100 protein-coding genes, 1 tRNA gene, 1 pseudogene and 1 riboswitch (1 of these 103 only partly in view) are annotated in these 114,384 nt (G+C 71.4%); of the genes and pseudogenes, 70 read left to right on the forward strand and 32 right to left on the reverse strand.

Features of this window, described 5'->3' with window-relative positions; translation table 11 throughout:
* Positions 1–1,144 precede the first annotated feature (1,144 nt).
* The 7 genes from M3T53_RS08265 (at position 1,145) to rsmI (ending at position 8,340) form a co-directional block, all read left to right on the forward strand.
* Positions 1,145–1,348, forward strand: coding sequence for an antitoxin (locus tag M3T53_RS08265; protein ID WP_272434044.1), 204 nt, complete (start codon positions 1,145–1,147; stop codon positions 1,346–1,348).
* A 1,045-nt stretch (positions 1,349–2,393) separates the two neighbouring features.
* Complete coding sequence (locus M3T53_RS08270) at positions 2,394–2,951, forward strand: NADPH-dependent FMN reductase (protein ID WP_272434046.1); 558 nt, start codon at positions 2,394–2,396, stop codon at positions 2,949–2,951.
* Between the two features lie 802 nt (positions 2,952–3,753).
* Complete coding sequence (locus tag M3T53_RS08275) at positions 3,754–4,965, forward strand: metal ABC transporter substrate-binding protein (protein ID WP_272434047.1); 1,212 nt, start codon at positions 3,754–3,756, stop codon at positions 4,963–4,965.
* Between the two features lie 14 nt (positions 4,966–4,979).
* Positions 4,980–5,726: a metal ABC transporter ATP-binding protein gene (locus M3T53_RS08280; protein WP_272434048.1), complete on the forward strand. Its 747-nt coding sequence runs from the start codon at positions 4,980–4,982 to the stop codon at positions 5,724–5,726.
* Positions 5,727–5,728: 2 nt separating this feature from the next.
* Entirely contained in the window at positions 5,729–6,622 is an 894-nt protein-coding gene (locus M3T53_RS08285) for a metal ABC transporter permease (protein ID WP_272434049.1), read from the forward strand.
* Positions 6,619–7,470 carry a metal ABC transporter permease gene (locus M3T53_RS08290; protein WP_272434050.1) on the forward strand — a complete coding sequence of 284 codons (852 nt, stop codon included), beginning with the start codon at positions 6,619–6,621 and terminating at the stop codon, positions 7,468–7,470. The genes M3T53_RS08285 and M3T53_RS08290 overlap by 4 nt, the downstream gene beginning before the upstream one ends.
* 12 nt (positions 7,471–7,482) lie before the next feature.
* Positions 7,483–8,340, forward strand: a complete 858-nt coding sequence (gene rsmI / locus M3T53_RS08295; protein ID WP_272434051.1) for a 16S rRNA (cytidine(1402)-2'-O)-methyltransferase — start codon at positions 7,483–7,485, stop codon at positions 8,338–8,340.
* A 215-nt stretch (positions 8,341–8,555) separates the two neighbouring features.
* Here the strand turns inward: rsmI and M3T53_RS08300 are convergent, their stop codons facing one another.
* A complete protein-coding gene (locus tag M3T53_RS08300) occupies positions 8,556–9,131 on the reverse strand; it encodes an isochorismatase family protein (RefSeq protein WP_272434052.1) in 576 nt (191 codons plus the stop codon).
* 193 nt (positions 9,132–9,324) lie between these two features.
* On the opposite strand from M3T53_RS08300, the gene metG reads away from it, so the two are divergent.
* Positions 9,325–11,166 carry a methionine--tRNA ligase gene (gene metG, locus M3T53_RS08305; RefSeq protein WP_272434053.1) on the forward strand — a complete coding sequence of 614 codons (1,842 nt, stop codon included), beginning with the start codon at positions 9,325–9,327 and terminating at the stop codon, positions 11,164–11,166.
* 142 nt (positions 11,167–11,308) lie between these two features.
* Here the strand turns inward: metG and M3T53_RS08310 are convergent, their stop codons facing one another.
* Together M3T53_RS08310 and M3T53_RS08315 are read right to left on the reverse strand one after the other, a co-directional pair.
* Positions 11,309–11,893: a hypothetical protein gene (locus M3T53_RS08310; RefSeq protein ID WP_272434054.1), complete on the reverse strand. Its 585-nt coding sequence runs from the start codon at positions 11,891–11,893 to the stop codon at positions 11,309–11,311.
* 6 nt (positions 11,894–11,899) lie between these two features.
* On the reverse strand, positions 11,900–13,534 hold the full coding sequence (locus M3T53_RS08315) for a PspC domain-containing protein (RefSeq protein WP_272434055.1): 1,635 nt from the start codon (positions 13,532–13,534) through the stop codon (positions 11,900–11,902).
* Between the two features lie 270 nt (positions 13,535–13,804).
* On the opposite strand from M3T53_RS08315, the gene M3T53_RS08320 reads away from it, so the two are divergent.
* The 12 genes from M3T53_RS08320 (at position 13,805) to M3T53_RS08375 (ending at position 31,771) form a co-directional block, all read left to right on the forward strand.
* A complete protein-coding gene (locus M3T53_RS08320; protein ID WP_272434236.1) occupies positions 13,805–14,995 on the forward strand; it encodes an ATP-binding protein in 1,191 nt (396 codons plus the stop codon).
* Between the two features lie 14 nt (positions 14,996–15,009).
* A complete protein-coding gene (locus M3T53_RS08325) occupies positions 15,010–15,660 on the forward strand; it encodes a LuxR C-terminal-related transcriptional regulator (protein WP_272434056.1) in 651 nt (216 codons plus the stop codon).
* A 142-nt stretch (positions 15,661–15,802) separates the two neighbouring features.
* The gene (locus M3T53_RS08330) at positions 15,803–17,293 is read left to right on the forward strand and encodes a DUF1846 domain-containing protein (protein ID WP_272434057.1); all 1,491 of its coding nucleotides are present in this window, start codon (positions 15,803–15,805) and stop codon (positions 17,291–17,293) included.
* A gap of 87 nt (positions 17,294–17,380) precedes the next feature.
* Positions 17,381–20,212: a UvrD-helicase domain-containing protein gene (locus tag M3T53_RS08335; RefSeq protein WP_272434058.1), complete on the forward strand. Its 2,832-nt coding sequence runs from the start codon at positions 17,381–17,383 to the stop codon at positions 20,210–20,212.
* Positions 20,213–20,296: 84 nt separating this feature from the next.
* Positions 20,297–21,469 carry an ADP-forming succinate--CoA ligase subunit beta gene (sucC, locus tag M3T53_RS08340; RefSeq protein ID WP_272434059.1) on the forward strand — a complete coding sequence of 391 codons (1,173 nt, stop codon included), beginning with the start codon at positions 20,297–20,299 and terminating at the stop codon, positions 21,467–21,469.
* Positions 21,470–21,483: 14 nt separating this feature from the next.
* Positions 21,484–22,404 (forward strand): succinate--CoA ligase subunit alpha, encoded by a 921-nt coding sequence (gene sucD, locus M3T53_RS08345; protein WP_272434060.1) that lies wholly within the window; start codon positions 21,484–21,486, stop codon positions 22,402–22,404.
* A 239-nt stretch (positions 22,405–22,643) separates the two neighbouring features.
* Positions 22,644–24,305, forward strand: a complete 1,662-nt coding sequence (locus M3T53_RS08350) for a cell division protein PerM (protein WP_272434061.1) — start codon at positions 22,644–22,646, stop codon at positions 24,303–24,305.
* Between the two features lie 112 nt (positions 24,306–24,417).
* Positions 24,418–24,502, forward strand: a riboswitch (ZMP/ZTP riboswitch).
* Between the two features lie 27 nt (positions 24,503–24,529).
* Complete coding sequence (gene purH, locus M3T53_RS08355; protein ID WP_272434062.1) at positions 24,530–26,347, forward strand: bifunctional phosphoribosylaminoimidazolecarboxamide formyltransferase/IMP cyclohydrolase; 1,818 nt, start codon at positions 24,530–24,532, stop codon at positions 26,345–26,347.
* Between the two features lie 188 nt (positions 26,348–26,535).
* Complete coding sequence (locus tag M3T53_RS08360; protein WP_272434063.1) at positions 26,536–26,994, forward strand: helix-turn-helix domain-containing protein; 459 nt, start codon at positions 26,536–26,538, stop codon at positions 26,992–26,994.
* A 6-nt stretch (positions 26,995–27,000) separates the two neighbouring features.
* Positions 27,001–27,591, forward strand: coding sequence for a PIN domain-containing protein (locus M3T53_RS08365; RefSeq protein WP_272434064.1), 591 nt, complete (start codon positions 27,001–27,003; stop codon positions 27,589–27,591).
* 446 nt (positions 27,592–28,037) lie between these two features.
* On the forward strand, positions 28,038–30,032 hold the full coding sequence (locus M3T53_RS08370) for an ABC transporter transmembrane domain-containing protein (protein ID WP_272434065.1): 1,995 nt from the start codon (positions 28,038–28,040) through the stop codon (positions 30,030–30,032).
* Positions 30,029–31,771: an ABC transporter ATP-binding protein gene (locus M3T53_RS08375; RefSeq protein ID WP_272434066.1), complete on the forward strand. Its 1,743-nt coding sequence runs from the start codon at positions 30,029–30,031 to the stop codon at positions 31,769–31,771. Before M3T53_RS08370 ends, M3T53_RS08375 begins: the two co-directional genes overlap by 4 nt.
* Before the next feature lie 121 nt (positions 31,772–31,892).
* Here M3T53_RS08375 and M3T53_RS08380 read toward each other — a convergent pair whose 3' ends face one another.
* On the reverse strand, positions 31,893–32,630 hold the full coding sequence (locus M3T53_RS08380; RefSeq protein WP_272434068.1) for a hypothetical protein: 738 nt from the start codon (positions 32,628–32,630) through the stop codon (positions 31,893–31,895).
* A 430-nt stretch (positions 32,631–33,060) separates the two neighbouring features.
* On the opposite strand from M3T53_RS08380, the gene guaA reads away from it, so the two are divergent.
* On the forward strand, positions 33,061–34,641 hold the full coding sequence (gene guaA / locus M3T53_RS08385; protein WP_272434069.1) for a glutamine-hydrolyzing GMP synthase: 1,581 nt from the start codon (positions 33,061–33,063) through the stop codon (positions 34,639–34,641).
* 105 nt (positions 34,642–34,746) lie between these two features.
* Here guaA and M3T53_RS08390 read toward each other — a convergent pair whose 3' ends face one another.
* The 7 genes from M3T53_RS08390 to M3T53_RS08415 form a co-directional block, all read right to left on the reverse strand.
* The gene (locus M3T53_RS08390) at positions 34,747–35,346 is read right to left on the reverse strand and encodes a sugar O-acetyltransferase (protein ID WP_272434070.1); all 600 of its coding nucleotides are present in this window, start codon (positions 35,344–35,346) and stop codon (positions 34,747–34,749) included.
* A gap of 111 nt (positions 35,347–35,457) precedes the next feature.
* Entirely contained in the window at positions 35,458–35,814 is a 357-nt protein-coding gene (locus M3T53_RS08395) for a cyclophilin-like fold protein (RefSeq protein ID WP_272434071.1), read from the reverse strand.
* A 236-nt stretch (positions 35,815–36,050) separates the two neighbouring features.
* Positions 36,051–36,551 (reverse strand): flavodoxin family protein, encoded by a 501-nt coding sequence (locus tag M3T53_RS09885; protein WP_442866943.1) that lies wholly within the window; start codon positions 36,549–36,551, stop codon positions 36,051–36,053.
* Positions 36,552–36,583: 32 nt separating this feature from the next.
* Entirely contained in the window at positions 36,584–37,276 is a 693-nt protein-coding gene (locus tag M3T53_RS08400; RefSeq protein WP_272434072.1) for an HAD family hydrolase, read from the reverse strand.
* A gap of 282 nt (positions 37,277–37,558) precedes the next feature.
* A complete protein-coding gene (locus M3T53_RS08405; protein WP_272434073.1) occupies positions 37,559–37,822 on the reverse strand; it encodes a metal-sensitive transcriptional regulator in 264 nt (87 codons plus the stop codon).
* 13 nt (positions 37,823–37,835) lie between these two features.
* On the reverse strand, positions 37,836–38,012 hold the full coding sequence (locus M3T53_RS08410) for a hypothetical protein (protein ID WP_442866944.1): 177 nt from the start codon (positions 38,010–38,012) through the stop codon (positions 37,836–37,838).
* Complete coding sequence (locus tag M3T53_RS08415) at positions 38,009–38,242, reverse strand: hypothetical protein (RefSeq protein WP_272434075.1); 234 nt, start codon at positions 38,240–38,242, stop codon at positions 38,009–38,011. The genes M3T53_RS08410 and M3T53_RS08415 overlap by 4 nt, the downstream gene beginning before the upstream one ends.
* Between M3T53_RS08415 and M3T53_RS08420 the strand changes: the two are divergent.
* From M3T53_RS08420 to M3T53_RS08440, 5 genes and pseudogenes are all read left to right on the forward strand, one after another.
* Positions 38,235–38,657 (forward strand): annotated as a pseudogene (locus M3T53_RS08420) (NAD(P)/FAD-dependent oxidoreductase); the annotation flags it as partial. The gene M3T53_RS08415 and the pseudogene M3T53_RS08420 overlap by 8 nt on opposite strands.
* Before the next feature lie 49 nt (positions 38,658–38,706).
* Positions 38,707–39,780, forward strand: coding sequence for an FAD-dependent oxidoreductase (locus M3T53_RS08425; protein WP_272434076.1), 1,074 nt, complete (start codon positions 38,707–38,709; stop codon positions 39,778–39,780).
* 226 nt (positions 39,781–40,006) lie between these two features.
* Entirely contained in the window at positions 40,007–40,384 is a 378-nt protein-coding gene (locus M3T53_RS08430; RefSeq protein ID WP_272434077.1) for a GntR family transcriptional regulator, read from the forward strand.
* A 27-nt stretch (positions 40,385–40,411) separates the two neighbouring features.
* A complete protein-coding gene (locus M3T53_RS08435) occupies positions 40,412–41,296 on the forward strand; it encodes an ABC transporter ATP-binding protein (RefSeq protein ID WP_272434078.1) in 885 nt (294 codons plus the stop codon).
* Entirely contained in the window at positions 41,293–41,973 is a 681-nt protein-coding gene (locus M3T53_RS08440) for an ABC-2 transporter permease (protein WP_272434079.1), read from the forward strand. Before M3T53_RS08435 ends, M3T53_RS08440 begins: the two co-directional genes overlap by 4 nt.
* A gap of 457 nt (positions 41,974–42,430) precedes the next feature.
* Here the strand turns inward: M3T53_RS08440 and M3T53_RS08445 are convergent, their stop codons facing one another.
* Entirely contained in the window at positions 42,431–43,480 is a 1,050-nt protein-coding gene (locus M3T53_RS08445; RefSeq protein WP_272434080.1) for a zinc-binding alcohol dehydrogenase family protein, read from the reverse strand.
* Positions 43,481–43,633: 153 nt separating this feature from the next.
* Positions 43,634–44,053: a winged helix-turn-helix transcriptional regulator gene (locus M3T53_RS08450; protein ID WP_272434081.1), complete on the reverse strand. Its 420-nt coding sequence runs from the start codon at positions 44,051–44,053 to the stop codon at positions 43,634–43,636.
* Between the two features lie 129 nt (positions 44,054–44,182).
* On the opposite strand from M3T53_RS08450, the gene M3T53_RS08455 reads away from it, so the two are divergent.
* Together M3T53_RS08455 and M3T53_RS08460 are read left to right on the forward strand one after the other, a co-directional pair.
* Entirely contained in the window at positions 44,183–44,581 is a 399-nt protein-coding gene (locus M3T53_RS08455; protein WP_272434082.1) for a heme-binding protein, read from the forward strand.
* Positions 44,582–44,680: 99 nt separating this feature from the next.
* Positions 44,681–46,576 carry a hypothetical protein gene (locus tag M3T53_RS08460; protein WP_272434083.1) on the forward strand — a complete coding sequence of 632 codons (1,896 nt, stop codon included), beginning with the start codon at positions 44,681–44,683 and terminating at the stop codon, positions 46,574–46,576.
* A gap of 309 nt (positions 46,577–46,885) precedes the next feature.
* Here the strand turns inward: M3T53_RS08460 and M3T53_RS08465 are convergent, their stop codons facing one another.
* The 4 genes from M3T53_RS08465 to M3T53_RS08480 all read right to left on the reverse strand — a co-directional run bounded on the left by M3T53_RS08465 (position 46,886) and on the right by M3T53_RS08480 (position 50,850).
* The gene (locus tag M3T53_RS08465; protein ID WP_272434085.1) at positions 46,886–47,968 is read right to left on the reverse strand and encodes a ribokinase; all 1,083 of its coding nucleotides are present in this window, start codon (positions 47,966–47,968) and stop codon (positions 46,886–46,888) included.
* The gene (gene uriH, locus M3T53_RS08470) at positions 47,965–48,915 is read right to left on the reverse strand and encodes a uridine-preferring nucleoside hydrolase UriH (RefSeq protein WP_272434086.1); all 951 of its coding nucleotides are present in this window, start codon (positions 48,913–48,915) and stop codon (positions 47,965–47,967) included. The genes M3T53_RS08465 and uriH overlap by 4 nt, the downstream gene beginning before the upstream one ends.
* Positions 48,916–49,067: 152 nt before the next feature.
* Positions 49,068–50,111 carry a threonine aldolase family protein gene (locus M3T53_RS08475; RefSeq protein WP_272434088.1) on the reverse strand — a complete coding sequence of 348 codons (1,044 nt, stop codon included), beginning with the start codon at positions 50,109–50,111 and terminating at the stop codon, positions 49,068–49,070.
* Positions 50,112–50,292: 181 nt separating this feature from the next.
* Positions 50,293–50,850, reverse strand: coding sequence for a methylated-DNA--[protein]-cysteine S-methyltransferase (locus tag M3T53_RS08480; RefSeq protein WP_272434089.1), 558 nt, complete (start codon positions 50,848–50,850; stop codon positions 50,293–50,295).
* A gap of 135 nt (positions 50,851–50,985) precedes the next feature.
* Here M3T53_RS08480 and M3T53_RS08485 point away from each other — a divergent pair, with 135 nt between their 5' ends.
* From M3T53_RS08485 to M3T53_RS08540, 12 genes are all read left to right on the forward strand, one after another.
* A complete protein-coding gene (locus M3T53_RS08485; RefSeq protein WP_272434090.1) occupies positions 50,986–54,651 on the forward strand; it encodes an MMPL family transporter in 3,666 nt (1,221 codons plus the stop codon).
* Positions 54,652–54,807: 156 nt separating this feature from the next.
* The gene (locus M3T53_RS08490) at positions 54,808–55,914 is read left to right on the forward strand and encodes a putative ABC transporter permease (RefSeq protein ID WP_272434091.1); all 1,107 of its coding nucleotides are present in this window, start codon (positions 54,808–54,810) and stop codon (positions 55,912–55,914) included.
* 260 nt (positions 55,915–56,174) lie between these two features.
* Positions 56,175–59,636 (forward strand): ABC transporter ATP-binding protein/permease, encoded by a 3,462-nt coding sequence (locus M3T53_RS08495; protein WP_272434237.1) that lies wholly within the window; start codon positions 56,175–56,177, stop codon positions 59,634–59,636.
* A 48-nt stretch (positions 59,637–59,684) separates the two neighbouring features.
* The gene (locus tag M3T53_RS08500; protein ID WP_272434092.1) at positions 59,685–60,281 is read left to right on the forward strand and encodes a DJ-1 family glyoxalase III; all 597 of its coding nucleotides are present in this window, start codon (positions 59,685–59,687) and stop codon (positions 60,279–60,281) included.
* A 151-nt stretch (positions 60,282–60,432) separates the two neighbouring features.
* Positions 60,433–61,170 carry a nitroreductase gene (locus M3T53_RS08505; RefSeq protein WP_272434093.1) on the forward strand — a complete coding sequence of 246 codons (738 nt, stop codon included), beginning with the start codon at positions 60,433–60,435 and terminating at the stop codon, positions 61,168–61,170.
* Positions 61,171–61,174: 4 nt separating this feature from the next.
* Positions 61,175–62,086 (forward strand): TatD family hydrolase, encoded by a 912-nt coding sequence (locus M3T53_RS08510; RefSeq protein ID WP_272434094.1) that lies wholly within the window; start codon positions 61,175–61,177, stop codon positions 62,084–62,086.
* Positions 62,087–62,239: 153 nt separating this feature from the next.
* On the forward strand, positions 62,240–63,343 hold the full coding sequence (locus tag M3T53_RS08515; protein ID WP_272434095.1) for a resuscitation-promoting factor: 1,104 nt from the start codon (positions 62,240–62,242) through the stop codon (positions 63,341–63,343).
* Positions 63,344–63,510: 167 nt separating this feature from the next.
* Positions 63,511–64,860: a ubiquitin-like domain-containing protein gene (locus M3T53_RS08520; RefSeq protein WP_272434096.1), complete on the forward strand. Its 1,350-nt coding sequence runs from the start codon at positions 63,511–63,513 to the stop codon at positions 64,858–64,860.
* Between the two features lie 42 nt (positions 64,861–64,902).
* A complete protein-coding gene (gene rsmA / locus M3T53_RS08525; protein ID WP_272434097.1) occupies positions 64,903–65,964 on the forward strand; it encodes a 16S rRNA (adenine(1518)-N(6)/adenine(1519)-N(6))-dimethyltransferase RsmA in 1,062 nt (353 codons plus the stop codon).
* The gene (locus M3T53_RS08530; RefSeq protein WP_272434098.1) at positions 65,957–66,934 is read left to right on the forward strand and encodes a 4-(cytidine 5'-diphospho)-2-C-methyl-D-erythritol kinase; all 978 of its coding nucleotides are present in this window, start codon (positions 65,957–65,959) and stop codon (positions 66,932–66,934) included. Before rsmA ends, M3T53_RS08530 begins: the two co-directional genes overlap by 8 nt.
* Positions 66,934–68,832 (forward strand): ABC-F family ATP-binding cassette domain-containing protein, encoded by a 1,899-nt coding sequence (locus M3T53_RS08535; RefSeq protein WP_272434099.1) that lies wholly within the window; start codon positions 66,934–66,936, stop codon positions 68,830–68,832. Before M3T53_RS08530 ends, M3T53_RS08535 begins: the two co-directional genes overlap by 1 nt.
* A gap of 293 nt (positions 68,833–69,125) precedes the next feature.
* Complete coding sequence (locus M3T53_RS08540) at positions 69,126–69,407, forward strand: DUF1540 domain-containing protein (RefSeq protein WP_272434100.1); 282 nt, start codon at positions 69,126–69,128, stop codon at positions 69,405–69,407.
* Between the two features lie 47 nt (positions 69,408–69,454).
* Here the strand turns inward: M3T53_RS08540 and M3T53_RS08545 are convergent, their stop codons facing one another.
* A complete protein-coding gene (locus M3T53_RS08545) occupies positions 69,455–69,985 on the reverse strand; it encodes a MarR family winged helix-turn-helix transcriptional regulator (protein ID WP_272434101.1) in 531 nt (176 codons plus the stop codon).
* Positions 69,986–70,056: 71 nt separating this feature from the next.
* Positions 70,057–70,680 (reverse strand): TetR/AcrR family transcriptional regulator, encoded by a 624-nt coding sequence (locus M3T53_RS08550; protein ID WP_272434102.1) that lies wholly within the window; start codon positions 70,678–70,680, stop codon positions 70,057–70,059.
* Between the two features lie 114 nt (positions 70,681–70,794).
* Between M3T53_RS08550 and M3T53_RS08555 the strand changes: the two genes are divergently transcribed.
* The 8 genes from M3T53_RS08555 (at position 70,795) to M3T53_RS08590 (ending at position 76,780) form a co-directional block, all read left to right on the forward strand.
* Positions 70,795–70,865: transfer RNA gene (locus M3T53_RS08555), tRNA-Gln, on the forward strand.
* A 33-nt stretch (positions 70,866–70,898) separates the two neighbouring features.
* Positions 70,899–71,939, forward strand: coding sequence for a bifunctional UDP-N-acetylglucosamine diphosphorylase/glucosamine-1-phosphate N-acetyltransferase GlmU (locus M3T53_RS08560; RefSeq protein WP_272434103.1), 1,041 nt, complete (start codon positions 70,899–70,901; stop codon positions 71,937–71,939).
* A 38-nt stretch (positions 71,940–71,977) separates the two neighbouring features.
* The gene (locus M3T53_RS08565) at positions 71,978–72,949 is read left to right on the forward strand and encodes a ribose-phosphate diphosphokinase (protein WP_272434104.1); all 972 of its coding nucleotides are present in this window, start codon (positions 71,978–71,980) and stop codon (positions 72,947–72,949) included.
* Positions 72,950–73,095: 146 nt separating this feature from the next.
* Positions 73,096–73,392 carry a 50S ribosomal protein L25 gene (locus M3T53_RS08570; RefSeq protein WP_442866945.1) on the forward strand — a complete coding sequence of 99 codons (297 nt, stop codon included), beginning with the start codon at positions 73,096–73,098 and terminating at the stop codon, positions 73,390–73,392.
* 176 nt (positions 73,393–73,568) lie between these two features.
* The gene (locus M3T53_RS08575; RefSeq protein ID WP_272434106.1) at positions 73,569–74,843 is read left to right on the forward strand and encodes a BMP family lipoprotein; all 1,275 of its coding nucleotides are present in this window, start codon (positions 73,569–73,571) and stop codon (positions 74,841–74,843) included.
* 5 nt (positions 74,844–74,848) lie between these two features.
* Positions 74,849–75,427 (forward strand): hypothetical protein, encoded by a 579-nt coding sequence (locus M3T53_RS08580; protein WP_272434107.1) that lies wholly within the window; start codon positions 74,849–74,851, stop codon positions 75,425–75,427.
* Positions 75,428–75,763: 336 nt separating this feature from the next.
* Positions 75,764–76,507, forward strand: a complete 744-nt coding sequence (locus M3T53_RS08585; RefSeq protein WP_272434108.1) for a TIGR00730 family Rossman fold protein — start codon at positions 75,764–75,766, stop codon at positions 76,505–76,507.
* 108 nt (positions 76,508–76,615) lie between these two features.
* Positions 76,616–76,780: a DUF3117 domain-containing protein gene (locus M3T53_RS08590; RefSeq protein ID WP_272434109.1), complete on the forward strand. Its 165-nt coding sequence runs from the start codon at positions 76,616–76,618 to the stop codon at positions 76,778–76,780.
* Between the two features lie 75 nt (positions 76,781–76,855).
* Here the strand turns inward: M3T53_RS08590 and M3T53_RS08595 are convergent, their stop codons facing one another.
* The 4 genes from M3T53_RS08595 to M3T53_RS08610 form a co-directional block, all read right to left on the reverse strand.
* Complete coding sequence (locus M3T53_RS08595; RefSeq protein WP_272434110.1) at positions 76,856–77,485, reverse strand: O-methyltransferase; 630 nt, start codon at positions 77,483–77,485, stop codon at positions 76,856–76,858.
* 82 nt (positions 77,486–77,567) lie between these two features.
* A complete protein-coding gene (locus tag M3T53_RS08600) occupies positions 77,568–78,698 on the reverse strand; it encodes an Mrp/NBP35 family ATP-binding protein (protein WP_272434111.1) in 1,131 nt (376 codons plus the stop codon).
* Between the two features lie 114 nt (positions 78,699–78,812).
* A complete protein-coding gene (locus tag M3T53_RS08605; RefSeq protein WP_272434112.1) occupies positions 78,813–79,394 on the reverse strand; it encodes a DUF1003 domain-containing protein in 582 nt (193 codons plus the stop codon).
* Positions 79,387–80,676: a magnesium transporter MgtE N-terminal domain-containing protein gene (locus tag M3T53_RS08610; protein WP_442866948.1), complete on the reverse strand. Its 1,290-nt coding sequence runs from the start codon at positions 80,674–80,676 to the stop codon at positions 79,387–79,389. The genes M3T53_RS08605 and M3T53_RS08610 overlap by 8 nt, the downstream gene beginning before the upstream one ends.
* Positions 80,677–80,771: 95 nt before the next feature.
* Here M3T53_RS08610 and M3T53_RS08615 point away from each other — a divergent pair, with 95 nt between their 5' ends.
* The 6 genes from M3T53_RS08615 (at position 80,772) to M3T53_RS08640 (ending at position 85,069) form a co-directional block, all read left to right on the forward strand.
* Positions 80,772–81,416 (forward strand): general stress protein, encoded by a 645-nt coding sequence (locus M3T53_RS08615; protein WP_272434114.1) that lies wholly within the window; start codon positions 80,772–80,774, stop codon positions 81,414–81,416.
* Positions 81,417–81,890: 474 nt separating this feature from the next.
* A complete protein-coding gene (locus M3T53_RS08620; protein ID WP_272434115.1) occupies positions 81,891–82,304 on the forward strand; it encodes a hypothetical protein in 414 nt (137 codons plus the stop codon).
* Between the two features lie 43 nt (positions 82,305–82,347).
* Positions 82,348–83,388 carry a putative peptidoglycan-binding domain-containing protein gene (locus M3T53_RS08625; protein WP_272434116.1) on the forward strand — a complete coding sequence of 347 codons (1,041 nt, stop codon included), beginning with the start codon at positions 82,348–82,350 and terminating at the stop codon, positions 83,386–83,388.
* A complete protein-coding gene (locus tag M3T53_RS08630; RefSeq protein ID WP_272434117.1) occupies positions 83,379–83,726 on the forward strand; it encodes an ATP-binding cassette domain-containing protein in 348 nt (115 codons plus the stop codon). Before M3T53_RS08625 ends, M3T53_RS08630 begins: the two co-directional genes overlap by 10 nt.
* Entirely contained in the window at positions 83,723–84,796 is a 1,074-nt protein-coding gene (locus tag M3T53_RS08635; protein WP_272434118.1) for a hypothetical protein, read from the forward strand. Before M3T53_RS08630 ends, M3T53_RS08635 begins: the two co-directional genes overlap by 4 nt.
* Before the next feature lie 18 nt (positions 84,797–84,814).
* Positions 84,815–85,069: a hypothetical protein gene (locus M3T53_RS08640; protein WP_272434119.1), complete on the forward strand. Its 255-nt coding sequence runs from the start codon at positions 84,815–84,817 to the stop codon at positions 85,067–85,069.
* Between the two features lie 38 nt (positions 85,070–85,107).
* On the opposite strand, the gene M3T53_RS08645 is transcribed toward M3T53_RS08640, so the two are convergent.
* Entirely contained in the window at positions 85,108–86,652 is a 1,545-nt protein-coding gene (locus M3T53_RS08645; protein ID WP_272434120.1) for an aminopeptidase P family protein, read from the reverse strand.
* Positions 86,653–86,734: 82 nt separating this feature from the next.
* Between M3T53_RS08645 and M3T53_RS08650 the strand changes: the two genes are divergently transcribed.
* The 6 genes from M3T53_RS08650 to M3T53_RS08675 all read left to right on the forward strand — a co-directional run bounded on the left by M3T53_RS08650 (position 86,735) and on the right by M3T53_RS08675 (position 92,892).
* Entirely contained in the window at positions 86,735–87,580 is an 846-nt protein-coding gene (locus M3T53_RS08650) for a PHP domain-containing protein (RefSeq protein ID WP_272434121.1), read from the forward strand.
* Complete coding sequence (locus M3T53_RS08655; RefSeq protein ID WP_272434122.1) at positions 87,577–88,218, forward strand: MarC family protein; 642 nt, start codon at positions 87,577–87,579, stop codon at positions 88,216–88,218. Before M3T53_RS08650 ends, M3T53_RS08655 begins: the two co-directional genes overlap by 4 nt.
* 267 nt (positions 88,219–88,485) lie before the next feature.
* Positions 88,486–90,846 (forward strand): glycogen/starch/alpha-glucan phosphorylase, encoded by a 2,361-nt coding sequence (locus M3T53_RS08660; protein WP_272434123.1) that lies wholly within the window; start codon positions 88,486–88,488, stop codon positions 90,844–90,846.
* Between the two features lie 131 nt (positions 90,847–90,977).
* Positions 90,978–91,352, forward strand: coding sequence for a GntR family transcriptional regulator (locus M3T53_RS08665; protein ID WP_272434125.1), 375 nt, complete (start codon positions 90,978–90,980; stop codon positions 91,350–91,352).
* On the forward strand, positions 91,349–92,068 hold the full coding sequence (locus M3T53_RS08670) for an ABC transporter ATP-binding protein (protein WP_272434126.1): 720 nt from the start codon (positions 91,349–91,351) through the stop codon (positions 92,066–92,068). The genes M3T53_RS08665 and M3T53_RS08670 overlap by 4 nt, the downstream gene beginning before the upstream one ends.
* On the forward strand, positions 92,068–92,892 hold the full coding sequence (locus M3T53_RS08675; protein WP_272434127.1) for a hypothetical protein: 825 nt from the start codon (positions 92,068–92,070) through the stop codon (positions 92,890–92,892). Before M3T53_RS08670 ends, M3T53_RS08675 begins: the two co-directional genes overlap by 1 nt.
* Before the next feature lie 197 nt (positions 92,893–93,089).
* Here the strand turns inward: M3T53_RS08675 and M3T53_RS08680 are convergent, their stop codons facing one another.
* The 6 genes from M3T53_RS08680 to M3T53_RS08705 form a co-directional block, all read right to left on the reverse strand.
* Positions 93,090–94,784: a DEAD/DEAH box helicase gene (locus M3T53_RS08680; RefSeq protein WP_272434238.1), complete on the reverse strand. Its 1,695-nt coding sequence runs from the start codon at positions 94,782–94,784 to the stop codon at positions 93,090–93,092.
* Positions 94,785–95,033: 249 nt separating this feature from the next.
* Positions 95,034–96,884, reverse strand: coding sequence for an alpha/beta hydrolase (locus M3T53_RS08685; protein ID WP_272434128.1), 1,851 nt, complete (start codon positions 96,882–96,884; stop codon positions 95,034–95,036).
* A 15-nt stretch (positions 96,885–96,899) separates the two neighbouring features.
* The gene (locus M3T53_RS08690; protein WP_272434129.1) at positions 96,900–97,793 is read right to left on the reverse strand and encodes an SMP-30/gluconolactonase/LRE family protein; all 894 of its coding nucleotides are present in this window, start codon (positions 97,791–97,793) and stop codon (positions 96,900–96,902) included.
* A 109-nt stretch (positions 97,794–97,902) separates the two neighbouring features.
* Complete coding sequence (locus tag M3T53_RS08695; RefSeq protein WP_272434130.1) at positions 97,903–98,790, reverse strand: NAD(P)-dependent oxidoreductase; 888 nt, start codon at positions 98,788–98,790, stop codon at positions 97,903–97,905.
* Between the two features lie 94 nt (positions 98,791–98,884).
* Positions 98,885–100,327: a four-carbon acid sugar kinase family protein gene (locus M3T53_RS08700; RefSeq protein ID WP_272434131.1), complete on the reverse strand. Its 1,443-nt coding sequence runs from the start codon at positions 100,325–100,327 to the stop codon at positions 98,885–98,887.
* 415 nt (positions 100,328–100,742) lie between these two features.
* A complete protein-coding gene (locus M3T53_RS08705) occupies positions 100,743–101,438 on the reverse strand; it encodes a FadR/GntR family transcriptional regulator (protein ID WP_272434132.1) in 696 nt (231 codons plus the stop codon).
* A gap of 100 nt (positions 101,439–101,538) precedes the next feature.
* On the opposite strand from M3T53_RS08705, the gene M3T53_RS08710 reads away from it, so the two are divergent.
* Positions 101,539–102,168, forward strand: a complete 630-nt coding sequence (locus M3T53_RS08710) for a ferritin-like fold-containing protein (RefSeq protein WP_272434133.1) — start codon at positions 101,539–101,541, stop codon at positions 102,166–102,168.
* 49 nt (positions 102,169–102,217) lie between these two features.
* On the opposite strand, the gene M3T53_RS08715 is transcribed toward M3T53_RS08710, so the two are convergent.
* On the reverse strand, positions 102,218–102,442 hold the full coding sequence (locus M3T53_RS08715; RefSeq protein WP_272434134.1) for a DUF3107 domain-containing protein: 225 nt from the start codon (positions 102,440–102,442) through the stop codon (positions 102,218–102,220).
* Between the two features lie 77 nt (positions 102,443–102,519).
* On the opposite strand from M3T53_RS08715, the gene M3T53_RS08720 reads away from it, so the two are divergent.
* Both M3T53_RS08720 and M3T53_RS08725 read left to right on the forward strand, forming a co-directional pair.
* The gene (locus M3T53_RS08720) at positions 102,520–105,654 is read left to right on the forward strand and encodes a UrvD/REP family ATP-dependent DNA helicase (RefSeq protein ID WP_272434135.1); all 3,135 of its coding nucleotides are present in this window, start codon (positions 102,520–102,522) and stop codon (positions 105,652–105,654) included.
* A 9-nt stretch (positions 105,655–105,663) separates the two neighbouring features.
* Entirely contained in the window at positions 105,664–108,936 is a 3,273-nt protein-coding gene (locus M3T53_RS08725) for an ATP-dependent DNA helicase (protein WP_272434136.1), read from the forward strand.
* A 142-nt stretch (positions 108,937–109,078) separates the two neighbouring features.
* On the opposite strand, the gene M3T53_RS08730 is transcribed toward M3T53_RS08725, so the two are convergent.
* Entirely contained in the window at positions 109,079–110,194 is a 1,116-nt protein-coding gene (locus M3T53_RS08730) for a phosphotransferase (protein ID WP_272434137.1), read from the reverse strand.
* Between the two features lie 152 nt (positions 110,195–110,346).
* On the opposite strand from M3T53_RS08730, the gene M3T53_RS08735 reads away from it, so the two are divergent.
* The 7 genes in view from M3T53_RS08735 to M3T53_RS08765 are tightly spaced (at most 48 nt apart) and all read left to right on the forward strand, a layout consistent with a single transcriptional unit that may run on beyond the window.
* The gene (locus M3T53_RS08735; RefSeq protein WP_272434138.1) at positions 110,347–111,564 is read left to right on the forward strand and encodes a CpaF family protein; all 1,218 of its coding nucleotides are present in this window, start codon (positions 110,347–110,349) and stop codon (positions 111,562–111,564) included.
* Complete coding sequence (locus M3T53_RS08740; protein ID WP_272434139.1) at positions 111,561–112,421, forward strand: type II secretion system F family protein; 861 nt, start codon at positions 111,561–111,563, stop codon at positions 112,419–112,421. Before M3T53_RS08735 ends, M3T53_RS08740 begins: the two co-directional genes overlap by 4 nt.
* The gene (locus M3T53_RS08745; RefSeq protein WP_272434140.1) at positions 112,418–113,314 is read left to right on the forward strand and encodes a type II secretion system F family protein; all 897 of its coding nucleotides are present in this window, start codon (positions 112,418–112,420) and stop codon (positions 113,312–113,314) included. Before M3T53_RS08740 ends, M3T53_RS08745 begins: the two co-directional genes overlap by 4 nt.
* Positions 113,315–113,362: 48 nt before the next feature.
* Positions 113,363–113,560, forward strand: coding sequence for a hypothetical protein (locus tag M3T53_RS08750; protein WP_272434246.1), 198 nt, complete (start codon positions 113,363–113,365; stop codon positions 113,558–113,560).
* Between the two features lies 1 nt (position 113,561).
* Positions 113,562–113,951, forward strand: coding sequence for a TadE/TadG family type IV pilus assembly protein (locus M3T53_RS08755; RefSeq protein ID WP_272434141.1), 390 nt, complete (start codon positions 113,562–113,564; stop codon positions 113,949–113,951).
* Positions 113,948–114,382, forward strand: a complete 435-nt coding sequence (locus M3T53_RS08760) for a hypothetical protein (RefSeq protein WP_272434143.1) — start codon at positions 113,948–113,950, stop codon at positions 114,380–114,382. Before M3T53_RS08755 ends, M3T53_RS08760 begins: the two co-directional genes overlap by 4 nt.
* Positions 114,372–114,384, forward strand: the 5' end (the start) of a protein-coding gene (locus M3T53_RS08765; RefSeq protein ID WP_272434144.1) for a hypothetical protein. The gene runs 467 nt beyond the window's last position; only the first 13 of its 480 coding nucleotides appear in the window; the start codon lies at positions 114,372–114,374; its stop codon lies off the right edge, out of view. The genes M3T53_RS08760 and M3T53_RS08765 overlap by 11 nt, the downstream gene beginning before the upstream one ends.

Genomic DNA, 114,384 nt, shown 5'->3' on the forward strand with positions numbered 1-114,384 from the left:
TGGCGAATTGCGGCCCTGCGAGTTCCCGGTCGGTTATGCGACCGGTCTGGACCGCACGATGACGGACGGGCCTCCCAATCATCGACGGTGTCCGCCCGCGCGCAAGCACCGCCCGATCTGGATCGTACGATGGTGGACTGGACGCTGGCGTGGCGTCCCCGCCCGCGCGCGAACAACGTGGTCTAGACAACACAGTCCAGAAAGCCACAACGGCAAAGCCATCCGACAGCGCCTACCCGCGCGTACGGGGTCTGGACCAATCGGCGACCACGCCCACGAGCGGGCCCCGTGTGTTCGTGCGTGTGGGGTTTGGCTGAGGCCTCCGCCGACCCCGCCCACGAGCGGACCCACCTGCCCGCGCGTACGGGGATTGGACCAATCGGCGACCACGCCCACGAGCGGGCCCCGTGTGTTCGTGCGTGTGGGGTTTGGCTGACCCCTGTGCTTCCCCACGTCCGCCAAGCCCCACAGGGCAAGCACATACGCACATGATCGGTTAGCCGCTTCGCAATTTCCCCCGAAAACGAAAAAACCAGCGCGCATACCCGAGGAAACGTTCGTTTTCGAAGGAAAACGTAGGGACGGAGCGTGATGCGGACGAGAGGGAGGGCGTGATAGGGACCAAGAGGCAAGGCCCCACCTACAACGGGAACGAACACCCCGACCACCAACCCAACACACCAGGGACAGCCAATCACCCCAAGACGCCAACACCAGCATCAACACCAGCATCAACACCCGGCAATACAAACACCCCTACCCACAAGAACACCGCACGGGCATGCGATGACACACGAACGTGTTCAAGGCCGGAAACGTCTTGAACAGGCTGATCAGTTTTTCGGCCCGCTAAATTCACCTCCTTCCCACCTGGACACACTCCATCTGCGAGTTCCCGGTCGCGCGAGCGTCGCCCGGTCTGGGTTGCACGATGATGGGCGGGTCTCCCAATCATCGGCGGTGTCGGGTTGTTGGGGATGCGTGATCGCAGTGCCGTTCCGTTCTGCTGTTCCAACACTTCCTCAAAACAGGCACGGATGCGGGCCCCATGGCCGCTTCGCGGCGATCGAATGCAGCGCGCGTTGTCTTCTCAGCTCGACGGTTACCATGAAGAGGACCACAACACCGTTGGAAAGGGCGGCTCATGGGAATCGATGACATCAAGAACCAGACTGAAGGAATCCGGGCGAAGGCCGAGGATCTCGTGCGAACGACGCTCGCCGATGAGGCGAAATCCGATGAGCTGCTCGACCAAGCGTCCAAAGCCGTGAAGAAAGCAACGGGAGGGCGTTTCGACTCCACGGTCGATACCGCCCGTGACGCCGTCGATGAACGCGTCGGCGAATAAGACGACGACATGCGCAACGACTGAATACCAATCGGATACGCAGGTGTGGGCCACCCAAACGGGCGGCCCACACCCCCTTGCTGGAAAACGCCTTGAGCGGGCTTGCGACAGGAAGCGCCGCAAGAAAGTTCTCTTCTAATACTGGGGTTCGGCGCCCACCCATTGAAGCCACTTCTTTCGCCTGCACCCGCGGTTCGATTCATCACGCACGCGCGGTTCGACCCGGACTCGCTCGCCTCAATTCGAGACTCCTGGCGACTGCATGCCCTGCTATGTCCCGCCGATGCTTCCTGCGACCTGCGTCCGCGCTGTTCCACTCCCCGCCCGTGCGTACGTGGTCGGGTGACGCTTCGCTTCCCCGGAAAACGAAAAAACCAGCGCGCATACCCGGGGAAATGTTCGTTTTCGAAGGAAAACATAGAGAAGGAGCGCGATGCGGACGAGAGTGAGGCGCGCGCGTGTTGGGTTTGGCTGAGGCCTCCGCCGACCCCCACCCACGAGCGCGCCCGCCTGCCCGCGCGTACGGGGTCTGGACCAATCGGCGGCCACGCCTCGGCCGGGCCAATGACTCCTGCCCATGCGCGTCGGGTTTGGCTGACCCCTGTGCTTCCCCACGTCCGCCAAGCCCCACAGGGCAAGCACATACACACATGATCGGTTAACCGCTTCGCAATTTCCCCCGAAAACGAAAAAACCAGCGCGCATACCCGGGGAAACGTTCGTTTTCGAAGGAAAACACAGAGAAGAAACGCGACACGGACGAAAGCGGGCGCGCGGAAAGGAATGCCAAGCCTGGTCGGCGGCGATTCAGGCCATTGGCGAGGCGCGCGCGGAAAGGGGCGCCGACCGCCGCCGGGGCGAACCGATGGGGCGCGAGAGCACGTGCGCGGGCAAGGGAGGTCGACGTCTTGTCGGTATCGAAACTGACAGGCGAGAGCACGTGCGGAGAGGGCTGTGATGGGGCGTACAGCGGTCCCTCTTGCGCGTGGGACTTCCGCCCCATAAAGTATTTGATGTTTCAATAATTTTGTTTTGAGGAGTTCACGTGATCCGTCTTGGAGTTGTTCTCGGTTCCATCCGCCCCACCCGCATCGGCGCGGATGTCGCCCAGTGGGTCGTCGACCGCGCCAATGCCGTCGAAGGGGTCGGGGCTGAGCTCGTCGATCTCGCGGCCTTCGACCTGCCGGTCTTCGCCGAGCCAGTGCCGACCGCCATGGCCGCCCCGACCGATCCCGCCGGAGCCGCGTTCAACGAGGCTGTCAAGGGCTTCGACGCCATCGTCTTCGTCACCCCGGAGTACAACCACTCGATCCCCGGTGCCTTGAAGAACGCCATCGACTTCCTCGAGCCCTCCGCCCTCGCCCACAAGGGCGTCGGCCTCGTCGGATACTCCTTCACCGGCGGAATCCGCCCCGTCGAGCACCTGCGTCAGATCCTGTCGAACTTCGAGGCCGCGGTCGTCAATGCCCAGGTCTCCCTCTCGCTCGTCACCGATTTCGAGAACATGTCCGAGTTCTCCCCGGCCGAGCATCATGCGGACGAGGTGCCGGCCATGGTCGAGGCCGTCGTTGCCCGGACGAAGGCCCTCTCCTCCCTTCGCTGATACGCCGTCCTCTTATGGCCCGCAGGGGTGCTCGGTGGTGAGTGCCCCTGCGGGTTCGGCGTATCCAGGGGCTGAACTAGGGGGTGGGTGTCGCCCGATGGGTATCCTTTCCTCCCTTCGCTGACACGCCGTCCTCTTCCGGCCCGCGGGGGCACTCGCCATTCGAGTCCTCCCGCGGGTGCGGCGTATTCAGGGGGTGAGCTTCGATGTATGGGGGGTGGGTGGGATGTTGTCCGACGGATCCCCTCTCTGCCTTTCTGACGCGCAGTTCTCTGTTTTCTTCCGATCCGCGGGGATGCTTGGGCGAGCGACTGGGGAGGTGTCGGCGAAGGTTTGTTCTCTTAAAATCCGCGGGGATGGTCGACTGCTGCGCGTGTCTTAACCGCCGCCATGATGATTCTCTTCCCGTCCGCGAGGCGCTCGAGTGTCAGTGCCTGGGGGTTCGGCGGATCCGAGGGGCTTCGGTGTCGGGAGGACGGGGCGGTCGTCGGGTCGCGTGAGGCTCTGCGAAGACTGTGCGATGGGGCGTTGTCGTCTTCTGGCCTGCGGGATGCCCGGTACCTGGATCGCGGGCCAGTCCTGAGCAGGGCGTCGTCTGCTGACCCCCGGAGGTCCTCGACCGTTGCGCGCGCCTGCGGGAGAGCCCGGATGCTGGTGAGTTCTTCGCGCAGGGCAGTGCGACCGTTGCGCGTGCCCGCGGGAGAGTCGCTTCCGGACGGCGGGTCGGACGACGACTGGTTGAAAACGATTTTCAGCAGGACTAATATTTCGGGCGTCCGAAAATCTTGAGAGAAAGATCCTTATGCGCGTCGTCAGACCATCCGCCCGCCCCAGCCGATTCCTCGTCTCCGCCACCGCAGCCCTCGCAGGGGCGGCGGTTCTCAGCGCCTGCGGCCCCGCCGGCACGGACACCGCCGCATCCAGTCAGCCGAACGAGGCGGCCGCCCCCGCCGGCGACTCCGTCAAGGTCGTCGCCACCACCACCCAGATCTGCGACTACGTCACCCAGATCGCCACCGACTCCTCCGCCGAGGCGACTCTCGCCCTCGTCAAGACCGCGGCTGATGGGACCTCCTCCACCGCGGGCGCGCCCGCCGACTCCGCGCAGTCCACCATCGAGCTCACCTGCCTCCTGGCGCCCAACGCCTCGGCCCACGAGCACGAGATGACCCCCCAGCAGACCAAGGCCCTCTCCCAGGCCGACATCATGCTCGTCAACGGCGTCGACCTCGAGCACTTCCTCGACGACGCCATCGAATCCTCCGGCTTCCACGGGATCATGGGCGTGACGACCGGCGTCCTGTCGAGCGCCGACATCGACGATCTCGACAAGGTCCTCGCCTCCGAGAAGAACCTCTCCTACACCGTCGACCGCGGAGCCGCCAAGGTCGAGGTCGCCGAATGGCCCTTCCCGCCCGAGGACGGCGAGGAGGCGGAATTCCGCTTCGACCCGCACGTATGGACCAGCCCCAAGAACGCCGCCATCCAGGTCGCCAATATCGGAGACGTCCTCGCCAAGGCCTCCCCCGACAACGCCCAGCTCTTCAACTCCCACGTGGAGAAGTACCAGCAGCAGCTCGCCGACCTCGACCAGTGGGCGCAGGAATCCCTCTCCTCGATTCCCGATGAGCACCGCGTCCTGTTCACCTCGCACGACGCCTTCGGCTACTTCTCGAAGAGCTACGGCATCGAATTCATCGGCGCCGCCCTCTCGGACTTCTCCGAGCAGCAGGACGCCACCGCCGCCCACATCGCCGAAGCCGCCGAGCAGGTCAAGGCCTCGGGCGCGACCGCCCTCTTCGCGGAGAACTCCAACAACTCCAAGTCCATCGAGGCCATTGCCAAGGCCGCCGGCGTCACCGCCGTCATCGGCGACGACGCCCTCTACGGCGACTCGCTCGGCCCGGACGGAACCGAGGGCGAGACCTACGTCGGCTCTATCATTCACAATGTGACGACCCTCGTCACCGCCTGGCAGGGGCAGCTCGCGCCGCTCCCCTCCTCGCTCAACTGAAAGACGACCCATCGATGACCCCCATCCTCCGCTTCGATCGCGCCGATCTTGGCTACGGGCGAACGCCCGTTCTCACCGGCGTCACCGCATCGCTCGAAGCCGGCCAGGCCCTCGCCCTCATCGGACCCAACGGATCCGGGAAGACGACGCTCCTGCGCTCGATCCTCGGCGACGCCGCCGTTCTCGGCGGCTCAGTCGAAGCGGAGGCGGGGGTCATCGGATACGTCCCCCAATCCGCCGACCTCGACCTCGAATTCCCCGTCACCGCCCGCGAAGTCGTCACCATGGGCGTCTACGGGGAACTCGGGTGGTTCCGGCGCCCCCATCGCGGGCATCGCCGCGCGGTCGCCGACGCCCTCGAACGCGTCGGCATGGAGGACCGCGCCGGCCAACGATTCGGACGCCTGTCGGGCGGCCAGCGCCAACGCATTCTCCTGGCTCGGGCGCTGGTCGCCCGCCCTCGTCTCGTCCTCCTCGACGAGCCCTTCAACGGCCTCGACCAGCCCAACCGCGACGCCCTCCTCGACATCATCACCCAGATGAAGGCCGACGGCGTCGGCGTCATCGCCTCCACCCACGACCTGTCCCTGGCCCGGCGCACCTGCGACCTCGCCCTCCTCCTCGCCGGGCGCCAGATCGCCTTCGGCCCCCTCGACCGCGTGCTCGACCCGGATCTACTCGCCGCCGCCTACGGGGGAGAACCCGATGCCGTCATCGAGGCGACCGCCGGCCAGCGCCGCCTGCGCGTCGTCGGCCAATGACCATGACCAGCGCGATCTCATGGGCGATCTCGGCCCTCGCCGACGCCATCGCCCCCCTGCCGGTCATCGGGGACGCCCTCGGCGCGCCCTACATGATCCGGCCCCTCCTCCTCCTGACCGTCCTCGGCTTCGTCGCCGGCCCCGTCTCCACCGTCGTCAACCTCCGCCGCCTCGAGTTCAACGCCGAGGCCATGGTCCACTCCGTGTTCCCCGGCATCGTCGTCGGCGCCATCGTCGGCGGGACCGACATGATCGTCCCGGGCGCCGCGCTCGCGGCCGTCCTCGTCACCATCGCCCTGACCGCCGCCAGCCGCCGCGCCGCCGTCTCCGAGGGAGCCGCGGCCGTCATCCTGACGACCTTCTTCTCCGCCGGCATCATCATCTCCCTGAAGAAGGGCGACATGTCCGGCCAGCTCGAGGCCCTGATGTTCGGCCGACTCCTCGAGATCACCGACCACCGGCTCGCCCAGTCCCTCCTCGTGTGCCTCGTCGCCCTCGTCCTCATCGCGGTGACCTGGAAGGAGCAGGTCTTCGTCGCCCACGACCGCGCCGGCGCCGGCGCCGCCGGGATCAGCCTCCTCACCGTCGACATCATCATCAACATCTGCATCGGGGCGATCGTCGTCGCCGCCTCCAGCGCCGTCGGCGTCCTCCTCGTCGTCGGATTCCTCATCGTCCCCGGGGCCGCCGCCCGCCTCCTGGCATCGACCAGCCGCGTCATGGCGATCGGGGCAGCAGTCGCCGGCATCACCGGAGGATGGGCGGGGATCGCCCTCATGCTCGCCCCCACCCCCCGCCCCGTCTCCCCCCAGGCTGCCGTCGCCCTGTGCGTCCTCGCCGTCTTCGGGGCCTGCCTCATCGCCTCGCGGATCCGGACACCGGGAGGGGCCCGATGACCGGCCTGTGGCAGATCCTCGCGCTCCCCGGACTCGAAGTCGTCCTCGTCGGCGCCCTCGCCGGCCTCGTCGGAGTTCTCGCCGTCCTCGACCAGCGCGTCTTCTTCGCCGAATCCGTCACCCACGGAGCCTTCCCCGGAGCCGTCCTCGGCGTCGTCATCGGCGCTGCCGTCGGGCTCGACCACCGCCAGCTCTCCCTCGTGCTCTTCGTCGGGGCCTTCCTCATGTGCCTGCCGCTGGCCTGGCTCATGCGCGCCCTCGCCGCCCGCCCGGGCATCTCCTCCCAGGCCGCCGCCGGCGTCGTCCTCACCCTCGGATTCGCCCTCGGGTACTTCCTCGCCACGTGGTTCGCGCCCCTGCCGATCCAGGTCTCCGGATTCCTCACCGGCTCCGTCCTGACCGTCAACGCCGTCGACGCGGGCGCCGCCGGACTGTGCCTCGTGGGAGCCCTGGTCCTCGCCGCCGCCCGCGGGCGCCGCCTTCTCCTCCACTGCTTCGACCCCAGCGCCCAGGGCCCCCGCGCCCGGCGCCGCCACGAGGCGACGATCCTCCTCGTCATCCTCATCACCGTCGTCGTCCTCATCCCCGCCGTCGGCACCGTCCTGTCGATCGCCCTCATCGCCGCGCCCGCCGTCGGCCTCAAAGGACTCGTTCCCTCGCTGCGGGCCTACGTCATCGCCGCGCCCGCCTGCGGCGCCCTGATCTCCACCACGGGACTCGGCATCGCCGTCGCCGCCGACCTGTCCGCCGGAGGATCCATCGCCGTCGCCGCCGGAGTCTTCTGCCTCGCCTGCCTCGGCATCGCCCGCATGCGCGCCGCCGACATGACGAGCGGACCGCGCCGATGAGACGATGAGACGGTGGCCCACGACATCCGCGCCCTCGATCCAGGAGCCGTCACCCTGGCGGCGACCCCCATCGGCGACTCCGCCGACGCCTCCGCCCGCTTCATCGCCGCGCTCGCGCAGGCCGATGTCATCGCCGCGGAGGACACCCGCCGCCTCCTCGCCCTCGCCTCGCGCCTCGACGTGACCCCCTCCGGGCGCCTCCTCGCCCTCCACGACCATAACGAGGCCGACCGCGCCTCCCGCCTCGTCGACGAGGCCGAACGCGGGGGCCGGGTCCTCCTCGTCTCCGACGCCGGGATGCCGACCGTCTCCGACCCCGGGTACCGGGTCGTCCGCGAGGCCGTCGTCCGAGGCGTCCCCGTCACCTCCATTCCCGGCCCCTCGGCGGCCCTGGCCGCCCTGGCCGTCTCCGGGCTGCCCTCCGACCGCTTCAGCTTCGAAGGATTCCTCCCGCGCAAGGACGGCGAGGCCCGGCGGGCCCTCGATGCCCTGGCCCGCGACCCGCGCACGATGATCTTCTTCGAGTCGCCCAAGCGCCTCCACGAGACCCTCGAGCGCATGGCCGGAGCGTTCGGGCCCGACCGGCGGGCCGTCGTGTGCCGGGAGCTGACGAAGACCCACGAGGAGGTCCTGCGCGGGACCCTCGCTGACCTCGTCGCGGCCACGGCCGACGGCGTCCTCGGGGAGATCACCGTCGTCGTCGCCGGATGGCGGGGGACGCGGGACCCCGCCGATCACGTCGACGCGGTCCTCGCCCTGGCGGACGAGGGGATGCGGCTCAAGGACGCGGCCGCCGACGTCGCCCGAGCCACGGGGCTGCGCACCAACGACCTGTACGCGGCCGTCCTCGCCCGCCGGGCGGGCGGCTGACCCGGCCCGCCTCGACACGAGGGCCGCCGGCCGAGGGACCGGCCATACGTGGTGGGAGACTCGCGGACACTCGTACTTCCGACTCCCGTCCGACGTGGATGGGCTCGCGGGCGCGATCTACGAGCAGGGCACGGTCCCCGAGGCGGCGAGCGAGGAGCAGGAGGATCGTGGGCGAGGACGCCGAGACGGCGGCGCCCCAGGCGCAGGACGGGCCGTCAGAAGACGAGGAGCGAATCGATCTGCTCGACGCCCGCGGCATCGAGGCGCTCGGTCGCCCTCACCGCGGTCTCGGCCGAGACCGGCTCGGTCAGATCCGACAGGATCCTCGCGGAAAAGCCCAGGCGCTGGGCGTCCAACGCCGTCTCGCACACGCAGTGCGACTGGGCGAGGCCGCAGATGTCGACGGAGTCCACCCCCGCCTCGGACAACACGTCCGCCAACGGGCGCCCCTCCTCGTCGACCCCCTCGAAGCCCGAGTAGGCCGCCGAGTAGAGTCCCTTCTTCGTCGAGACGTCGGCGTTCACGCCCGCCAGAGCCGGATGGAGCTCGGCCTGCGCCGTCCCCGCGACCCCATGGGGAGGCCACGTGTCGACGAAATCCGGGGTCTGGGAGAAATGAGAGCCCGGGTCGATGTGCCAATCCTGAGTCGTCGCGATGAGGGCGTAGTCGTCGCGGTGCTCCTCGACGAACTCCGCGATCCTCTCGGCGCAGGCGTCGCCCCCTTCGATCGGCAGCGCTCCGCCCTCGCAGAATGTCGGCTGCACGTCGACGATGATGAGCGCGCGGGACATACGGACTCCTTCCCTCGGCGATGCGACGCCTCCACCGTATCCGAGGCGGCTGGGCGCCGACGGACGAACGGCGGGCACGGGGCTGGGGGCGACGAGCGGAGTGCCGGTGGGCGCCGGGCCGGCGGGGGCGAACGAGGGGGGAAGGGGCCGATCGCTTCGACTCGGGCAGGGCGAATGACTAGGCTGGGCCACCATGAGTCGCATTCTGTCTGCCGTCGCCTGGCCCTACGCCAACGGCCCCCGCCATATCGGTCACGTCGCCGGCTTCGGCGTCCCCTCGGACGTCTTCTCCCGGTACATGCGCATGGCCGGCCACGACGTCCTCATGGTCTCGGGCACCGACGAGCACGGCACCCCGATCCTCGTCGCCGCCGACGCCGAGGGCATCAGCGCCCGCGAGCTCGCCGACCGCAACAACCGGCTCATCGTCGAGGACCTCGTCGCCCTGGGCCTGTCCTACGACCTGTTCACCCGGACGACCGCGGGCAACCACTACCGCGTCGTCCAGGACATGTTCCGCATCGTGCGGGACAACGGCTACATGCTCGAACAGGTGACGCGCTCGGCGATCTCGCCGTCGACGGGGCGCACCCTGCCCGACCGCTACATCGAGGGCGAGTGCCCGATCTGCCACACCCCCGGGGCCCGCGGCGACCAGTGCGACGCCTGCGGCAACCAGCTCGATCCCACCGACCTCATCGACCCCAGGTCGCGCATCAACGGGGAGACCCCCGAGTTCGTCGAGTCCACCCACTACTTCCTCGACCTGCCGGCCCTGGCCGCGGCCCTGTCGGAATGGCTCGACGACCGCGAGGCCTCGGGCTCGTGGCGGCCCAACGTCATCAAGTTCTCCAAGAACTTCCTCCAGGACATCCGTCCGCGCGCGATGACCCGCGACATCGACTGGGGGATCCCCGTGCCCGGCTGGGAGGACCAGCCCGGCAAGCGCCTGTACGTCTGGTTCGACGCCGTCATCGGCTACCTGTCGGCCTCGATCGAATGGGCGCGCCGCACCGGCGACCCCGAGGCGTGGCGACGGTGGTGGAACGACCCGCAGGCCCTGTCCTACTACTTCATGGGCAAGGACAACATCGTCTTCCACTCGCAGATCTGGCCCGCCGAGATGCTCGGCTACAACGGGCAGGGGGACAGGGGAGGCGCCCACGGCGACCTCGGGGTCCTCGGACTGCCGACCGAGGTCGTCTCCAGCGAGTTCTTGACGATGGAGGGCAAGAAGTTCTCCTCGTCCCACGGCATCGTCATCTACGTGCGCGACTTCCTCGCCCGCTACCAGGCCGACGCCCTGCGCTACTTCATCTGCGCCGCCGGCCCGGAGACGTCCGACGCAGACTTCACGTGGGCCGAGTTCGTGCGCCGCACGAATGGCGAGCTCGTCGCCGGCTGGGGCAACCTCGTCAACCGGACCGCCTCGATGATCGCGAAGAACTTCGGTCAGATCCCGGCTCCCGAAGCCCTGGAGGACGTGGACCGCGCCCTTCTCGACGAGATCGGCGCCGGATTCGACACGGTCGGCGGCCTGATCCGCCGGCATCGGCAGAAGGCGGCCCTCGCCGAGGCGATGCGCCTGGTCGCGGAGGCCAACAAGTACGTGGCCGACACCGAGCCCTTCAAGCTCAAGGCTCCCGAGCAGCGCGGGAGGCTGGGGACCGTCCTGCACACGCTCGCCCAGGCCGTCGCCGACCTCAATCTCATGCTCTCGCCGTTCCTGCCGCACGCCGCCAACGACGTCGACCGGGTCATGGGCGGCGAGGGCGCGGTCGCCCCGATGCCGCGCATCGAGGAGGTCGTCGAACTCGACCCGCAGATCCTCCCCGACGACTTCGCCGGACGCGCCGGCTATCCGGTCATCACCGGCGACTACACGCGGACCCCCCGGTGGCGCCGGCACGAGATCGCGGTGGGAACGCCGATCTCCAAGCCCACCCCGGTCTTCGTCAAGCTCGACGAGTCGATCGTCGACGAGGAGTTGGCGCGCTACGCCCAGTGCGCGCCGGACGACGTCACGGGCGCCTGACTCGTCGTGCGGGCGGCGCACTGACAGAGCGGTCCGTCGTCCACGAAAGAGGGGGGCGGCCTCCGGAACCGGAGACCGCCCCCCTCCGCTGCGTCCAGCCGTTCGTTTCGGGGGCTGATCGGGCTGGACGGGTCCGGGGGCCTCAGCCCGCGCGGGGCGCTGACCCGGCCGTGTCGCGAGTGGAGGGCCCGCGTCCGACGAAGAGCGCCGAGACGACCAGTCCGAGGCCGAGGAGCCCGATCAGGCCGATGAGGAGCATCGGGATGTTGATATTGCGGATGATGGCGAGGGCGATGAGGAATACCCCGGTCAGGCAGACGACGCCCGCCCAGATCAGTTGGCCGACGCGAACCCCGCGAGCGGGAGCCTCGTCGAGGACTGCGACGGAGTCCGCTGCGGTCCAGACCTTCGAGTCGCCGGGCTCATCGGCTGGATCTGCCGCCACATGCGCGGACGGTTGAGCCGGGTCCTGCGCAGAACGAAACGTGGCTCCCTCAACGGGGGGCGCAGCGGGTCTCTCGTCGGTGGCGGGCTGCTCCTCCTGCGCCGCGCGATCATCCGAGGATCCGGTGTCGACGTCGGGGCCGGTGATCGGATCGGCCGGGAGCATCGTCGTCTCAGCGGTCGCCTCGGGGACATCGGAGTCGAGGGGGAGGGAGGTCGTCGGCGCCTCCGGGACGACGGGCATCGGGGTCGTCGGGGTGTCGTGGTTTTCAGTGCTCATCATGGTGCCTTACTGCTGGCCCGCCGGTGACGGGGCGATGGCTGAGGATTGCGCGTCCGACTGCGGTGCGGTGGCCGGGGGAGTGGCGGAGGGGGAGGCGTCCGATTGGCCCTGCGGGTCGGACGGCGTCTCGAACCTGTCCAGAGGCGAGGTCTCGGTGAAGGCGAGCTCGTCGATGAGGGCGTCGGAGTCGATGACGATGGTGAAGCCGCGCCCGGCCTGCCATCCGCGAGTCTGCGCGGTGATCGTCCCGCGGTCGTCGTCCGCGCTCAGAGCGCAGTCCTTGAGGCCGGAGAGCCAGTCCGGGGTCCGGGCCGGGTCGAGGTAGGAGCCCTTCGCGGACATCAGCTCGCCCTCGCACAGGATCCGCACCTGCTGGTCGGAGCGGGCTGTGATGTCGAGGAGGCTCCACACCTCCGAGGTGACGCGGATCGTCGAGGAGGTGCCGACGGGGGCCTGCGACAGGTCGAGGACCGCCGACCCGGAAGCGTTGATGCCGTCGATCACCGAGTCCTCCCAGGTGAAGACCCTGGGAGTGGGGAGCAGGAGCGCGGACGGCGTCTCGTACTCCTCCTCCTGCCAGGCCGCCCCGATGAGGGCGACGGGCGCGGCGAGGAGCATCCCGATGATCGTCATCGAGACGATCCAGGCGGCGGCTCGGTCGCGCAGTGAGGCGACGGCAAGGGCGATGCCGACGATCAGCAGGCACGCGCCCGCCCCGATCAATCCGATCCTGGTCGCGTAGCCGTCGTTCTGGGCGAGAACCCAGTCGTACATCGCGTAGAAGGTCGCCGCCATCGTCAAGAACACGAGGCCGCTGACGATGAGGTTCGCACGCAGGCCGACCGTCCGCGGACGGGGCACGGGGGGAGGGGTCCACACGGGGGCCACGGTCGGCGCCGGGTTCGGGGGCCAGGGAGGCGTCGACCGTGGTGCGGCGTAGGGTGCGGGTCCGCCGTGGGCGCCTGCTTGCCACGTCGGGGACGGCGCGCCCTGAGGCGCGGAGAAAGGCGCGCGCGGCGCCTGCCACGGGGAGTTCTGCGGCGGCGGGAACGAGGAGGGCGCGGAGGCCGGGTCGTGAGCCCCGGGACCACCCGGAGTAGGCCCTCCCGGATGCGCGGGGGGATGAGGCGTGCCTGCCGGGGGCCGGCCTCCCGGTGTCGGCTTCGCCGATCCGATGAGGACGATGAACACAACGATTCCGATGAGGGCGCACAGCAGTCCCCAGATCACCCCCCTGCGAGAGCCGAGGACGAACGACACGGGGAATTCGCCTCCCATCCCGAGGAGGATCGCGGCGAATCCGCCGAGGACGGCGATGTCGAAGCGTCCGGAGACGAGTTCGTCGAGGTGGATCCTCCCGTCTCGCTGCTCGGGCAGGAGCAGCCACGCGGCGCCGTAGACGGCGAGGAGGAACGGGGCGAAGAACATGGCGATCGCGGTGATCCCGCGGACGAGCAGAGGATCCCATCCCCAGCGGGCGGCGATGCCCGAGCAGACGCCGCCGATGATCCTCGGTTCGGCCCGGAACCATCCGGACCAGCGGATCGACTCGAAGAACCGTCGATCGCCGCCCGAACGCGGGGGCTGTTGGGGGCCGGGGCCGGGCGGGCGGGGGCCTCCGGGCGGTGGGGTCGGCATCATGAGATCGCCTCCTGGTGTTGTAGGATCATGGGATAACTGTCTCCCACGAGTGCGGGTCGGCGTCATTGGGTGAAGCCCTGAACGGTCCCTGATTCCCCGTGTCCGGACGGATCCCGGTCCCTCGTTGATGCGAGAATACGGCGTGTGACGACGATTCCAGGACCGCGCCCCCCCGCGGGCGCTCCCACCGCGCCCGGGCGCCCCTGGATTCCGCCGGTGCCGTCCCTCCTGCGCCCGCCGCTGCGGCGCGCCACCGGCGAGTCCGGCTCGATGCCGACCCCGTGGATGGCGGGGGTGTGCTCGGGCTTGGCCGTCCACACCGGTATGAGCGTGGGCGCGGTCCGCATGGTCATGGCGGTCCTCGCGCCGGCGCTGGGCGTGTCGGTCGTCCTCTACCTGTGGCTGTGGGTCATGGTCCCCAAGGATGGCGACCCGGGCTCGGCGGCCCGGGCCCGTGGCATCGGCGCCCGGCTGTCGGCCCTGGGAACCGATCGTTCGCGCGCGACCTCGCGCAGCCAACTCCTCATGGCGGGGACCCTCATGGTCGTCCTGTCGACGATGGCGCTGATCCTGGCCAGTTCCGGAGTCGTCGATCTGCGCGACATCCTCTCCACTGCGCTCATCGTCATCGGCATCGGCCTCGTGTGGAGCCAGGGGGGGCGCCTGGCACTGGCGCGGACCCCCTCATTCCTGGGGATCGTCAGCGTCGGCGTCCTCATGCTCATCATCGGCCTCGTGGCCGTCGTCGGACGCAACGACCCCCCGCTGATCCTCCTGCGCGGAGGGCTCATTGGCGCCGTGGTCATCGCCGGGGTCCTCTTCGCCCTGACCCCCCTGTGGTTGCGGACGAACAAGGATCTGTCCGCCTCCCAGGAGCAGCAGGTCCGCGATGCCGAGCGCGCCGACATCGCCGCCCACCTGCACGACTCCGTCCTCCAGTCCCTCACGCTGATCCGGGCCAGCGCCGACGACCCGGTCCGCGTCCGGTCCCTCGCCCTGACGGAGGAGCGCGAATTGCGCTCGTGGCTCTACACGGGGCGCGAGGAGCCCGCCGCGTCGCTGGGCCAGGCCGTGTCCGAGGCCGCCGGCCAGGTCGAGAGCCGCTACGGGGTCCCCGTCGAGGTCGTCACCGTCGGCGACACCGTCCCCGGCCCGGCCGAGCTCGCCCTCGTGGCAGCCCTCGGCGAGGCCGTGGCGAACGCGGTGCGCCACGGGGCGCCGCCCGTCTCCGTGTTCCTCGAAGTGCGCCCCGACGTCATCGAGGCGTTCATCAAGGACGCCGGCCCCGGGTTCGACCTGGCCGCCGTCCCCGACGATCGCCACGGCGTGCGCGACTCGATCTTCGGCCGCATGGAGCGCGTCGGCGGGACGGCGTCGGTGCGCGTCAGGGCCTCGGGCACCGAGATCGGCCTGCGGCTGCCGCGCACCCCCCTCGACATCCCCACACCGATCCTGACATGACAAGGGAGAAGCACATGCCCATACGCCTCGTCGTCATCGACGACCACCCGATGGTCCGCTCCGGCGTCCGCGCCGAACTCGAGTCCTCCGGCGCCGACCTCGTCGTCCTCGGCGAAGCCGCCGACGTCGAGGGCGCGATCGCCGCATGCCGGGAACTGCGTCCCGACGTCGCCCTCCTCGACGTCCACCTGCCCGGCGGCAACGGCGGCGGAGGCGCCGAGGTCGCCGCCTCCTGCCAGGACATCGAGGGACTGCGCTTCCTCGCCCTGTCCGTGTCCGACGCGCCCGAGGACGTCGTCCAGGTGATCCGCGCCGGCGCCCGGGGCTACGTCACCAAGTCGATCTCCACCGCCGACCTCGTCGAGGCCATCGCCCGCGTCGCCGGAGGGGACGCCGCGTTCTCCCCGCGCCTGGCCGGCTTCGTCCTCGACGCCTTCGGCACCGGTGAGGTGTCCGCGGCCGACGACGAGCTCGACCTGCTCAGCGCCCGCGAGCAGGAGGTCATGCGCCTGATCGCCCGCGGGTACACGTACAAGGAGGTCGCGTCCGAGCTGTTCATCTCGATCAAGACGGTCGAGACGCACGTCTCCTCGGTGCTGCGCAAGCTCCAGTTGTCCAACCGGAACGAGCTGACGAGGTGGGCGGTCCAGCGGCACATCGTCTGACGCCGTCGGCCGGAGCGGCGGGTCCGCGTGTGGCGAGGTAGACGCTCGACGGCGCCCGGAAGAAGCGTCGACATGAGTAGGCTGATTCTGCGTTGGACTCGTCCCCGGACCGCGCTCTGGGGCACTGCTTCGAGAGGAACGCATGCGCCGTATCGGATTCGATCGCGACCTGTACATCACGCTCCAGTCTGAGCACATCGCTCAGCGCCGCGCCCAATTCGGCGGCAAGCTCTACCTGGAGTTCGGCGGCAAGCTCGTCGACGACATGCACGCCTCCCGCGTGCTTCCCGGCTTCACCCCCGACAACAAAATCGTCATGCTCAAGGAACTGGCCGACGACGTCGAGATCATCGTCGCGGTCAACGCCAAGGACTTCTCCCGCAGGAAGGTCCGCGCGGACCTGGGCACCTCCTACGAGGACGAGGTCCTGCGCCATATCGACGCGTTCCGCGACTACGGGCTGTACGTCGGATCGGTCGTCATCACCCAATGGACCGATGACAACCGGGAGGCCAAGGCCGTGCGCCGCAAGCTCGAAAAGCTCGGCATCCGCGTCTACCGCCACTTCATCATCCCCGGCTACCCGAACGACGTCGCCCGCATCGTCTCCGAGCAGGGCTACGGGAGGAACGAGTACATCGAGACCGAGCGCGACCTCGTCGTCGTCACCGCGCCCGGCCCAGGATCCGGCAAGATGGCGACCTGCCTGTCTCAGCTCTACCACGACCACCGTCGCGGCATCTCCTCGGGCTACGCCAAGTGGGAGACGTTCCCCATCTGGAACATCCCCCTGGACCACCCGGTGAACATCGCGTACGAGGCGGCCACCGCCGACCTCGACGACGTCAACATGATCGATCCCTTCCACCTGGCCGCCTACGGCGAGCAGACGATCAACTACAACCGCGACGTCGAGGTGTTCCCGGTCCTCAACCGCCTCTTCGAGCAGATCCTCGGAACGTCCCCCTACCGGTCGCCGACCGACATGGGGGTCAACATGGCGGGCCGGTCGATCTGCGACGACGAGGCGTGCCGCGAGGCGTCGAAGCAGGAGGTCATCCGCCGCTACTACAGGGCCCTCGTCACCGAGAAGAAGGAGATGGGCGAGCCCGTCCAGTCCGAGCGGATCGCCCTGCTCATGGCCCGGCTCGGCGTGGAGAAGGAGGATCGGCCCGTCGTCGCTCCGGCGCTGAGGGTCGCGCGGGCGACGAAGGCCCCGGCAGCGGCGATCGAGCTGCCCGACGGCACGATCGTCACCGGCAAGACGTCGGCGCTGCTCGGCTGCTCCTCGGCGATGCTCCTCAACGCCCTCAAGGCGCTCGCCGGGATCGACGACGCCGTCGACCTGCTCGCCCCGGAGTCGATCGAGCCGATCCAGCGGCTCAAAACCGAACACTTGGGGTCGCGCAACCCCCGTCTGCACACCGACGAGGTGCTCATCGCCCTGGCGGTGTCGGCCAACGGGGACGACAACGCCCGGCGCGCCCTCGACCAATTGGAGGCGCTGCGCGGGTGCGACGTCCACACGTCGACGATCCTGGGGACCGTGGACGAGGGGATCTTCCGGTCCCTGGGGGTGCAGGTGACGAACGAGCCGGTGTACGCCACGAAGTCCCTGTACCGCAAGAAGTGAGCTCCTCCTGAGCGGGGTCCGGTGGGGTAGCCGCGCGCCGGGGCGTCGGACGCAGACGCCCTAGGGGTGCCCTAGAGTGAATGGGCCATGACAGACTTCACCGCCCTGCCCGACCTCGGCCCCTCGGATCTGCCCGTGTGGGACGAGGACGGCTACGTGCCGCCCGAACTGCCCGCCTACGACCTCGACGAGGCCGCCGCCGACCATCTGCCCGAGGCCGGCGGCTGGCCCGCCGTCGCCGTGCCCGGAGGAGCCGACGGTCGCGCCACGGCGCCGACCGCGCCGTGGCCAGGGGCCGGCGAATGGGAGGCCCCCGCCCCCTCCCTCGACCCCGACGCCCTCCTCAGCGGCCTCAACGACCGCCAGCGCGCCGCCGTCGTCCACGAGGGCTCGCCCCTGCTCATCATGGCCGGCGCCGGATCGGGGAAGACCCGCGCCCTCACCCACCGGATCGCCCACCTGCTCGCCACCGGCAGGGCCAGCGCCGGGCAGATCCTCGCCATCACCTTCACGAACAAGGCCGCCGCCGAGATGCGCGAGCGCGCCGCGGGCCTCGTCGGCCCCCAGGCCCGCAGGATGTGGGTCTCCACCTTCCACTCGGCGTGCGTGCGCCTCCTGAGGGCCGAGCACGCCGCCGCCGGGTTGTCGTCGAGCTTCACGATCTACGACGCCCAGGACTCCCAGCGCCTCATCCAGATGATCCTCAAGGGCGACGACGTCGATATCAAGCGCTTCGCCCCCCGGATGATCGCCGCGCGCATCTCCGACCTGAAGAACGAGCTCATCGGCCCCGCCCGCTACGCCGACACCGCCGCGAACGACCCCGTGTCGAGGATCGTCTCGCGGACCTACCTCGAATACGACAAGAGGATGCGCGAGTCGAACGCCCTCGACTTCGACGACCTCATCATGCGCACCTACGAGCTCCTCGCCTCGGCCCCCGCCATCGCCGAGCACTACCACCGCAGGTTCCGTCACGTCCTCGTCGACGAGTACCAGGACACCAACCACGCCCAGTACATGCTCGTGCGGGCCCTCGTCGGCGACGGGTCCGACGCCGTGGCGCCCGCGGAGCTCACCGTCGTCGGCGACTCCGACCAGTCGATCTACGCGTTCCGGGGTGCGACGATCCGCAACATCGAGGAGTTCGAGCGCGACTTCCCCGGGGCGACGACGATCCTCCTGGAGCAGAACTACCGGTCGACGCAGAACATCCTGTCCGCCGCCAACGCCGTGATCTCCCGCAACGAGGGGCGCCGGCCCAAGAACCTGTGGACCGCCTCCGGAGACGGCGCGAAGATCGTCGTGGACGCCTCCGACTCCGAGTACGACGAGGCCCGTTTCGTCGTCTCCCAGATCGACCGCCTCCACGACGACGGCTCCGCATGGGGCGACGTCGCCGTCTTCTACCGGACCAACGCCCAGTCCCGCGCCCTCGAAGAGCTCCTCGTCCGCCAGGGCATCCCCTATCGCGTCGTCGGCGGCACTCGCTTCTACGAGCGCCGCGAGATCAAGGACGCCCTGGCCTACCTCCAGGTGATCTCCAACCCCGACGACACCGTCGCCGTGCGCCGCGTCCTCAACGTCCCCAAGCGGGGGCTCGGGGACAAGGCCCAGGAGGCGCTCGCCGCCCACGCGAGCCGCCACGGCGTGTCCTTCGGGCAGGCCCTGCGCCACCTGTGGATCTCTCGCGGGCGCCCCGCCGGTGAAGCCGAGGGCCTCGACCCCGCCGCCCTGGGCGCCCGGACCGCGGACGACTCCGACCGGGCCCCCGGGGACGGCGCGCCCCCGGCGATGGCGCCGACGGAGCAGGACGGCCAGGGTTCGGCTCCCCGACCCCGCGGGGGGCGGATCCCCGAGCCCGGCGCGCAGCCGACCGCCGACGCGCCCTCGGCCGATGCGGGCGCCGAGGAGCCGGTCCCCGATGTCCTCGGCCTCACCCCCCGGGCCGCCGCCTCCGCCGCCGGGTTCTGGGGACTCATCGAAACCATGCGGACCGCCCATGACGCCGGCGCGGGGATCGGCGACATCCTCGAAGAAGTCCTCGACCGCACCGGCTACCTGTCCGAGCTGCGCCGCTCCGAGGATCCCCAGGACGACTCCCGCGTCGAGAACCTCGCCGAACTCCACTCCGTCGCCCAGGACTTCGCCCTCTCCTCGCCGGGGGGCTCCCTCGCCGACTTCCTCGAGCGCGTCGCCCTCGTCGCCGACTCCGACCAGGTCCCCGCCGAGGAGCAGCGCAGCGGACACGTCACCCTGATGACCGTCCACACCGCCAAGGGCCTGGAGTTCCCCACGGTCTTCGTCACCGGCATGGAGGACGGGACCTTCCCCCACCAGCGGTCCCTCGGCGAGCAGTCCGACATCGAAGAGGAGCGCCGACTCGCCTACGTCGCCATCACCCGCGCGCGCGAGCGCCTCTACCTGACGCGCGCCGCCGTCCGCTCCGCCTGGGGCACCCCCCAGGAGATGCCGCCGTCGCGGTTCCTCGACGACATCCCCCCCGAGATCCTCGACGTGCGCCGGGCCTCCACCAGCGGCGAGCGCCTGCGCGCCGGGACGCCCGGCTGGGGCGGGCGAGGCGGCTCCGTCGGGAGCCGTCGACGCACCGACCCGTGGGGGGACGAGGACGCCGGCGCCGTCATCGGCGCCGGGGCCGGCACCAGACCCGGGCAGATGGCGAGTCCGCGCCTGGGGACGACGATCCGCATGGGCGCTCGCCCCGCGGCATCCGCCGACCGGGCCGCCGACGCCCCCGTGCTCGACCTGGCCGTCGGCGACCGCGTCGCCCACGCGACCCTCGGTACCGGCACCGTCGTCGGCCTGGAGGGCCAGGGCGCGCGCACCGTCGCCCGCGTCGCCTTCGGGGCCGTCGAGAAGCGTCTGCTCGTGCGGATGGCCCCGATGAAGAAGATCTGAGAAAAACATCCCCAGCGCGTGACCGGGCCCGCGCCCTTCGCTAGGGTGGGGGAGATCACCGACACGTCCAACGAAGGAGAGACGGTGGATCTTTACGAATACCAGGCCCGCGCTCTGTTCCGCGAACACGGCGTCCCCGTTCTCGCCGACGTCCTCGCGCAGAACCCCGACCAAGCGCGCGCCGCCGCGGCCCATCTCATGGCCGACGGCGCCGACCTCCTCGTCGTCAAGGCCCAGGTCAAGACCGGCGGCCGGGGCAAGGCCGGTGGGGTCAAACTGGCGCGCACCCCCGACGAGGCGGCCGCCCGGGCCGAGGACATCCTCGGCCTCGACATCAAGGGGCACAGGGTCGACTCCGTCCTCATCGCCGTCGGCGCCGACATCGCCCACGAGTACTACTTCTCGATCCTCCTGGACCGCTCCCACCGCCGGCACCTCGCCATGTGCTCGCGCGAAGGCGGCATGGACATCGAGACCCTCGCCCAGGAGCGCCCCGAGGCCCTCGCCCGCGTCCCCCTCGACCCGACGACCGGCATCGACGAGGACGTCGCCGACCGCATCCTCGACGAGGCGGGGTTCCCCCCGTCCGAGCGCCCCGCCCTCGTCCCCGTTCTCGTCTCGCTGTGGGAGGTCTACCGCGACGAGGACGCCACCCTCGTCGAGGTCAACCCCCTCGTCGTCTCCCCCGACGGATCCGTGTGGGCCGTCGACGGCAAGGTCAGCCTCGACGACAACGCCCGCTTCCGCCACCCCGACCACGAGGCCTACGTCGACCTGGCCGCCGAGGACTCGCGGGAAGCCCGGGCCCGCGCCGCCGGACTCAACTACGTGCGCCTCGACGGGCAAGTGGGAGTCATCGGCAACGGCGCCGGCCTCGTCATGTCGACGCTCGACGTCGTCGCCATGGCCGGCGAGGACCTGGGCGTCACCCCCGCGAACTTCCTCGACATCGGCGGCGGAGCCTCCGCCGACGTCATGACCCGTGGCCTGGACGTCATCCTCGGGGACGAGCAGGTCCGCTCCGTTTTCGTCAACGTCTTCGGCGGCATCACCGCCTGCGACGAGGTCGCCCGCGGCATCGTCGCCGCCCTCGACAACCTCGGGGATGCGGCCTCCAAGCCGATCGTCGTCCGACTCGACGGCAATCGCGTCGACGAGGGCCGCCGCATCCTCGCCGCCGCCGCCCACCGCCTCGTCCACATCGAGGAGACCATGGACCAGGCGGCCCGCACCGCGGCCGAACTCGCCGCCCACTGACTCAGGAGACCCGCATGTCGATCATCATCAACGCCGACTCCCGCGTCCTCGTCCAGGGCATTACCGGGTCCGAGGGCCGCCGCCACACGCAGCGGATGCTCGACTCCGGCACCGCCGTCGTCGCCGGCACCAACCCCCGCAAAGCCGGGACCACCGTCGATTTCGACGTCGTCGGCTACGGGCCCGGCGCCGATCTCGCCCGGCAGGGCCGCGTCGAGATCCCCGTCTACGCGAGCGTCGCCGAGGCCCGCGAGGCCACGGGCGCCAACGTGTCCGTCATCTTCGTGCCGCCCGCGTTCGCCAAGGACGCCGCCCTGGAGGCCATCGACGCCGGCGTGGAGACCGTCGTCGTCATCACCGAGGGCATCCCGGTCGCCGACGCCACCGTCGTCGTCGACCGGGCCCTGGCGCGCGGCACCCGCCTCATCGGCCCGAACTGCCCGGGGATCATCACCCCCGGTCAGTGCAACGTCGGCATCACGCCCGCCGACATCACCGGGCCGGGCAGGATCGGGCTCGTCTCGAAGTCGGGGACGCTGACCTACCAGTTGATGCACGAACTGCGCGACATCGGATTCACGACGTGCCTGGGCATCGGCGGCGATCCCGTCGTCGGGACGACGCACATCGACGCGCTCGCCGCATTCGAGGCCGACCCCGAGACCGACGTCGTCGTCATGATCGGGGAGATCGGCGGCGACGCGGAGGAGCGGGCGGCGGCGTGGATCGCCGAGAACATGACGACGCCCGTCGTCGCCTACATCGCCGGCTTCACCGCTCCCGAGGGCAAGACGATGGGCCACGCCGGGGCGATCGTCTCCGGGTCGTCGGGCACCGCGGCCGCGAAGGCCGAGGCGCTCGAAGCCGTGGGCGTGCGCGTGGGCCGGACGCCGTCGCGCACGGCCCTCCTGGTCCGCGAGGTCCTCGGGGCCTGACCCGGGCGTCGTTCCGACGCCCGGACGGCCCTAGGGCTCTGCGGGATCCGCGTCCCGGCGCCACGCCGGCACGCGGGGAGTGGACTCCCCCGGGGCTCGTCGACGAGGCCGGCGCGACGACCCGGGGCCTCCTCGTCCGACGCGGGCCGCCCCGATCGGGTGACGGCGCTGCGGCGAACCGCCCGACGGCGGCGCGCCGCAGGCAGTGCCCGCAGACCCCGTGGGGGAACATGGGGGCGATGAGCGAGAACACCGAAACCCCCCGCGACCGCGCCGAGTCGAGGCGCACGACGACGACCTACGTCGGATCCCGCCCGACGATCCGCATCGTCATGCCCGACGGGTGGGCCCGCGCCCTGCTCACCGGTGTGGAGGCCGCCCTGGGGGGATGGGCGTTCGTCCTCGTCTGCTCAGCCCTGGCCTACGCCTCGGTCGCCTCGAACCCGTGGATGGGGTCCACGACGTGGGAGGGGGCGCTGAGCGCCGGCGCCGACCTGTGGGCCGCGTCCCTCGGCGCCCCCGTGGTCGTCGGCGGAGTCTCCTACCGGGCGATCCCCACGCTCCTCGTCCTCCTGCTCATCGGCATCCTGCGGCTGTTCATGCGCGCCGGCGCGACGTTCCCGCCGGCCGCCCAGTGGTTCGCCGTCCCCGGGTTCGCCGTCGCCTCCCTGCTCGTCGTCGGCCTGGGGGCCTCCCGCGCGCACTGGTGGGAGGCGCTGCCCGGGGCGCTGGCGATCCCGACGGCGGCCGCCCTGTGGGCCGTCGTCGACGCCGTGGAACGCCCCCCGGCGTGGCTGCCGCTGCCCGGATGGGCGCGCGAGGGCCTGCGCATGGGAGGAGTCGAGGCGCTCGCCGCCCTGGTCATCGCCGTCGTCGGCGCGGGTGCGGCCGCCGTCGCCGGGTGGGAGCGGGCCGTCGGCATCCACGAGCTGCTGCTCACCGATTCCGCGCTCGCCGACGCGCTGGCCGTCGGCGCCCAGATCCTCTTCCTGCCGACCGTCCTCGCCTGGTCGCTCGCCTGGATCACCGGTCCCGGTGCGTGGGCGGGCGAAGGGGCACTCCACTCGCCGCTCGCCTCCGACCCGGGGGCCCTCCCGGCGCTCCCCGTCCTCGGGTTCCTCCCGCAGTCGTCCCCCGGATGGTGGGTCGGCCTGATCCCGGCGATCGTCGGCGTCCTCGTCGGTTGGGCGTGGTCGGCGCGCAGGCACCGCGAGACCCCCGTCGACCAGGCAAAAGTCGCGGCAGTCGCCGCGGGCGTCCTCGCCGTCGTCGTCCTCGTGTGGATGTCCTCGGCGACGATGGTGCTCGGCTCCCAGCGCCTCGCGGTGTTCGGCCCCCGGGTGGGACTCGTCGTCGTCTTCGCCGTGCTCGAGATCGGGGTCGTCGCGGGGGTTATCGCCTGCCTCGCCCACCCCGTGACGGTCGCGGCGGCGCGACGCCGGTGGGGCGCGCTCGTAGCCGCTGGGACGCGTTCAGGACGGGGGAGCGGTTCCGACGGGGCGGGGGAGTCGGCGGGCAGCTCCGACGAGGAGACGCCGACGCTCCTGGCGGACGAGGGGCCCTCGGGCACCGGGTCGCACACCGACGCCGGGCGCCAGGCGGAGGCGGGCGCTCAGGCGCCGACCGGCGGGGGCGGCGGCCTCGATGCCGGGAGCGCAGAACCCGACTCGCCCGCTCCGCACGACAGCGCCCCCGCAGGAGCCTCCTCGGCTTCGTCCTCCCCGGCCGACGGGAAGACGCGCGACCGGGCGGCGGACGCCACCACGGCCCTCGTCCCCCTCGTCTCCCCGGGCGGCCCCCTGTCGGCGCCCGAATCCGGGGACGCGGCGGAGCCCGATGACGGGCAGCCGGAGCGCGAGGACGACGACGGGTCGACGTCCGGCTCCCCGCGAACCCCGTGACCGCGGGCGTCGAGCACGGCGACGCGCCGGGACCTCGGCCGCCGGTCCGGAAGAATCGCGGCGAAGAACACACTCGGCGCCGGATCCGCGGCACCGGGCGCCCACTACCATCGTCAATGGACGCGACTGGCGAGGGTGGATCACCACCGGGGAGCGGCCGACAACCCACGAAGGCGTCGCCCGCCTGGGCGCCGGGACATGACCATCACCGCAACGGAGCCCACATGTCCGACCGAATCGACGCCCGCCCCCTGACCCGCGCCCTCATCTCCGTCTACGACAAGACCGGCCTCATCGACCTCGCCCGCGGGCTCGTCGACTCCGGCGTCGAGATCGTCTCCACCGGCTCGACCGCCGCCCGACTGGCCGACGCCGGACTGCCCGTCACCCCCGTCGAGGCGATCACCGGGTTCCCCGAGGCCCTCGAAGGGCGCGTCAAGACCCTCCACCCCGCGATCCACGCCGGGATCCTCGCCGACCAGCGCAAGGCCGACCATCGCGACCAGATCGCGCGCCTGGGCATCGACGCCTTCGACCTCGTCGTCTGCAACCTCTACCCCTTCTCCGACACCGTCGCCTCGGGCGCCGGATTCGACGAGTGCGTCGAGCAGATCGACATCGGCGGCCCCTCGATGGTCCGCGCCGCAGCGAAGAACCACCCGTCCGTCGCCGTCATCACCTCCCCCGACCGCTACGAGGACACGGTCCGGGCCGCCGAGGGAGAGGGCTTCACCCTCGACGAGCGCCGTGCCCTCGCCGCACAGGCCTTCGCCCACACCGCCGCCTACGACCTGGCCGTCGCCGGATGGTTCGCCGACGAGCTGGGGCGCGACGACCTGCGCGACGACCTCGACGAGCTGTGCGAGGCCCGACTCGACGCCTCCGACGCCGCCTTCCTCGCCGAACTCGGATACGTCGCCGACGACAGCGGAGAATTCCTCGTCGCCGATGACGACGACCCCATGCCCGCGTACGTCGCCGACGCCTTCGAGCGCATCTCCCCCCTGCGCTACGGGGAGAACCCCCATCAGCGCGCCGCCGTCTACCGGACGGCGTCCGACGATCCGGGTGAGGACGCGTCGGAGCGCCCCCTCCCCGGCATCGCCAACGCCCGGCAGCTCCACGGCAAAGCGATGAGCTACAACAACTACGCCGACGCCGACGCCGCCCTGCGCGCCGCCTACGACCACGCGCGCCCGTGCGTCGCAATCATCAAGCACGCCAACCCCTGCGGCATCGCCGTCGCCGACGACGTCGCCCACGCCCACCGCAAGGCCCACGCCTGCGACCCCGTATCCGCCTTCGGCGGCGTCATCGCCGTCAACCGCCCCGTCAGCGTCGAACTGGCCGAGCAGATCGTCCCGATCTTCACCGAGGTCGTCCTCGCACCCGGCTACGAGGACGGCGCCCTCGCGGTCCTATCCACCAAGAAGAACCTGCGGGTCCTCGAGGTCGAACCGCCCGCCCGAGGCGGCTACGAGTTCACGCAGATCAGCGGGGGCCTGCTGATCCACGAGCGCGACGACGTCGACGCCGACGGCGACGACCCGGCGAACTGGACGCTCGCCGCCGGGCCCGCCGCCGACCCCCGAACGCTCGCCGACCTCGAATTCGCGTGGAGGAGCGTGCGGGCCGTGCGCTCCAACGCGATCCTCCTCGCCTCGGACGGCGCCTCCGTCGGCGTGGGCATGGGGCAGGTCAACCGCGTCGACTCGTGCCGCCTCGCCGTCGAACGGGCGAACACGCTCGGCGGTCGGGCCGCGGGGGACGCGGCAGGAGGGGCCTCAGCCGAGATCTCCTCCGCCGGCGGCGCGCGCGCCGAGGACGCCCTCGCCGACGCGCCGCAACGGCGCTCCGTCGGGGCCGTTGCCGCCTCCGACGCCTTCTTCCCCTTCGCCGACGGCCTCCAGGTCCTCATCGACGCCGGCATCAGGGCCGTCGTCCAACCCGGGGGATCGGTGCGCGACGCGGAATCCATCGAGGCCGCCAACGCCGCGGGCGTCACGATGTACTTCACGGGGACCCGCCACTTCGCCCACTGACGAACGCGCCGTCGCCCCCTGTCGAGGAGCGCCCCTCCTCGACAGGGGGCGCGCGATCGTTGCCCGACCATGCGCTCGCACGACACCCGGCACCCACGGCCCGGCTATGCTAGTTTCAAATCGCGCAAAACGCGCAAACTGCGCGCAGGGAGGTGGGGAGTTCGATGGCGGTTCGTGAGAATACGTACATGCCCGACGTGGAAGTGGCAGGACGCTTCGGAGAGATCGTCGCCGCCCATCGAGGGGATTCTTCCGATCGGTGTCTGATGCTCGGGGAGAAGAGGATCGAACTGACTGAAGAGATGGCGGACATCCTCTCGGTGGTCGCCGAGTCGATGAAGCAGGGCTTGGCCGTCAGTGTCGTCCCGCAGAACACTCGCATGACGACCCAACAAGCCGCCGACTTCCTCGGAATCTCACGGTCCACCCTGGTGAGGATGCTCGATGCCGGAGAGATCGCTTACGAGAAGGTCCGTCGCCACCGCAGGCTCTTCCTTTCCGACGTCCTCGACTATCAAAAACGCCAACGTCGCCGAGCTGATGACGCGCTTTCGGACATGGTGGCCGACGCGCAAGCCATGAAATCCTATGACATCGATCCAGTCCAGATGCGCGAGGTTCTCGCACAGGTGCGCGCCGAGGGGTGAAGGGATATGACCTTCTCCGCATTCCTCGACGCATGCGTGCTGGTGCCGAGCGTCCTTCGGGATCTGCTCTTGGAGACCGGGACAACACCTGTCTATCGGCCGCTATGGAGTGAACGGATCGAAAGAGAAACGGCCAGGGCGATCAGTCGCATACACGAGGCGCGAGGGGAAGATCCTCAAGAATCCACCGCTTACGTCAAACGGCTGTTGCGACAGATGAATACAGCCCTTCCAGATGCGCGAGTCAGCGGCTGGGAGGCTCTTGAACAGCAGCTTCTCACGGGCCCCGATCCCAACGACCGTCACGTCGTGGCCGCTGCGGTCGCTGGACGCGCAGACGTCATCGTCACCTTCAATCTCAAAGATTTTCCCGACGAGGTATTGCCGTGCGGCCTCTTCGCCCAACATCCTGACGACTTCCTCTGCGATCTGCTGGATCTCAACTCGCTGCTGGTTCTCGACTCGCTGAGAACGATCTCGACACGAAGCGGGCGGAAAGGGCCAAGGCTCACCCTGAAGGATCTCCTGGACAAACTGGAGCGAGAAGGACTCGAAGGCTTCGCCGCGGAAGTGCACGGGCACGTCCCTCATGGGTAACAGCAATGGCCCGCCGACCGAGTGAAACGAGATCGTACGACCATCGTCAACTCCATCAGAAATGCGGTAGAGGTGCGAGGACGCGAATCGTTCAGGTCCGCGAAAGTCCGGATGCGCATGCCAGGAAGGGCTTGCGGGAGTTATCGGGACCGATGCCAATAGGGTCGATCGTCGAGCCCGGCCACATCCAGAGCGGCCTCTGCCGGCGTCGGAGATCCGCCCGCTCGCGTCTAAAAGAATCGCGAGAATCGCGCACGAGAATCATCGAGCCTAACGGGCATAGCGGTTTCTCCTCTCTTTGAGCCCGTCGACCACACCGCGCGACAGACCCGATCCCGGTGCCCCCTCGGCTCCCGCGACGTGGACACCGGCGACCGCGATCGACCGCCGAGCCGATAGAGTTGACGGCGCCATCGGGCCGCCGCCCCGAAATGGAACGAGGAGCGATGAAACCGGATTACGAGGAGATCGCCGCCCGCGCCGGCATCCGCCTGCCGCCGCTCGGACCCCTCCCCGGGCGCTGGCCCGCCCCGTGGCGCACCCTGTCCGGCCCCGTCTGGCACCTGCCCACCCGCCCCGGGCCCTTCCTCGCGGCCCTCCTCGCCCGACGCGCGACCGCCCTCACCCTCGGCGTCCTCGCGACCACCATCGGGACGGTCTCCTCCGCCCTCATCCCCTGGGCGATGGGCCGCGCCCTCGACGCCGGCCTCGCCCACGGTCTCGGGTCGCGCCTCGGCGCCGCCGTCGCCGTCCTCCTCCTCGTCATCGGCCTCGTCGCCGTCGGCGACGCCCTCACCCAGATGACCGAGATCACCACGTGGATGGGATCATCCGTCGGCGCTACTCGCGCCCTGAGCGAGCGCACCGCCGACCGGGTCCGCGCACTCGCGAGAGAAACCACCCCCGGTGAGATGATCACCGCAGTCACCGGGGACGCCATCGCACTGGGACGCGCTACCGCGCTCATCCCCGAACTCGTCGCCTCGGCGGCCTCCACCGTGCTCGTCGCCGTCCTCATGCTGCGCACCTCCACCTCCCTCGGCCTCGTCGTCCTCATCGGGATGCCGCTCCTCTTCCTCCTCCTCATCGGCATCGCCAAACCCCTCGAAGCCCGCCAATCCCGATTCCGCGCCGAACAATCCGCACTCACGACCATCTCCACCGACGCCGTCCAAGGACTGAGGATCCTGCGCGGCATCGGCGGCGAAGACGTGTACTCGCAGGTCTACCGCGCCCAATCCCAGCGCGTGCGCGACGCCGGCGCTCGCATCGCCCCCACCGCCGCCCTCCTCGCCGCGATCCGCTCCGCAGCCCCCATGCTCCTGTCGGTCCTCGTCGTCGCCCAAGGCGCCGTCCTCGTCGCCGATGGGGCGATGAGCGTCGGCGACCTCCTCGCCTTCTACGGGTACACGACCTTCCTGCGCCACCCCGTGTGGATCGTCGGCGACGCCGTCGAACACATGACGCGCGCCTGGATCGCCGCCAGACGAGCCGCCGACCTCCTCGCCGTGGCGCCGATCGTCGCCGACCCCGGCGACGAACCGTCTGCGCCCGCCGACACCGCGCCCCCGGCGGACGGCGCCGGCGCCCGCGAAACGGAGCCCCGCGTCGACTGGGCGCGCGCCGCCCTCGTCGACCCCGTCAGCGCAGCCCGCATCGACCCCGGGATCCTCACCGTCGTCCTCGCCCCCTCAGCCGGACTCGGCCTCGACCTGTGCCGTCGCCTCGCCCGCGTCGACGACTCCCTCCGCCCCGCCCTCGTCGACGGCGCCCCCACCCGGGCGCTCAGCGACCTGCCCGTCGACGAGGTCCGCCGCGCCATCCTCCTCAACGAGGAAACCCCCCAGCTCTTCGCCGGGACTCTGCGCGACTGCCTCCTCGGCCGCGGCGCCCCCCGGCCACGCGACCCCGGGACCACCGACACGATCCTCCGAGACGTCATCGACACGGCCGCCTCCGGCGACGCCCGCACCCGCGACCTCCTCCTCCACGACGCCCCCGCCGACGACGCGCCCCTCCTCGCCGCCCTCGACGCGGCCGCCGCCACCGACGCCCTCGACTCCCTCGACGGAGGGCTCGACGGGCTCCTCGACGAAGCGGGACGCAACCTGTCGGGCGGACAGCGCCAACGCGTCGCCCTCGCTCGCGCCTACGCCCACGACCCCGCGATCCTCCTCCTCGTCGACCCGACCTCCGCCCTCGATTCCCACACCGAGGCCCTCATCGCCAGGCGCCTGCCCGGCGCCCGACGCGGACGCACCACCGTCGTCGTCACCGACTCCCCGCTCCTGGCCAGGGCCGCCGACCGCCTCGTCGTCCTCGACGAAGTGGGGCGCAGCCTGGGCAGCACCGACCCGAGCAGCGCCGCCGACCCCTCGTCCGACGACCCCGCCGCCCGCGCCGCCCGAGCGATCCTCGACCGCAGAGGGGGCCGCCGATGAGCGCCCGACGCCTGCCCATCGCCGACGCCCGCACCACCGGCGGGCGCCTCCTCGGCCTCCTGCGCGCCCACGCCGCCCCCATCGGCCTCGTCCTCGCCCTCCAGCTCGGCGCCGCCGCCTCCTCCGTCGCCCTGCCGTGGATCGTCGGGGACATCGTCGACGGCATCGGGATCGGACGCGGCCGCGACTGGGTCGCCACCCGCCTCGCCATCGCCGTCGGCCTCGTCGTCATCAATTTCGCGCTCTCCTGGGCGGCGGTCGCCCGCTCGCGCGTCCTCGGCGAAACGATCTTCGCCGCCCTGCGCGACGGGCTCGTCGACGCCGTCGTCCACCTGCCCCTGTCCACCGTCGAAACCGCCGGCAGCGGCGATCTCATCGGGCGCACCACCAACGACATCGAGCGCGTCCAGGTGATGATCCGCCAGGGCCTGTCCTCCATCCTCGTCCTGACGACCACTGTCGTCGTCACCCTCATCGCCTCATTCGCCGCCGCCCCCTCCCTCGCCTGGGTGCTCCTCGTCGAGATCGGCCTCGTCGTCCTCGTCGCCCGCTGGTACCTGCCGCGCACGATCCCCGCCTACCGGGCCTCGTCCGCCGTCGTCGCCCGATTCAGCGGCCACCTGTCCGAAACCATCGGGCACGCCCCCAGCGTCGACGCCCTGCGCCTGGGACCCGCCCGCCACCGGGCCTTCGACTCGATGCTCGCGCAGATGTGGCGCGTCGAGCGCTACGGGGCGTGGATGAGGGTCTTCCTCTTCATCGGCATGGTCCTGGCCACCCTCGGCCCCGTCACCGCCCTCATCGTCCTGGGCGCCGCGGGAGTCGGGGCCGGCGCGCTGACCGCCGGGACCGTGACGACCGCCGTCATGTACTGCTACCAGATCCGCATTCCCCTGTGGGAGGCGACCTTCTGGATCGACGAGCTCCAATTCGCCTGGACCTCCCTCCAGCGGATCTTCGGCGTCGACCTCGTCGACCCCGACCGGCGTCCCCTGCCCGGCGCCTGCGCCGACGGCCCGATCCGAGTCGAGGGCGTCTCCTACGCGTACCGGGACGGACGCCCCGTCCTGCACGGCGTCGACCTCGACCTGCGCGACGGGGAGACCCTCGCCGTCGTCGGCCCCTCCGGCGCCGGAAAGTCCACGCTCGGCCGGATGATCGCCGGCATCCACCCGCCCGTCTCCGGGCGCGTGACCTCCGGCGGCGTCGACCTCGTCGACCTGCCCGAGGACGACCTGCGCCGACGCGTCGTCCTCGTCACCCAGGAGCACCACGTCTTCGTCGGCACGCTCGCCGACAACGTGCGGATGGTCCGCTCCGACGCGACCGACGACGAGGTGTGGGAGGCGCTCGCAGCCGTCGGCGCGGACTCGTGGGCGCGCGAGGCCGGAGGGCTCGGGATGCGGGTGGGCGCTGGGGGAGAGCAGCTGACCCCCGCGCGCGCCCAGCAGGTGGCGCTCGCGAGGATCGCGCTGATGAACCCGGGGACCCTCGTCCTCGACGAGGCGACCTCGCTCCTCGATCCGGCGTCGGCGAGAACCGTCGAGGCCTCGATGGCGCGAGTCCTGTCCGGGCGCACGGTCGTCGCCATCGCCCATCGGCTCGACACGGCTCGGGCCGCCGACCGGATCGCGGTCATGGTCGACGGGCGGATCGTCGAACTCGGGGCGCACGACGAGCTCGTCGCCGCCGACGGCGAATACGCGCGCCTGTGGGAGGCGTGGAACCGAGGGGCGTGACCACCGGGCGCGGACCCTCACTCGCCGTGCGTCGGGCCGGGCCGTATCGCGGCGACCCGAGCGTGGGCCCGGGGTCGCCCCCGGGCCCACCACGGCGCAGAGCCTCTAACGGAAGAAGCGGTCACTGGACGGCGACGAACACCTTATCCGAGAGGATGTCCGCCTGGACGGCCAGGACCCCCGCCTCAACATTCGCGCTCGGCACGGCAATGGCGATATTGCCGGTTGTCGAGGCCCCGTTGTACAGGGTGCTCATCCGGTCGAAGGACTCCGGGGCGATGAGGAACTTGGTCGTCGTGTCGTAGGACTTGCCCTCGGGCGATACGTAATCGACGGAGGCCCACGGCGTGGCGCCACCGGCTTCGTCGCCGATGTACGTGGCGGTCATGTTGATGAGGATGTAGGTCTCGCCGTCGGCGGGGGGCTCGTTGAACATGTTCTCCTCGGTGAGGAGGGCCGCCGCGTCGAGGTCGACCGAGTTGATCGTGACCTGCCAGTCCTTGCTCGACAGCATCGTTCCCAGGGCGACCGGGTTGTCGCGGGTCGCCCCGGCCTGGGACCCGGCAGGGGCTTCATCGTCGGCAGGAGAGGAGGCCTCGGCCTCCGACCCCTGAGCCGGGGCGCCGCTGGTCGAGGAGTCGACCGAGACATCGGTGTGCAGGGCCTGATCGACGGCGTGTCCGACGATGAAGACGAAAGCGATGATCGCAACGAATGTCCCGATGATCGACACGACGATCGCGGCGATCCCGGTGCCGTGGGGCCTGTTCTTCTGCAGGGCGGCGACGATGCCGAGGACGAACGAGACCGGCAGGAGGATCCAACCGAGGACCACGATGCCGGGAATGCACGAGAGCACTGCTCCGGCCGCCGACAGGCACAGGGCGACGAGGCCCAGGATGTTCTTCGGCTTATCGGCGGGAGGCTCGCCAAGAGGAGGGGGCGGGGGAGTCGGTTGCGCGTGGGGGGCGCTATTCAGCGGGGGGGGGGTGGAGTCATTGGGAGTATTTCCAATCGTGTGATGCGTGAAAGAACAAGGGGCGCCGGCGGCAAGATCACGACTCTGCGGAGTCAGCGGAGACACCGTCTTCGGCGACCCCCGCGACGATCATACAAGAGCGTTTCACAGCACGGGGCGGCGGCGATCGGACGACCACGGCCCACCACGGCGCGGATAGCTCCGCCTTCGCGCGAGGACAGGACGAGGGATCGGACTCGGGGGCGCGGCGGCGGCAGGATCGCGTCTTCGCGCGAGGACGACGGCGATGCCCGGGGGAGCGCCGGGTAGCATGGGGGGCGTGAACACGACTGACCCCCGCCCCGTCCTCGTCGTCGACTTCGGCGCCCAATACGCCCAGCTCATCGCCCGTCGCGTGCGCGAGGCCTGCGTGTACTCCGAGATCGTCCCCCACACGATGAGCGTCGCCGACATGCTCGCCAAGGACCCCGCCGCCATCATCCTGTCCGGCGGCCCCTCGTCCGTCTACGAGGAGGGCGCGCCGTCGATCGACCCTGCGGTCTTCGACGCGGGCGTGCCCGTCCTGGGAATCTGCTACGGGTTCCAGGCCATGGCCAACGCGCTCGGCGGCTCCGTGGGCCGCACCGGGACCCGCGAATACGGGCACACCGAGGCGGCCGTTCACGCCGACTCCTGCCTGTTCTCCGGCACCCCCCTCGACCAGGTCGTGTGGATGAGCCACGGCGACGCCGTCCAGGCCGCCCCCGACGGCTTCACCGTCACCGCGTCGACCGACCAGACCCCCGTCGCCGCCTTCGAGGACAGGGAGCGCCGCCTCTACGGCCTCCAGTGGCACCCCGAGGTCGCCCACTCGTCGTTCGGCCAGGACGCCCTGAAGAACTTCCTCTACTCCGGCGCCGGTCTCGAACCGACGTGGAACCCCGGATCGATCGTCTCCGAGCAGGTCGCCCGCATCCGCGAGCAGGTCGGCGACGCGCAGGTCATCTGCGCCCTGTCGGGCGGCGTCGACTCGTCGGTGGCCGCCGCCCTCGTCCACAGGGCCGTCGGCGACCAGCTCACCTGCTTCTTCATCGACCACGGCCTCCTGCGCGCCGGCGAGAGGCAGCAGGTCGAGGGCGACTACGCGCGCGGAATGGGCATCAGGGTCATCACGGTCGACGAGTCGGAGAGGTTCCTCGCCGCGCTCGCGGGCGTCACCGAGCCCGAGGCGAAGCGCAAGATCATCGGCCGCGAGTTCATCCGATCCTTCGAGGCCGCCCAGAAGCAGGTCGTCGAGGCGGTCGGGGCCCGGGGCGGGCAGGTCAAGTACCTCGTCCAGGGGACCCTGTACCCCGACGTCGTCGAATCCGGCGGCGGCGAGGGGGCCGCGAACATCAAGAGCCATCACAACGTCGGCGGCCTGCCCGAGGACATGTCCTTCGAGCTCGTCGAGCCGCTGCGCGCCCTGTTCAAGGACGAGGTCCGCGCCGTCGGCCGAGAGCTCGGCCTGCCCGACTACCTCGTCAACCGCCAGCCCTTCCCCGGTCCGGGCCTGGGGATCCGCATCATCGGGGAGGTCACTCGCGAGCGCCTCGACGTCCTGCGCGCCGCCGACCTCATCGTCCGCGAGGAACTGACCGCCGCCGGCCTCGACGAGCAGATCTGGCAGTGCCCGGTGGTTCTCCTCGCCGATGTGCGCTCCGTGGGCGTGCAGGGGGATGGGCGCACCTACGGGCATCCGATCGTCCTGCGCCCCGTGTCCAGCGAGGACGCGATGACGGCCGACTGGACGCGACTGCCCTACGACGTGCTCGCGAGGATCTCGACGCGGATCACGAACTCGGTGCCCGAGGTCAACCGGGTCGTCCTCGACGTGACGAGCAAGCCGCCGGCGACCATCGAGTGGGAGTGAACCAGGGCTTTCGTGTGCGAAATATCCCCAATTGTCTAGATGGCACGCGAAATTCAAACTTTTTCGTCTCGAAGACGGTGCGTCGACAATTGAACGGGGAGTGAATCATGCCCGATCATCGTTCGTAGCGGATAGCTCCGCCTCGGTAAGACGGCGGATGATCTTTGCCGGCACGCCACCCACTATCACGTCGTTTGGCACGTCCTTCGTGACTACCGCTCCGGCAGCGAGCACAGAGTTGTCCCCGATAGTGACACCGGGCAGCACGGTGACGTTCGCCCCGATCCAAACCCTGTTGCCGATATGGATGGGAGCCGGTACGAGTCTGGCTCTCCTTGCGGGCGCCACCTCGTGGTTGAGGGTGGCAAGAACAACGTTGTGCCCGATGAACGCATCGTTGCCGATGTAGATACCCCCCTGGTCTTGGAAGCGACAGCCCGAGTTGATGAAAACGTTCTTCCCCACGTGAATATTGCGCCCGTAGTCGGTCGTGAAAGGAGGGAACAACGCGAAGGACTCATCGATTTCCTCGCCTGTTAGCTCCGAAAAGAGGCCGCGAACCTCTTCCGGCATATGGTAGGCGCTGTTTAGCTCGGCTGTTATCCTCATCGACTCCTGAGTCCTGGCCCGCATGTCGGCGACGATCTGGTCAACCTCCTCAGGGGAGGCTTCTCCGGAATTCATGTATTCGAGCTTCTCAAGCATGCCCATTGCTCGTGTTCCTAGTCTTCTTCAGGACGACCGCGATGCCGGACGTCGTGTCATTATCAGGATGAATACGCGCAGGCGGATTGCGGACTTCGGGGGACTTCTGCCCTAGATCAGGCTTAGCGTCAGCTCGACGCTTCCGGAGCCGAGCTTCTCCTTGATGTTCTCCGAGTCGTCGATGTGCCCGAGCTTGGTGAAGCCCCAGCTGTTAGTGTCGTAGTAGACGGCGATCTTGTCGCCCTGGTAGAGGATCACATCTCCCGGCGCCGTCGTTATCTGCCTGTCGTTCGTGGGCAGTGTCATCCCGAGGTCGCCGACTTTCTCGAAGTTGCCGTAATCGCTGGCTTCGATGGTAATGGGGCCGGACTTCAACGCCTTTGCCAGCGCGACCGCAGAGCTGTTGTTCTCCAGCTTTACCTCGAATCGGTTCCCGTTGGCGGTGATATACATGAGTGGGGTCTCCATGGATGCCTCGCTTTCGTTTTGGCTTGCCTGGGATGAAGGTGCTTGCGCGATTTCGTTTCCATTTCCGCTTGCGTGTGCAGCGGAGGATCTTTGGATGTTGTGGGCCGATTCGCTCGAAGCTTCCGAAGACGCGGTGGCGCTATTCGATGGTGAGCTACTCAGCGCCGCGCATCCTCCTAAAACAAGGGGCAGGGCGCATATCGCGGCGACGGGAATCGCTCGCAGTATCTTCGCGCTCACCAAAGGAGGCTCCGAACTTGAACAGCGCCCTTTGCTCGGGAAGTCGTCGCCGTGTATGCGCCCATGTCCTCGTATCCGAAATATCCCTGCACGAAACCTTTGCAGATGGAGCGGTTCGCGTCGTAGACGCCGCTCGCTCCGGAGCGCAGGAACATCGCCGTCTTCTTGCACCTGGACGGGATTCCGGGGGTATAGGCGCGGTGAAGAACGCACGGCAGCTGCCCCGTGGGAGAGCCGTGGTGGAACGGGCTAGCGGGAACCAGAATGTCGCATTCGTCCCACTCGTCGCAGACGGCACCCGTGTCGTCGTTCTGGACGCAGCGGCCGTCGCCCCTTGTGCGACACCACTCGCACGCACGGCATACTATGTCCATGCCGGCTACATCGAAGGCGGTCGCCTCGTTGCCACCGGTCTCGGCACCGCGCTTGAAGACGCCTACCATCGCACGCGTGCCTCCGTCCTTACGGGGACTTCCCTGAAGAAAGAGTATCCCCATGGATACTTCTTTTCTTCTCCTCGACGGTCGCCTCAGGGGAGGGGCTGCTCGCGGTCCCCGGTGCGAGCCGAGGCCCGGTCGGCGTCGAGAAGGCCGATGACCTCGTCGAGGGAGCCGAGGACCGCTGCCGTCATCGCCCGGTGGGCCTCATCGGGAGTGGTTTTGTCCGGGAGGCACACGACGGGGAATCCCCCGGCGCGGGCGGCCTCGATGCCCATCGTCGAATCCTCCAGGACGAGGCACTCCTCGGGAGGGGCGCCCAGGCGGGAGGCGGCGAGGAGGAAGACCTCCGGGTCGGGTTTGCCGCGGCGGATGTCGTCGGAGAAAACGCCGGCGTCGAAATCGCGCGCGATCCCGTGCGATTCGAGGATGTCGAGGGCGCGGTCCTTTCTCGACGAGGTGGCGATCGCCGTCCGATACCCGTGGGAGCGCAGGTGGTCGAGGAGTTCGATGGCCCCGGGTTTGAGGGGGACTCCGGCGGCTCGGGCCGCGAGCTCGGCCTCCTCGACCAGCGCGGTCCCCTCGTCGACCGTCAGCGTCAGGCCGTACACCTCGATGAAATCGGCGATGATCGTGCGGATCGGCCGTCCCGAATAGGCGCGCAGGTACTCGGCGAGGGGGAAGTCGTGGCCGTGGGAGGCGAGGACGGTCCGGTACGCCTCGTAGTAGACGAGCTCGGAGTCGATGAGAGTCCCGTCGAGGTCGAAGAGCACTGCCTGGATCATGGCCCCCTACTCTATGCGGCGCAGCCGCCGATGGGGTTCGTTCGGCGTCCGCGGGGCGCTGCGCGCGATCGTCTGGGGAGCGGCGCGGGAGCGAGTCGGATGCCGCCTGCCCCATCGGCGTGACGGCTTCTCCTGTCAGAGCGCCCGCACGCCTCCGGGAATACGCCAGGAAGACCGGGCGGACTCGTGATGAGCGGGGGAGGGGGCTCGCCGGGCCGTCCGAGCACGGGGGGCCGGGGGCGCCGGCATCGGGCGCCCCGTCGACGCGGGGCGCCGCGCATGTCATGACAGGGTGAGGAAGAGCTTCTCCAAGGCGGCGATATTCTCCTCGCGGTGCTCCTCGTCCTCGACCGCGCAGGTGCGCAGCGCGGTCGAGATCAAGGCGAATCCGGCGCGGTCGACCGCCTTCGAGCACGCCGATAGTTGCGTGACGACCTCCCGGCAGTCGCGGCCCTCCTCGACCATGCGGATCACCGCGTCGAACTGGCCGCGCGCCCGCTTGAGCCGGTTGAGGACCGGGGCGCTCTGATCCGAGGTCAGATGCATCGTCCGAGGGCCCTCACTTGCCGAAGAGGCGGGAGAAGAAGGACGATCCGGTCGTCGCCGCGGAGTCGGCGGAGACCGGGTCCTTGTCGTGGCCGGGGCACCACTGGGCCGCGGGAACCTGGGCCTTGACGGAATCGATGTGCTGGCCGCAGCCCGCCCACGTCGTCTTGCCGCACTTCTTGCACCTCACCGGTCGGCACATATGTGTCCTCCATCGTTCTGTAGGGGAGAGGCGGTCAGCGGATGCGATCTCCTCGCTATGGAAAATACCCCAGGGGGTATCTTATGATCAAGCCCATGAACCAGACACCACATCGCTACCTCATCATCGGCGGCGTCGCCGGCGGCATGTCCGCCGCCACCCGCCTGCGCCGCCTCGACGAGAACGCCGACATCACCGTCATCGAACGCGGTGAGCACGTCTCCTTCGCCAACTGCGGCCTGCCCTACTACGTCGGCGGAGTCATCGAGGAGCGCTCCGACCTCCTCCTCCAAACCCCCAGCTCCCTGCGCGCGCTTCCGCATCCGCGTCTTGACCCGCACCGAGGCCCTCGCCATCGACCCGGACGCCCGCGCCGTCACCGTCCGCGACCTCGCCACGGGAGACGAGCGCGACCTCCCCTACGACGACCTCATCCTCTCGCCCGGAGCCCGTCCGATCACCCCATCCCTGCCCGGCGTCGACCGCGCCCTCACCCTGCGCGACATCGCCGACACCGATGCCCTGGCCGCCGCCGTCGACCGCGCGCTCGTCGACGCCTCGGCCCGGGGGCGCGTCGCGACCGCCGCCGTCATCGGCGGAGGATTCATCGGCCTCGAAGCCGCAGAGAACCTCGCCCGCCGCGGCCTCGACGTCGCCCTCGTCGAAGCGGCCCCCCCAAGTCATGGCCCCCCTCGACCCCGAAATGGCGGATATCGTCCACCGGCGGCTGCGCGACAACGGCATCGACCTGCGCCTGGGCCGAGCCCTCGCCTCCATCGGCCCCGACGACATCGCCCTCGACGACGCCACCCGCCTGCCCGCCGACCTCGTCCTCCTCGCCATCGGCGTCCGCCCCGACACCGCGCTCGCCCGAACCGCGGGACTCGCCCTCGGCCCGCACGGCGGCATCGCCGTCGACGAGCGCATGCGCACCTCCGTCGAGCACATCCACGCCATCGGCGACGCCGCGGAGAAGACCGACGCCCTGACCGCCGCCCCCGCCCTCGTCCCCCTCGCCAACACGGCGAACCGACAGGGCCGCGGCCTCGCCGACGTCCTCGCGGGACTCCCCGGTCGCGACCGCCCCGTCCTGGGAACCGCGATCGTCGGAGTCTTCGGGCTTCAAGCCGCCACCACCGGCTGGAACGAGAAACGCTTGAAAGCCGCCGACCGCCCCTACCGGGCGATCCACACCCACCCCTTCGCCCATGCGACCTACTACCCGCGCGCCGCGCAGATGTCCCTCAAACTCCTCGTCGACCCCGATACCGACGAGATCCTCGGCGCCCAGGGCGTCGGCGAGGACGGCGTCGACAAGCGCATCGACGTCATCGCCACCGCCATCGCCGGCGCGATTCCCGCCCGGCGCCTCGCCGACCTCGAACTCGCCTACGCGCCCGCCTACGGCGTCGCCAAGGATCCGATCAACATGCTCGGCTACGTCGACCAGAACCTCGCCGACGGCCTCACCCGCTCCGTCCAGTGGCACGAAGTCCCCGACCTCGTCGCCGGCGGCGCGCGCCTCGTCGACGTGCGCACCCCCGCGGAATACGCCGCGGGAGCCATCGACGGCGCCGTCAACATCCCCCTCGACGACCTGCGCGCGCGCCTCGACGACCTGCCCGACGCCGACCTCGTCGTCTACTGCGCCGTCGGCATCCGCGGCCACATCGCCTGCCGCCTGCTCGCCCAGACGGGACGGCGAGCCGTCAACCTCGACGGCGGCTACGCGACATGGATCGGGCGGCCCCAATGACCCGCGCCTGACGGGCGCGCGCCCCGCGCTTTCGAGTCGTCGTCCTCGAAAGCGCGGGGCCCCTCTTTTCGGCGGCCGACAGAGGCTCCCCGGTTCGGATCGGAGCCCCTGGCATCACGGGGTTTGCTGAATCCTGCCCAAGTGTGCATACTGTATATATTCTTATATATACAGTTTGAGTGCTCGCCCCACGGTGAGCCCCGAGACCCGCCGGGAAGGAGGACCGATGCAGATCGTCCTGTCGAACTCCAGCGACCAACCCATCTACGAGCAGATCTCCACCCAGATCGCCCGCGCGATCCTCGACGGCGACCTCGACGACGGCCACCCCCTCCCCTCCATCCGCGCCCTCGCCAACGACCTGCGCGTCAGCGTCATCACCACCAAACGCGCCTACTCCGACCTCGAACGCCTCGGCTACATCACGACGATCCACGGCAAAGGCAGCTACGTCGCCGGCGGGAACCGCCACCTCCTGCGCGAACAACGCCTCCGACGCGTCGAAGAATCCCTGACCGACGCCATCGACTCCGCGCGAACCGCCGGCCTGAGCCTCGACGACCTCCACACCATGCTCGACGCCCTCGCCGACACCCGTCCGTGAACGCGCCCCCGACCGACAGGAACCCCCATGCCGCCAATACTCGCCGTCAACGCCCTGACCAAAACCTACGGAGACTTCACCCTGGGCCCCCTCGACCTCGCCGTCGACGACTCCGGCATCACCGGCCTCATCGGCTCCAACGGGGCCGGGAAGACCACCGCCATCAAAGCGATCCTCGGGCTGATCCGACCCGACGGCGGAAGCGTCGAACTCCTCGGGCTCCGCACCAGCGACGACGAAGCCGCGCTCGTCGAGTCGAAGAAAGACATCGGCGTCGTCTTCGACACCGCGCCCTTCCCCGCCGAGATGCGCCTCGCGGACCTGGCCGCCATCGGAAGGACCGCCTTCGCGCACTGGGACCGCAAGGCCTTCGCCCGACTCCTCGACGACTTCTCCCTCAACCCCGGAAAACGGGTGAAAGAGCTCTCCCGAGGCATGGGCATGAAACTCCAACTCGCCTTCGCCCTCGCCCACCGCCCCCGCCTCCTCATCCTCGACGAGGCCACCGCCGGCCTCGACCCCCTCGCCCGCGCCGAGATCCTCGACCTCCTGCGCGGATTCGTCGCCGCCGAAGGCCACGGCATCCTCATGTCCACCCACATCACCACCGACCTCGAACGCGCCGCCGACCGCATCGTCTGCCTCGACCACGGCTCGACCGCATTCCACCTGACGACCGACGAGATCTGCGACACCGCCGGCATCGCCCGATGCACGACCGAGCAGGCCGACCAGCTCCTCTCCTGCGGCCTCATCGCCCCCGGTCGGGCGCGCGTCATCCGCCGCGGCTACAGCGTCGACGTCCTCGTCCCCGACCGCCGCGCCATCGCCCGGGCCCTCCCGCAGATCCCCTGCGACCGCGTCTCCATCGAGGACTACATGCACCTGAGCCTGACAGGGGAGGGACAATGAGAACCGTCTTCGCCACCGACCTCGCCTCCACGTGGAGGCTCCACGTCCAGCAGGGCCTCCTCGGCGCCGTCGCCGCCCTCTGCGTCGCCTGGGGGGCGGGGCCCGCCGCGATGGCGCCGATGCTGATCGGCATGATCGCCCTGGGATTCCTCTTCAACGCCTCGGCCTACGACGACATCAACGGATGGCTCGCCTTCCGCGCGGCACTGCCGGTCTCGCGCCGGGCCATGACCGTCGGGCGCTACGCGAGCGTCCTCGTCCAGGCCCTCGGGGCGAGCCTCCTAGCATTCCTCCTCGGCCTCGGGCTCAACGCCCTGACGAGAGGGCTCGGCCCGATCGGACGGATCCGCCCCGTCGATTCCACGACCCTGCTCCTGTCCGTCGCGCTCGGCCTGGGGATCGCCATGACCGCATGCGCCCTGTGCCTGCCGCTCATCGCCCGATTCGGGTTGACCCGCGGGATCCGCCTCCTGCCCCTCGTCCTCGTCGTCCTCGCCCTCGTGGGGAGCTGGCTCGCGGACGAGTCGGTTCTCAGGAGGGCGGGGGAGGAGCTGCTGCAATGGGTGTCCGCGGTCGGCGCGGGGGCGATCGTCGCCGTCGGGCTCATCGCCTGCCTGATCCTCTACGGGGCGTCGATGGCGGCCAGTATCCGCCTGTTCCGCTCCCGGCAGCTGTAAGCCCCGCGACAACGCCAGCGCCGCCGCCCCGCGACCGGCCGGAGCCCCAGGGGAGCGCGGGCCCTCGGGGCGGCGGAGAAGCCGGGAGGAGGATCCGCTCACGCCTCAGGCCGGGCGCGACCACAGGGCCCGCAAGGCGGCGCGGTCGCCGTAGGAGGCCTGCGCGCCGAGAGCCCGCAGAGCGCATCGCGCTGGCAGTGCCCGTCGGCTGTCGGGCGCTCGCCTCCGCTGTCGCGGACGCCTCCACGCAATGCCCCGCGCTCGACGTCGACAACTTCCGCCCCGGCGCCCCGCCCGTCCCTGTGGCGATCGGCTCGGGGACGACGATCGGGGGGATCAGTCGGCCAGACCATCCGTCTCCTGCGAGGAGGGGCGCCGGACATCGCCGCCGGATGCGCCCCGGATCCCCGGTCCGAACTCGCGCAATCGTGGACAGCGAAGGCCGACGGTCCATCGATCACGCGCGGCTGACGACGATCTTCCCGACGGCGTGCCCCGTCTCCACGATCCGGTGGGCCTCACGGAGCCGTGCGGCGTCGAGCGGTGCGAGCGCCTGCGTCAGCGTGGTGCGGATGCGCCCGGCGTCGACGAGTTCGGCGATTCGCGTGAGCGCCCGGTGCTGGGCCTCGAGGTCGTAGCCGTACCGCGGACGGGTGAACATGAGCTCCCAATGCCAGGAGATGGCCTTGCTCTTGAGCGCCAGGAGGTCCAGGTCGCGCTCGTCGTCGATCGCGACGATCTCCCCGAAGGGGCGCACGACTTCCGTGAACAGCGGGATGCGTCCCTTGCTCTGCGACGTGAACACGTAGTCGACCCCGCCCGGTGAGGCAGCGAGGATCTGCTGATCGAGGTCATCGGCGCCGTGGTCGACGACTGCGTCCGCGCCGAGGGCCTCGACCCATGCGCGGGATTCGGGGCGGGAGGCGGTGGCGATCACTCGCACGCCGGTGAGGGCCTTGGCGAGCTGGATGAGGATCGACCCGACGCCGCCCGCGGCGCCGAGCACCAGCAGGCTGCCGGTCGAGTCGACGGTGAGGCCGAGCTTATCGAACAATGCCTCCCAGGCCGTGATCGAGGTCAACGGCAGAGCGGCGGCCTCGGCGTGGGTGAGCGTGGACGGCTTGGGGCCGACGATGCGCTCATCGACGAGCTGCTGCGCGGCGTAGGAGCCGGGTCGCTCGAGCGACCCGGCGTAGAACACCTCGTCACCGGGACGGAACAGCGTGACATCCTCGCCGACGGCGAGCACGGTGCCGGAGGCATCCCAACCGAGCACGCGCTCCTCCCCGCCGCTATTCCCGGAGGCGCGGACCTTCACGTCGACCGGGTTGACGGACACGGCCTGCACCTCGACCACGAGATCGTGCCCGGTCGGCGCTCCGGGGGCAGCGATGGTCGCGTCCACGAGACTGTCCGGGCCATCGAGCCGGCCACCGGCACGTGATACGACGGCGGGGATGGTTTCAGTGGGAGTCGCGGCGGCGACGGCCCGATCATCGGTGGTCATGATCGAATCTCCTTCTCACGGGGAATGGCGCCGACCGGGCGCCGGCGTGAACCGACCATAACCGGAGGAGAGTGGTTACCCACAAGGGAGGCTACTATCAGATAGGAAGCGATCGGTCAGTGCGAGCGAGAGACGGATTCGGGTCGGAGCCGGTTAGTGGTCGGCGGGCCGCTCCGCATGAGCGAGAGCGTGCGCGTAATGCGACTCGGCCCACTCGCGCATGCCGAACACCGGCCCAACGGCGCTGGAGCCGACCTCTGTGAGGGAGTACTCCACATGCAACGGCACGGCTGGGAGCACCTCGCGGCGCACGAGACCGAAATCCTCCAACCGGCGCAACGTGGCCGTCAACACCTTCGGCGACACTCCCTCCAGTCGCCGCTGCAGCTCCCCGAATCGCAGCGTGCCCTCAGCGGCGAGCGCACCGATCGCCAGCGCCGCCCACTTGTTCGCCACCACTTCCAGCAGGTCCCGGCACGGGCAGTTGGCGGAATACGCATCGCCCCGTGTTCTCATCGACCGCCGCGGCGCTCCCCGGCCGTCATTCAGTGTCACAGTATCGGCCTTTCCCATCCCGAGGTCCTCCATTACTCACTGTTAGATAGTAGTGGGTCTTGCGGGTAACCATCGTCTGTTCTTTAGCTTCGAGGCATCCCGCGGCAACCCGCGCGGGACCAATCGCGTGACTTAAGGAGTGCATCCATGGCCATACCCGTCATCTCTCCTGTCGTCCTGGCCCGGAGCGCGGCGCATGCCGCGCTCGACGCAGGCTTCGCCAAGGACGACCGACTCGGGATTCCCTTTGCCATCGCCGTCCGCGACGGCGGGGGGAGCCTCATCGCCCAGGTTCGCGGCGTCGGGGCCGCCCTCGCGTCGATCGGCACCAGGGACGTCAAGACGATCGCAGCCGTGCACTTCGCCCAGCCCATCAAGGGCCTCCAGGGCGCGGCCACTTCCGACCAGGCTTTGTTCGGCCTCGGCACCCGTGACGCCGCGCACGCCTTCGTCGTCGGCGGCATCCCGATCACCGGCGCGACCGGCGCCGGCTCCCCGGAGCAGGACCACGAGGCCGCCGCCGCGAACCTGGCCGCCATCTCCTGACGCGCGGGCGCCGCGGCCCCTCGGACGCGATTCCCGAGGGGGCGCCCCACCCGCCCATGATCCAATGCTCATCGCACCAGAATGAAGGAACACCTTGACATGGCTACCCTCGTACCCCGGGCTGGCCTCCAGCCCACCAGCATGCAGATGCCCTCAGGCGCCGTCGCGCATCTGATCGTCGAGCACCTCAGCGACCTCCTCGCCCGCGCCGACGCGGTCCTCACCCGGGACCGGTTCACCGACGAGACCTTCACCAAGCTCGACTCCTACCGGCTACCGACGCAAGAGACCCTGCGCGAGACCGCGGACCGCGTCCGCGGCGACATCGACAGATTCGCTGAACGCTTCCCGGACCGGACGCCGCTCGCCGACAGCTTCGCGCATGCGCTGGAACTGGCGCAGTCCGCGGACCGCGGCCTCGAAGCGGTCGGAGCCGGATACCGGACCGCGCTCGAAGCCTTCGGAGACGGGTTCGAGCCCACCGCCTCCGCTCCCCGGGCCCATTCGATCTTCACCGACGACGGCCTCGACGTGCACGTCCGGATCGAGCACGAGCGCTTCGCGCGACCGGAGCAGGATTTCCTCGCCGCCGTCTCCGAGCTGATCGCCCACCGTCGCGATCACGAGGACAACCTCACCGTTGACGAACGCATCGCCGTTCGGGCCGCCTACTGGCTGCTCGACCAGGGGGTGCGCATCCCCGGCCCCTACCCGATCTGGGGAGCCTCTGGCTTCCGAGACGTGCAGACGTACGCCTCCATCACCGATCCCGGGGAGGGCCACCTGGCCGGCACCACCCGGTACCCCGGCTACCTTCACGGCGTCATCGTCCACGTCGAGCACCTCGAACGCGGCATCAGCCGCAGCCGGGAGGAACTCGAGCCCTACCGAATCCCCTCGCCTCGCGTCGTCGCCCGCGTCCGCCTCCATGCCGGCAGGGCCGCGCCGACATCCAGTTACATAGGCAGGCCCTTGCTCGATGGTGCAGTCGAAGACTCGCTCATCAAGACCACCCGTACCTTCGCCGCCGCCGCGTCCTCCCTGCTGTCCGACGGACTCGCCGAAGTGAAGCTCTCCGTCGAACGGCTCACCGCCGCCCAGGCGATCCGGCTGCTGTCGGCCCTCGCGCACGAGGTACGACGCGACCGGCACGCCCAGATCCTGGCCGGGGCGTTCAACATCAACACGCCCATCCTCGACGACCGGGACGAAACGATTCGCGCCCACGGGGAGCCCATCAGCGCTACCACCCCGGAGGAGATCGGACTCCTCGGCATCGAGATCGCCGCCCGGGCCGGACTCGACAAGGTCACCTGGGACGGTACGGCGGACACCTACCCGAGCCGCTGCATCACCGACCAGCTCGGCGCGCCCCTCGCGCTCACCCTGGTCCATCGCGCCCACGAGGTCGGTCTATTGACCTACTTCTCGGCGGGGTTCCGATTCGACAGTCTCCCCGACGCCGTGGTCACCGGCGTGGACGGGATCGGCATCGGCGGAGCGCAGATCCTGCGGTTCATGGACAAGCGCACCGGCAACCACGGACCTTTCCTGCCCGGCAACATCCACCGTATCCTCGCGGTCCGAGACGAGGCTGCGGCTACCCCAGCCGGGCTGGGAGCGCGCCTGCTCGCCCGTCTCGACCGCCTCCACTTCGAAGGCGCCCTGAGCAGCGGCGACGAGCCCCGCCGCATCGCGTTGTTCGAGGCCCTCCGCGACGGCGATACCGTGGAGGCAGAGCGCGTCATCGGGGAACTCCGCCATATCTTGGACCTGCCGGGCGACGCGATTCACCCGCTCCTGGCCTGGGCGTCCCGCCTGCTCGACGGCGGCGACAGCCTGCTCGCGCGACAACGGATCGGATGTCGGCAGTGGGGTCGATACCTGTCTCGCATTCGCCGTGCCGCCGAACACGCCGACCTCGTGCGACTCGCCGACCTGCTCCACCAGGCGTCCTCTCGCGCCGTGCCATCCGAGACGACCGCGGGGTGCTGACCCCGTGGACCGCGCCCGGTCGGGGCGGGACTCGAAGAGGCCCCGTCCCGACCGACGCCCGCGATCCGCGCAGCGAGCACGATGCGCGCCCCCGGCCGGCCCATGGCGCGGCGGCCGGGGGCATCCGCGTGTAGCGCCTCGACGAGAGGCGGAGCTCCCGCATCTCGCGGGCAGCGGCGAGCGAGTCCTCCGGGACGCGGTCGTGAGCGGGTCGGGCCCCGGCCGGTAGGCGTCGTCGCCCGGCGGGCTCGGCTCCGATGCGGGTGCCGCGCCGGGGACCGGCGCTCGAATCTCGAAGCGGCGGGCGTTTCAGGAATGAGGCGGCCACAGGGCCCGCAAGGCGGCGCGATCGCCGTAGGAGGCCTGCGCGCCGAGAGCCCGCGTCGAATGGGCCGACACCGCCGAGGCGAGCGTCGCCGCCTCGACGAGCGATCCGCCGGCGGCCAGGGAGGCCAGAAGGGTCCCGAGGAAAGAATCGCCCGCGCCCGTGGTGTCGACGACCTCGGCCGGCGCCGGATCGATCGGGGCGACGCGCCCCCGGTCGAGGACCACGGATCCGCGCGCCCCCAACGTGACCACCGCCCGCTCGATGCCCAGTCCCGCCAGGGACCGGGCGCATCCGGCCCACTCCTGCTCGCAGGCGCCCGGATCGACGCTCCCGGCATCGGCGAGCCCGTGGTGGACGAGCATCCCCTCGAGCTCGTGCTCGTTGACGACGAGGACGTCGACGATGCCGAGGAGGTCGGCCGGCAGGTCCGCGCGGAACGGCGAGTTGTTGAGGACGACGATCGTCCCCGCCTCGTGGGCGATCGCGGCCGCGCGGGCCACCGCGTCCAGGTCGATCTCCAGGCACAATCCCAGCGCCGACGCCGACGCGATCCTCTCGGCGTGCCGCTCGACGAGGCCGAGCCCGGTCCGCGCATTCGCGCCCGGGGACACGATGATCGTGTTCTCGCCCTCGTCGTCGACGGTGATGACGGCCGTGCCGGTCGCCACGGGGGCCCGGCCGACGAGTTCGGTGCGCGCGCCGGCGGCGCGCAGGGACTCGACGAGGAGATCGCCGTTGGCGTCGTCCCCGACCGTGCCGATCATCGTGACATCGGCCCCCAGGCGCGCGGCCTGGACCGCCTGATTCGCGGACTTGCCGCCGGGCAGGACCTGGAGGTCCTCGCCGGACACGGTCTCGCCCGGGTCGGGGAATCGCGCGGTGCGCACGGTCAAGTCGGCGTTGAGGGAGCCGACGACGACGACCGAGCCGTCGCCGATCCGATCGAGCAGGTCGAGGGGGCGGTGCCGGTCGGCGGGGTCGGCGGCCGGGGCGTCGCGACGATCCCCCTCGCGCGCCGGGCGCGCGGGGCCTGAGTGGATTCCGGGGGTGTTCTGCGTCGTCATCGCCCCTCCTTCTGGATGCGGTCGATGGCGTCGACGACGAGGCCCCAGAACCGGTGGTGGTCGAGCCTGGTGGCGGCCCTGGTCCGGCAGTCGGGCGGGGCGGGGGAGCGGAAGTCGGCGACGGTCATGCCCAGGGTGTGGGTCCCCGTCAGCTCGACGCTCAGGGGGACGGGGACCGTCTCGACGATCGTCGGGTCGATGAGGTAGGCGAGGGTGCAGGGGTCGTGGACGGGGGGCACGTCGAAGCCCTGAGCGATTCGGTGAGATTCCCGGAAGAAGGCGAGGAGCCCGAGGACGAAGTCGGACACCGGGCCGGGGACCGCGGCGATCCGGGAGACGACGTCGTCGGTGGCCAGGGCCTGGTGGGTCAGGTCGAGTCCGACCATGACGAGGGGCCAATCCTCGGAGAAGACGATGTGCGCGGCCTCGGGGTCGACGGCGATGTTGTACTCGGCGGCGGCCGACAGGTTGCCGACGTGGCAGCCGCCGCCCATGAGGACGACTTCGCGGACGCGTTCGACGATCCGGGGCTCCTTGCGCGCGGCCATCGCGATGTTCGTCAGCGGCCCGGTCGGGACGAGGGTGATCGTGTCGGGCTCATGGGCCATCACGGTGTCGATGATGAGGTCGACGCCGTGGCGCGGGTCGAGGCGGACGACGGGCTCGGGCAGGTCGACGCCGTCGAGGCCGGATTCGCCGTGGCATTCGGGCGCGATCCGGGTGGGGCGCACGAGGGGGCGGGGGCAGCCGGCGGCGATGGGAACGTCGTGCATCCCGACGACTGTCGCGACGGCGAGGGCGTTGCGGGTGACCTTGTCGAGGGTCTGGTTGCCGCCGACGGTGGTGACGCCGACCAGGTCGATGCGCGGATCGCCCCACGCGAGGATCATCGCGATCGCGTCGTCGTGGCCGGGATCGCAGTCCAGGAGGACTTTACGCTGCTGCATCGTCGCCTTTCCCTCTCTCGCACACCTTTGTGCAAACGATTGCGTAATGAATACGCTATCGCGCGTCCCCACCGGCGTCAAGAGCGCCGAATGCCTAAGCGCTTCCGGGAACGCTGGTGCGAGCAGATGCTCCGTCGCGACGGACCGCTCCGTCACAGGCCCGCGAGGACCTCGCCGACAGCGTCGACCGCCCCGGGAGGCGTCGCCCAACTCGTCGCCAGACGGATCACCGTGCGCGAATCCTCCAGGCGCTCCCACACGCCGAATCCCACTCGGCCGTCCAACGCCAGCAGGAGGGACTCGTCGGCGGCCACGAACACCTGATTCGTCGGAGAATCGACGAACGGAGGATACCCAGCCCCGGCGAGCATCCCCCGCAGGCGCTGAGCCTCCCGGACCGCCCGCTCGCCGATCCGCCCGTACAGGCCATCCTCGAAGAGGACCTCGAACTGGAGACCGAGCAGGCGCCCCTTGGCCAGTAGCGCCCCCCGCTGCTTGATCTGGGTGAAGAAGCGGGGGATCGCCCCCGCCTCGCGCACGACCACCGCTTCCCCGAACAGAGCCCCACACTTCGTCCCGCCGATGGTGAACACGTCCGCCAGGCGCGCCACATCAGCCAGGGACACGTCATTCGACTCCGCCGCCAACCCGTACGCCAATCGCGCGCCGTCGACGAAGAGGAGCATCCCGTGGGCCCGGCACGCCTCCGCGATCCCCTCCAATTCGGCAGATCCGTAGAGCGTCCCGTACTCCGTGGGCTGCGACAGGTAGACCATACCCGGCTGGAGGATGTGCGCCCGGTGGGGATCGTCAGCCCACGCGCGAGCCGCGTCGCGGACCTGGGACGCCGTGATCTTCCCGTCGACGCCGGGCAGGGCGACGACCTTGTGCCCGCCGGCCTCGATCGCCCCGGCCTCGTGGTCGCAGATGTGACCCGTGCGCGCCGCGAGAACGCACTGCCAGGCGGGGACGGCGCAGCCGATGACCGCCGCATTGGCCTGGGTGCCTCCGACGAAGAAGTGCACGTCGGCGCCCGACTGGTCGCAGGCCGCGCGGATGAGGCCGCGCGCCCGCTCGCAGTGGGCGTCCTCCCCGTAACCCGGATCCTGGTCGAGGTTCGTCGCGGCCAGGCGCTCGATGATCTTCGGGTGGGCGCCCTCGAGGTAGTCGCAGGACAGGTCGGCGCTGCTGATCATCGGGTCTCCTCGGATCGTGCGGACGGGGCGTGGGCAGCATAGGCACGGCACCCGGGGGGAAGGGGAGCCCGCCGAGGCACGGACCGATGTCTGCTGGACGATCTGTGCACGAGGATGCGTCTCGACGTCTTTTCCGCCGTGAAAAGGCATGAAATCGCGTCGAACAGCATGACGGTGCACACTACCGGTCGGATTCGGCGGCCTCCACCCGCACACGCCCGCGAGAATCCTCGGCGAGGACCGCCCCCTCGAAGGCCAGAAGGGACGCCTTGCGATCAAGACCCCCCGAATAGCCGGTCAAGGCCCCATCGGCGGCGACGACCCGATGGCAGGGGACGATCACCGGCAGGGGGTTCCGCCCGATCGCGGCCCCCACCGCCCGTGCCGACATCGCCGGCCGGCCCACGCGCGCGGCCACCTCACGGGCGACGCGGCCGTAAGAGACGACCTCGCCGTAGCCGATCGAGCGCACGACCTCCCACACCGTCGACTGGAAAACCGTGCCGACCGGGGCCAGGGGGACGGCCCCCGGATCGGGGCGCCCACCCGCCGCATAGGACGCGAACCACTCGGCCGCCGCGTCGAGCGCCGATGAGGCCCCCGGAACCTCATCGGGAGCAGAACCCGGACCTCGCCCGAGCTTTTCCCCCTCCAGTCGGACGGCGACGAGGCCGTCCGCGCCCGCCGCGAGCGTCACCTCCCCGAGGAACCCGGCCTCGATCCGCGTCGTGACGGTCATCCCAGTTCTCCTCCCGGCCCCGGGCCGATGATCCCGTTTCGGTGACGATCCGCGAGGACCGGCCCTCGCTCCTCCGAGGTTATCCAGTATCGCCTACGATCGAAGCGGATGCTCCACGAGGGACGAGGAAACACTGTGCTGACGCGACTCTCCCGCCTGATCGTCGACAGGCGCGCGCTGATCGTCACAGTCATGGCCGCTGTGACGGTCCTCTGCGGATTCCTCGCCCCCCGGGTCGGCATCATCACCGACCCCGCCGAGCTCCTCCCCGCGGACTCCTCGATGCGCCGGGGCATGGAGATCATGGAGGAGGAGTTCCCCGACTCCTCGCGGACCTCGACCCTGCGGGTCATGCTCACTGGGCTGAGCGACGCCGATGAGGACGCGGCCGCCGACTCCCTCGCCGACATCCCCGGCGTCGGCGCCGTCGACTTCGCGCGCGACGACCGGCACCTGAGCGGCGACCGCGCCCTCTACACGCTATCGACCGGCGCCGCCTACGACTCCGACGAATTCGCCGCCATCGAGCGCGGCGTCGACAACCTCTTCGCGGGTGCCGACATGACCCGCGTCTCCGACGACCCCTCCGCGGCCGACGAGCTGCCCGCGTGGATCGCCCTCACCGCCGTCGCCCTGCTCGCCCTCATCCTCGTCGTCATGACCGCCTCCTGGGTCGAGCCGCTCCTCTTCCTCATCGCCATCGGCATGGCCGTCGTCTGCAACCTCGGCACCAACATCATCCGAGGGTCCGTCGCCGACGTCACCTTCACCATCGGGCCGATCCTCCAACTCGTCCTGTCGATGGACTACTCGATGATCCTCGCCAACAGGTACCGGCAGGAGAAGGCCGCGACCGCCTCGAGGCCCGACGCGATGACGAAGGCCATCCGCGGGGCCCTCCCCTCGATGGCCTCAGCCGCCCTGACCACCGTCGTCGGCCTCCTCATGCTCTGCGCGATGTCCATGCGCATCGGCGCCGACTTCGGGATCGTCCTCGCCAAAGGCGTCGCCTGGTCGCTCCTCACCGTCCTCACCGTCCTGCCCGCCCTGCTGCTCGCCTGCGATCGGTGGATCGACGCCACCGCCAAGCCCCACCCGAATCCCCGGCTCGCCCCGCTGGCCGGCCTGGGCTACCGGCTCCGGGCGTTCATCGCCGCGGGGTTCGTCGCCCTCCTCGCCCTCAGCGCCGTCACCGCCTCCGCGACCCCCGTCGCCTACGCCCTCGACTCGCGCGACCCCATCGCGGAGGTCTTCGGCCAGAGGCACCGCCTCGTCCTCCTCTACGAGAACTCCGACGAGGCCGCCGCTGGACGCCTCGCCGACGCCATCGAGGACGAGGACGGAGTCGTCTCGCTGATCTCCTACCCGTCGACCCTGGGGCGCCAGCGCACCGCCGGCGAGATGCGCGAGGCCCTGGCGGGCATGGGGGAGGGGTCCGCGATCGACCCGACGATGCTCGACCTCGTCTACTACACGGCCCACGGGGGGACGGGGCTCGAACGGATGGCTCCCGGCGAGTTCCTCTCCGAGGCCTCCGCGCTCGCCTCCACCCCCATGGCGGCGCGCGGCCTCACGGCGTCCGACGCCGCCGGCCTCGCCCGTGCGGAGAAGTTCTCCGATCCCGCCGCCCTCACCGCCCCGATGGGGGCCGCCGACCTCGCCCGCTTCCTGTCGATCGGCGAGGCCGAGGCCCGCGACGTCCTCCTCGCCGACGCCATCGCCGACCCCTCCCGCGACCCCGGGACGCTCACTCTCCCAGTTTTCGCCTCCTTCGCCTCCTTCGAGGTCCTCCCCGACCCCCGGTACTCCTCGGCGCTGCCCGCGTCCGCGCGCCGAGACCTCGAGCGACTCTCCTCCTTGACCGACGTCGGCGCGATGGCCCGGCGCGCCTCCTACGAGCGGGTCGCCGATCGGCTCGGCGTCGAGCGAGAGCCGATGGGCTACGTCTTCATGGCCCACGAGGCCGCCCGCGGGGGCATGGACTCCCAGACGATGACGCTGCCCGACCTCGTCGACCTCATCCGCGGCGACATCGCCGTCAACCCCCTCTTCGCCGGGCGCCTCGACCAGGAGGGCCTCTCCCGCGCGGACGCCCTCGCCCCCCTCGTCGACGAGGCCGCCACCAGCGCTCCCCTCGACGCCCCCTCCCTGGCCGGGGCCCTCGGTCTCGACGAGGCGACCGCCTCCTCCGCCCTGGCGGCCTTCGCCGGCGCGCGCGGGCAGGACCCCGCGACCGCGCGGATGAGCCTGCGCGACTTCACCGGGGCCCTCGTCGACGCGGCCGCCGACCCGTCCCACCCCCTCGCCTCGGCCATCGGCCCGGAGGCCCTGGCCAGGCTGCGGCAGGCCCGCACCGTCATGGACCTGGCCGTCGACCGGACCGGGTTGACCCCTGCGGCCGCCGCCGGCGTCCTCGGCGCCGACCCCTCCGACCTCGCCCTGGTGTACGCCTACGACCGCATCGACACCGACGCCCTCGCGTGGCGGGCCAGCCCCCAGGAGATCCTCCACTACCTCCTCGACGAGCCCGAGCTCCTCGCCTCCGCGGGCGCCGAACCCGCCGAGCTGGCCGCGGTCTCGCGGATCGTCGACGCGTCCGTCGCCGGCACCGCCCTCGCCCCCCGCGACATGGCCGAGGTCGTCGGCCTCGACGCCGGCGCCCTCCGCCCGCTCTTCCTCCTGCACGCCTCCCGCCACGGGGACTCGTCCGCCTGGCGGATGAGCGTCCAGGACTTCCTCCGGCTCGTCGACGACCGGCTCATCGACGACCCGGATGCCGGCCCGGCCCTGAGCGCGCAGCGGGCCGCCTCCCTGCGCTCGGCCCGGACCCTCGTCGACGCCGTCGTCGACGCCCGGCCCCTGGGCGCTCAGGATCTCGCCGGTCTCCTGCGGGGGGCCGGCGCGGGCATGGACGCCGACCGCGTGGAGCTCGTTCTCCTCCTCGCCGGCGCGCGCGAGGGGGCCGATCCGGACTGGACGATGAGCATCGACGAGCTCTTCGAGCACATCGACACCGAGATCGTCGACGACCCCCGATTCGCCGGGGCCGTCGACGCCCATGCCCGGTCGATGCTCGCCGACGCGAGGGCGCGCCTGTCCGAGGCCCTCGAGGAACTCGTCGGCCCCCACTGGTCGCGCATGGTCATCGAGACGAGCCTCGCCGAGGACTCCCCGCAGGCCAGCGCCCTCATCGATCGGATCCTCGCCGGCTGCGCCTCCGATCTGCAGCGGGAGTGCCACCTCGTCGGCCAGCCCGTCATCAGTCACGAGGTGGCCGCCAGCTTCGGGTCGGAGAACCTGATGATCACGGCGCTGACGGCCCTGGCGATCTTCCTCGTCATCGCCGCGACGTTCCGGTCGGCGGCCGTTCCGGCGCTCCTCGTCCTCCTCGTCCAATGCGGGGTGTTCCTGACGATCACCGTCATCGGCTGGCAGGGGTACGACAGCTACTACCTCGCTCAGATCATCGTCCAGTGCATCCTCATGGGCGCGACGATCGACTACGCGATCCTCTTCGTCTCCTACTACCGGGACCTGCGGCGCACCCGGGGGATCGCCGACGCCCTGGCCGGCGCCTACGACGGGTCGATCCACACGATCGCGACCTCGGGGGCGATCATGGTCGTCGTCACCGGGGTGCTGTCCCTCCTCTTCGAGAACCCGACGGTCGGCCAGATCTGCCGGACGATCTCCATCGGCGCGGCGATGGCGATCCTCCTGATCCTCCTCGTCCTCCCCGGCCTCTTGGCCGCCGCCGACCCCCTGGTCGCGGGGCGCGAGCGCCTGCGGGCCCGGCACTGACCGGCTGGACGGGACCCGAGTCGGGACGGACGGGGCCGGCCCGCCCGTCCTCGACCCGTCTCGTGCGGGCCGTCGAGGCGCGCATCGACCGGCGGCGGGCCGACCCGCGGTCGAGGGGGGGGAGCGCGCCCCGGCGGCCTTCCCTATGCTGAGAGCGTGAACTCTGCGCGCAGCCGATCGCGCCGGCGGACCGGGAGCCGGTACGTGCGGGCCGGACGATGGGCCCTGCGGGCCTTCTTCGTCGTCTCCGCCCTCCTCGCCGGACTGCGGCTGACGCTGGCCCTCGTCGAGGCCGCGGCGTCGGGCGCCGGCCTTCTCGAGGGGATTCGGATCGCCGTCCTCGCGGCCATCGCCCTGGGGGCGATCGCGATGATCGTCTTCGACTTCTCCACGCGCCTGCCCCAGGCCCGGTGGACGGCCCGCGCCCTGTTCGTCGCCATCATCGCCGGAGTCGTCGTCGACACCGTCCACGAGGGGTTCTCGGCCCTCCACCTGATCGCCGTCTTCCAGATCCTCAGCCTCGTCAGCTTCCAGACGGTCACCGATGAGCGGTTGCGGCGCAACGAGCGCTTCTCAGCCCCCTGGGAGAGGCCCTCGGACCTGGGGAGGCGAGACTACATCCCGTTGAACTTCTTCAATGGGTTCTGGGTGTTCGCCGTGGCCAGCGTCCTCGGCCTCGTCGTCGAGGTCGTGTGGCGGCTCCTGACCGTGGGGGAGTACCAGGACCGGGCGGGGATGCTGTGGGGGCCGTTCAGCCCGATCTACGGGTTCGGCGCGCTCCTGATGACGATCGCGCTCAACCGCTGGTGGAATCATTCGAAGATCGTGATCTTCCTCGTCGCCGGGGTGATCGGCGCCGCTTTCGAGTACGCGGTGTCGTGGTGGATGGGGAGCGCGTTCGGCATCGTCGCCTGGGACTACTCCGGGACATTCCTCAACGTCGACGGCCGGACGAACGCCGGGTTCTTCTGCGCGTGGGGGCTGCTCGGCCTCGTGTGGATCCGCCTGCTCCTGCCCGACGTGCTCAGGGCCGTCGACGCGATCCCGTTGACGTGGCGGGCGGTCGTCACGACGACGGCGGCCCTGGCGATGCTCGTCAACGGGGCGATGACGCTGATGGCCATCGACCGCTGGTACGCGCGTCAGGCGGGCGAGGCGCCGGCGGGCCCGGTCGAGGAGTGGGTCGACCGGACGTGGGACGACGCCTTCATGGAGCACCGCTTCCAGACGATGACCCTCGACGCGCGGCTCTCGACGCGCTGACGCGCCCGAGGCGCGGGCCGTCGGGCAGGAGATCCGGTCGACTGCGGTCCGATCAGGGATCGGCGGGGCGTCCCATGTCGAGACGCGCCCCGATCCCGTGCCTCCCGCTCTTCCGCGCCCGCACCAGCCGGGACGGCCCCGTCGGGGAGGGCGGGCGCGGGCCGGACGGGGGCGGGGACCGCCGTCCGCCGGGCGCCTCTGCGGCGGCGTGGACTAGGGTGGGACGAGTTCTTCAGACGTCTGAAATGATCGGGGTCAGAGTGCTCGAGCTCAAGGGGATCACCAAGTCGTACACGACGGCCTCCCTCACCCAGACCGCCCTCGACGACGTGTCCGTCGCCTTCCGGGACAACGAGTTCGTCGCCGTCCTCGGCCAGTCCGGCTCCGGCAAGACGACGATGCTCAACGTCATCGGCGGCCTCGACCACTTCGACTCCGGCGACCTCGTCATCGACGGGATCTCCACCCGCGACTACACCGACCGCGACTGGGACTCCTATCGCAACAACCGGATCGGATTCGTCTTCCAGTCCTACAACCTCATCCCCCACCAGTCCGTCCTCGCCAACGTCGAACTCGCCCTCACCCTGTCGGGAGTCTCGCCGGCCGAACGGCGCCGCCGCGCCCTCGAGGCCCTGGAGGACGTCGGCCTCGGCGACCACGTCCACAAGAGGCCCGCCCAGATGTCCGGCGGCCAGATGCAGCGCGTGGCCATCGCCCGCGCCCTCGTCAACGACCCGGAGATCCTCCTGGCCGACGAGCCCACCGGAGCCCTCGACTCGGCGACCTCCATTCAGGTCATGGACCTCCTGCGCGACGTCGCCGCCGACCGCCTCGTCATCATGGTCACCCACAACCCCGACCTCGCCCACCGGTACGCGACCCGCATCGTCGAACTCGCCGACGGGCGGATCAAGGACGACAGCGCCCCCTTCGCTCCCGTCCCCGGCGAGGCGCGCGACGCCAAGCCGGCCCGCCGCACCTCGATGTCCCTGGCGACAGCCCTGTCCCTGTCCGCCAACAACCTGATGACGAAGAAGGGGCGGACGGTGATGACGGCCTTCGCCGGATCCATCGGCATCATCGGGATCGCCGCCATCCTCGCCCTGGCCAACGGCGTCAACGACTACATCGCCCGAACGGAGGAGGAGGCCCTGACCTCCTACCCCCTGTCGATCCAGCGCACCGCGATGGACATGACCGCGATGATGGGCGAGGCCGAGGGGCAGGACGTCGACGCCGAGCAGGCGGATCCCGGCAGGATCGGCACGCGCACGACGTTCACCCAGATGGCCCAGAACGCCTCGACGAACGACCTGGGGGCCCTCAAGGACTACTTCGACAACGACGGGGGAGGGATCTCCTCGCGCGTCGCCGCCATCGAGTACGGGTACGACACGACCCCGCAGATCTACCAGGTCGATACCGGCCCGGGCATCGTCCAGGTGAGCCCCGATCAGGCGTTCACCACGATGAACGCCGCCTATGGGGCGGGGGCGTTCTCCTCCTTCGTGTCGATGAACGCCTTCAGTCAGATGCCCGCCACCGCCGGCCTGTACGAGGACAAGTACGAGGTCCTCGCCGGCACCTGGCCGCAGAGCGACTCCGACCTCGTCCTCGTCCTCGACTCGACGGGGCGGATGACCGATCTCATGGAGTACACGCTGGGACTGCGCGACCATGGGGAGCTCGACGACCTGATGAAGGACTACTACTCGGGCGCCATCGGCCGTCCCCGGGCGGACGCCGGGGCGGGGGGCGACGCCCCGCAGTCGTCCGACCCGGCCGATGAGGGCGCCCGGCCCGCCGGCGGCTCCTACTCGTTCGACGAGGTGCTGGGCGTCGAGTTCTCCCGGATCAACGCCGCCGACCGCTACGTCTACGACGAGGCCTACGGGGTGTGGACCGACAAATCCTCCGACCGCGCCCACATGAGCGCCGCCATCGAGGCGGGGCAACGACTCCGGGTCGTCGGCGTCGTGCGGGCCGTCGACGAGGACACGCAGATCATCCAACCGGGACTGGCCTACCGGCCCGAACTGACCCGCAGGATCATGGACGAGGCAACCGCCTCCCCGATCGTCCGCAGCCAGATCGCCCACCCCGACACGGACGTCTTCACCGGTCGGGCCTTCGCCGATTTCGACGACCCGTCCGATGCGGGCGCCGACTTCGATATGACCCAGCTCTTCACCGTCGACGAGTCGAGGCTCCAGGCGGGGTTCCGCATCGACCCCGACAAGCTCCAGCTCGACCTGTCGGGGATGGACGCCTCCGGCCTCGACCTGTCCGGCCTCGACCCGTCGGCCTTCGACATGAGCGGCGCGGACCTGTCGGCGCTCGACCCCTCGGCCTTCGACCTATCGGGGATCGGCGACCGCCTCGACCCCGCCGCCCTCGACTGGTCGAGCCTGGATCTCAGCGGCCTGACCGACCAACTCCCGCGCCTGGCCGACGTCGACTACCCGACGATCATCTCCAAGGCGCTCGCCGACGGCGCCGTCAAGGAGGGAGCCGGTCGGGTCCTCGCCGAGCGCGCCGCCGCCATCGCCCAGGGCTTCGCCCAATACGCGGCCGACCGCGCGGCCGCGTCCCCCGACGCCGACGGGGACGGCGCCCCCGACGTCGACCTCGCCTCCGTCGTCTCCGACTACTTCGCCCAGGACTCGGTGCGCGCTCAGATCGACGAGGTCCTCGCCTCCGACGAGGTCATCGACCGGGACAGGCTGACCGCGAATCTGACGGCCGCGCTGGGCGAGGACCCGGCGCTCGCCGACATCGCGGCGACCGTCGGCGACCGGGCCTCCCAGGAGATCGGGCGTCAGTTGTCGGCGGGACTGTCGAGCGCGGTGGGCGGGGCCCTCGTCGACGCCCTCGGCAAGCAGACGACGACCGCGATGAGCGCGGCGATGACGCAGATGATGACCGCCGTCCAACAGGCGATCGCCTCGCAGATGGAATCCGCGATGGGGGCCTTCGCCTCGTCGATGGCCTCGGCCTTCGCCTTCGACGAGCAGGCGATGGCCGACGCCTTCCAGATCAACACGAGCCCGGAGGACCTGTCGGCGCTGATGGCGACGATGATGTCGGCGGACCGGCCCGACTACGACTCGACCCTGGCCGAACTCGGCTGGGGGGACGTCGACGAGCCGAGCACGATCGACATCTACCCGACGTCCTTCGAGGACAAGGACGCGGTCAAGGCCATCATCGACGACTACAACGCGGATAAGGCCGCTCAGGGCAAGGACGCGCAGACGATCACCTACACGGACCTCGTCGGGCTGCTGATGTCGTCGGTGACGAGGATCATCGACATCATCTCGTGGATGCTCATCGCGTTCGTGTCGATCTCCCTGATCGTCTCGTCGATCATGATCGCGATCATCACGTACATCTCCGTCCTCGAGCGCAAGAAGGAGATCGGGATCCTCCGGGCGATCGGCGCGTCGAAACGGGACGTATCGCACGTGTTCAACGCCGAGACCGTCATCGAGGGGCTCCTGTCGGGCGTCATGGGGGTCGTCATCACCCTGGGGTTGTGCGTCGTCGCGAACGCGGTCGTCGCCCGCGCCCTCGACGTCCACGGCATCGCCCAACTGCCGCCGACGGCGGCCGTCGTCCTCGTCGTCATCTCCGTCGCCCTGACGCTCCTGGCCGGCGTCCTCCCGTCGCGCAAGGCCGCCCGCGAGGACCCCGTGGAGGCCCTGCGCTCCGAGTGAGTCGCGCGTAGCCTGGGACCGTACCGGTCCGCCGACCCAGGAGGAGCCATGCCCACGCCGAATACCCTCGCCACGGACGCCGCGGTCGCCGTCCTCATGGCCCCCGGCCTCGAGGAGGTCGAGGCGCTCGCCGTCGTCGACATCCTCTACCGGGCGGGCATCCGCGCCGACCTCATCGCCCTCGACGCCGACGGCGCGGGCCGACCCCGCGTCGTCTCCTCCCACGGCATCGACATCGGCTGCGACCTGCTCCTCGACGACGCGAGCCTCGCCGACTACGCGATGGTCTTCCTGCCCGGCGGGCTGCCCGGGACCACGATCCTGGCCGACAGCCCCGTCGTCGCCGACGAGATCCGTCGCCGCGGCGCCCACGGCCTGCCCGTCGCCGCGATCTGCGCGGCCCCGTCGATCCTCGCCGACCTCGGGCTCCTCGACGGGCGCAGCGCCACCGCCAACCCCGCGTACATGACGGCCATCGCCGACGCGGGGGCCACCGCCCTGGAGGACGCGGTCGTCGTCGACGGGCCGATCATCACCAGCCGCGGCATGGGGACCGCCATCGACCTGGGACTCCAGATCGTCCGCACCCTCCTCGACGAGGACGCGGTCGCCCGGGTCGCCGACGGCATCGTCTACCGGGGCTGAGCGCCACAGGAGCCGGCACCGCGGACGGCTCCCCCGCCAGTTCCCGGCCCCGAGGACGGGCCCGCGACGCGAACCGACGCGCGACGGCATGCGCGACGGGCATGACCGCAACGCCCTTCACCGCGACGTACGACGGGCATACGCTACGGGCATGACCGCAACGCCCTTCACCGAACTGGCGGCCTCCCGCCACTCCGTCCGCTCCTTCCGCCCCGACCCCGTCCCCGCCGACGTCCTCGACGCCATCGTCGACGACGCCCGCCACGCCCCCAGCTGGTCGAACACCCGCCCCTACCAGGTGGCCCTCGCCACCGGGGCGCGCGCCGACCGGCTGCGCGCCGCCTACGTCGAGCGCTTCGACCAGACCCTCGACGTCCAGCACAAGAAGCGCGGCTCCATGGCCCGCATGGTCCTCACCGGGAAGATCCCCGACGGCGACTACCCGGTGTGGAGGCGCTACCCCGCCGACCTGCGCCCCCGCAGCGTCGAGGTCGGCACGGGGCTGTACGCCCACATGGGCATCGCCCGCGAGGATCGCGCCGCGCGGGACGAGGCCGCCCGCGCCAACTGCCGGGCCTTCAACGCCCCCGTCATGGGGTTCGTCTTCGTCCACAAGGGCCTCATGCCCTTCGCGGCCCTCGACGCCGGGCTCATGCTCCAAACGCTCTTCCTCGCGGCGGCCTCCCGCGGCGTCGACTCGTGCGCGCTGGGGACGCTGGCCACGTGGAGGGGCCCGGTCGACGCCGAATTCGACGTCCCCGACGACTACCGCCTCATCACCGGGTTCGCCCTCGGATACGCCGACGACGCGCCCGTCAACGGGTTCCGCGCGCCCCGCCGCCCCCTCGTCCTCGTCCCCGCCAAGCGCCCCGACGAGCAGGAGGGGTGAGGGCGTGAGCCGCCGCAAGCCGCGCACCTGGCCCGACGAGCCCGCGCCCCTGGCCGCTCCCGTCATGGACAACCACACCCACCTGCCCGTTCACGAGGGGGAGATCCCCCGGGCCGACGGCGTGCGCCTCGGCCTCGACGAGCAGATCCGCCGCGCCCGCGCGGCCGGCGTCGTCGCGCAGGTGTCGAGCGCCTGCGAGCTGCCCGACTTCGACCCGATGATCGCCCTCGCCCGCGCCCACGAGGGCGTGCGCGTCGCCCTGGCGATCCACCCGAACGAGGCCGCCCTGCACGCCGGGTGCGCCGACCCCTCGCCCGACGGCCTCACCCCCCGCATCGAGGAGCACCACGTCCCCCTGGACGAGGCCCTCGCCGAGGTCGAACGGCGCCTGGACGACCCGATGGTCGTCGCCGTGGGGGAGACCGGCCTGGACTTCTACCGCACCGGCGAGGCGGGGCGCGACGCCCAGGCCGAGTCCTTCCGCGCCCATCTGCGCCTGGCCGAGCGGGCGGGCCTGCCCCTGCAGATCCACGATCGCGACGCCCACGCCGAGACCCTGGGGGTCCTCGACGAGGAGGCGGCCGACGACCAGCCGATCGTCTTCCACTGCTACTCGGGGGACGCGCAGATGGCGGAGCGCCTGGCGCGCAGGGGCTGGTACGCGTCCTTCTCCGGGACCCTGACCTACCCGGCGAACGAGGACCTGCGCCGGGCGCTCGCGGTCCTGCCGCGCGACCTCGTCCTCGTCGAGACGGACGCCCCCTACCTGACGCCCGTGCCCCATCGGGGGAGCCCGAACTCGTCGTACGTCATGGCCCACACGGTGCGCGTCATCGCTGACCTGTGGGGCGTCGACGAGGCCGAGGCGTGCGAGACCCTGATGGCGACGTCGCGGAGGGTCTACGGCTCCTGGTGAGGCGCCCGGGGCGGGGCTCTCGGGGGTGATTCTTCCCATGACGCGCGCCCGCGGAGAGGGGGATCCCGTACGGTGGGAGTGTTCCGTCCGGTCCCGAGCGGACTCGCCCCGGGCGAGTCGGCCGATTCCGGATCCTTCGACGTCTGGAGACCCGTGGTCCTCTCCCTCCTCTCGCGGCGCGCCGTTATCGCCTCGGCGTCCGCTCTCGGCCTGGCCCTCACCGGCACCGCTGCGACGGCCGTCGCCCTGTCCCACAAGGACGTCACCGTCGAGGTGGACGGGGTCTCCCAGCCGGTCTCCGGGTTCTTCCGGACGGTGGGCGACGCGCTGGACGCGGGAGGGGTGAGCGTCGGCGCGCACGATCTGGTCGCGCCGGCGGTCGCCGAGTCGCTGGCGGACGGCCAGACCGTCGTCGTGCGGACGGCCGTCGAGTACCGGGTCGAGGTCGACGGGCGCGATGTCAGCGCCTGGTCGACGGCGGGCAGCGCCGACGAGGTCCTCGACGGGATCGCCGGCGGGTCGGTCGTCATGGCGGCGGATCGGTCGACGGTTCGCGAGGCGCTGGCGGTGTCCTCCCGCGGGGGCCCGGTCCGGGTCGATGCCGACGGGCAGTCGTCTGAGGTCGTCGTCGCGGCGGGCGACGGGGTCGAGGAGATCCTCGCGAAGGCGGGCGTCGAGGCGTCCCCGTTGGACCGCGTCGAGTTCGTATCCGAGGGGGAGGACCTGGCCGTGCGCGTCCAGCGGGTGACCCGCGGCGCGGTGACCTCCACCGAGGCGATCCCGCACGGCGTCGAGGAGCGCGAGGACGCGGAGGCGCTCGAGGGCGTGCGCGCGGTCGTCCAGGAGGGGGCGGACGGGTCGGTGACGACGACGTCCTACCGGGAGACGGTGGACGGCGAGGCCGTCGTCGACGTCGTCGTGTCGACCCAGCGGGTCGAGCCGGTGGCGCGGGTCGTCTCGGTCGGGACGAAGAAGGCCGCTGCTGCGGCCGGGGCGGCGGGGTATCCGGCGACCGCGGTCGGCGGGTCGGATCTCGACGCGATGTTCGCGAGGATCGCCCAGTGCGAGTCGGGCGGGAATCCGACGACGAACACGGGCAACGGCTATTACGGGATGTATCAGTTCTCGCTTCCGACGTGGCAGTCCGTCGGCGGCACGGGGCTGCCGTCGGAGGCCTCCGCGGAGGAGCAGCTGGCCCGGGCGAAGATGCTTCAGGCCCGGTCGGGCTGGGGCCAGTGGGGCTGCTCGCCGTACTGATCGGAGGGGAGTGATCGGGGGTGGGCGCCCGCGCGGGCGGGCCTGGGTGCGGACCGGTCGTTCTGGCGCCGTGATCCTCCCCTCGTCCACTACCCGCGAAGATCACGAATCGATTACGCTTGCATCAGCCGCCGCCGCGGCGCCCCCATGACGATCAGGAGACCCGCGTGCCCCATCCAGTGACCGCGACCCTCGCCCGCGCCGCCGCATCCCTGGGCGCCAGGATCGGCGGGTTCGAGCCCGCCCGCCGCACCGTCCTCGGGGCCGTCGCCGGGTCGACCGCTCTCCTGCTGGGCACGGCCGGCGTGGGCATCGCCCAGTCCCGCACCGACGTCATGGTCGAGGTCGATGGGGTGGTCCGCCCCGTCTCCTCGTGGACCTCCGAGGTCGGCGACATCCTCGCCGCCGCCGGCATCACCCCCGCCGACCACGACCTCGTCCAGCCCGCGCGCGGCCAATCCGTCCCCGACGGGGGCACGGTCGTCGTGCGCACGGCCCGCCCCCACACCGTCGCCGTCGACGGGGTCGCCCGGACCATCTGGTCGACCTCGTCCTCCGCCGACGCGATCCTCGCCGACTCGGCGGCCCTGGGCGCCACCGTCTCCCTGGCGGCCGACCGCTCCTCGACCCGCCAGGAGGTGACCCCCCTCGTCGCCCGCGCCCGCAGCGTCGACGTCGAGGCCGACGGGCAGACCGCGCAGGTCGTCGCCCGGGAGGGCCAGGACGCGCGGGCCGTCCTCGACTCCGCGGGCATCGGCGTCGGCCCCCTCGACCGGGTGAGCGTCTCGGCCGACGCCGCGGGGCAGATGACCGTCGCCGTCGAACGCGCCGGACGCGGCACCGTGACCGAGACCGTGCCGATCGACTTCGAGCAGACCGAGACGACGAGCGACACGATGTTCATCGGGGAGTCCCAGGTGACCTCCCTCGGCTCCGCGGGCTCCCTCGAGCGGACCGTGTGGCGCGAGACGGAGGACGGCAGGACCGTCCACGAGGCCGTCCTCGACGAGAAGATCGTCGCCGAGCCCGTCGCCCAGGTCCTCACCCGCGGAACCAAGGAGGCGACCCCGGAGAGCCTCGCCGCCGCCGGACTCGACCCGACGGCGACCCTCGAGGAGGCCGTCGAGGCCGACGGGACGACCTCGGTCCGCTACCGCAAGAAGCTCTCCTCCGCCGCGGCGTCGACGGGCTCCGCGCCGTCGGGCACGTACTCGGGCGAGGACCCCCGGGGGATCGCCCAGCAGATGGTCGCCGCCCGCGGGTGGTCGGACGCCGAGTTCCAGTGCCTCCTCAACCTGTGGCAGCGCGAATCCGGGTGGAACCCCTACGCGCGCAACGCCTCCTCCGGCGCCTACGGGATCCCCCAGTCCCTGCCCGGATCGAAGATGGCCTCGGCCGGCGCCGACTGGATGACGAATCCGGCGACCCAGATCACCTGGGGGCTGGGCTACATCGCGGGCCGCTACGGGACCCCCTGCGGGGCGTGGGCCCACTCGAACTCCGTCGGCTGGTACTGACCCGCCCGCCGGGGCCCGTCCGGCCTCGACTAGACTCGCCCCGTGACCCGTAGCCGCACTCACCGAACGCCTCAGCGACGCACCGACCCGACCCTGCCCGACGGCGCCCGGCCGTCGGACTCCGGGCTGCTCGGCCCCCTCGAGGTCCGGGCGATCGCCGAAGCCCTCGGCATCCGCCCGACGAAGGCCCTGGGGCAGAACTTCGTCCACGACGCGGGCACCGTCCAGCGGATCGTCCGCGCCGGAGGGGTCGAGGCCGGCGACGAGGTCGTCGAGGTCGGGCCCGGCCTCGGCTCCCTGACCCTCGCGCTCCTCCAGGCCGGGGCCCGGGTCCGCGCCGTCGAGATCGACCCCCCGCTGGCCCGCGCCCTGCCCGAGACCGTCCGCGCCCGCATGCCCGAGGCCGCCGACCGCCTCCACGTCGTCGCCCTCGACGCGACGAAGATCGCCGGCCCCGCCGACTTCGGGGTCGACTGGCCGGACCCGACCCGTCTCGTCGCGAACCTGCCGTACAACGTCGCGGTCCCCGTGCTCCTGGCGATGCTCGAATCGTTCCCGTCGATCACCGACGTCCTCGTCATGGTCCAGTCCGAGGTGGCCGACCGTCTCGCGGCCGGCCCGGGGTCGCGCACCTACGGCGTCCCGTCGGTCAAGGCCGCCTGGTACGGCGATGTCGAGCGGGCCGGCACCATCGGGCGCACCGTGTTCTGGCCGGTGCCGAACGTCGACTCGGCCCTCGTGCGCCTGCGCCGCACCGGCGAGCCGCGCGGCGGCGCCGCCCTGCGGCGGGCGACGTTCGAGGTGTGCGACGCGGCCTTCGGGCAGCGGCGCAAGACGCTGCGCGCCGCGCTCAAGACGTGGGCGGGCTCGCCGAGCGCCGCCGAGGCGCTCCTCGACGAGGCCGGGATCGACCCGTCCGCGCGCGGCGAGACCCTCGGCATCGACGAGTTCGTCCGCCTGGGGAGGGCGGTCCTCGACCTGCGCGCCTCGGGGGTCGTCGCCCGGCGGGTCGACCCGCGCGCCGGCGCCCCCGCCGAGGACGACGGGGCCGGCCCCGACCCGGTCGGCGACGCGGACGCGAGCCGGGAGCGGCCCCATGCGTGAAGTCGTCGCCTCCGCGCCCGGGAAGGTCAATCTCACCTTGCGCGTCGGCCCGCCCGGCGCCGACGGGTTCCACCCCCTCGTCACCGTCTTCGAGGCCCTCGACGTGCGCGAGACCGTCGCCGTGCGCACGTCGCGGACCCCGGGCGTGCGCGTCGAGACCACCGCCTACCTGCCCGACGGGTCGGTCGACCCCCGGGCCACGGACCTCATGCGGCGGGTGCCCGACGAGCACCACCTGGCGGTGCGGGCCGTCCGCGTCATGCAGCGCCTGGCCGCCGCCGGCCCCTGGGCGCACACGGCGGCCGGCGTGTCGATCCGCGTCGACAAGCGCGTCCCGGTGGCCGGGGGCATGGCCGGGGGGTCGGCGGACGCGGCCGCGGCCCTCGTCGCCTGCAACGCCCTGTGGGGGATCGGACTGGACGCCGGGCGGCTCGAGGCCATCGGGAGAACCCTCGGGGCCGACGTGCCCGCGTGCCTGGTCGGCGGCATCGCCCTGGGCACCGGGCGCGGCGACCGGATGGAGGCGCTCGCCGACCCGGGCGGCGCCGAGCACCACTGGGCGATCGTCCTGTCCGACGAGGGGCTGTCCACCCCCGAGGTGTTCCGCGCCCTCGACGAGGCAGGGGGACCCGGCGGGCGCTGGTCCCCCCTCGTCGTCCCCGACGAGGCGGAGGTCGCGGCCCTGACGGGCCCCGCCGAGGGCCTGGCCGACGTCCTCGTCAACGACCTGACCGGCGCGGCCCTCTCCCTGCGCCCGCGCCTGGACGATGTCCTCCGGGGGGCGCGCGAGGCGGGGGCCCTGGCCGCCGTCGTCTCCGGCTCCGGCCCGACGGTCGCGGCCCTCGCCCGCGACGCCGATCACGCCCGCGGTCTCGCCGCCGCCGTCCGCGGCCTGCCCGGCGTGCGCGGCGCCCTCGCCGTCTCGGGGCCCGCGCCGGGCGCCCGCGTCGAATCGGACGAGGCGGCCTGATGGCGCACCTGCTCGGCACCCAGGCGGCGGGCGCGATGGCCGGGTCGCGCCGACTCCTCGACGCCGTCACCGTCGGCCTGGACGACGGGTCGCGCGTCGGCATCCTCGGGCCGAACGGGGCGGGCAAGTCGACGCTCCTGCGGCTCGTCGCCGGGGCGCAGGAGCCCGACTCGGGGAGCGTCACCCGTCGGGACGGCGTCCGCGTCGTCGTCCTCGACCAGGCGGACCGCCTGGACGCGGCCCTGCGCGTCGTCGACGCCGTCCACCCCGGCGCCCGGGAGTACCAGTGGGCGTCCGACGCGCGCGTGCGCGACGTCCACGCCGGGCTCCTCGCCGATATCCCCCTGGACTCGCGGGTCGGCGACCTGTCCGGCGGGCAGCGCCGACGCGTCGCCCTGGCGCGGGTCCTCGCCGCCGAGTCCGAGATCGTGTGCCTCGACGAGCCGACGAACCACCTGGACGTCGAGGGCGTCGCCTGGCTCGCCGACCACCTGGGCGCCCGATTCTCCCGCCCCGGATCGACGGGGGCCCTCCTGGCCGTCACCCACGACCGCTGGTTCCTCGACGCCGTGTGCGAGCACATCTGGGAGGTCGTGCCGGGCGTCGACCCGGGCGGGGACCGGCCCCAGACGGCCGGCCGCGTCGAGATCTACGACGGCTCCTACGCCGCCTACACGCTGGCCCGCGCCGAGCGGGCGCGTCAGGCGGACGTCGTCGCCCGCAAGCGCGCGAACCTGCTGACCAAGGAGCTCGCGTGGCTGCGGCGGGGGGCTCCGGCGCGCACGTCGAAGCCGAAGTTCCACATCGCGGCCGCCGAGGCGCTGATCGCGGATGTGCCGCCGCCGCGCGACGCCGTCGAACTCGTCGCGATGGCGACGGCCCGCCTGGGCAAGGACGTCCTCGATCTCGAGGACGTCACCGTGGAATTCCCCCGGCCCGACGGCTCCACCGCGCGGATCCTCGACTCGGTGACGTGGCGGCTCGCCCCCGGCGAGAGAGTCGGGGTCGTCGGCGTCAACGGGGCGGGCAAGACGACCCTCCTCAACCTCCTGCGGGGCGACCTGGAGCCGACGTCGGGCCGGGTCAAGCGGGGGAAGACCGTCGAGGTCGCGACCTTGTCCCAGGACACCCGCGAACTCGACGCCCTCGCGGACCTGCGGGTCGTCGAGGCGGTCGCCGAGGTCGCCCAGACGTGCCTCGTCGACGGGCGGGAGGTCAGCGCCGCGCAGATGACGGAGCGCATGGGATTCACCCGCCAGCGCGCGTACACGCGCGTCGCGGAGGTCTCCGGCGGGGAGAGGCGGCGCCTCCAGCTGATGCGCCTGCTCATGGCCCAGCCGAACGTCCTCCTCCTCGACGAGCCGACGAACGACCTGGACACCGACACCCTGGCCTCGATGGAGGACCTCCTCGACACCTATCCGGGGACCCTCGTCGTCGTCTCCCACGACCGGTATCTCCTCGAGCGGGTCACCGACCACCAGGTCGCCCTCCTGGGGGACGGGAGGGTGCGGGCGCTGCCCGGCGGCGTCGAGCAGTACCTGGATCTGCGCCGGCGGGCCGACGAGGCGCCGGGGCCCGGAGGGGGCCGGTCCTCCGGGGGCGCGTCGCGGACGACGAGCGCCGGGTCGGCGGATGGGGCCGGGGCGGGACCGTCGGACTCCGCGGCCCGGCGGGCGGCGAAGAAGGAGGCCGATCGGATCGAGCGGCGCCTCGATCGGCTGCGCGCCGAGGCGGGGGCCCTCGAGGCGAGGCTCGCGGCCCTGGCCGAGAGGGCCGTCTCGGATCCATCGGCGGTGGGTGAGTTGACGGAGGCGTCGGCGGAGCACGCGGGGGTCCTCGCCCGGATCGACGAGCTGGAGGAGGCGTGGCTCGCGGCGGCCGAGCTCCTGGAGTGAGCCGTGCAGGCTGTGGGCGCAGCCGCGCGCAGGGGGCGCTCCGGGGCTGAGGAGGGGCGGGCCGACTGGGGGACGGTGAGGCTGCTCTTCCCTATTTACGTCACGGATCGGGCCGTCAATGTCGCGTAAATAGTGATGCCGTCGGTGGGGAATGCCCCTGGGCAACTCGCCCTAATAATAGGCTCTGACCTGCGTGAATAGGGGGATGGTGGACGCTTGTTGAAATCGGGGGTCGAATGGGGACGACGCCGATCGCCCCGGTCGGCCCCGAGTACTCGCAGGAGGGAATCGACATGGCCACCACCGACATGCCCCGCGTTCTGGACTGCTCCGTCGAGAGCTGCTCCTACAACAAGACCAAGAGCTGCGGCGCCGCCGCCATCACCGTCGGCTACGCGCAGACGTGCACGACGTTCATCCCGCTGTCCATCAAGGGCGGCCTCGACACGGTGACGTCCGTCGTCGGCGCCTGCCAGAAGGCCGACTGCGTCCACAACTCCGCGCTGGAGTGCACGGCCGAGTCGATCCGCGTCGGCGCGATGACGGCGGACTGCCTCTCCTTCGAGCTGCGCTGACCCGTCGAGGGACTCGTCGAGGGCGTCCGGGGCCCGCCCGGGCGCCCTCAGCGCGTCTTCGACGGACGCGCGGCGTCCGCCGATTCGAGGGGGAGGAGGAGGGCGCGCAGCAGCCGCGTCGCCTCGTCCCGATCGGCGTCGTCGATGGGCGAGAGGATCTCCTCCTCGCAGGCGAGCAGCGCGGCGAGGGCCTCGTCGACGAGGCCGCGCCCGGAGGGCGTCAGGGTGACGACGATGGCGCGCCGGTCGCGCGCGGAGGGGGAGCGGGCGACGAGGCCGCGAGACTCCAAGCGGTCGATCCGGTTCGTCATCGTCCCCGAGGAGACGAGGAGCTCGGCGAGGATCTGCCCGGGGGTGGCCGCGTACGGGGGGCCGAGGCGGCGCAGGCACGCGAGGACGTCGAACTCCCAGGGTTCGAGGTCGTGGTCGGCGAAGACCGTGCGGCGGCGCAGGTCGAGGTGACGGGCCAGTCGGGAGGCGCGCGAGAGCACGGACATCGGCGACGTGTCGAGGTCGGGGCGCTCGCGCCGCCACGCCGAGACGATCCCGTCGACCTCGTCCATGCCGTGTGCCGTCATACCACCAAGATACTCGACGTCGAGAGGAACGGCGCCGAGCGGGACGAGGGGGCGGCGACCGGCCCCGCGCCCTACTCCTGACGGATCCTCAGCCCGGGAGCGGGGCGCAGATTGTGCATCCCGTTCCACACGAGGTTGACGACGTGGGCGGCGACCTCGTCCTTCTTCATCCGCCGATCGTCGAGCCACCACTGCCCGACCTGGGCGATGAGCCCGACGAGCATCTGCGCGTACAGCGGCGCCCACCCCGGGTCGAACGAGGACCGGCGGAACTGGTCGGCGAGGACGTGCTCGACGCGGGCCGCGACGTCCCCCAAGACCGACGAGTAGGAGCCGAGCGCCTGCTCCGTCGGCGCATCGCGCACGAGGACCCGGAACCCCGCCGTATTCGACTCGATGTAGTCGAGGAGGGCCAGCGCCGCGTTCTCCAGGACGAACCGGGGGCGGTCGGAGGACTCCAGGGAGGACGACACCTGGGAGAGCAGGGCGTGGACCTCGCGGTCGACGACGACCGCGTACAGCCCCTCCTTGCCGCCGAAGTGCTCGTAGATCACCGGTTTGGACACCTTCGCGCGGGCGGCGATCTCCTCGACGCTCGTCGCCGAGAACCCCCGGTCCGCGAAGAGCGAGCGCCCCACGGCCACCAACTGCTCGCGGCGCTCCAAGCCGCTCATCCTCGTGCGCTTCTCTCCCATGGGGCCAGTATCCCACCCGCCGGTCCGGGGGCGGGCGACGGGGGAGGGGCGTCTGGGCCGGCGGGGCCCGGACCCGGGGAGCCCCTCGCATGTGGCACAATCGCTTCCGAGCGATCCGCCCTGGTGTAACGGCAGCACATGGGTTTTTGGTGCCTTTGGTCCGGGTTCGAGTCCTGGGGGCGGAGCGATTCGGGAGGCACCGACCACGGAGGACGACGATGACCCGACCCGCAGCAGTGATTGTCCTGGCCGCGGGCCAGGGGACCCGGATGCGCTCCGACCTGCCCAAAGTGGTCCACCCCGTCGCCGGACTGTCGATGATCGGCCACGCCCTGCGGGCCGGGGCGGGCCTGAACCCGGGACGCCTCGTCGCCGTCGTCCGCCACCAGCGCGACCTCGTGGCCGCCGAGATCTCCCGCGTCGCGCCCGACGCCCTCATCGCCGACCAGGACGAGATCCCCGGGACCGGGCGCGCCGTCCTCTGCGGACTGACGGCCCTCGACGCCGCCGAGGGCCCCGTCCACGGGACCCTCCTCGTCACCTACGGCGACGTCCCCATGCTGTCGACCGGCACCCTCGCGGCCCTCGTCGACGCCCACGAATCCCAGGGCAACGCCGTCACCGTCCTGACGAGCAGAGTCGACGACCCCACCGGCTACGGGCGCATCATCCGCGACGCCACCGGCGTCGTCACCGCCATCGTCGAGCAGCGCGACGCCACCGCCGAGCAGGCCGCCATCACCGAGATCAACGCCGGCATCTACGCCTTCGACGCCGACTTCCTGCGCGACGCCCTCGCGTCGGTCGGCTCCGACAACGACCAGGGGGAGGTCTACCTCACGGACGTCCTCGCCGCCGCGGCCCCCGTCGGGCGCAGCGCCGGCGCCCTCGAACTGGCCGACGCCTGGCAGTGCCAGGGGTGCAACGACCGCGCTCAACTGGCCGAACTCGGGGCCGAGCTCAACCGACGGATCTGCCTGGCCCACATGCGCGCCGGCGTGACGATCGTCGACCCCTCCTCGACGTGGATCGACGTCGACGTCGTCATCGGCGCGGACACGACGATCCTGCCGGGCACGTGCCTGCGCGGGACGACGACGATCGGCTCCGGGTGTGAGATCGGTCCCGCCGCTACGCTCAAAGCCGCGCAAGTGGGCGACCGGGCGACGATCCCCACCGCATGGGTGGAGGACGCGGTCGTCCCAACCGATACGATGGTCCCACCATTCAGCGTCATCGGAGGGGCTGACAGGTCCTGAAAGAGCCCGATCCATCGGGGCATAGGGAGGAACGCCGCATGAGCGGACTGGTCACCAGCGGAGAGAAGAGCCTCGTCCTCGTGTCTGGGCGCGCGCACCTGGACCTGGCGAATCGGGTGGGCGAGGAGATCGGCTGCGGCGTCTCCCCCGTCACCGCCTACGACTTCGCCTCCGGCGAGATCTACGTCCGCTTCAACGAGTCCGTGCGGGGCGCCGACGTGTTCGTCCTCCAGTCCCACACCGGCGACATCAACAAGTGGCTGATGGAGCAGCTCATCATGATCGATGCCGCCAAGCGGGCGTCGGCCAAGCGCATCACCGCGGTCGCCCCCTTCTACCCGTACTCCCGACAGGACAAGAAGCACCAGGGCCGCGAGCCGATCTCCGCGCGGCTCGTCGCCGACCTGTTCAAGACGGCCGGCGCCGACCGGGTGATGAGCGTCGACCTGCACGCCTCCCAGGAGCAGGGCTTCTTCGACGGCCCCGTCGACCACCTCTTCGCCATGCCCGTCCTCGTCGATTACGTGCGCACGCGCGTCGACCTGGCCAACACCGTCATGGTCTCCCCCGATGCGGGGCGCATCCGCGTCGCCGAGAAGTGGTCGTCCAAGCTCGGCGGATGCCCGCTGGCCTTCGTCCACAAGACGCGCGACACGACCCGGCCGAACGTCGCGGTCGCCAACCGGGTCGTCGGCGACGTCGCCGGCAAGCAGTGCATCCTCGTCGACGACATGATCGACACGGCCGGCACGATCACCGAGGCCGTCAAGGTCCTCACCGACGCGGGGGCCTCGAAGGTCATCATCGCCGCCACTCACGGGATCCTCTCCGACCCCGCGGCCCGTCGCCTCTCCGAGTCCGGCGCCGACGAGGTCGTCATCACGGACACCCTGCCGATCCCCGTGGACAAGCGCTTCGACCGCCTGACGATCCTGTCGATCGCGCCGCTGCTCGCCCGCGCGATCCGCGAGGTCTTCGACGACGGTTCCGTCACATCCCTCTTCGACTGATTCGTCCGCCGGGGCGCCGCTGAGGTACCCTGGCCCAGTTGCTCCGGCGAGGGCGGCCCCGGCCGCCGTGATCGACAGGGCCTCCCGCGTTCGCGCAGGGGTTCATCGACGCCGGTGCGTTCCCAAGAGCCCCAGGAGGAAAACCCATGAGCGACAAGCCCGTTCTCACCGCCCAGGTCCGCACCGAGTTCGGCAAGGGCGCCGCCCGCCGCGCGCGCCGCGCCGGCCTCGTCCCCGCCGTCGTCTACGGCGCCGGCACCGAGCTCGTCCACCTCGACGTCCCCCAGCACGACCTCTTCCTCATCGTCCGCGGCACCCGCGGCGGCCAGCAGGTCGAGCTCACCGTCGACGGCTCCTCCTACGACGTCGTCGTCGGCGAGATCCAGCGCCACCCGGTCAGCCGCGAGCTGCTCCACGTCGACTTCGTCGTCGCCACGGCCTGACGCCGGCACCGAGTCCCGACGGGGGACGGATCCCACGGGATCCGTCCCCCGTTCGCGCACCCGCAGCCGTCCGAGCACGGGTCGATCCCGTGTGGGAGGGGCAACACGGCGGCGCATCCGGCGGGGACGACTGGTAGCGTGGCAATCCGTTGACGGCTTGCGATGAAAGGCCCTTCGTGAACAAGCAGATGATGGCAGGCGGCGTCGCGGTCCTCGCGGCCGCGTCCTTGAGCGGATGCGCCTCGAACCTCCCCCAGTCCACCCCGACCTCCGTGACCGGAACGGACCGGGCCGTGGTGTGCGCGGCGCTCGGCGAGGACGGCGCCGAGGCGCTGGGCCCCCGGGCGCTGGCCGACGCGGTCGAGGCCGCCGCCGAGTCGCTCGGAGCGGACTCGCGCACGGCCTCGGGCCCGAAGGCGGCGACCTCCCTCGCCGACGCCGGGTGCACCCTCATCATCGCGGCGGATCAGTCCCTGACCGCCGACCTCATCGCCGTCGCCGACGAGCACCCCGACGTCGACGTCGCCCTCCTGGGAGGGGCCCTCAGCGGCCCTCAGGGGGAGGACTACCGCCGCGACAACGCGGCCGCCGTCGACCTGCGCCTGTCCGAGGCCGCCTACCTCGCCGGCTACGCGGCCGCCGGCATGACGACGACCGGGACCCTCGGCGTCGTCGGAGGAACCGATGACGCCCTGACCCAGGGGGCGATGGACGGGTTCGCCCAGGGCGTCGACGCCTACAACCGATCCAAGGGGACCTCGATCCGCGTCCTGGGTTGGGACCCCCTCGCGCTGAGCGGCGCGCTCGCCTCGACCGCCGACGGGGTCGAGGCCGCGGCGGCCGAGATGATCGCCGAGGGCGCCGACATCATCATGCCCGTCGCCGGAGAGGCGAGCGCAGGGGCGTTCTCGGCCCTGGCCGCATCGGGCAACCCCCTGGCCCGGGTCATCACGACCGGGGCGACGACCACCGATCTGCGCGCGGGCCAGGCCGTTGCGGCGGATGGGGACGCCCAGTCCGCCGGCTCCGCCCAGTCCGGAGAGACGGCCCAGTCCGGCCCGGCCCCCCAGTCGGGCGACGAGGCCGGCTCCGACCGCTCCGATGCGACCGCCCAGTCCGGCGTCGGCCCGCGCGAAGAAGCCCAAGCCGACGACGACTTCTCCCAGGACTACCTCGACCGCGTCGGCGTCCCCGTCCTCACCGGGATCGTCACCCGCCTCGACGAGATCGTCGCCGACCTCGCCGAGCGGAGCATCCGAGGCGAGATCGGACCCGATCCGATCGTCTACTCGACGGCGGACGGGCGCGTCCACCTCGCCGGATTCGCCGACGCCGCCGCGCTGATGTCGCCGGAGCTGACCTCGGATCTGACCGCGCTGCGCGAAAGGATCGACTCGGGCGACCTGATCGTCGCCACGGCCTTCGACCTGGCCGACGCCGACCGGAAGTGACGCCGGTGCCCCGGCCCGCCTCCTACCCCCGGCAGGTCGATGCGACGACCTGCGGGATCGCGGCGCTCGCCGTCGTCGCCGCTCGCTCCGAGGCGTCCCCCGACTACCTCGGCGCCGGGCCCGAATCCATCGTCCGCCACCAGAAGGCCCTCCACGTCGTCGCCTCGCGCGTCGGGATGCCGTGGCCCCGATCCCTGGGGACCTCCCCGTGGGCCCTCGCCCGCCTCGCCTCCGCCGCCACCGGCAGGCGCTACCGGAGCGCCATCGGCCGCCGGCTCCGCGCCGCCATCGACCGGGGCCTCGACCACGGCGACGTCTTCGTCTACACCGGGGGAGGGCCCCAATGGTGGAGCCGATGGATCCCCCGGCACGTCGTCGCCGTCCTCGCCGACGGACCCGATCCCCGCGACGGATGCTACGACGTGTACGAGCCGTCCTCCGGCCTCATCCACCGCGTCGACGCCGACGGATTCCTCACCGGGGCCGCGGGCGGGCGAGCCGCCCGCGGCAACTGGCGCCGGGCCCTCCTCGTCCTCGCCCCCGAGCCCCTCCGGGAGGGGCCGACCCGAGCCTGCCGACGCTGAGCCCCTGGAACGGCGTCGACGCCGAGGGCCGCGAGCACCTCGATGAGGGAGCGCCAGCGGGCGCCCACCCGCTCCATCAGGAAGGCCGCGAGCCCCACGACGGCCCCGTCCCCCGGGAAAACGGTTCGTCAGCGGGGAGGCGTCGCCGGCCCTGGCGGGGCGTCGAGTCGGGCGGGAGCATCGGCGCCGGCGTGCACCCCATCGGGCTGGCGGCGCCCGGGTACCCGGGCGCGCGGGCGAAACCGTGCTCGACCCGGATATCCTGCAGGGGCGCCGCCCCAGATCGCGGCCCGCGCCGCCGGTGCCAGGCCGGCGCCTTCGAGGAATGAGGACCCCATGACCGACGCCCCCCGCACGTCCTACCAGCGCGGCCCCGTGATCCTGCGCGGACCCCAGATCCCCACCGAGACCTCCGACACTCGGCTCCTGCGCGAGCAGCGCGGATCCGACTGGGTCCACGAGGACCCGTGGCGGGTCCTGCGCATCCAGTCGGAGTTCGTCGAGGGGTTCGGCGCCCTGACCGAGGTCGGCCCCGCGATCTCCGTGTTCGGGTCGGCCCGCACCCCCCAGGACTCCCCCTATTGGCGGGCCGCCTACCGCATCGGCCAGATGCTCGTCGACCGCGGGTACGCGGTCATCACCGGCGGCGGCCCGGGGGCCATGGAGGCGGCGAACAAAGGGGCGTGGGACGCGGGCGGCAAGTCCGTGGGGCTCGGCATCGAGCTGCCCCACGAGCAGAAACTCAACCAGTGGGTCAACATCGGCATCAACTTCCGCTACTTCTTCGCGCGCAAGACGATGTTCCTCAAGTACTCGACGGGCTTCATCGCCATGCCCGGCGGGTTCGGGACGATGGACGAGCTCTTCGAGGCCCTGACCCTCGTCCAGACCGGCAAGGTCGGCTCCTTCCCGATCGTCCTCGTCGGCACCTCCTACTGGGCGGGGCTCATCGACTGGATCGAGGACCGGATGATCGGCGAGACGATGATCACCCCGGGGGACGAGGCCCTCGTCCACGTCGTCGACGACGAGGAGGAGGCCGTTCGCCTCGTCCTCGGCGACCCGATGCCCCCCGCCTGAGGCGAATCTGCGCCTTTGCGCGCACCAACGGGCCGCTCCTTGGTAAAATGGGCGGGTCCGCTGCGGCGCGCCCCGTGCCGCCAGCCCAGCACAAGAGGAGCGCAGCCCATGGCAGCCATGAAGCCCAGGACCGGTGACGGACCGCTGGAGGCAACGAAAGAGGGACGCGGCATCGTCATGCGCATCCCCAGCGAGGGCGGCGGCCGTCTGGTCATCGAACTGACCCCCGACGAGGCCTCCGAGCTCGCCCAGGCGCTCAGCGCCGCAGTCTGACCCGACGCTCGTAGGCGACGCCCCCGTCCCAGGATCGGACGGGGGCGTCGCCCGTCCTGGGCGACCCCGGGCCCCTCAGCGCTTGACGGCGACCGCCAGGCCGTCGCCGACGGGCAGCACCGCGGAGACGAACTCCTCCGAATCGCGCAGGAAGTGGACGACCTCGCGGCACACGACCGTCTCCGCGTCGCGGCGCGCCGGATCGGAGACCTGGTCGCGCCACAGGGCGTGGACGAAGGCGACGGTCCCGCCGGGACGCAGGACCCGCACCGCGTGATCGAGGTAGGCGGGGGCCTCGGAGACCTCGGCGTCGAGGACCATCATGTCGTAGCCGCGCGCCGCCATCCTCGGCAGGACGTCGAGGGCGCGTCCGGCGATCAGGCGGGTCCTCTGAGAGGACACGCCGGCGGCAGAGAACGCCCGTCGCGCGTGCTTGTGGAACTCGACCTCGTGATCGATCGACGTGAGGACCCCGTCGGCGGCCATCCCGTCGAGCAGCCACAGGCCCGACACCCCCGCGCCCGTGCCGACTTCGAGGACGGCGCGCGCCCCCGACACGGCGGCGAGCATCCGCAGGGCCGCGCCCTGGCCGGGCGTCACCGGCTCGGCGCCGAGCTCCGCGGCGGTCGCGCGGGCCTGGGTGACGATCTCGCGTTCGGGGATGTAATCCTCGGCGTACACCCAGGTCTGGGCCTTGTCAGCCATTGCGGCCGCCTTTCGCAGGAACAACAGGAACGAGTGGAACACTCCAACACTAGCGCCCGAAGGGCGCGCATCGGGGGACGGCTCAGCGCCGGACGGGGGAGACGCCGAGGGGACGGCCCGCCAGCCCCCGCTCGACGGAGCCCAGGGACGCGGCCAGGGAGGAGAGGACGTCGGCGGCCGGACCGGAGCCGACCGCGACCGGACGGCCCTCGTCGCCCCCCTCGCGCAGCGCGATGTCGAGCGGCACCTGGCCCAGCAGCGGGACCTCGTAGCCGAGGTGGGCGCTCAGGCGCGCCGACACGGACCGTCCGCCGCCCTCGCCGAAGATCTCGAGGCGCGACCCGTCGGCCTGGGGCAGGTACGACATGTTCTCGATGACGCCGACGACCTTCTGCTCGGTCTGGGAGGCGATGGACCCGGCCCGCTCGGCGACCTCGGCGGCGGCGACCTGCGGGGTCGTGACGACGACGATCTGGGAGGAGGGCAGGAGCTGGGCGACGGAGATCGCCACGTCGCCGGTGCCCGGGGGCATGTCGATGAGGAGGACGTCGAGGTCGCCCCAGAACACGTCGGCGAGGAACTGCTGAAGGGCCCGGTGGAGCATCGGGCCGCGCCAGATCACGGGCTGGCCGTCGGGGACGAACATGCCGATGGAGATCACCTTGACGCCGCAGGCGCCGACGGGGGGGATGATCATCCCGTCGATGACCTGCGGCTCGTGGTCGACGCCGAGCATCCGGGGGATGGAGAAGCCGTAGATGTCGGCGTCCATGACGCCGACCTTGAGACCGGACTGGGCCATGGAGGCGGCCAGGTTCGCCGTCATCGAGGACTTGCCGACGCCGCCCTTGCCGGAGGTGACGGCCAGGACGCGGGTGAGGGATCCGGGCTGGGCGAAGGGGATCTCCCGCTCGGCGCGGCCGCCGTTGAGTTTCTCGCGCAGGGCCTTCTTCTGCTCGTCGTTCATCACGCCCATGTCGACGGCGACGGAGTCGACCCCGTCGAGGGCCCCGACCTTCTGCTCGATGTCGGCTCCGATGGGGCCCCGCAGCGGGCATCCCGCGGTCGTCAGGAGCACGTGGACGCGCACGGCGCCGCCGTCGATGTCGATGAGGTCGGGGGAGACCATGTCGAGGTCGGTGATGGGGCGGCGGATCTCCGGGTCGATGACGGCGCTGAGGGCCTCCATGACCTGTTCTCTGGTGACAGTCATGGACCCATCCTAGGAGCCGGGCGGCCGGGCCTTCCACGCGAGAGGCCCGTCGCCCGGCGGGTGCGCCAGGTGTGCACGCCGAGGGGGCGGGGACGGTCGGATGCCCCGGCGGGCTCAGCGCCCGTCGTCGTGCCCGGAGCGATCCGCCTGCTCGGCGGCGAGCTCGGCGAGCGTGGGCGCCTCGGGGCGGGGGCCGTCCTCCGGGTCGGCGGCGAGGTCGAGGTCGGCGCGCAGGTCCTCGAGGACGTCGCGCAGTTCGGAGCGGACGAAGTCGCGGGTCGCCACGTCGCGCAGGGCCAGGCGCAGGCCGGCGATCTCGCGCGTGAGGTACTCGGTGTCGGCGAGGTTGCGCTCGGCGCGCTGACGGTCCTGCTCGGCCTGGACGCGGTCGCGATCGTCCTGACGGTTCTGGGCCAGGAGGATCAGGGGCGCCGAGTAGGAGGCCTGCGTGGAGAACGCGAGGTTGAGGAGGATGAACGGGTAGGGGTCCCACGCGTACTCGCGGGATGCCCGGTATAGGACGAGGTTCGCGGTGATCCACGCGATGACGAAGATCGTCATGTAGAGGATGAACCGGGGGGATCCCATGAACCGGGCGGTGGCCTCGGCGAATCGTCCGAAGCCGTCGCCCCGGGAGCGCCTGCGGCGCAGGAGGCCCCAGCCGGAGTCGCGGGGGGTGTCGAGACGCTCAGCCATCGATGCTCCTTGCCATCATGCGGTCGGTGACCTCGTCGTCGAAGTCGCGCCAGTCCTCGGGCAGGAGCTCGTCGAGGACGTCGTCGACGGAGACCGCGCCGAGGAGGTGGCCGTCCTCGTCGACGACGGGGAAGACCGTGAGGTTGTAGGTCGCCAGGAGGCGGGTGACGGTGGCGACGTGGTCGTCGGGGGAGGCGGCCTCGATGTCGTGGTCGAGGATCGTGCCGAGGAGGGTCTGCGGGGGCTCGCGCAAGGCCCGTTGGATGTGGACCATCCCGAGGTACTGGCCGGTCGGCGTCTCCTCCGGGGGGCGGACGATGAACGCGACGGTCGCCAGGGAGGTCGGGATGTCCTCGCGTCGGGCGGCGGCGAGCATCTGGGCGACGGTGGCGTCGGGGCCGAGGATGATCGGCTCGGTCGTCATCAGCGAGCCGGCGGTCGACTCCTCGTAGACGAGGAGCCGTCGCACGTCGGCGGCCTCCTCGGGCTCCATGAGGGCCAGGAGGGTCTGGGCCTGGGCGTCGGGCAGTTCGGAGACGAGGTCGGCGGCGTCGTCGGGCTGCATGACGTCGAGGACGTCGGCGGCGCGCTTGGCCTCGAGTGCGGTGACGATGGCGACGCGGTCGTCGTCGCCGAGCTCTTCGAGGACGTCGGCGAGCCGGGCGTCGGGCAGCTGCTGGGCGACGGCGATCTGGCGCTCGCGGGGCAGGTCGTGGATGAAGTCGGCGAGGTCGGCGGGCCGCATGTCCTCGGTGTGCTGGATGAGGGCGGTGGCCGACTGGTTGGAGTCCGTCTTGAGGAGGCCGGAGATCTCGTCGACGGAGACGGTCAGGGTCTCGCCGCGCCGGGAGAACCCGAGGGCGGTGGCCCGTTGGCGCTGGACGTGGAGCTTGGAGATCACCCAGTCGCGGGGTCGGCGCCGTTCCATGGCGACGTCGACGATCCGGGCCTGGCCGGTCCCGTCGTTCATGGTGACGACGCGGTCGAAGAGCTCGGACAGGACGAGGGTCTCGATGGGGCGCTGCTTGAAGGAGCGCATGTTGAGCAGGCCCGTGGTGATGACCGAGCCGGCTTCGATCGAGGTGACCCGGGTCAGGGGCAGGAAGACGCGTTTGCGGGGGCCGACCTCGACGACGAAGCCGATGACGTTGGCCGCGGATTTGAGCCGGAAGGCGACGACGACGTCGTGGACGGCGCCGACGCGGTCGCCCAGGGGGTCGAAGACGGAGGTGCCGGCGAGCCGGCCGATGTAGATGCGCTTGCCGGCCGTCGCCAGGTCCATGGGTGCAGTGCTCACGGAACCAGCCTAGGCTGGTTGACGGATGAACCGATGCCAGGACTCGTCGAATTGGGTCCGTTGTCACGCCAGGAGGCCCCATGCCCCGAACCGATGTCCCCGGATCGATGCCGACGATGCCCTCCGGGGTGGAGGTCGCGTCCTATCGCACGTACGCGGAGGCGCAGGCGGGCGTCGACTACCTGTCGGATCAGGAGTTCGACGTCAAGGCGATCACGATCGTCGGCACGGACCTGCATCTTGTCGAGCGGGTGACGGGGCGTTTGACGATGGCGCGGTCGGCGATGTCAGGGGCGTCGACGGGCGCCCTGTGGGGCGGGTTCCTCGGCATGATGATGTCCTTCGCGGCGCCGGAGCGCTCGGCGCTGATCTGGGTGGCGTTCGGCCTGGTCGGCGGGGCGCTCGCGGGCACGCTCATGGCGGCCCTGTCGTACGCGGCGTCGGGGGGTCGGCGGGATTTCGTCTCCCATTCGCAGGTCGTGGCCTCCCGGTACGCGGTGCTCGCGTCGGCGCAGGTGGATGAGGCGTTCCGCCTCTTGCAGCGCACGCCGGGCAATCAGATGCGCCCGAGGCCGCGCCGGGCGCGGCCGGAGCCGGAGGGGCCCACGGAGTACGGGTCGAGGCCGGACGAGGAGCCTCGTTTCGGCGTGCGCGTATCGGATCCGGGGGAGGGGAACGGGGCCGGCTCGACTCCCTCGACCGAGGATCCGGGGGAGCGGCCGTAGACGGGGCTTGTTTTCGGGGTTATCCTGCGGCTGAACAAGGGGGTTCAGCGGGTCTCGCCCAAGCGCACGGGGTGAGGACGGTTCGCCGTATCGAATCGTCGGGTTCTGCCGGGCCTCCCTGGGTGCGGGGACGCGTCGTGGCTCGATTGGCCGAGCGCTCTGCGCGCCGAGAGAGTGTCGCCGGTGAGGCGGGAGGAGCGATGGTGCGCGGTTCGATGAGGGTCTTCGGAGGACGCGGACTCGGTGGGGGTCGCGAGGACGCGACTCATACGGGGAGGCGGCGGGGAGTCGTCGTGGCGTGCGCGCTCGCCTGCGGGGCGGGCCTGGCCGTATCCTCCTGTTCACAGGGCGGCGCGCTCGACGGCGCCGCGGCAGCCCCCCGGGCAGTCCGCGTCGGTCCCCGCTGTCGACGGCCCGTATGCGACGGAGCTCGCTCAGGCCTATCGGGATTCGCAGTCGGAGTACTTCCGCGAGGTGATCGCCGATGGGGTCATCACCGATGCGGAGTACGCCGAGGCGCAGAGTCGCTCGCGCCAGTGCTTGGAGGACAACGGATTTACCGGGATCGTCCAGAACCCCGACGGGACGAGAAGCATCGATGTGCGGACCGACATCAGCGAGGAGGAAGAGTCTCGCTTAAAAACCGAATGCGATGATCATTCGGGGCTCATCGATACCGAGATCTGGTACCGGATGCTGAAGGCGAATCCCGACAACGTCGATTGGCCGAGCGCCGAGCGGGACTGCCTCGTCAAGGCCGGGCTCCTCGAAGCGGGGACCACCGTCGAGGAGATGAACCAGTGGTACGTCAGCGGCGATCCGGCGTCCCGGTCGTACGAGGCCTACGTGTGCTCGCAGGACGCCCTCGGGCACCTCGGTCTCCAATGACCCCGCCCCCACGGCGCGCGCCACGACCCCGGGAGGGGGACCGATGACCCGCTCGCTCCTGGCGCTCGCAGCCGCCGTCACCGCCATCGCCGCGGGCATCGCCCTGGGCGCCCTCCTCTTCCGCCCCGCCGTCCCCCGCGGCCTCGACGAGGCCCCCGCCGTCGTCGACACCCCCGTCGCCGAACGCGCCCTCGACGACCGGCGGACCGTCAGCCTCGCCCTCGACCTCGGGCCCAGCACCGCCCTGAAATCCCCCGCGGACGGGCTCGTCACCGCGTTCCACTGCCGCCCCGGCCAGGCCGTGTCCTCCGGCGACCACCTGATGACCGTCGGCGACCAGCGCGTCTACGCGCTCGCCACCGACGCGCCCCTGTGGAGAGACCTCGGCCCGGGCGACACCGGCGACGACGTCGCCGACCTGCAAGAAGAACTCCAGCGCCTCGGATACCCCCTCGCGGTCGACGGGGAGGTCGGGCCCCGTACCCTGCGCGCAGCCGCCGACCTCGTCGGGCTGGTCGACCCCGCGTCGATCCGCGCGTACACGACGATCCCCCGCGCCTCGTTCGTATGGCTCCCCGCCGCTAGCGTCGTCCCCGTCTCCTGCACCGCATCGGTCGGAGACGGCGTCAACGAGCACGACGACCTCGCCGCCCTCGAACGGCCCCTCGTGCGCGCCCAGATCGTCGCCATGCCCGACGACCTCCTCCCCGGGCCGCGCCGCCTGACCGTCGACGGGCAGGACCTCCCCGTCGACGACTCGGGCGCCGTCGACGACCCCGACGCCCTCGAACGGCTGCGCACGACCCCCTCCTACCAGCGCTGGCTCGCCGGCCTGGCCGACGACCCCGCATCCGCCCTCGACGCCGCCCTCGGCCTCGTCGACCCCGCCGTCGTCTCCTCCGTCAGCCCCTCGGCGATCTACGACATCGACGGGGCCGCCGCGTGCGTCCTCGACAACGGCGCCCCCAGGCCCGTGACGATCGTCTCCTCCGAACTGGGCCAGACCCACGTCGTCTTCCCCGACGGACGACCCGCCCCCCTCTCCCTGCCCGCCTCGACCCGGACGGGCCCGCCGTGCAGGTAGTCATCGACTCCGTCGGCCACCGCTTCCCCACGGGCCCCTGGCTCTTCCGGGGACTGACCGCCCGACTCGACCCCGGGCAGGTCTACGCCCTCGTCGGCCCCTCCGGGAGCGGCAAGAGCACCCTCCTCAGCCTCATCGCCGGATGGGTCGCGCCCGCCGAGGGCGCCATCGAGCGCCTCGGGAGCGGCCGGACCTCGTGGGTGTTCCAGAATCCCCACGGCGCGCCCCGCCGAACCGTCCTCGACCACGTCGTCCTCCCCCTCCTGGCCGCCGGGGCCCGGCGCCGCGAGGCCGAGGCCGACGCCGCGCCCCCCACGCGATGGAGGTGGCGCCGATGACATGGGGCTCGATCCTGTCGGAGGGCTGGCGCGACACCGTCAGCGGCACGAGCCGCGCCCTGCTCTGGGGCGTCGTCACCGCGGCCATCGTCTTGACCGTCATCGCCGCCGAGATCCTCCACGCCCACGCCGCCGCCCTCGCCGCCCAGGAGTACGCGGCCAGCGGCGCCTCGATCATCACCCTCCAGGCGCCCGGGCGGATCGACCCCGCCGCCTGCGAGGCCCTCAACCGGGTCGAGGGCGTCCGCGCCGCCGGGGCGCTCGCCGCCGAGGAGGAACGGGTGCGGCTCGCCGTCCTGCCCTCCGCCCCCGTCCCCGTCGCCACCGTCACCCCCTCGTTCCCCGCCGTCCTCGGGGCCCGGACCGGTGCACGGGCCGGGGCGGTGATCTCCGACCAGGTCGCCGAACGGATCAATGCGGGGCCCGGGGACGCGGTCGCGACCGACGGCGACGACCTCGTCGTCTCCGGCGTCTACGCCTACCCGGAGGATGGGCGGGCCTCCGGCTACGGGTACATGATCCTCCTGCCCTCCAACGCCCGGACCGCGTACGACGAGTGCTGGGTCGACGCCTGGCCCCAATCCGACCTCCTGACCGGCCTCGTCTACTCCTCCCTCATCCCCACGAGGGACCCGCAGGCGGCGAGCCCGCGGATCGGGCAGCTCAACTCGACCCTCGGGGCCCGCTTCACCGGTAGGGAGCAGTTCGACGCCAGGGCGACCCGCTTCTCGCCGGCCGTCGTCGCCCTGGCCTGCCTCGCCCTGGGATTCGCCTCCGTTCGGGCGCGCCGCCTCCATCTCGCCTCCGACCTCCACGCCGGGGCGACGCGGCGCGACATGCGCACGATCGTGGTCGTCGAGACCCTGTGGTGGCTGGCCCCCGTGATGCTCCTCTGCGAATCCGCGGCGATCATCCTCACGGCCGGGCTCGGGGAGCTCGACGATCCCGCGCCCCTCGTCCTGGCGAACCGGATCGTCTGGGCGGCGACGGCCGCGTCCCTGACCGGCGCGGCCCTAGGATGGTCGTTGACGCGCGAGCGCCACCTCTTCGCCTATTTCACGACACGATAAGGGGAACAGGAGACAGGGATGAGAAAACTGTTCCGGGCGGCAGCGGCGACGGGCATCGCCGGCATCGTCCTGCTCGCCGGCGTCCACCTGGCCCTCCTCGTCCTCTCGACAGCAGACCCCTCGGGAGGGGCGAATATCGGGCTGGGGCTCGTCGGGCTCGCGGCATACGGGGTCCTCGCGATCGCCGCCGTCCTGTGGATCGTCTACGCGGTCGCGCGCATCGGGTCGCGCCGCGCGCCGGGCCCGGACCGGCAGGCGCCTCCCCGGCAGTAGCGCCGAGGACCGGCCCGCGGCGAGCGGGCCGGGCGCCCTCACCGGCCCTGGGCCGAGGCGATCCACGCCTCCACGTCCGCGATCGTCCGCGGGATCGACTCCGAGAGCCGAACGACCCGCCCGTCGTCGCCCACGACGACATCGTCCTCGATGCGCACCCCGATGCCCCGGTACTCCTCGGGGACCATCATGTCGTCGGCGCGGAAGTACAGGCCGGGCTCGATCGTGAAGCACATCCCCGGCTCCAGCAGCGCGTCCTGATACATCTCGCGGCGCGCCTGCGCGCAATCGTGGACGTCGAGGCCCAAGTGGTGGCTCGTCCCGTGCGGCATCCACCGGCGGTGCTGCTGGCCGGCGGGGGACAGGGCCTCCTCGGCGCTCACCGGCAGCAGCCCCCACTCCTCCAGGCGCGCGGCGATGACCCGCATCGCCGCGTCGTGCACGTCGCGGAACCGGGTCCCCGGCTCGTTGGCCCGGGCCAGCGCCGCCTCGCACGCGTCGAGGACCGCCTGATAGACGCGGGCCTGCACCTCGGTGAAGCGGCCGCTGACGGGGAGCGTCCGGGTGATGTCCGCGGTGTAGAGGGAATCGACCTCGACGCCGGCGTCGACGAGGACCAGATCGCCCTCGTGGACCGGGCCGTCGTTGTCGATCCAGTGGAGCGTGTTCGCGTGATCGCCCGCCGCCGCGATCGTGTCATAGCCCAGGCCGTTGCCCTCCTCGCGGGCCACGGCCCCGAAGGCCCCCTCGATGACGCGCTCGCCGCGCCGGTGACCGACCGCGCGCGGCAGCGCCCGCAGGATGTCGTCGAAGCCGGCGCGCGTCACCTCGACGGCCCGCGTCAGCTCGCCGATCTCGAAAGGGTCCTTGCGCAGGCGGATCTCCGACAGGCGCTCCTCGAACTCCTCATCCGCTCCCCGCGCATCCTCGCCGTCGGCCAGTCCCGCCTCGGAACGGACCTCGTTGACCATCCGCTCGACCTGCTCGTCGACGCCGCGCACGACCCGAAGGCCCACCTGCCCGGCGTCCTTGGCGAGCGCATCGCGCAGCGTGTCGATGTGCTCGCAGCGCAGCCCCGTCGCCGCCGACACCTCGTCGAGGGAGGGGCGCGCCCCCACCCAGAACTCCCCGTAGCGGGCGTCGGCGTAGAACTCCTGCGACGTGCGCGACGCGCGGGGCTTGAAGAAGAGCACCGCCTCATGGGGGCCGTCGGCCCGCGGCTCGAGGACGAGCACCGAATCCGGCTCCTTCTCCGCGCCCAGGCCCGACAGGTGCGCGAACGCCGAGTATGCGCGGAAACGGTAGGTGCAGTCGTTGTTGCGGACCTTGTACGTGCCCGCGGGGACGACGAGGCGCTCGCCGGGGAACGGCTCGCCCGCCGCGGCCGCCCGCGCCGGCAGGAAGCCCGCGACGGCCTCGCGCTCGGGCAGGGACGCGTCGCGCGGCCCCCAGCCCGAGCCCATGAACTCTCGGAACGCGTCGGAGTCGGGGCGCCTCGAGCGCCCCTCGACGCGCTCGGCCATCGACGCGGGAGCCGAATCCTCGGCGGGGACCTGGGAAGTCGAATCAGTCATGGACCCCATGATGGCACCGCCGCCGCGCGGACGTGAACCCGCCCCGCGGCGGCGATTGTCCGGCGGCGCCGTCGACGGATACCCTCGGCACATGCCCAGGATCGACCCGCACGCCCACTCGGCCCTCTCGGACGGCACCGACGCCCCCGCCGAGCTCATGGCCGCCGCCGCGGCCGCGGGCCTGGACGCCGTGGGCCTGACCGACCACGACACCTTCGCCGGCTGGGACGAGGCCGCCGGCGCGGTCGAGACCACCGGTGTCGCGCTGATCCGCGGCGTCGAGATGTCCTGCGCCGCCGACGGCATCACCGTCCACCTCCTCGGCTACCTGCCCGACCCCGACGACCCCGGCCTCGCCGCCGCCTTCGACGAGACGATCCGCTCGCGCGCCACCCGCGCCCGGCGCATGGTCGACGCCCTCGCCTGCGACTACCCGATCACGTGGGAGCAGGTCGTCGCCCTCGCCCCCAGCGGGGGCCCCGTCGGGCGCCCCCACATCGCCGACGCCCTCGTCGCCGTCGGCGCCTTCCCCGACCGGTCCTCGGCCTTCGCCCGCGCCCTGCACCCCTCGGGCCCCTACTACGTCCACCACTGGGCGCCGACGCCCGTCGACGCCGTCCGCCTCCTCGTCGCCGCCGGCGGGGTCCCCGTCCTCGCCCACCCGCGCGCCCGGGCCCGCCAGCGCCTCCTGCCCGAGTCCGTCATCGACGAGATGGCCGACGCGGGGCTCTTCGGCATCGAGCGCGACCACCGCGACCACGGGCCCGCCGACCGCGCCGACGTCGATCGGATCGCCGCGCGCCTCGGGTTGCGGATCACCGGCTCCTCCGACTATCACGGGTCCGGTAAGCCCAACCGCCTCGGCGAGAACCTCACCGAGGCGGCCGTCATCGACGAGATCGCCGAACGCGGACACCTGGAGGTCCTCCACCCGTGAGCATCGCTTCTGTCATCGACGCCGCCCTCTTCGCGACGACGTTCACGACCCTCATCGTCATCCTCGACCCCATCGGGACCGTCCCCGTCTTCCTCGGGCTGACGTCGAGGCTGACCCCCGCCGGGCAGCGCCGCGCCGCCCTCCAGGCGACCTCCGTGTCGATCTCCGTCATCCTCACTTTCGCGGTCCTCGGCCAGCAGATCCTCTCCCTCCTCCAGATCTCCATCGAGGCCCTCCAGCTGTCCGGGGGGTTCCTCCTCTTCCTCGTCGCCATGGAGCTCCTCATGGGCAAGGATTCCGACGAGCCCGACACGGGCGACGACAACGTCAACGTCGCCCTCGTCCCCCTGGGGACGCCGCTGCTCGCCGGCCCCGGCGCCATCGTCGCCGTCATGGTGTCCGTGTCCCACGCCGGCTCCTCGGCGCCCGGATGGGTCGCGGTCGTCCTCGCCGTCGTCCTCGCCCACCTCGTCATGTGGGCGACGATGCGCTTCTCCCTCGTCCTGTCGCGCCTCCTGGGCCCCGGCGGGATCCTCATGCTGACGAAGATCTCCGGCCTCCTGCTCGCGGCGATCGCCACCCAGCTCGTCATGGGCGCGATCTTCGACTTCATCTCCTCCGCGCACATCCTCGGGTGAGGAGGGCGACCGCGCCCCGGGGCAGAGAATCGGGGTCCGAAGCGGGCGAGGGATCGGGGCCGTCGCCTCGGCGAGGGGGGAGGACCGGCGTCGGGATCGGGGCGTGTCGCGCGAATCGTTGGGTTGTCTGAGACGGATCGGGGCGCGATGAGCGGCGAGTGAGGTTCCTCAACGAATCCGATGCGGGAAAACCGATGCTTCCTCGCTAGTCTGGCGGGGCACGACGCCCGCCCGCCGGGCGGGGAACCACTCGAAGAGGGGAAGTCCATGACGCTCACCGATTCCGTCGTCTCGCAGGTCCGCGCGGCCTCGGGGCGCCCGGTCGCCGAATCCACTCCGATGGAGGTCTGGCACGGCCTGTCCTCGGCCGTCATCGACCGCATCGCCGACGACTGGAGCGCCACGGCGAAGACCTACGCGGCCACCCGCCAGGAGCACTACTTCTCCGCGGAGTTCCTCATGGGCCGCGCGCTCCTCAACAACCTGTCGAACCTCGGCCTCGTCGACGAGGCGCGCGAGGCCCTCGCCGCCCACGGCCAGGATCTGTCCACCGTCCTGGAGGAGGAGCCCGACGCCGCGCTGGGCAACGGGGGACTGGGCCGCCTGGCCGCCTGCTTCCTCGATTCGTGCGCCACCCTCGACCTGCCGGTCACCGGGTACGGGATCCTCTACCGCTACGGCCTGTTCAAGCAGCTCTTCGAGGACGGCTTCCAGACCGAGCACCCCGACCCGTGGATGGAGGAGGGCTACCCCTTCGTCATCCGCCGCGAGGAGCTCCAACGGGTCGTGTCCTACGCGGACCTGACCGTGCGGGCCGTCCCCTACGACATGCCGATCACCGGCTACGGGACCCGCAACGTCGGGACGCTGCGGCTGTGGCGCGCCGAGCCCGTCGAGGAGTTCGATTACGTCGCGTTCAACTCCCAGCGCTTCACGGACGCCATCGTCGATCGCGAGCGCACGCACGACATCTCGCGCGTCCTGTACCCCAACGACACGACCTTCGAGGGCAAGGTCCTGCGCGTGCGCCAGCAGTACTTCTTCTGCTCGGCGTCCCTCCAGTCGATCGTCGACGGCTACATCGCCGCCCACGGCGACGATCTCAAGGGCTTCGCCCGCTACAACGCGATCCAGCTCAACGACACCCACCCGGTGCTCGCGATCCCCGAGCTCATGCGGCTCCTCATGGACGAGCACTCCCTGGGGTGGGAGGAGGCGTGGGAGGTCGTCTCTCAGACCTTCGCCTACACGAACCACACGGTCCTCGCCGAGGCGCTGGAGACGTGGGAGATGACGATCTTCGACCGGCTCTTCCCGCGCATCGCCGAGATCGTCCGCGAGATCGACCGGCGCTTCCGCCTCGACATGGCCGGGCGAGGCCTGGATCAGGGGCTCATCGACTACATGGCGCCGGTGGCGGGCACCACGGTCCGCATGGCGTGGATCGCCTGCTACGCGTCGTACTCGATCAACGGGGTGGCGGCCCTCCACACGCAGATCATCGCCCGCGAAACGCTCAAGGAGTGGCACGACCTGTGGCCCGAGCGCTTCAACAACAAGACGAACGGGGTGACGCCGCGCCGGTGGCTCAAGCAGTGCAATCCGCGGCTGGCGGCCCTGCTCGACGAGGTCGTCGGTTCCGACGAGTGGGTCACCGACCTGTCGGTCCTCGCCCGTTTCGCCGATGCGGCCGACGAGTCGGTCCTCGATCGGCTGACCGAGGTCAAGCGGGCGAACAAGGCGGACTTCGCCGCGTGGGTGAAGGAGCGCGAGGGCGTCGACATCGATCCGGAGGCGATCTTCGACGTCCAGATCAAGCGGCTCCACGAGTACAAGCGCCAGCTCCTCAACGCCTTCTACATCCTCGACCTGTACTTCCGCCTCAAGGAGGACCCGTCGTTGGAGGTCCCCAATCGGGTCTTCGTGTTCGGGGCGAAGGCGGCGCCCGGCTACATCCGCGCCAAGGCGATCATCAAGCTCATCAACGCGATCGCCGACCTGGTCAACGCGGATGCGGACATCGACGGGCGGCTGAAGGTCGTGTTCATCCACAACTACAACGTGTCGCCGGCCGAGCACATCATCCCGGCGGCGGACGTGTCCGAGCAGATCTCGACGGCCGGCAAGGAGGCGTCGGGCACGTCGAACATGAAGTTCATGATGAACGGGGCGCTGACCCTGGGGACCCTCGACGGGGCGAACGTCGAGATCCTCGACGCGGTGGGCGACGAGTGCGCGTACATCTTCGGGGCGCGCGAGGACGAGCTGGGGGAGCTGCGGCGCGACTACGACCCGCGCTGGCACTACGAGAACGTCCCGGGCCTGCGCCGTGTCCTCGACGCGCTGACGGACGGGACGCTCAACGACAACGGGTCGGGGTGGTTCCACGACCTGCGCGGCTCCCTGTTGGAGCACGGGCACGAGGCGGCCGACGTGTACTACGTCCTCGGGGACTTCGACGACTATCGGCGGGTGAAGGACCGGATGGCCGCCGACTACGCGGATGCGCGCGGGTGGGCGCGCAAGGCGTGGGCGAATATCGCGGCGTCGGGGCGGTTCTCGTCGGATCGGACGATCCGCGACTACGCCGATGAGGTGTGGAGGCTCGATCCGACGCCGATCGCCTGAGCGCGTGCGCGAGGCCCGTCGTCCCGGGTGGGGCGGCGGGCCTCGTCATCGCGCGGGTGGGCTTGACGGGGAGGGCCCCATCTGACAATGTATTAGTGTATTAATACAGCAATTCAGGAAGAGGGGTGCCGATGCGCATCGACGACACCCGACCCATCTGGGTGCAACTCGCCGAGGAATTCCGGACGAACATCGTCTCCGGCGCCTGGCAGTCGGGCAGCAGGATCCCCTCCGTGCGCGAACTCGCCGTCGGAGCCGGGGCCAACCCCAACACCATCCAACGCGCCCTCGGCGAACTCGACCGCGAGGGCCTGACTCTCACCGAGAGGACCGCGGGACGCTACGTCACCACCGACGAGGCCGCCATCGCCGCCGCCCGAACCGCCCTCGCCTCGACCGCCGCCGACACCTATATCGCCGCCGCCCGCTCCCTCGGCCTCACCGAGGACGGCGCCACCGGCCTCGTCAGCACCCGATGGACCCCCACCACAGGAGAATCCCGATGACCACCCCCGCCCCCGGGGACCACGCGCCCCTGCTCGCCGTCACCCGACTGACGAAGACCTACCGCGGCGCCCCCGCCCTCGACGACCTCACCCTCAGCCTCGACGCCGGGCACATCGTCGGACTCCTCGGCCCCAATGGATCGGGCAAGACCACCCTCCTGAAGATCCTCGCCGGCGTCCTCGCCGACTGGACCGGCGACGTCTCCATCGCGGGCCACCGCCCCGGACACGCCACCAAGGGCTTCGTCTCCTACCTGCCCAGCGTCGACTTCCTCGACCCCGCTCTGACCTGCCAGGCCGCCATCGACCTGTACGACAGGTTCTTCGCCGACTTCGACGCCGCCAAAGCGCGCCGCATGGTCGACTTCTTCCGCCTCCCCGCCGACAAGACCCTCAAAGAGATGTCCAAGGGCATGGGGGAGAAGCTCCAGATCGCCCTCGTCATGTCCCGCCGCTCGCGCGTCTACCTCCTCGACGAGCCGATCTCCGGCGTCGACCCCGCCGCCCGCGACTACATCCTCCAGGGCATCCTCTCCGAATTCGACCCCGACGCCCTCCTCCTGATGTCCACCCACCTCATCGCCGACATCGAACCCATCATCGACCACGCCCTCTTCCTCGCCGACGGCCGCCTGCTCATGTCCGGCGACGCCGACGACCTCAGGGCCGAGCACGGGATGTCCCTCGACGCCCTCTTCCGCAAGGAGTACCGCTGATGCTCGCCACCGTCCTATCCCACGAACTGCGCGCCCAGGCGAAGAACGACCTGCGCACCGTCGGGATCCTCCTGCTCTTCGCCGGCGGATTCACCATCGTCGGGCTCTTCGCGGGCGGGTTCTTCGTCGGAGCCGGCCTCGTCCTCCTCCTCATCCCCGTCGCCCTGCTCGCCCAGGCCGCCGCCGACTACTGGCAGACGATGTACGGGGCCCGCGGCTACTGGACGATGAGCCTGCCCGTGCGCGGGCGCGACCTCTACCTGGCCAAGACCATCCGCGCATTCCTCTCGGCCCTCGTCGGATCCCTCGTCACCGTCGCCGGACTGACACTCGTCGCCCTCGTCGGCATCTGGCGGACGCGGCTGCCCTACGACGAAGTGGTCCGCGGATTCGAAACGATGCTGAGGATCAGCACGGACTCGGCCGCCATCGTGCTGCTCCTCGCCGGCCTCGTATCCCTGTTCTGCCTGATCCTCCAGGTCAGCGCCGCCATGACCATCGGCGCCGAGGCCCGCTGGAACCGCTACGGCATCGGCGCCCCCATCGTCATCTGCGTCCTCATGTACGTCTTCAGCCAAGTGGTGTCGGTCGTCTCGATGCTCTTCGTGCCGGTGGCCTACTCCTTCGACGAGAACCGCATCGTCATCCGGTCGGTGGGCAGCGAGCTGCTCACGGGCGCCTCCGGCCCCGTGAGGGTCGTCACCGACGAGAGCCCGAGCAGCGACCTCATCGGAGTCGCCCCCTCCGTGCTCGCCCCGATCATCGCCGTCGGCTTCGCCTGGTGGGCGATCCGCTCGATCGAGAACCGGACGTCGCTGCGCTGAACGCCCGCTCCGGGAGCCGCTGCGCCCGGACCCGTCAGAAGCACGGGCGCCGCGGCGCGCGCCGATGACCCCGCGTCCGCCCCGCCGTCAACGGGACGGGACGAGGCGCTGGCCGGGCCCCGCCTCGGCGCCCGCCGGAGACGCGTCTCGTAGCGTAGCCATCGGCCCGCCTCGGTGTCCGCCTGGACGCGGCGATGTCAGTCCTGAGCGCCATCCCCCGACGAGCCCTTGCGGCGGCGGATCCTCTTGCGCGCCGGGCGCGGAGCCTGATCTTGCGAGGCGTCGAGGGTGTGGTTCCCCCGGCCCCGCCCCCGGGACCCCCGATCCGAACGCCCCTGCTGACCGGCGCGCGACGACGCGCCCCCATCACGAGACGCCCGTGACCTGCCCGACCGGGAGCCCCGCGACATCCCGCCCCGGGGGGCGCCCCGCCCGCCCCGTCCGGACCGGCCCCGGCCCTCGCGCGACGACGGGCCCCCGAGATCCTCGAGGACCTCGGCGCCGAGCCCGGCCAGCGTCCGCTTGGCCCGCGGCAGGCGCCCCGTCGTCCCCTCGGGAATGTCGAGATCGGTGAACAGGTGCGCCGACGTGTGGTACGTCTCCAGGGGCTCGGGAACGCCCAGGCCCAAGGCCTTCGAGATCAACGACCACCGGGGGGTGTCGTCCCAGTCGACGAAGGTCACCGCCGTGCCCGAATGGCCGGCGCGCCCGGTGCGCCCGATCCGGTGGATGTAGATCTTCTCGTCCTCGGGGCACTGGTAGTTGATGACGTGGGTGACGTCGTCGACGTCGATGCCGCGGGCCGCGACGTCAGTGGCCACGAGGACGTCGACCTTGCCGTTGCGGAAGGCGCGCAGCGCCTGCTCGCGGGCGCCCTGCCCGAGGTCGCCGTGCAGCGAGCCCACGGCGAAGCCGCGGTCCGTCAGGTCCTCGCCCAGGCGGGCCGCGGTGCGCTTGGTCCGGCAGAAGATGATCGAGCGCCCCCGCCCCTCCGACTGGAGGATACGGGCGACCACCTCGACCTTGTTCATCGCGTGGACCCGGTAGATCACCTGCTTGACGGAGTTGACCGTCTGATTCTGGTCCTCGGGGTCCTGGGCGCGGATGTGCGTCGGATGCTCCATGAACTTGCGGGCCAGGGCGACGACCGGGCCGGGCATCGTCGCCGAGAACAGCATCGTGTGCCGGTGGGAGGGGACGCGCGCCAGGAGGGTCTCGACATCGGGGAGGAAACCGAGGTCGAGCATCTCGTCGGCCTCGTCGAGGACGACCGTCTCGACCCCCGACAGGTGCAGGTGGCCCTTGCGCAGCAGGTCGATGAGGCGCCCGGGAGTTCCGACGACGACGTCCGCACCGCGCTCGAGGGCCTCGATCTGGGGCTCGAAGGCGACGCCGCCGTAGATCTCGACGATGCGGGTGGCCAGGAGAGCTCCCGCGTCGCGCAGGTCGCCGGCGACCTGCTTGGTCAGCTCGCGGGTCGGCAGAACGATGAGGGCCTGGGGCTTGCCGGGGTTGAGGAGGTCGTCGTAGCCGGGCTCGTCTGGGGCGATGACGTCCTCGAGGACGGGGATGCCGAAGCCGAGGGTCTTGCCGGTACCGGTCTTGGCCTGGCCGATGATGTCGTGGCGGTCGAGGGCCGGCGGCAGGGTGAGCGCCTGGATGGGGAACGGGTGGGTGATGCCCTTGGCCTCGAGGGCGTCGACGATGGGGTCGGTGACGCCGAAGTCGGCGAAGGAGCGGTGCTCGAGGTCCTCGTCGCCGGAGTCGACGACGTCGGGGGTCGCCTCCTCCTCGACGGCGATCGGCTTGATGTCGCCGAGGCGGACGACGCCCGCGGAGTACTCGACCCTCCGGGGGGCGGTGGTCTCGGCGGCGCGGGCGTCGGCGGTCATGGGGGCGCTGTCGCCCGCGTGGATGTCGGTGGTCACGATCGGCCTGTCCTCCCGGGCTCTCCCGGGGTCGGGGATGGCAGCCGATCGCGCATCAATCGAGGCGCCTGCGGGCGCCTATCCGCATGTCTTCTTCAGCGACCGGTCAGCCGTGGTCGCCCTCATTGTACGAGGGCGACCGCGGCCGTCCCATGCGGTATGGCCTATCACTCATCGAGCGGACAGGCGCGGGCCCGGAAGCGGGAGGCGCGATCAGAACGCCCCGACCTGCCCCCCGACGAGCATCCAAGCGAAGATCGCGGCGCCGATGGTCGAGGAGACCCAGAGTGATCGCGTCCTGACGTGCACCCACACGGTAAGCGCGACCAAGGCGGTGAACTGCGGGATGACGACCGCCAGCATCATCATCCAGCGTCCGCCGAACGTCGGCAGGCCGATGACGTCCATTCCGGGACCGAACCCCAGGTAGCCGGGGACGAAATGGGCCAGCCACAGCAGGCACAACCCCCCGATGGCGCTCACCCAGGAGAAAATGAATCTTCTCAGCCACGTCTTCTGGACGGCCTCGCCTGGGCGCTCGCGGATCTGCGCCATCACGGTCAAGGACAGCCCGTTGACGACGAAGAAGAACATCCAGATGATGAGGAAATAGGGCAGGAGGACCAGGGCCCTCTCGGGAGTCAGCGTCTTGAGCATCGGCCACAGGACTCGGAACTCCGGCCCCCTGAAGAACGCCGTCACCCCCACGAACAGCGCGAGCCATCCGATGAGCAGCGCGCACAGGGCCGTGGACGCCCCGATCCACCGATGACCGGCGGGAACGATCCCCAGCTCCTGCCATGTCCATCCTCGACCCGCCCCGCGGAGCCTCCACACGAGGAAGACCCCCAGTGTCACCGCAGTCGTCACGACCAGCCAGGTGGCGATGCCGTTGCCCATCTGGAGGGGGAGGAAGGGGATCACCGCCGAGATCGGATCGTCCCCACCGCCTTTCTGCGTGCACAGCGGATACAGGAGGATCGTCATCAGGATGCTCGCGACGGCTGTCATCACGAGGCTTCTGCGGCTCGCAGCCGGGGATCTGGGCCCCGGGACGATCGCGCCGCCGAGGAACGAGTTCCTCAGCAGGAGGCCGAGCAGGGGGACCAACGAGGCGATGAGGCCGCCGAGCGCGAGGGCCCCACCGATCTCCTTCCATTGGTAGACCTGCGAATCGGGGGCGATCCAGTGCTCGTCCTGAGCGCCTCCTCGCAGCGCGTCGTTGAACCATGCGACGACTGCACTGTTGGAGGCCCCCGAGGTCATGACTCCCAGATGGGTCCCCGAGACGAGTTCGGCGCGCCTGGCCGAGCCGTCGTCGAAGGACCCGTACGTGTGATTCCACTCCAGCACATCATCGGGAGCGAGGCCGAAGGCATCGAGGCGGGCCGGATGGGTGCTGAGGGAGGCGACGGGGAAGGTCTTCTCCCGATAGGGGCCGATCTCCTCGTTGTCCCCCTGGACGAGCAGGTAGTTGCGGACCTCGTGGATCGTGGGGTCCCCTCCGTTGCCGGACAGGGCGGCGACTGCGCGGACTCCGTCGTTGGCAGCGGCGAGTTTCACCGCGTAGATCGATCCGGTCGAGTGCCCGTAGACCCCCAGGGCATCGGGGATCACGAAAGGCAACGAGACGAGGTAGTCGAGGCCGTACTGGGCTCCTGAGAGGATCTCCGGGTCGACTCCGTGCTGCGTCGAGGAGCCGTGCCCGAATTGATCGATGCTCAAGACGACGAAACCGCGGCGGGCGAGCTCGATGGTTCCGAACGTCGTCGTCGCCTCCTTGTCCGACTGGTATCCGTGCAGGGCGAGCAGCCCCGGGGCCGGGTCGTCAACGGAGACCCATGTCGGCCGGTAGACCTTGGCCGACATGGGGACCCCTTGCGGGGTCATGAAGTCGACGGCTCGGACATCGATCCGACCGAATCCCCGGTCGGCGCTCGATGACAGGACGATGCCGCTCAACGAGACGAGGAGGAGGACGAGGAGGGCGATGACCTGCTGTCGCAGGGGAGACGAGTCGGCGCTCCCATGGCGCGCGGGTGTCTGGATCGGGATGGCGCTCATCCGGTTCTTCTCCTCTCAGGCCCGGCCGGAGGCCCGGCGGCAGTCCGTGGTCGTTGTCGGGATGGTGTAGATGGAGGTGCTCGCGGCGATGAACAGATCGGTCCCGTCGGCGCCGCCGAAGCACAGGTTGCCGATCTTCTCGGGGACGGGGACGCGGCCGATCTCCCGGCCGTCGGGGGCGAAGACGACGACGGCGTTCAGGCTCGACGACCAGACGTTCCCGGCCTCGTCGACCTTGATGCCGTCGGGAACGCCGGGGGAGACCTCGGCGAAGTCCTCTCCCGCCTTGAGCCGCCAGTCGTCGACGAGATAACGGCGGATGTGATGGCGCCCCATGGTCCCGTCGCGGGTCAGAGCCGAGGAATCCGCAACGTAGAGCACGGATTCGTCGGGGGAGAACGCGAGGCCGTTGGGCTCGACGACATCGGTGAGGGCGACCGTCAGCCGTCCCTCGGGGGTCACTCGGAACACCCAATGGTCGCAGTACTCGCGCGATCCCGGGTGGCCCTCCTGGGGGTAAATGATCCCGTAAGCCGGATCGGTGAACCAGATGCTCCCATCGGAAGAGACGACGATGTCGTTGGGGGCGTTGAACCGGTGGCCCGACCAGTGGTCGACGACGACGCTGATGCTCCCGTCACGATCGCGCTCGATGCGGCGCCCGCCGTGAGAGCACTGGAGCACGGAGCCGTCGAGGTCGAGAGTCCGGCCGTTGACATGGTCGGGCGATTCCTGATGGATCGAGGCGCTCCCGCTCAGGGGGTCGAGATTCCACACCCTGTCGGCGATGACGTCGGAGAATCTCAGATGACGGTGCGAGGGGATCCAGCACGGGCCCTCAAGCCAAGAACCACCGATGAAGATGCGGGTGAGGGCCGTCGGGTCGGGAACGAGGGAGGAGAAGTCCATGAGCGGTCCTTTTCTTCACGTGTCGCGGGGTGATGCGCAGCAGGCTGCGATGCGTCTCCGCTCCGATGCCTCGGGCGCGCAGCGGAGGACGGGGGTGCTCATGGCCGGGTCACCGCCTATCGGGGGAGAGGACGCGGATGACGGTCGAGTCGTCGTCGGCCGCCCTGCCCTGGGCGGCGCCGAGCACGTAGAGCTGCTCGGCGGCGGCGGCCAACGGCACCGACAGGCCGACGCTCTTGGCCGCGGCCGTGACGATCCCCATGTCCTTGACGAAGATGTCGAGGCGCGATGCGACCTCGGGCTCGCCGCCCTCGTAGGCCTCGATGGCGCGGGGCCCGCGGTTGCCGAGCATGAAGGACTCGGCGGCGCCCGACATCAGCGCGTCGAGGGCGGCGCGCTGGTCGAGGCCGAGCCTGCCCGCCAGCGCGAGGGCCTCCCCGGCGGCGGCGATGTGGATGCCGCATAGGAGCTGGTTGACGGTCTTGAGGGCCTGGCCCTTGCCGGGCTCGTCGCCGACGAGGACGAGGGTGCCGGCCATCTCCTCGAGGACGGGCAGGGTCCGCTCCCACACGTCCGGGTAGGCGCCGCAGGTCACGAGGAGGTCCCCCTCGCCGGCGCGCACGGGCCCGCCGGACACGGGGGCGTCGACGAGGCCGATGGAGTCGGAGGCCAGGCGGGCGGCGACCTCCTCGACGGCGGAGACTCCGACGGTGGAGGTCAGGACGACTATGGACCCGGGGCGCATGGCGGGGACGACGCCGCCCTCGCCGTAGAGGACCTCGTCGAGCTGGGCTCGGTTGCGCACGGCGATGAGGACGACGTCGGCGTCGCGGGCGGCCTGGGCGGCCTCGGCGACGACGCGGACGCCCTCGGCGGACGCCAGGTCGCGGCGGGCCTCGAAGGGATCGAAACCGGTGACGTCGAACGAGGAGCTGAGGTGGGCGGCCATGGGCAGTCCCATGGCCCCCAGGCCGAGGACGGCGATGGACAGGGGCATGATGTTCCTCCTGGGGTCGTGGCGCCGCGACGTCGCGGCGCCGGGGATACGACAGCGGTGTCGTGGATCGGACGGGTCGGACGGGGGAGACGGGTCAGCTGCTGAGGGTCTCGACGACGTCGGCGAGGGACTGGTCGTCGCCGACGTTGCCCGGGAAGACGACGTAGGGGATGCCCGCGGCGGGCCCGTCCTGGGCGGACCACAGGGAGATGATCCCGGGCAGCATCGGGCCGACCGCGAGGGCGCGGCGGATCCGCAGGCCCTTCGAGGCGACGTCGGAGGAGGTGATGCCGCCCTTGGCGACGACGAAGCGCGGGGAGGTGCGGGCGAGGACCCGCTGGACGACGTCGACGACGGCGGCGGAGATCCTGCGGGAATGGGCGAGGGCGGTGTCGGGGTCGAATCCGTCGAGGAGGGCCCGGGAGGTGCGCAGGACCACGGTGCTGGAGTCGAGGCCCGAGGCGATGGCGCCGGCGATCTCGTCGAGGTGGGCGTCGGCGTCGCGCTCCTCGATGACCCGCGCGGAGTCGATGACGGCGACCGGCGGGTCGAGTCGTTCGACGAGGGCGTCGAGTTGGCGGCGCGTCATGCCGACGTGCGAGCCGACGACGACGAGGCCGCCGGCCGAGCAGGTCCGGTCGCCGCGGGAGGCGTCGATCTCGTCGGGGGTCAGGGGGGCGTGCTTGTCCTGCCCGAAGCGGGCGCGGCCGAAGGGCGGGCCGACGCGGTAGATGAAGCGGGATCCGGCGTCCTCGGCGCGGATCAGGGCCAGGGCGAGGGCCCTGAGGTCCGATTCGTCGTCGACGGAGTCGACGGCGATGGGCCGGCGGTCGCGGGCCGATCGCAGGAGGGCGACGGTCGCGTCGGGGTCGGCGCGCAGGGTCTCGATGTCGAGGACGAGGACGTCGCCGGCGCTGATGCGCCCGCCGCTCTTCTCCTCGACCCACTGGGGCAGGGTCGAGGAGGAGTAGCCGAAGGTGTTGTCGCGGGCGAACTCGGATTCCCCGACGGGCACGTACCCGGTGGCGGGGCTGCCGGCGTAGTGGGTCCCGTGGATCGTCATGCGGCCGGCGTCGGAGAAGGCGGGGACGATGACGATGCCGTCGACCTGGGCGCCGGTGCGCGCTGCGAGGACGTCGGCGATCGTCTCGGGCTCGAGGGGGAAGTGGCCTCGCAGGGTGGAGTCGGATCGGGAGACGAAGGCGACGTCGAGGCGGGCCCTCTCGGCGGCGGTCAGGGCGGCTTCGACGACCTCGCGGTTGACGGACTCGGCGTCGGCGGGGGGCAGGGAGCGCGAGTTCGTCATGACGTAGACGGCGCCGGCGCCGGTGCCGAAGGCCCAGAGGAAGTCGTCGACCTCCCAGGCGGTGAGGACGGGGATGCCGGAGACGGATTGGGTGCCGGTGGGGTCGTCGTCGAGGACGACGTGGAATGGCCGGGTCGAGGCGGCGGCCTGGGCGGCGGCGACGTCGGCGGCGGTGATCGACGGGGCCGGGGGGAGGCCGGCGGTGAGCTCTTCGAGGGTGCGTGCGGTCATGGTCGCTCCTGGGTATCCGGGGTGTCCCCCATCCGAGCACCTTTGCTCAGACCTCTGAGGACTTGTGAACACCGTACCCCCGTACTCCGACACGCGCAAGGGGCGGAGCGCCCCACCGGGGGCGCTCCAATGACGCGGTCCCATCAACCCCCTGCGCGTGAGGGCGAGACCACCAGACAGGCACCCCAGAAGCCCCGCAACGGATCAATCCCCATGCGCGTGAGGGCGAGACTCGGCGAGCTGATCGGCAGGTCCCAGGGCTCGAATCAATCCCAGTCGAGTGAGCACGAGACCGGCCTTTCGACCACGCGGTCCCGGGCCCGGGGACTCATTCGAACGAGGGTCGGATGCGCGTACCCGATGCCCGGATCGGCGGGGCAGTAGCTCCCGACCGCGCGAGAGCGGGAGCGTCGGATCAGCGCGCGGTCGACTCGATGAGATCGCGCCTGGTCTGAGACATGTGCGAGCGCATCGCGTCCTTCGCCGCCTGCTCGTCCCCGTCCCTGATCGCCTCGAAGATCGCGCGATGATGCTCCTGCGCGCGGTCCCTCACCCGCGGATTCGAGGCCGTGACCACCCGGGACGAGCGCAGCGCCCGCTCCAACGGGCTCATGACGACCCCGATGTACGGATTGCGAGACGCCCGCATGATCCGGTCGTGGAAGGCGATGTCGGCGGCCACCACGGTCCTCACGTCGTCCTCGGCCCCCGCCCTGTCCATGACCTCGAGGAGGCCGGCGAGCGCCGCGACGTCCTCGTCCCGCCGGTTGAGCGCGGCCAGGCCGGAGGCCCCGACCTCGATCATCCGGCGCAGCTCCGTCAGCCGCAGGCCGACCTCGCGCGGCGACGACTTCCGCAGCGACATCGACACGACCGTCCCCAGGTCCGTCCACTCCTCGCGAGGGGCCAGGTACGTCCCCCGCCCGTGGACCACCCGGAGGACCCCTCGCTCCCGCAGGACCTTGACGGCCTCGCGGACCGTCAGCCGCGACACCTCGAGATCGGCGGCCAGGTCGACCTCGCCCGGCAGAGCCTCCCCCACGCGGTAGCGGCCCTCGGCGATCCCGTCGAGGAGAGCGTCGACCACCTGCTCGACGAGGTCCTTGCGCATGTCCTCCCCCTTACTCCGGATGAGACGGATCATCCCACAGCGACGCCGCCCGCCGCCCGGAGGGCTGCCGATCGGGGAGCGCAGGCGCTAGCCTGGCGCCATGGCTTCACATTACGCACCCGTCGCGCCCCGGGACGCCGACGTCGTCGGCCTCCTCGCCTATTCCGCCCTCGCCGCGATGACTCGCCTGGCCAAGGACGGGGACCAGGCCCCCTCGATCCGCGCGCACATCGAGCACGCCCGCATGTCCGCGCGGGCCTTCACCGTCTTCGAGCAGCTCGAGACCTGGGCCGGTCACCGCGGGTTCGACCTGCACTCGGCCGCCGACGCGTTCTCCGGCATGTACGACGACCTCGACGCGAGGACCCGGCCGACCACCTGGCATGAGAGGCTCATCAAGACCTACGTCACCGCGGGGATCCTCGGCGACATGCTCCACGAGGTCGCCGCCCGACACGGGCTCTTCCAGGAGTCCGACGACCAGTGGGACCTCGGCGAGGGGGACTGGGTGCGCGAGCACATGGCATCGAGCACGGCGGCCGACGAGCAGCTCGCCGCGCGCCTGTCCCTGTGGGCCCGTCGCGTCGCCGGCGAGGTCCTCGGCCTCGTCCGGTCGACCCTGTTCACCCACCCGGATCTGGCCCTGACCCCCGAGGCCATGGACGAGATCGTCGAGGCCGTCACCGCCCGCCACGGCGAGCGCATGGGGGAGATCCACCTCAAGGCGTGAGCCGGGCGGCTCCCCGCGACGGGGCCAGAGGGCCGGGCGGGCCGGGGCCTCAGTCGATGGCGAAGCCGACGCGCCGCTCGGCCGATCCGACGATCTGGACGAAGCCGATCGCGCGGGACGGCACCAGGGTCCGCTGACCCTTGACGTCGGTCAGCTCGAGGACCGAGCCGGTCGCGACGGCCTCGCCGACGAGGCGGGTCAGGGCGGCCTCGTCCATGTCGACGTCGAGGGCGAGCTCCCGGACCGTGTCGCGCACGCCGATGATGATGTTCATGGTGTTCCTCCCGTGAATGAATGCCTGCCACCATGCTAAGCGCCGCAGATGCCGATGCCCTCTGAGAGTATTCAGTCATGAGCGAAATCGACGTGCGCATCAGGCCCCGGCCCGACGGCTGGGCCGACCTGCCCGTCCTCGACCCCGCCCAGGCCGCGGTCGTCGAGGCCGCGTCGACCGGCTGCGTCATCGCCCGGGGGGCGCCCGGCTCGGGACGCACGACCACGGCCCTGGCCGTCGTCGACCGGGCCGTGCGCGAGGGGCGCGAGCCCCTCCTCCTCGTCCCCGACCGGGCGCGCGCCGACCGCCTGGCGCCCCGGGTCCGCGCCCTCGTCCCGTCGGGGGTGCGGCCGGTGCGCACCCCCGCGTCCTACGCCTACTCGGTCGTCTCCACCTGGCGCACCGGTCGGGAACGCCCCCTCGGCGGCGTCGAGCTGCTGACCGGGGCCGCTCAGGACCTCCTCCTCGAGCGCCTCCTCCTCGTCGACGCCCCCTGGCCCGAATCGATGCCCCCGCAGATGCGCCAGGCCCCCGGCTTCCGCGCCGAGCTGCGCGGCCTCTTCGCCCGCGCCGGAGAGGCCGGCCTCGACGGACGGGCCCTGGCCCGGGCGGGCTCCCGATTCGGGCAGCCCCAGTGGATCGCGTGCGGGCGCCTCCTCGACGAGTACCTCGCCGGAGCCGACTTCGACGTCGAGACCGACGGCGTCCTGCGCGTCGACTTGTCCCGCATCCAGTCGATGGCGGCCGACGTCATCGCCCGATGGGACGACCGGGCGCGCGACCGGGGGGTGACGGCCCCGATCCCCCTGCCCGACGTCCTCGTCGTCGACGACCTCCAGGACTGCACCCCCTCGACCCTCGCGCTCCTGCGAGCCGCCCGGGACCGGGGGGCCCGGATCGTCGCCATGTCCGACTCCGACGTCGCCATCGCCGGCTACAGGGGAGGCGAGCCCCACCTCGACATCCGCTTGGCCGACGCCGTCGGCTGCCCGATCCTCGACCTCGGCGCGGTCCGCGGGCAGCCCGAGCAGATCCGCTCCCTCGTCCGCTCGATCACCGGCCGCATCGCCCAGTCCGGCCCGGCCGGGCGTCGGCGCGCGGACGTCGCCCCCGGAGCCCCGAGCGGACGGGTCCTCGCCAGGCTCGCCGCCTCGTCGGCCCAGCTCGGCGCCCTCGTCGCCCGGGATCTGCGCGCCCTCCACCTCCACGAGGGGATCCACTGGGACGACCAGGCCGTCATCGTCCGCTCGGCCTCCATGGTCGACGAGGCGGCCCGGCACCTGCGGCGCGCGGGCGTGCCCGTCAGCGGGGGAGGGCGGGCCTTCGACTTCGCCGCCCAGCCCGTGACCCGCCTCCTCCTCGGACTGCTCCTGCCCCCCGCCCCCGACCTGACCGAGCCCGAGCGGGACGTGCAGGCGACCGAGCTCCTGTCCTCCGCCCTCGTCGGCGCCGACCCCCTCGAGATCCACCGGCTCCTGCGCCGGCTCAACGCCGCGCGGGCCCGCGCCGACGACCTGGAACAAGAAGGGCCCCCCATCGGGCCGTCCCGTCTCATCGCGGAGCCCGACTGCTGGCGGGGGACGGCGAGGGGCGCCCTCGCCGAGCGCCTCGAACGGGCCGCCACCCTGTGGGGGTCCCGGGACCGCGCCCACGGGATGCGCCCCCGCCCGGCCCTGTGGGAGGCGTGGGTCGCCGCCGATGTCGCCGACCGGTGGCGCGACGGCGCTCTCGCCGCGGGGCCCGACTCCGCGTGGTTCGACGACCAGCTCGACGCCGTCGTCGCCCTCATGCGCGTCGCCGACGTGTGGGAGCAGCGCACACCGACCGGGCGGGCCGGGGACTTCGCCGAGCAGCTCCTGGCCGGAACGGTCCCCGTCGACACCATCGCCCGCACCGGCGTGCGCCCGCCCGGCGTCCACGTCCTCACGCCCGCGCAGGCCGTCGGCGGGCGCTGGAGCGTCGTCGCCGTCCTCGGCCTCCAGGACGGGGCCTGGCCGAACACCCGCCTGCGCGATCGGATCCTGCGCGCCGACCTGCTCGCCGACATCGGAGCCGGGCGCGTGGGCGTTGGGGCGGACGGGTCCGAGGCCCTCATCGACGACCCGCACTCGGCGCGCCGCGCCGTCCTCGACGACGAGCGGCGCCTCCTGGCCGCCGCCGTCTCCCGCTCGACCCGAGTCCTCATCGCCGGGGCCGTGCGCGCCGAGGACCGCGCCCCCTCCCCCTTCTTCGACCTCATCGCCGCCGGCGCCCCCGTCGACCGGGTCGACGGCGTCATGGCGCTCGACGAGGTCCCCGCCCCCCTCGACCTCGACGGGCAGGTCGCCGACCTGCGCAGGATCGTCGCCTCCGACCGACCCGGCCCGGAGGTCGACTCGGCCGCCCGACTCCTCGCCCTCCTCATGCGCGAGGGCGTGCCCGCCGCGGACCCCGCGACGTGGCTGGGATCCGGCGGGGAGCAGACGACGGACGCCGGCATCGACGGCCCCATCGTCTTAAGCCCCTCCTCCTTCGAGACCGCCCTCGCCTGCCCCCTCTCATGGTTCCTCCGCAGGATCGGCGCCTCCCCGCCGGCTCGAGAGGCCCAGCGCCTGGGGACCCTCGTCCACTCCCTCGCCGAGCGCCTGCCCCACGGGGACCAGAGCGAACTCCTCGCCGCCCTCGAAGAGCGCCTCGTCGACGAGCTCGGGATCGACGAGCGGACCTGGGCCGGGCGCCGGCGGGCCGAGCACGCCCGGGGCGTCGTCCGCGCCCTCGCCGACTACCTCGCCTCGATTCCCGGGGACGTCGACGTCGAGCAGCGGATCCGCGTCGACATCGACTCGGTGACGGTCTCCGGCCGGATCGACCGCATCGAGCACGTCGACGACGGGGTCCGGGTCACCGATCTCAAGACCGGCTCCTCGACCGTCTCTGCGAAAGCCGCCCAGGACCACGCCCAGCTCGCCCTCTACCAGGTCGCCCTGCGCGAACTCGGCCACCGCGTCGTCGGGGGCCGCCTGGCCTACTTCGGCAAGGAGAAGAAGGAGCTGCGCGACCAGGCGGCGCTCGACGACGAGGCCCTCGCCGGGTGGAGGGCCGCCATCGCCGACATCGGGCGCATCGCCCGGGGCCCGGCCTTCACTGCCGTCGAATCCAATGACGCCTGCAAAAACTGCCCTTTCGACGCCGTGTGCCCCGCGAAGGATCGCGGCCGCCGGACCATCGAGTAAGGAGGAACGATGATCCACTCGGCCACGAGCATCCAACGGATCGTCGACGCAGACCGGATCCCGACCGACGAGCAGGTCCGCGTCATCGAGGCCCCGCCCGAGCCCCTCCTCGTCGTCGCCGGAGCAGGATCCGGCAAGACCGAGACGATGTCGATGAGGGTCCTGTGGCTCGTCGCCAACCACGAGGAGATCCCCCCCGGGGCCGTCCTCGGCCTGACCTTCACCCGCAAGGCCGCCGGGGAGCTCGGCGCTCGCCTGCGGGAGCGACTCGACGCCCTCGCCGGACCCATGGGATGGCCTCAGGACCGCGACGACCCGGTCGCCTCGACCTACAACTCCTTCGCCGAGAGGATCGTCGCCGAGCACGGGCTGCGCATCGGCGTCGACCCGGACTTCTCGATCCTCGGGCAAGCCGGCGCCGTCCAGATGATGACGGACGTCATCTCCTCGTGGACCGGGGACCTGGGTCCCGACCTCGCCCCCGCCACCGCCGTCGCCGCGGCCCTGTCCCTCGCCTCCCAGCTCGGCGAGCACGGGTACGACATCGACTCGGCGCGCAGCGCCCTCACCGAGTTCGACGATCAGATCAGCCAGGTCGGCGACACCAACGAGGCGGCCAGGAAACTGCGCGCCGCCAACCGCAGCCGGCTCGCGCTCCTCGGCCCCATCGGCGCGTTCCACCGGCGCAAGCGCGATCAGGGGCTCCTCGACTTCTCCGATCAGCTCGTCCTCGCCACGCGGATCGTCACCGAATGCCCCGACGTCGTCGACATGCTCCGACGCGAGCACCGGGCGGTCCTCCTCGACGAGTTCCAAGACACCTCCGTCATCCAGATGACCCTCCTGTCGACGATCTTCCGAGGCCATCCGGTGACCGCCGTCGGCGACCCGAACCAGGCGATCTACGGGTGGAGGGGCGCCTCAGCCTCCTCCCTCGCCCGATTCCACGAGAGATTCGCCGCCCCCGGCTCGTCGGCCGAGGAGGGCAGGACCCTCACCCTGTCGACCGCGTGGCGCAACGACGAACTGATCCTCACGGCCGCGAACGCCGTCGCCGCGCCCCTGCGCGACCACGCGCGCGCGACGACCGGCTCCGCGCCGGGCCGCGCCCGAGGGGTCGCCTCCCCGGTGCTCGCCCCCCGTCCCGAAGCGGGCAGGGGAGAAGTCGTCGTCTCCTACGCGCCCGACCAGCGGCGCCAGGCCGAGGCCATCGTCGACTTCGTCTGCGCCCATCGCGCGGGCGCCGGGAGGAAGCGGCCGACGACCGCCGTCCTGTGCCGGCGCAAATCCGACTTCCCCCTCATCGACCGCGCCCTGCGCGAGGCCGGGATCCCCACGCAGGTCATCGGCGTCGGCGGACTCCTCGATCAGCCGATCGTCTCCGACGTCAGGGCCGCCCTCCAGATCGCCGTGGACGTCGCCGACTCCCCGTGGCTCATGCGACTCATCGCCGGACTCGACCTGGGGGCCGCCGACCTCGTCGCCCTGTCCGACTGGGCCCGCCACCTCGCCGCCTCCCAGGGCAGGAACCCGCACCTGTCCCTCCTCCTCGACGCCGTCGACTCGCCCCCGCCGTCAGGCTGGCCCCACGAGCCCGGGCGGCATGGCATCACCCCGGCCGCCGTCGACCGCCTCGCGCTCCTGGGCCGGCGCCTGCGCCGAGTCCGCGACGGCGCCGGCCGATCCCTCACCGAGCAGGTCGAGCGGGCGATGAGGATCATGGGCGTCGTCTCCGACTCCCTCGCCGACCCCCTCGTCGCCGGCGGGCGAGCCGCCCTCGACGCCTTCGTCGACCTCGCCGCCGGTTACGAGGCCGACGCGCCCGGAGCGACACTCGCGGGATTCCTCCACTGGCTCGCCGCCGCCGAGACCGAGGAGAACGGGCTGAGCGCTGGAGCGGACCAGCACGACCCCGACGCCGTCCAGATCCTCACGGTCCACGCGGCCAAGGGCCTGGAATGGGACTCGGTCGTCGTCGCCGGCCTATCCGACTCGGTCTTCCCCAACCACTCGGCGCGCACGACAGTGACGTGGACGCAGGATCCGCCCGGGGTCAGCGGATGGATCAACGCCGCGGGCGACCTCCCCCACCCGTTGCGAGGGGATCGCGACGACCTGCCGGACTTCGCCCTCGACGTGGACGGGGAGAACAACCCCTCGGCGGCCTTCAACACGTGGCTGAAGGAGGAGTACAAGCCCCTACTCGGGGCGCATGCCGAGCGGGAGGAGCGGCGCCTCGCCTACGTCGCATTGACCCGCGCCCGCAGCTCCCAACTGCTCATCGGCTCGTGGGCAGTCGGCGGAGCAACAACCCTCAAGGAGCCGTCGCGCTACCTCATGGAGGCCCGATGCGCGCTCAACGACCCCCCGGGGACGATGAGCGACCGCCCCGATCCCGACGGGCCGAAGGAGGAGTCCGCCCCCGCCGCCCCGCAGACGTTCCCGCCGCAGCCGGGGCCGTCGCGACGCCGCATGGCCATGGCCGCCGACCGCGTGCGCGCCGAGCGCTCCCAGATGGCCGCCGGAGCCGACGTCTTCGACCTCCTGGCCCAGATGGAGGACGAACCGGCGGTCCGCGACGTCGTCGCCCTCCTCGAGGAGCGGCGCCTGCGCGCCGAGCGCCCCGTCGTCGAGCTGTGGCAGGACTCGGTGCCGGCGACCTCGGTGGCCGGCCTCATCGAGGACCCGAGGGGCTTCGCCCTCGACATCCGCCGCCCGATGCCGACCGAGCCCTCGCCGGACTCCGAACTGGGGACGGTCCTGCACTCCTGGATCGAGAGGCGCCTGAGGATCGGATCGGCCGAGCCCTCCGAGGACCCCCTCACCGACGAGGCCTCCCTCGACGAGAGGGCCCGCCGGCGCCTGGAGATCCTCAAGGACAACTTCGAGAAGACGGGCTTCGCCGACCGGCCGGCGCTGGCCCTCGAGGAGCCCTTCAGCGTCCGCGTGGCGGGGGCGTCGATCCAGGGCCGGATCGACGCCGTCTTCGAGGACGGTCCGGGCCGCTGCCTCGTCGTCGATTGGAAGTCCGGGGCCGTGCCGACCCGGCGCACCGACGGGCGGTCACTGAGGTACTTCATCACGCAGCTGCGCCTGTACCGGCGCGCCTGGGCCCAGCGGGCGGGGGTGGACGAATCCGCGGTGAGCGCGAGACTGGCATTCCTCTCCGGGCCGCGCATCCTCGACCTGGCCGACCTCGAGGAGATGGCCGGCGGGGTCCGCGCCGGCCTCGACGCGCAGGTCGCCGCCGCCCTGGGGGTGCCGGCCCCGGGAGCCGGCTGACGCCGCTGTGCCGCCCCGGGCCGGGGCGGCGAATCGCGGGCGTCGAACGAGGGCGCGAGCGGCAGGACGGACCGGTCGGCGCGCGGCGAGGATCAGGGGACTCGGCCGGGCGCCGAGCACCGCCGGGGCCTGGCCGAGGGGCTCAGTGGGATGAGCCCGACCGGCCGCCGAGATCGAGGACCTCCGTCGGCCCCTCCGCGTCGGCGCCCCGCTCCCCGGCGTCGGACGGGACCCCGAGTCCGGCCCGATCCGGGCCCGTGGAGCGGCCAGAGTCGGGGGCCGCGGGGGGACGGGTCGGCTCCGGCGACGGCGCGACGGGATCGCGTCGGACGACGAGCTGGTCGTCGCCCAGGTCCTGGGACAGCTCGGCGAGCATCTCTCGCGCCTCGGCGACGATCGAGCGGTCCTCCGCGTGCAGGCCGTGGACGAGCCATCGGATCACCGCCAGCTCCGATACCAGCTGCGCCCTTGTCACCAGCTGGAGGTCGACGGCCTGGCGCTCGCGCGAGTAGGCCTCGAGGAAACGGTCGAGGAAGTCGTCGGAGGCCTGGGCGAGGACCCACGCGACGTCGGTCGCGGGATCGCCGACGTGGGCGGAGGAGAACCCGGTCAGCGCGGTGACCGACCCGCGCTCAACCATGACCGAGGTCATCTGCAGGTCCCCGTGGATCGGCGCCGCCGGGAATCTCCACAAGGAGAGGTCCTCCAGGGCCGCCTCCCACCGGTTCCACAGGTTCGCGGGGATGAGGACCTGCCCGGCGGCCTCGTCGAGGAGGGCGAGTTGGCGCTCGCGGCACTGGGCCGCGGAATAGGACGGCAGATCGACGCCCGTGTACGCGGTGTCGGGCAGGTTGTGCAGGGCGGCCAGGGACCGTGCCAGTGAGACCGGCAGGAGGTGGGGGTCGGAGAAGTCCGCCTCGTCCATCGTCCTGCCCCCCAGCGACTGATGGACGATGACGCGCGCCCCCTCGGGGGTGCGGGCCGTGCCCTTGACCCGGGGGACGTCGAAGGGGAGGCGCTTGGCGTCGAAGGCCGCGGCCAGCCGTTCGAGGACGCCGGATTCGGAGTCGAGATCGAGGCCTCCGACGGAGTCGTGCGGGCACGTGACCGTCCACCGGTTGCCGGCGATGTCGATGATTCCGGTGACCGAGACGACCTCGTCGGAGTACTGTGGCGGGCGCAGACCCGCGATCTGCAGCCCGGGGACGGCCGCCGTCGCCAGGGCGGCCAGTTCGAGGGGGGTCTTCGCGCGCGTCACCCTCACACGGTACACGCCGGGCCGAGGGGTTCGGGGCTCCCCCGTTATCCACAGGCGGGATCGGGGTCTTGTCCGATGCGGACGCGGCCCGATATTATGCTGACCAGTTGGTCAAAATGAGGAATCGGGATGCCCCGCAGGAGGTGCAGCAGATGACCGCCGCCGCGCATGACGCTCATGTCGCCTGGATCCGCGACCGCCTCGCCTCCCGCGGGATCGACCCCTTCTCCCAGGCGGATGCCACCGCCGCGCTCGTCGACGAATCCATCGACGCCCTCTCCGATCCGCTGACGCCCCTCGAACGCGAGGAGCGCTTCGCCGCCCTCGTCGCCGAGGTGTCCGGCCTCGGCCCGATCCAGCCCCTCCTCGACGACCCGACGGTCGAGGAGATCTGGATCAACTCGTCCTCCCGCGTCTTCGCCGCCAGGGGAGGGGTCGCCGAACTCACCACCGTGATCCTCACCGACCAGCAGGTTCGAGACCTCGTCGAGAGGATGCTCCACCACTCCGGGCGCCGCCTCGACCTGTCCCAGCCCTTCGTCGACGCGACACTGCGCGGGGGAGAGCGCCTCCACGTCGTCATCCCGCCCGTCACCGGCCGCCACTGGTCGGTCAACATCCGCAAGCACGTGCAACGCGCCCGGACCCTCGCCGACCTCGTCGACGCCGGGATGGTCCCGCGACCCATGGCGGACTTCCTCAAGGCCGCCGTCGCCTCGGGGCTGTCCGTCCTCGTCTCCGGCGCCACCCAGGCGGGCAAGACCACCCTCCTACGGGCCCTGGCCGGAGAGCTCCCGCGCCCCCGCCGCGTGATCTCGTGCGAAGAGGTCTTCGAACTCGGGCTGACGAACTGGGACTGCGTCGCCCTCCAGACGCGCCCCGGCAACATCGAGGGCCGCGGAGAGATCACCCTGCGGGACCTCGTGCGCGAGACCCTGCGGATGCGCCCCGAGTGCCTCATCGTCGGGGAGGTCAGGGGGCCCGAGGCCCTCGACATGCTCCTCGCCCTCAACGCCGGAGTCCCCGGCATGGCCACCGTTCACGCGAACTCGGCGCGAGAGGCCCTCGACAAGCTCTCGATCCTCCCCCTGCTCGCCGGTGAGAACGTCACCTCGGGCTTCGTCGTCCCCACCCTGGCCTCGAGCATCGACCTCGTCTGCCACGTCGAGCGGTCCCCCGGGGGATCGCGACGGCTCGCCGAGATCATCGCCCTGCCCGGGCGGACCGAGGGATCGAGGATCGAATCGTCGGACCTGTGGTCCTACGACGGGACCTCCGTGCGGCGCGGACCCGGGGGCCTCGACCTCCACGAGCGCTTCGCCGCCGCCGGCTTCGACCTGTCCTGCCTGCTCGCCGGGGACGGATCGTGAGCGCCGTCCTCGCCGGGCTCGGCCTGGGCGTCGGCCTGATCCTCATCGCCTCGGTGTGGGTCGGGGTGCCCGCCGCGCCCTCGCGCCGCCCGGCATGGGTCCTCGCCTGGCAGGACCGGATCGTGCGCGCCGATCTCCCGGGGATGACGCCGGGCCGCCTCGCGGCCCTGAGCCTGGCGGCGGGCCTCGTCCTCCTCGTCACCGTCTACGCCTGGACCCAGGTCGCCGCCGTCGCCGTCGTCATCGGCCTCATCGTCGTCCCCCTCCCCCCGATGTGGGTCTCCTCGAGGGCCCGCGCGCGGGCTCGCCTCATGAGACAGGGATGGCCCGACGTCATCGACTCCCTCGTCTCCGGCGTCCGAGCCGGAGCGGGCCTGCCCGAGCTCCTCGCCGACCTCGGGGAGTCCGGGCCCGACCCCCTGCGCCCCGCCTTCCGGGCGTTCGGCACCGACTACCGGGCCGAGGGCCGATTCGACACCGCCCTCGACCGCCTCAAGGAGCGCCTCGCCGACCCCGTCGCCGACCGGATCGTCGAGGCCCTGCGGCTGGCCCGCGAAGTCGGCGGATCCGACCTGTCGGTCCTCCTGCGGGATCTGGGGACCCTGCTGCGCGAGGACGCGCGCGTGCGCGGAGAGCTCGAAGCCCGTCAGTCGTGGACGGTCAACGCCGCCCGCCTCGCCGTCGTCGCCCCCTGGGCGGTCCTCCTGATGATCTCCTCCCAGCCCCGGGCGGCCACCGTCTGGAACAGCCCCCGCGGCGTCGTCGTCCTCCTCGTCGGAGCGGCGATGTGCGTCGTCGCCTACCTGGCCATGCGGGCCCTCGGACGCCTCTCGACCGATTCGAGGACCCTGCGATGACGCACGTGCTCAGCGCCGCCGGCCCCGTCCTCGCCGGGCTCCTCTTCAGCGCGGGCCTCCTCCTGCTCGTCGGGGCGGCGACCGCCCGGCGCCCGGATCTGGCGGCCCGAGTCGCCCAGGGGTCCGTTCGTCCCAGGGGAGCCCGGCCCACGGCGCGCATGCGGGGCGCCTGGTTCGGGGCGCTCCTCGAAGGCCTCGGATCCACCACCGGATCGGTCGAGCGGCGTCTCGAACTGCTCGGAGCGCCCACCGATCCCGGGCCCTTCCGGCTGCGCCAAGCGATCGGCGCGATCGCCGCGGCGGCCCTCATCGTCGCCCTCGTGACGCCCGTCCTCGCCCACCGAGGGCTCGCCGGCCTGCCCGCGATCGGCCTGGCCGGCGTCGTCGGAGCGCTGACCGGGCTGAGCGCGGCCGACCGGCTCCTGACGATCCGGGCCCGCCGCCGCCAACGGAGCATCGACTCCCAGACCCCCGATGCCTCCGAGCTGCTCGCCCTGGCCATCGGCGCCGGGGAATCCATCCCCGCGGCCCTGAGCCGGGTCGCCCGGATCGCCTCGACCGACCTCGCCGTCGAATTGGGGAGAGCCGTCGCGGACATGCGCTCGGGCACTCCGTCGATCGTCGCCCTCGCGGACCTGTCGAGACGCAACGACTCCCCGGCCCTCGACCGCCTGTGCCTGACGCTCATCACCTCCATCGAACGGGGAGCGCCCCTGGCCCGCGTCCTCCACGACCAGGCGCGCGACATCCGGGAGGCCTCCCGGCAGGATCTGATGGAGGAGGGCGGCAAGCGGGAGATCGCCATGCTCTTCCCCGTGATCTTCCTCATCCTGCCCGTCACCGTCCTCTTCGCCCTCTACCCGGGGCTCATCGCCCTTGACCTCGCCCCCTGAGCGGGGTGTGATTCTGTGCACGCCGATCACCGATGAAGGGAGTACCCGATGCACCGCCTCGACACCTTGCGCATGCGGATGCGAAACGCCGCCCCCGAGCGCGACGACCCCGAACGCGGGGACGTCCCCGGCTGGGTCCTCATCACCCTGATGACCGCGGCCCTCGTCGTCCTCATCTGGGGGGTTGCCTCCGATCGCCTCCTCGAGATCTTCAACCGGGCGATGGACTCCGTCTCGGGGATCTGACATGCGGCGCAGCGGAGGGGGCGAGGAGGGCTCGGAAGTCGTCGCGACTGTCCTCCTCCAAGGACTCGTCCTCGTCGTCGTCCTCGCGATGCTCCAGATCGGCTTCGCCCTCCACACGCGCAATCTCGCGATCAGCGCGGCCCAGGAGGGCGCCCGCCGCGGGGGCCTCCTCGGAGGGGACGAGGCCGAGGCCGTCGCGCGGACGCGGGAGATCCTCTCGTCGTTCGTCGGGGCGGACGAGGATCCCCGGATCGAGGCGGTCCGGTCGACGCTCGGGGGGCGCGAGGTCCTCGTCGTCACCGTGGAGACCGCCGTCCCCGTCGTCGGCGCGCTCGGGCCCCGGTGGCTGACGGTCGTCGGCAGGTCGCTCGTCGAGAGGGGCCTGCCGTGAGGCGCCGTCGTGCTCCCGGATCGACGGTCGCGGGGGAGGAGGGGAGCGCCGTCGTCGAATTCGTCGCGCTCATGGCGGTGATCGTCGTCCCGGTCCTCTACCTCGTCCTCGCCCTGGCCGACGTCCAGGCCGCTGTTCTCGCCTCGGAGGCGGGGGCGCGCGAGGCGGTGAGGATCCTCGCGGAGGATCCCGGCGCGCAGGACGACGCCCGGTTCCAGATCGACCTGTCGTCGGCCGACTACGGCGCTCCCCCGCCCTCGGGGGTGACCATCGACTGCTCGGTCTGCTGGGGGGAGGGGCGCGACGTCGTCGTCTCCGTCGAGACGTCCGTTCCGCTCCCCCTCCTTCCCGACTGGCTCTCCGACCGCGCGTCCGTCCCGATCAGGGCGACGGCGCGCTCCCCCCTCGAGGAGGTGGCCGTTGACCGCTGATC

It is taken from the genome of Actinomyces sp. B33, assembly GCF_028437565.1.
Classification (GTDB): domain Bacteria; phylum Actinomycetota; class Actinomycetes; order Actinomycetales; family Actinomycetaceae; genus Pauljensenia.

What these genes read in the sequence shown, in the direction of transcription:
- M3T53_RS08265 (WP_272434044.1), top strand. Translation starts at nt 1,145, where the DNA reads ATGGGAATCGATGACATCAAGAACCAGACTGAAGGAATCCGGGCGAAG.
- M3T53_RS08275 (WP_272434047.1), top strand. Translation starts at nt 3,754, where the DNA reads ATGCGCGTCGTCAGACCATCCGCCCGCCCCAGCCGATTCCTCGTCTCC.
- M3T53_RS08280 (WP_272434048.1), top strand. Translation starts at nt 4,980, where the DNA reads ATGACCCCCATCCTCCGCTTCGATCGCGCCGATCTTGGCTACGGGCGA.
- M3T53_RS08285 (WP_272434049.1), top strand. Translation starts at nt 5,729, where the DNA reads ATGACCAGCGCGATCTCATGGGCGATCTCGGCCCTCGCCGACGCCATC.
- M3T53_RS08290 (WP_272434050.1), top strand. Translation starts at nt 6,619, where the DNA reads ATGACCGGCCTGTGGCAGATCCTCGCGCTCCCCGGACTCGAAGTCGTC.
- M3T53_RS08300 (WP_272434052.1), bottom strand. Translation starts at nt 9,131, where the DNA reads ATGTCCCGCGCGCTCATCATCGTCGACGTGCAGCCGACATTCTGCGAG.
- metG (WP_272434053.1), top strand. Translation starts at nt 9,325, where the DNA reads ATGAGTCGCATTCTGTCTGCCGTCGCCTGGCCCTACGCCAACGGCCCC.
- M3T53_RS08310 (WP_272434054.1), bottom strand. Translation starts at nt 11,893, where the DNA reads ATGATGAGCACTGAAAACCACGACACCCCGACGACCCCGATGCCCGTC.
- M3T53_RS08315 (WP_272434055.1), bottom strand. Translation starts at nt 13,534, where the DNA reads ATGATGCCGACCCCACCGCCCGGAGGCCCCCGCCCGCCCGGCCCCGGC.
- M3T53_RS08320 (WP_272434236.1), top strand. Translation starts at nt 13,805, where the DNA reads ATGCCGACCCCGTGGATGGCGGGGGTGTGCTCGGGCTTGGCCGTCCAC.
- M3T53_RS08325 (WP_272434056.1), top strand. Translation starts at nt 15,010, where the DNA reads ATGCCCATACGCCTCGTCGTCATCGACGACCACCCGATGGTCCGCTCC.
- M3T53_RS08330 (WP_272434057.1), top strand. Translation starts at nt 15,803, where the DNA reads ATGCGCCGTATCGGATTCGATCGCGACCTGTACATCACGCTCCAGTCT.
- M3T53_RS08335 (WP_272434058.1), top strand. Translation starts at nt 17,381, where the DNA reads ATGACAGACTTCACCGCCCTGCCCGACCTCGGCCCCTCGGATCTGCCC.
- sucD (WP_272434060.1), top strand. Translation starts at nt 21,484, where the DNA reads ATGTCGATCATCATCAACGCCGACTCCCGCGTCCTCGTCCAGGGCATT.
- M3T53_RS08350 (WP_272434061.1), top strand. Translation starts at nt 22,644, where the DNA reads ATGAGCGAGAACACCGAAACCCCCCGCGACCGCGCCGAGTCGAGGCGC.
- purH (WP_272434062.1), top strand. Translation starts at nt 24,530, where the DNA reads ATGTCCGACCGAATCGACGCCCGCCCCCTGACCCGCGCCCTCATCTCC.
- M3T53_RS08360 (WP_272434063.1), top strand. Translation starts at nt 26,536, where the DNA reads ATGCCCGACGTGGAAGTGGCAGGACGCTTCGGAGAGATCGTCGCCGCC.
- M3T53_RS08365 (WP_272434064.1), top strand. Translation starts at nt 27,001, where the DNA reads ATGACCTTCTCCGCATTCCTCGACGCATGCGTGCTGGTGCCGAGCGTC.
- M3T53_RS08370 (WP_272434065.1), top strand. Translation starts at nt 28,038, where the DNA reads ATGAAACCGGATTACGAGGAGATCGCCGCCCGCGCCGGCATCCGCCTG.
- M3T53_RS08375 (WP_272434066.1), top strand. Translation starts at nt 30,029, where the DNA reads ATGAGCGCCCGACGCCTGCCCATCGCCGACGCCCGCACCACCGGCGGG.
- guaA (WP_272434069.1), top strand. Translation starts at nt 33,061, where the DNA reads ATGGGGGGCGTGAACACGACTGACCCCCGCCCCGTCCTCGTCGTCGAC.
- M3T53_RS08390 (WP_272434070.1), bottom strand. Translation starts at nt 35,346, where the DNA reads ATGCTTGAGAAGCTCGAATACATGAATTCCGGAGAAGCCTCCCCTGAG.
- M3T53_RS08395 (WP_272434071.1), bottom strand. Translation starts at nt 35,814, where the DNA reads ATGGAGACCCCACTCATGTATATCACCGCCAACGGGAACCGATTCGAG.
- M3T53_RS09885 (WP_442866943.1), bottom strand. Translation starts at nt 36,551, where the DNA reads ATGGGGATACTCTTTCTTCAGGGAAGTCCCCGTAAGGACGGAGGCACG.
- M3T53_RS08400 (WP_272434072.1), bottom strand. Translation starts at nt 37,276, where the DNA reads ATGATCCAGGCAGTGCTCTTCGACCTCGACGGGACTCTCATCGACTCC.
- M3T53_RS08405 (WP_272434073.1), bottom strand. Translation starts at nt 37,822, where the DNA reads ATGCATCTGACCTCGGATCAGAGCGCCCCGGTCCTCAACCGGCTCAAG.
- M3T53_RS08425 (WP_272434076.1), top strand. Translation starts at nt 38,707, where the DNA reads ATGGCCCCCCTCGACCCCGAAATGGCGGATATCGTCCACCGGCGGCTG.
- M3T53_RS08430 (WP_272434077.1), top strand. Translation starts at nt 40,007, where the DNA reads ATGCAGATCGTCCTGTCGAACTCCAGCGACCAACCCATCTACGAGCAG.
- M3T53_RS08435 (WP_272434078.1), top strand. Translation starts at nt 40,412, where the DNA reads ATGCCGCCAATACTCGCCGTCAACGCCCTGACCAAAACCTACGGAGAC.
- M3T53_RS08440 (WP_272434079.1), top strand. Translation starts at nt 41,293, where the DNA reads ATGAGAACCGTCTTCGCCACCGACCTCGCCTCCACGTGGAGGCTCCAC.
- M3T53_RS08445 (WP_272434080.1), bottom strand. Translation starts at nt 43,480, where the DNA reads ATGACCACCGATGATCGGGCCGTCGCCGCCGCGACTCCCACTGAAACC.
- M3T53_RS08450 (WP_272434081.1), bottom strand. Translation starts at nt 44,053, where the DNA reads ATGGGAAAGGCCGATACTGTGACACTGAATGACGGCCGGGGAGCGCCG.
- M3T53_RS08455 (WP_272434082.1), top strand. Translation starts at nt 44,183, where the DNA reads ATGGCCATACCCGTCATCTCTCCTGTCGTCCTGGCCCGGAGCGCGGCG.
- M3T53_RS08460 (WP_272434083.1), top strand. Translation starts at nt 44,681, where the DNA reads ATGGCTACCCTCGTACCCCGGGCTGGCCTCCAGCCCACCAGCATGCAG.
- M3T53_RS08465 (WP_272434085.1), bottom strand. Translation starts at nt 47,968, where the DNA reads ATGACGACGCAGAACACCCCCGGAATCCACTCAGGCCCCGCGCGCCCG.
- uriH (WP_272434086.1), bottom strand. Translation starts at nt 48,915, where the DNA reads ATGCAGCAGCGTAAAGTCCTCCTGGACTGCGATCCCGGCCACGACGAC.
- M3T53_RS08475 (WP_272434088.1), bottom strand. Translation starts at nt 50,111, where the DNA reads ATGATCAGCAGCGCCGACCTGTCCTGCGACTACCTCGAGGGCGCCCAC.
- M3T53_RS08480 (WP_272434089.1), bottom strand. Translation starts at nt 50,850, where the DNA reads ATGACCGTCACGACGCGGATCGAGGCCGGGTTCCTCGGGGAGGTGACG.
- M3T53_RS08500 (WP_272434092.1), top strand. Translation starts at nt 59,685, where the DNA reads ATGCCCACGCCGAATACCCTCGCCACGGACGCCGCGGTCGCCGTCCTC.
- M3T53_RS08505 (WP_272434093.1), top strand. Translation starts at nt 60,433, where the DNA reads ATGACCGCAACGCCCTTCACCGAACTGGCGGCCTCCCGCCACTCCGTC.
- M3T53_RS08530 (WP_272434098.1), top strand. Translation starts at nt 65,957, where the DNA reads ATGCGTGAAGTCGTCGCCTCCGCGCCCGGGAAGGTCAATCTCACCTTG.
- M3T53_RS08535 (WP_272434099.1), top strand. Translation starts at nt 66,934, where the DNA reads ATGGCGCACCTGCTCGGCACCCAGGCGGCGGGCGCGATGGCCGGGTCG.
- M3T53_RS08540 (WP_272434100.1), top strand. Translation starts at nt 69,126, where the DNA reads ATGGCCACCACCGACATGCCCCGCGTTCTGGACTGCTCCGTCGAGAGC.
- M3T53_RS08545 (WP_272434101.1), bottom strand. Translation starts at nt 69,985, where the DNA reads ATGACGGCACACGGCATGGACGAGGTCGACGGGATCGTCTCGGCGTGG.
- M3T53_RS08550 (WP_272434102.1), bottom strand. Translation starts at nt 70,680, where the DNA reads ATGGGAGAGAAGCGCACGAGGATGAGCGGCTTGGAGCGCCGCGAGCAG.
- M3T53_RS08560 (WP_272434103.1), top strand. Translation starts at nt 70,899, where the DNA reads ATGACCCGACCCGCAGCAGTGATTGTCCTGGCCGCGGGCCAGGGGACC.
- M3T53_RS08565 (WP_272434104.1), top strand. Translation starts at nt 71,978, where the DNA reads ATGAGCGGACTGGTCACCAGCGGAGAGAAGAGCCTCGTCCTCGTGTCT.
- M3T53_RS08570 (WP_442866945.1), top strand. Translation starts at nt 73,096, where the DNA reads ATGAGCGACAAGCCCGTTCTCACCGCCCAGGTCCGCACCGAGTTCGGC.
- M3T53_RS08585 (WP_272434108.1), top strand. Translation starts at nt 75,764, where the DNA reads ATGACCGACGCCCCCCGCACGTCCTACCAGCGCGGCCCCGTGATCCTG.
- M3T53_RS08590 (WP_272434109.1), top strand. Translation starts at nt 76,616, where the DNA reads ATGGCAGCCATGAAGCCCAGGACCGGTGACGGACCGCTGGAGGCAACG.
- M3T53_RS08595 (WP_272434110.1), bottom strand. Translation starts at nt 77,485, where the DNA reads ATGGCTGACAAGGCCCAGACCTGGGTGTACGCCGAGGATTACATCCCC.
- M3T53_RS08600 (WP_272434111.1), bottom strand. Translation starts at nt 78,698, where the DNA reads ATGACTGTCACCAGAGAACAGGTCATGGAGGCCCTCAGCGCCGTCATC.
- M3T53_RS08605 (WP_272434112.1), bottom strand. Translation starts at nt 79,394, where the DNA reads ATGGCTGAGCGTCTCGACACCCCCCGCGACTCCGGCTGGGGCCTCCTG.
- M3T53_RS08610 (WP_442866948.1), bottom strand. Translation starts at nt 80,676, where the DNA reads ATGGACCTGGCGACGGCCGGCAAGCGCATCTACATCGGCCGGCTCGCC.
- M3T53_RS08615 (WP_272434114.1), top strand. Translation starts at nt 80,772, where the DNA reads ATGCCCCGAACCGATGTCCCCGGATCGATGCCGACGATGCCCTCCGGG.
- M3T53_RS08625 (WP_272434116.1), top strand. Translation starts at nt 82,348, where the DNA reads ATGACCCGCTCGCTCCTGGCGCTCGCAGCCGCCGTCACCGCCATCGCC.
- M3T53_RS08635 (WP_272434118.1), top strand. Translation starts at nt 83,723, where the DNA reads ATGACATGGGGCTCGATCCTGTCGGAGGGCTGGCGCGACACCGTCAGC.
- M3T53_RS08640 (WP_272434119.1), top strand. Translation starts at nt 84,815, where the DNA reads ATGAGAAAACTGTTCCGGGCGGCAGCGGCGACGGGCATCGCCGGCATC.
- M3T53_RS08645 (WP_272434120.1), bottom strand. Translation starts at nt 86,652, where the DNA reads ATGGGGTCCATGACTGATTCGACTTCCCAGGTCCCCGCCGAGGATTCG.
- M3T53_RS08650 (WP_272434121.1), top strand. Translation starts at nt 86,735, where the DNA reads ATGCCCAGGATCGACCCGCACGCCCACTCGGCCCTCTCGGACGGCACC.
- M3T53_RS08660 (WP_272434123.1), top strand. Translation starts at nt 88,486, where the DNA reads ATGACGCTCACCGATTCCGTCGTCTCGCAGGTCCGCGCGGCCTCGGGG.
- M3T53_RS08665 (WP_272434125.1), top strand. Translation starts at nt 90,978, where the DNA reads ATGCGCATCGACGACACCCGACCCATCTGGGTGCAACTCGCCGAGGAA.
- M3T53_RS08670 (WP_272434126.1), top strand. Translation starts at nt 91,349, where the DNA reads ATGACCACCCCCGCCCCCGGGGACCACGCGCCCCTGCTCGCCGTCACC.
- M3T53_RS08675 (WP_272434127.1), top strand. Translation starts at nt 92,068, where the DNA reads ATGCTCGCCACCGTCCTATCCCACGAACTGCGCGCCCAGGCGAAGAAC.
- M3T53_RS08680 (WP_272434238.1), bottom strand. Translation starts at nt 94,784, where the DNA reads ATGACCGCCGACGCCCGCGCCGCCGAGACCACCGCCCCCCGGAGGGTC.
- M3T53_RS08685 (WP_272434128.1), bottom strand. Translation starts at nt 96,884, where the DNA reads ATGAGCGCCATCCCGATCCAGACACCCGCGCGCCATGGGAGCGCCGAC.
- M3T53_RS08690 (WP_272434129.1), bottom strand. Translation starts at nt 97,793, where the DNA reads ATGGACTTCTCCTCCCTCGTTCCCGACCCGACGGCCCTCACCCGCATC.
- M3T53_RS08695 (WP_272434130.1), bottom strand. Translation starts at nt 98,790, where the DNA reads ATGCCCCTGTCCATCGCCGTCCTCGGCCTGGGGGCCATGGGACTGCCC.
- M3T53_RS08700 (WP_272434131.1), bottom strand. Translation starts at nt 100,327, where the DNA reads ATGACCGCACGCACCCTCGAAGAGCTCACCGCCGGCCTCCCCCCGGCC.
- M3T53_RS08705 (WP_272434132.1), bottom strand. Translation starts at nt 101,438, where the DNA reads ATGCGCAAGGACCTCGTCGAGCAGGTGGTCGACGCTCTCCTCGACGGG.
- M3T53_RS08710 (WP_272434133.1), top strand. Translation starts at nt 101,539, where the DNA reads ATGGCTTCACATTACGCACCCGTCGCGCCCCGGGACGCCGACGTCGTC.
- M3T53_RS08715 (WP_272434134.1), bottom strand. Translation starts at nt 102,442, where the DNA reads ATGAACATCATCATCGGCGTGCGCGACACGGTCCGGGAGCTCGCCCTC.
- M3T53_RS08720 (WP_272434135.1), top strand. Translation starts at nt 102,520, where the DNA reads ATGAGCGAAATCGACGTGCGCATCAGGCCCCGGCCCGACGGCTGGGCC.
- M3T53_RS08725 (WP_272434136.1), top strand. Translation starts at nt 105,664, where the DNA reads ATGATCCACTCGGCCACGAGCATCCAACGGATCGTCGACGCAGACCGG.
- M3T53_RS08735 (WP_272434138.1), top strand. Translation starts at nt 110,347, where the DNA reads ATGACCGCCGCCGCGCATGACGCTCATGTCGCCTGGATCCGCGACCGC.
- M3T53_RS08745 (WP_272434140.1), top strand. Translation starts at nt 112,418, where the DNA reads ATGACGCACGTGCTCAGCGCCGCCGGCCCCGTCCTCGCCGGGCTCCTC.
- M3T53_RS08750 (WP_272434246.1), top strand. Translation starts at nt 113,363, where the DNA reads ATGCACCGCCTCGACACCTTGCGCATGCGGATGCGAAACGCCGCCCCC.
- M3T53_RS08755 (WP_272434141.1), top strand. Translation starts at nt 113,562, where the DNA reads ATGCGGCGCAGCGGAGGGGGCGAGGAGGGCTCGGAAGTCGTCGCGACT.